We start from the raw sequence: 95228 nt of genomic DNA, 5'->3' as shown, positions 1-95228 counted from the left end.
CTCGGGCAGTACTCGAAGGGGCCGCAGGGCCTGATGACGGCGTCGGGGTTCCGGCCCGGGACCGGCTTCGTCATCGAGGACGAGGGCCGCGTGACCACGTGCACCATCGGCTTCGCCGTGACGAGCCCGCTGGGCATGTCCGGGTTCATCACCGCGGGGCACTGCGACGTCGCCAGCGGCGTTCAGGGCTATGCCTTCCAGGACACCCAGGGACTCCTCAAGCTTCCGATCCCTCCGCTGTCCGTCGCGAACACCGCCTCAGCGCACGCCTCCGGCACAGCGGACGACAGCGCCGTCGTCTGGGACACCGCCGGCTCGGCGGCGCCGAGCCGGTTCGATCCGAGCCTGACCGGCACGCGGCTCGTCGGGACGATGTCGGAGAATGACGCGCGCAAGCTGCCCGCCGGCACGCCGATCTGCTTCTCGGGCGCTACGTCAGGGACCACCTGCGGCCGCGTGCTGTCCGCCTCTGGCGACAGCCTCAGCCTGGACGTCCCGTCGCTGCCCGGGGACTCCGGCGGCCCGGTGTTCGTCGTGAACGCCACCGGCCAGGCGGTCGGTGTGGGAGTGGTGAGTGGCAACCTCGACGGTCACGCGAAGGCGGTGTTCCTGGAGCCGGCGCTCAAGCGCCTTGGCGCGACAGCGTCGGTGCACAAGTACTGAACGTCGGCTGTACCCGCGCGCGCTCCGGTCTCAGGAAGCCAGGCGCGAGCGCGGGAGGCTGAGCGGGTGCAGGAACTCGGCCGGATCCTCGGTCATGTAGTAGATCGCCGACATCACCTCGTTGGCCAGCTCGGCCCCGGAGGTCGCCGTGATCGGACCGGCCAGGCGGATCAGGGGAACTCCGCCGACAACGTGCACGCTGATCTTCGTCACGAGATCACCACCGGCGCCGCAGGAACGCGCAACGCGGAACGGAGCGCGTACGTCGCGTCGTCCAGGTCGTCGTGCTGCAGGTCCACGGCCGCGGCCGCGAGCAGGTAGTGCGCCCACACCTGCAGATACTCGGCGTTCTCGGGCCGCAGATCGCCCTGCCACTGGACGTCCTCGAGCCGGCGCATCAACGACACAGCCGACTCGTCCGGGCGCCCCCACTGCCGAACCAGCAGCGCGAGGACGGGATCCGCGTCGTCGGCCTCGACCGCGTCGAGGATCACGCGGTGCTCCGACGCCGGGAACGGGTTGATCTCGTCGATCGACGCGGCGTCGATCACGGTGATGCCGACCGCCTCCGCGGTGGGGTCGGTCGAGACGATCGCGTCGAGCTCCCCGATGAACCCGAGCTCCACGGCGTCGATCAGGGGGCGCCACGGCTGTGCGCATCCGAGCCAGCGCTGAGCGAAGGACGTGGGTACGCGTGTGGCGAGGGGGACGAGCTTCGAGCTGGCTCGCACCCCGGGGAACAGGAAGCCGAGGCCGTCGCTGGTGCAGAAGACGGCCTTGCCGTCCTGCAGCCCGACGGCCACCCGGGTGTTCACGCCCACGCGTCGGTGCGCGCGCAGGATGCCGGCCGCGTAGGCAGCCGCGGCGTGCTGCTTACTGGTCGCGCCGTCGAGGCCGCGCCGATCCGCACCGTAGTCGGCGAGGTCGCGCTTGTCCTCCTCGGAAGCCAGGTCCGGGGTGAACGGGACGTACTGCAGCACACCGCCTCCGGCCTGGCGCCCCGAAGCGCCAGGAGCTCCGGCTCCGGCGCCACCCATCATCGGCGGTGGCGCCATCATCGGGGTCGCGGCCATGGGCGCGGCCGGCGCACCCGCGCCGGCGCCGCTCTGTGCGAGCGTCGAGGTTCCAGCGCCGGCGCCGTCGCCTGCGGAGGTGTGCGTCGTAAGCGCCCCCGGTCCGGTCTGTGCATCGCCGGCCGACAGCGACGTCGTGACCGACGCGGCCGGCGGGGGTGAACTCGTTGCAGGGGTGGTGGGGTGCTCCGTCGCGGAGGGCACGGTCGAGTTCGACCCGCCGGGGTCGCCGCCACCGGGGCGGGCGACCGGGTTGTCGGCCGTGACGGGGCTGCCGGGGCGCGCGGCCCCGTCTCCAGCTCCTTCGATCTTGTCCTGCGCCGGCGGCGGAGTGCCGGGCGGAGGGGCGGTGCGGCCGCTGCCCTCGTCGCGGCCAGGGAGGCCGGAACCGGGGACCCGGCCGGGACCGCCGCGGCCGGCACCGTCGGCACCCTTGTCACCCTCGCGTCCTGGCCGCGGGTCCGAGAGCGAGGCGCCCTGCCCGGTCAGGCCGGCGCCGGTGGTCAGGCGCTGCAGGGCATCTTGGGTGATCGGCAGACCGCCGTCCTTGCCGCTCTTGTCGCCGGTCTTCTTCATCAGCTCGCTCAGGGCAGCCTGCGCGGACTGCGTCACCGGCTGCGCGAGCTGCTGGAAGTTCGGCATCTGCAGGTTCTGCGGCTTGATCATCTGACCCGCGACGGACTGCAGCTCCTTGCCCAGCGAGTCGGGCATGCCCGGCACCTGCGGGTTTCCGGGCTGGGTCGGCGTCATCGTCGAGGGCACCTCCGGGGTGGTCCCCTTGGAGATGCCGGTCATCAGCGCTTCCTGGGTGGTCTTGTGGTCGGAGCCGGTCTTGGAGATCTCCGACTGGGCCTGCTGGAGCAGTTCCATGTACTTCTGCTGGAACTCCGCCTGGTTCTGCGGGCTCTCCGGGCCACCGCTGCCGGCGTACTGCGCGACCAGCTGCTCGACTGCCGCCTCGAAGCTGGTGGCGATACCGTTGATCTTGACCTTCGTGTTGAGGATGTCCTGCGCGGACACACTCGCGCCCTGCCCCCGGTTGATCGCCATGAGCGCGTTGTCGAACGCCGTCCGCTGCTCGGTAGTGAAGTCCTGGATCAGCGCAGTCGGGGTGACGCCGGTCGTGTAGGCCTGGGCGACCGCCTGGAGGGTGGCAGCCCCGTCGCCGGTACCGAAGGCGACGGAGGCCTTCTCGAACAGATCGATGACCGAGGCGCCGACGCCCGTCTCGCTGAACGTCGGCCACGCCGTCGGAACGCCGAGCTCGACGGCGTGAGGGGTAGTCGCGGGTGGCACGTCTGTGGGAGCCATGGGGTCGGTTCCGTCCTTTCTCGCGGAGACGAGCGACGCGTGGTCGCTCGCGCATGGGGCGATGATGCCCGCTCCCGCGACGGCACGTCGGCACCGGCGCGGGAGCGGGAGCCGCTACTCGGCGGGCGGGGTCACCACGCGCACGTACTGGGTGACGCCGCGGGAGGCCGCGTCGCTAAACATCACATCGGTACCGGACTGCTGTGCCTCGACCACCTTTCCGTCACCGACGTACATCATCACGTGCGCGGACGGGTTGTCGTCGAAGGCAAGGTCGCCGGGGCGGGCCTCGGCGGCGCTGATCAGCTGCCCGAAGGAGTACTGCTCGCCCGAGGTGCGGGGGATCTCGACGCCGGAGGCCTGGTAGACGAGCATTCGCGTCAGGCCCGAGCAGTCGTAGCCCACCTTGTTGTAGTCCCCAGCAGCATCAGCGGCACCGCCGTCGGTGGTGCCCTGGCTGGGCCCGTCGAGGCTGCCACCGCCCCAGGCGTACGGGGTACCGGCCGACACCACTTGGCCGGCCAGGTCGATGACCTTCTTCTCGTACGCGTTGGAGCCGCCGCTCGAGGGACCAGCGGCGCCGGAGCCTCCTCCGACACCGGGGGTGGCGATGCCCGAACCTGCGCCGCTGCCCACGACTCCGCCGCCGTTGCCGCCGCCGCCGAGGTACTCGGCGAGCGCCGCCTGGGCCGTCGGGCTGCTCAGCGAAGTCGGATTAGACTGTCCGGCGGTGGACGCTGGCACCTGGGGCATCTGGAGCCCCTGGCCCGCCTGACCGACGGACCCGAGCAGGCTGGACGCACCCGCCCCCAGCGAACTGATCAGGGTGCCGCCGACCTTCGCGACCTCGGAGCCCTTGCCTGCGACCCCGGACACGGAACCGGAGCCGTTGCGGTCGATCTCGGTCTTGCCGCGGGAGTCCTTGGTGCCGCGGTCCGCACGGTCACGGACGCGATCACCGCTGCGCTTGTTCTGGCCGGCGGAGTCGTCGACGGCCGCAGTCAGGCGCGGATCGACCGCGCCGGGCCCGGTTTTACGTCCGGTGGTCGGTGGCAGCGCGGCGACCGCACCCGAGTTGCCGGCGTTGACTGCACCGTCGTCGGTGCTGATGCTGCCGGTCACTTCTGCACCTTGTTCGCGCCGGACTCCTGGATGGCCTGCTGCGTCGACCGGATCTTGCCCAGGTCGGTGATGGCGGTCGTGAGGGACGATCCGGCGGCGTTCGCCTGGGTGGTCACGGCGCTCACGGCCGTGGAGATGGCGGAGACGGTCTCGGTATACGCGGGTGCGACCGTCGTCCCCGAGGATTCGGCCGCGGTGCCAGCGCTCGGGACGGTGCCCTTGCTGGCCGCCGCGGTGATCGTCTTGAGGACCGCGTCGCCGGCCTTGATCTTCTCCTCGATCTGCCCTCGGAGGCCCTCGAGCTTGTTGACGCTGGCCTGGAAGCCGGCGAAGTCGTTGATGCGGATGGTGTTCGGTTCGTTGCTCATGCTCTACAGCCCCCTGATTCGCTCGGCGCCGTCGGTGTCGACGCCCGTGATCCCGGTGAACTTGTAGTCCGCCGTGTCTGCGCAGTTCGTCGCACCGGTGGCGATCGCGGTCACCGCGGTCTTCACCTTGTCGCCGACTGTCCCGATGCCCGCGACGGCCGACTCGTAGACCGGAGCGACGTCACCGGTGGTGAACTTCTTCGCCTCCGCGGTGGCGGTGGTCTTGAGGGCGCCCGCGGCGCTCGCCGCGGTTTGCAGCGCCTCGATCGCCGTGCGGATCTTCTGCGTCTTGGCGAGGAACGTGGACTTGTCGTTGATCGAGATGTTGTCGCCCATGCAGTTCACCCCTTCCTGTGTCGTGCACGGTGCACCGAGCCGGGCACAAGCGCGTCCCAGTGCGATGCACGTGCGCCTGTTTGGATGGCGCATTGCCCCGTAGTGTATGCGCGTTTCTGCTTCGCGGACCGATCGCACACGGTCTGCGAAGGCGCAGTCATCAGGCTTCGTCCCGGCGGATGATCGTGCCGTGCTTAACGGCCTCTTCCAATGCCGCCGACCCGTCGAGCAGCGGGTTCTCGGCGAGGACGCCGCGGTCCTCAGGGCTCTTGCCGCTGCGTCCGCCTCCGCCGGCGCCGCCCATCGGCGGCATCATCGGCGCGCCCATCATCGGCATGCCGGTCGGGGAGGTGCCGCGGCCGAGCGTCGGGTTCTGGTTGCCGGGGGAGGCGCCTGAGGTGTTCGTCGAGGCGTTGCCCGCGCCGGCCGGGTTGGAGAACGCCCCCGGGGTCGGGGTGCTGCGGCCGGAGACGTCAGCACCGGTCTGCACGCCGGTGACGGAGGTACCGGTCACCCCGGACTGCAGCGGCTTCGCCCCGGGGTTGCCGGCGCCGGGCGCCTCGAAGCCCTCACGGAACCGGGTGCCGCCGCCGGTGGTCGGCGCGGTGCCGGAGGGCGAGGTCTGCGGCTGCGAGGGCGTGGCGCCGGCACCGCTGCCCCCGAGTCCGGCTGCGGTGGTGCCCCCGAGGCCCAGGCCGAAGGCCTTGTCGAGAGCATCCGTGGTGATCGGGCCGCCTGATCCGTCCAGCTTGCCGTCCTTGTCCTTGCCCTGCTGGTTCGGCTGCTGCTGGGGCTGCGCCGCGGCCACAGGCGCGCCCGCGCCCGCACCCTGCTGCCCCTGGCCCTGGCCCTGCTGCTGGGCCTGAGTGAGCGCGTTGGCGAGAGCCTGGTCGGCGGCCGTCGGCGTGGCGGAGGTGGTGGTGCTGGGCTTGTCGGCGGCCGGGGTGGCCGCGGGGGTTCCACCCGGCTTCGCCGCCGAGGGTGTGCCGCCGGGCTTGCCCGCGCCTCCGCCTCCGGGCGACCCGGAACCGGCGCCGCCCCCACCGCTGCCGGCGCCCGGCTTCGAGGATCCTCCGCCGTTGCCGGATCCGGATCCCGGAGAACCGGTGCCGGGAGCTTGGACACCGGTGCCACCGTCGACCTGTACCTGGGGTACTTCGACCCTTCCCGCGGCCTTCTTGCACGCGGCGTTGTAGGCATCGTCGGCGGCCTTGCGCTTCTCGAGCATCTCGCGGAGCTTCTTCTTGGCCTCCTCGAACTTGGCCGCCGGCGGGCCGGACGGCACACCCATCCGATCGGCCATCGCCATGACCTCGCGAGCGGTCTCGACCTCCTTCTCGGCCTCCTCGATCTCCGCCTTCTTGGGCGCCACCTTGAGCCAGGTGTCGCCGGCCTCGCGAAGGACCTTCATCGCCGCGGCGACCTTCGCGGTCTTCGTCGCCGCGTCGCGCAGCTTCTGCTCGATGTCGGTGAGCACCGCGGTCTGGACGTTGATCTTGTTGCCGGACGCACCGCGCTGGATCTCGTCCCGCGTGGTGCGCACCGAGTTCGCCGTCGCCTCGAGCGCCGTCGTGGCATCGGTGAACGTCTTCACCTCCTCGGCGGAGGGATGCGAAACGTCGAGGTCTGGGAACGCCATGCGCGGGAGAATCGCACGCGGCAGCAAGCAGAGCGCGCTGTGGCGCGGGCCGCAGAGGCGGTCTAGCTCGCGGTCACCAGCTCCGCGCCGAGGCTCAAGAGTGCGGGCTCGATGAAGGTGGCGTTGGTGGTCGAGCCGTCTCGGGCCTCGCTCGTGACCAGGCCGATCACCGTAGCTCGACCAGAGTCGTCAACAACGAAGACCGGAGCACCGCTATCGCCCTTGCTAGGAGCAGCGGTACCTGGCTTTCCGACGAACTCGACGCGGCCGCGTTCTGCCGAAATGAGTCCTCCGCAGCGCACACCTGAGGTTGCGCCGTCGACGCAGATCGGTGTGCCGTGGGGCAGGCGCTGCGTCTCCTTCACTGTGAGCGAGCCCGCAACCGTCCAAGTGCCGGCGATCTGTGGCGTGGGCGGCGTGCTGGTGAAGATCAGCGCGCGATCGTCGAGGATCCCGTCGGCGCCCGGCACGCCGTCTTCGTTCACAGCCTGCACGGCTGGGCCGAGTGGGATGAGCACCTTGCCTGCCGCATCGCCCTGGGCGAACTGGGTCACGCCGGCTCCGGCGCAGTGGCCAGCCGTCAGGAAAGCGGAGCGCGATCCGACCGTGACTGCAGGCCCCAGCGTGCAGCGGTCGCCTACACCTGCGGAGTTCCAGCGCAGCACCTTGGCTCCCGGTTGGGGAGTGGCGCTGAACTGGGCGCGGTCCACGGAATCGCGGGGAAGCTCTCGTCCCTGGCCGGTTACGTCGATGTACTTCGGAGCGGCTGGAGCCGCAACGGTCGCGGAAACCGTCGGGGTGGCAGCGACGTTGTCGGCCTCGGGGGCGCCGCGGCCGCCACCGTCTGCGCACGACGCCAGAGCCGTGGCGGCGACCAGGATCGCGGCCACGGCGGCGAGGGGCCGGCGCGTGTTCATAGCACCAGCATATACGAGCGATTCATTGAGCGAAAGATCCGGTCTGTCGAACACAGGCGCGCGTCTATTTCGAACGCACCGGATGCGCGACGGGTGGGGCCTGGAAAACGGGCTCGAGGGTCGCGGTCCTCGCGGGTGAAGCGGATCCATGGGCCCAGCGTCACACGGCCCGCTTAACGCTCGCTTGGGGCGGGCGTCACCCTGGGCGAGTTTCGTTCAGGAGGGGCGCAAGCCTGTGTCTCCGGCGGGTGTAGCGGCAGTGGACGGCTTCGGGCGCACCGAAGGCGACTATCGCGTTGACCAGCGCATATGTTGCTCCGGGCGCCGGCGCGGAATTCTTCGAACGTGCGACGGCTGCGAACCGCCTTGTCGGCCATCCCCGGCAGTATCGTCCCTCGGTCAACCGAGAAGTTGCCCTTTCGACCTGCGGAGACTGACATGCACTGGTGAAGTTCTTCGAATGCCTGCGATGGCTCGCGTGTGTCGCGGGAGAAGGGGGACCCTCTGCCGCCCTGCGTGACACAAGTTCGAAGTGCGAAGCACTGTCGGGTTCACGTTCGCGAGCTCTGGCGCGACCACGCACTCTCATGTCTAGATGCGAAAAACGATTTACTTAGCAAGAGTAATAATGTGTATCTGCCTGCGGGAAGTCCGGGAGGGCGCGGGAATCGCGCCGTCCCTGTTGGTGTAGACGAATTCGGACATGTGGACCGCGGGGAGGAGGGGCCCCCGTCTCCCGCGACGGCTCATGTTTCTTGCAGGGTAAAGAAGAACGACCGGTCTTGTTGTCGGTTTTCGCAGGTCAAAAGGCGAACTTCTCGGATGCGTGAGGGACGATTACGCCGAAGTCTTGAAACGGTGGTTGCTCCGCCGTCGACGGGTACAGGCGTTCTAATAACGTGGAACACCTCGAACATGCGGTAGGCGACGCGCCGAATGCGTCGTTCGATGGTGCAACCGACGACGCAACACCGTAAGGTGAAGCGCATGAACGACCTCGCAGCTGCGCCCGAGGCCTCCCCGTCGCCTGGGCTCGACTTCGACTTCGACGCCGTGATGGCGAAGCTGACCGCAAACCTCTCCGACGCAGAACGCGCAGCGATCTTCGAGTTCGCCGACACCGCCGTCGACGAGATTGCGCCTGCCTCCGTGCTGCCGACGCCGCCGCAGGTGACCGAGCGCGAGCTCGTGGAGCGGAGCGCGCTGACGAATCCCAACCCGCGCCCAGGGTCAGCCGACGACGAGCGTGTGCGCGGCATCCTCGCCATCAGCGGCAGCGATCCGTTCTACCGAGCCAACGCACCGAAGCCTTTCCCGGTGCTCGACACGGCGGCGCTGCGCAAGCTTCGCCCCGAACTCGAGGGCAAGTTCAACGGGCAGCACCAGGCACATGAGAACCGCTTCTCGTTCCCCAAGGGCTACGTCAAGAACTACCCGGAGCTGTTCCCGGGGCTCGACGTCGGTGTCCGGCTGCTGACCATCCGCGAGGCCGCCGCTGAGATGGCGGTGTCGCAGACCGAGGTCCACGCGCAGATCTTCGCGCTGAAGCTGTGGGCCTTCCGCGTGGGCAGGACTATTCGCATCCGCTCGGACCATGTCGAGCGCTGGGTGGCCGGCGACCGCGAGATGAAGATCCCCGAGCCGCGGGTCAAGGCATCCAACGGACTCGACCTCGGGATGCCTGTCGACGACTTCGCGAAGATCGTGCGCGTGCATCCGCGGACCGTGATGCGCTGGCACAACGACCCCGAGCTCCGCTTCACGCTCGCCGGCCTCAACGGCAGCCGGGTGGTGACCGCGGACGAGCTGTCCTACTACCGCATCCCGTTCGATCCGAAGCGCCTCGTGCCCGTCACGCGAAGGGCGCCCTCGCGGGAGCTCCTCGACCTCCATGTAGGGCACGACCCGCAGATGCATGCGGACCTGTCGGCGCGCTTCAACAACGAGGAGCGGAAGGATCGGGCGATCCAGGCGTCGCTCGAGGGGAAGATCGACCGCCGAGACACCGCGGTCGTCGACGACCTCGGCCGCCTGACGATCGACGTCAAGGGCGCCTCCGTGCTGATGAACCTGACGGTCTCCGGTGCGCGCAAGGCTCTGCAGCGCGATGGAGTGCGCGGGATGATCCGCGCCGGGTCGCTGCGTGTGGCCGTGGACGACGTGCTCGACCTGTGTGGCCGACGCAAGCTCAAGCGGGATCGCAAGATCAACCCGAACGCGCAGAGGTACCAGCCCGATTCAGCCCCCTACTACCCGCTCGCGGAGGCAGCAGAGCGTCTCGGTGTGAGCGAGCGAACGGTTCGTCGCTGGGCGGCCAAGGGCAAGATCGCGATGGAGATCCGAGACGGCGCTATGGTCGTCCCCGGCATAGAGATCAGCCGGCACGGTGGCGTCGTCGAGCGCTACGTGCGCGATCTGGCCAAGCGTCGCGAAATCGACCGTGCCGCGCTCAAGGGCGCGCATCTGACGCCGGTGGACAACGCCCGGTACCAGGAGTGGCAGCTCGAGGACACGCCTGAGCTGGACCCCGCGGAGTTCTTCTGCTCGCGCAATCGCGCTGCGGCCATCGCCGGCTGCCGGCCGTCCGTCATCGAGGATCTGGTCCAGCGCGGCTACATCCCCGCGCTTCGACAGGGGCGAGATCTGACGATCCGCACCGTGGACCTGCACGCGGCGGCGTCCTTCTCCGCGCTGGTCGGACGAATGTGCCCCAAGGTCCGTCCGAAGACCAAGCAGGACAAGTGGAACGCCGAGGGGGAGTACCTCACGATCGACAACGCCGCGATGATGCTTCGCCGGCCGGCGTCCGAGGTGCGGCGCCTGATCGCCGAGGGGCTTCTCACCAGCCTTCGGTTCGGCCACGTGCACCGCATCCACATCAGCTCGGTTGTCGGCGAGCCCAAGCGCGTGCTCAACCGCACGGCGCCGTATCGCCCGCTGTCCCAGTGGCGCGACCCCACGCGGTCGGGCCGGGCAACGATCGCGGAGGCCGCCGGGATCATCGGCGTCACGGAGCGAACGGTCCAGCGGTGGTGTGCGGCAGGCTTGCTGACCAGCTTCCCCGCGATCAAGCAGCTCTGGTCCCCGCAGCGTCAGTTCTACAACCGCGTCAAGAACCGTGGTGCGCTCCTGATGCTCGTCGACGATGCCCGCGCGCTTCGCCGGCTGCGTCAGGTCCGCGGGCTGGCGCCGCGGACGCGTCTCGTTGTCCCGCAGTCGTTCCTGGACGAGGGGCGGGAGCTGCCGGAGTTGAAGCCGTGGCAGGAGTACGTGCTCAACCCTGACGCCTAGTGGCGAGTCCAGCCCGTGGATGGTGTGTCGCGCTCCGCGGGTTGGGCGCCGCGGCAGACGCCGAATGGTGCGCGCAGCCGCGGCGCGTCGAGCTCGGCCGCAACGCTCCAACGCTGGTCGGAGTGTTGCCCAGAAGTTCCAACCGAAACCCGACTCGGTTGTAGGGTCGCCCGATGGCGATGCCGAATGTGTGCTCGTAGCTGCAGGTGTCGCGTCCCTTATCGCGAGGGTGCGCTACCGGATCTGCGTCTCGGAGCTCGTGGACGGTGTGGTCGATCCGTCGACGACGACAGGGGAGCCGGCAGGCGGGGCGGAGCGCGTCATGAGCGCGATCAGAGCTAGCGCGAGGGCGAACATCGCGAGTGTCGAGACTGCGGTGGACGCGTAGTCCAAGGTCGCCTCGAGTACGCGGCGGCCGAGTCCCCGGTGGTCGAAGTCTTCCGAACGCATGCAGGTCTCCCTCTCTCGACTCTCTAAAATAGAGACTAGAGTGCTGGGCTGACAAGTTCGGCGCGATCCGTCGATGCGCCCCGTACGTGCCGGTGTCGCGTCCTCGAGCGGTGACCGAAGCCTGTGCGGACGCAAGCATCTACCGGTACGGTGCCCGGTATGCGAACCTTCTTCCGCCGTTCCCTGTTGTCCGCCGTCGCGATCGGCGGTGCCCTCTCGCTCGTGGCCTGCGGCGGCTCCGACGCCAAGTCGCAGGAGACCTCGGCGCAGGCATCGGTGACGTCCGACGGCATCACCGGTGTCGGCGACTACAAGACCGCGAACGAGCTGCTGTCGGACCGCGGGTGGAAGGACGAGGCGCAGAACCGCGCGATGCTCGACCTCGTCTGTTCGACCGCGTCTGCCGGCGGATCGATGGAGGATGCCCAGGCGAAGCTGATGGCGCCGCCGTACACCCTCAACGGCGAGTCGGCGGGCTACGTCGTCGGGATCGCCACGCTGCACGTCTGCGCGCCGAAGAAGCCGTCCTAGCGTGCCTGTTCCGAGCGCGCCTAAACACGATCTGAGTTCCACACTGCTCTAGACTTTCTTGCGTGACGATCGAGCTCGCGCACGACGACCGCCGGATCGACATCCCGGACCACCGCAGGTGTCCTCGTGGGCACACGTGGGTGACGTCGGTGCGGGACAAGTTCGGTTGCCCGTGGTGCTCCAAGCGCAAGCCGAAGCCCGGCGGTGGAATCGACGCCACCCATCCCGCCATCGCACAGCGCTGGAGCCCGACGAACGGTTACCCCGCGTCACTGGTCACCGCCCAGGCCAACCGGTACGGCTGGTTCACGTGCGCTGAGCACGATCACGAGTTCGTCGGGATCGTCTCGTCGATCGTCTCCCGCGGCGCCAGTTGCGCTGTCTGCGCCGGAAGGCAGATTCGTGCTGGCTTCAACGACCTCGCCACGCTGCATCCAGACGTGGCGGCCTTCTGGCACCCCGACAACCCGCTACGCGCTGACGAGGTCGCCCCGTTCTCGCACGATGTCTACCGGTGGCTCTGCAGCGGTTGTGGCTTCACCTGGTCCCAGTCCGTTGCCAAGCGTGTGCGCGCCGGCGGAAACTGCGCCGGGTGCGCAGGAAGAACGCTCGCCCCGGGAGTCAACGACTTCGCCAGCCGCCACCCCGTGGAGGCGGCGGAGTGGGACTCAAGCAACGATCGTCGCCCAGACGAGGTGCTCGAGCACAGCGGCTACCGGGCCACGTGGCGGTGCCGTGTGCACACGAACTTCACGTGGAAAGCATCCGTAGCCAACCGCGCCGACGGCACCGGGTGCCCGGTGTGCGGCGGCCAGCTCGTGGTGGTGGGCCTCAACGACCTCCCGACCACGCACCCGCGCGTTCACGCGAAGTGGAGCCTGGCGCGCAACGACATCGACCCCTTCGCCGTATCGGCGAACTCCGGCGTGATCGCCTGGTGGGACTGCGACGTCCACGGCCCGTACCAGCGTCGTATCGAGACCCGTGCGCGCGGACACGGCTGCGCGGAGTGCTCGACGGCAGGCACCTCGCACGGTGAGCGAGAGCTGCAGGCCTTCGTGGCCGAGATCACGGGAGACGGCGGCTCCATCTCGAGGTACCGGGGTATCCCTGGGGTTCGCGAGGTCGATGTCTTCGTTCCGGCGCGGTCGATCGCGATCGAGTACAACGGCGTGTACTGGCACAGCGATCGCGGAGGAAACGGACGGGACCGGAACTACCACCGGGACAAGTACCGCCGGTGTAAGGAGGCAGGGGTACAGCTCATCCAGGTGTGGGAGGACGACTGGCGCACCCGACGAGACGCCGTCGAATCCACTCTTCGTGCGAAGCTCGGCGTGGCCACGCGAGACGGGCGTATCGCCGCGCGAGCTTGCGAGGTGGTTCGGCCGCCACGCCTTGAGGTTCAGGACCTGCTCGAGCGCCACCACATCCAGGGCAGGCGCGACGGCACGCTGTACCTCGGCCTGCGCCGGCCGCGCGGTGACCTCGTCGCAGCGATGGTTGTGACCCGCACCAAGCTCACCTGGACGATCGACCGGTACGCCACCGCGGCGCTCGTACCCGGCGGGTTCGGCAAGCTCCTCGCCGAACTTCGGCGTCACGTCGCGGCTTCCGGTGGCGGCAAGCTCGTCACCTTCTCCGACAACGAGATCAGCGACGGAGCGCTCTATGCGGCGACCGGGTTCACCGCGGGCCGCGAGATCCCGCCGGACTACGCCTATGTCGCCGGCATCGAGCGGGTGCACAAATTCAACTACCGGCGCGCGCGATTCCGCAGTGACCCGGCCCTTGAGTACCGCGAGGAACTCAGCGAGTCGGAACTGGCCCGCCTGAACAAGCTGCACAGGGTCTGGGACTCGGGGAAGGTGCGATGGGGGATGGAGATTCCTGCCCGCGGGGCCTAGCCGCGCGCCCCGGTGCCCCTTGGCGCACGGCCACGGCTACCTTCGGCGCCGACGATCAGACGAGACGCGGGGAGGCGTGATGCGGTTCGACAGTCTGCGATTCCGGATGGCGAGCGACGAGGTGTGGGAGACCGTCCGGCGCGAGTTGCGGGCCGGACGCAAGGAGACGCACTGGATCTGGTTCGTCTTCCCACAGCTCACATCGCTCGGATACTCGAGCATGGCCACGACCTACGGGCTCGACACCCTCCGGGATGCCCGCGAGTACGCGGCCGACCCGGTGCTTGGCCCCAGGCTGCGGGAGGCCTTCGGGTTGCTTCTGGCGCTTCCGCTCTCGGTCACCGCCCTCGAGGTGCTGGGCGCGACGGACGCGATGAAGCTCCGCTCGTGCGCCACGCTCTTCGCAGCGGGTACAGCGTGGACCGAGCCCGGCACCGTGCTGGAGCGGTTCTTCGGAGGCGAGCACGATCCTCGCACCGTGGCGGAGCTGGCCGACGCAGCCTGACCCGCCACGGTGGGAGGTCGCGTCACCTCTCGTACTCGGCTGCGAACTTCTTGGCCTGCTTCTCGGTGGCGAAGCCCTGATAGACGAGCGCGCTGACCAGGTTGTCGCCGGCGTGGGCCTCGAGGAGCTCGGCCAACAGCGCTTGGGAGTCCTCACGGTTGGCGCCGCCGGCGACGCGCCGGTCGATCAAGGTCTGGCTGGTGACGGTGACGGGCATGGTGCTGTTCCTTCTGCTCGTGGTCAGTGGAGGCTGTCGGGGCCGCGGCCGAGGAGCGCGACGAGCGCGTCGGAGGCAGCATCCGCAACAGCTGGATCGGCGGTCGTGAAGTGCATGGGCACCTGATCGGTGTTCTCGATCGTCACGCAGTGCGGGTAGGCCTCGCGCGTCGGATGAGGTTCGAGCACCGTATGCCAGTCCGGTGAGTCGAAGAAGTAGGTGGCCGCATCGGCTGCGACCCCAGCGGGGATCTCTGCCCAGAAGCAGGAGTAGGGGTCAGTCTCAGTCTCGGACACGAGCGAGATCGTGCTCATTGGTCATCCCTTCCGGTTGCAGGCCCAGTCGCGCACCCATCCAGCGGCGACCTCATCGGTGGCGGACTCGCCGAAGTAGTCCGAGCCCGGCAGGACACGGCACGGCCGTGGCGAGCACGGCGATCCGTACGCGGGTCCGCCCTCGCAGACGATCTCAGCTGTGCGGTATCCGCCGTCCAGATTGGCGTGACTCTCGCACATGTCGAAGACGGTCCTCTTACGCATGGTGATCTCCTCTGTGTCGAAACGGGTCAGAAGTACTCGTCGATCGAGAGTCGGTCGCCCTCGAGGTTGCGGCCGTCGTCGGTGCCGTAGATGAAGAAGTTCTCGCGCCGGCCGGTCTTCACGTAGCGCACGGTGAAGTAGCCGGCCTTCCCGGCGGCTGGGTCGTGAGGGGTGTACGAGTGCACTTCCACCTCGGCCGTCCAGCCGTAGCCGTGGACGGTTCCGAGACCGATCGAGCGCGCGCTCACGAGACGCACCCGTCAGGGCAGCCGCCGGGGTTCGGGGTGTGGGGTCCGGTGTGGTTCGCGCGCACGACCGCGGCGACGCCGCCGAGGCCTTGGCCGGCGCCGCTGCTGAAGAAGTCGCGGGCGTCCTCTGCGGTTTCGGCGCGGACGTACCCGAGCGTGGTGCCGGTCTCCGCCTTGGCGGCGTACAGCTGGTCACTCACTTCCGGTGCCCTTCGCCGAAGCAGTCGATGGCGCTGGCGAACTCGCGGTCGACTAGCGCCTGCAGCTCCGCCTGAGAGAACCGGCCATCACCCTCGTGCACCTTCACCTGGTAGCCCGCGTTGGCGTAGGTCTCCGCGGTCTGCCAGTTGCCCAGGTAGTCGTAAGGCTTCCCGTCGGCGGTGTACGCGGTGGCCACGGGGAAGTCAGGGCTGATGTCGTTCGGGTACTCGCTCACGGGACGTGAAAGTACTGGCCGGGACCTTGGGCGGCCTCGTGCGGCGCGTTCCGATGCACGCTCGACCCGGGCGTCTGCCCGCATGTCTTCCGGAGGCCGTCTCAGTTCTTGTCCGCAGCGAGGATGGACAGGTCGTCGTAGTTCTCGGCTGCCCAGGCGCGCACGTGCTCGGGGAAGACGTGCTCGAGGTCGGACTGCTCCGACGACGCTCGCAGGAAGTCGGCGAGCACCTCGACCGGCGACTGCTCCTCGGTGGGCCCGAGCTCGAGGTCGTTGCCGATGTACTCCCAGCCGTTCGCGCGGATGATGTACGAGTACGCGCGGCGGCCACCGCGCTCGCCGTCGAGGTCGGTGGTGATGGTGCCGTCGCCGACGTAGGTCGTTTCGCTCATCCGATGTACTCCCAGCTCGCACCTGCGTACACGTGTGAGACCGCGGAGCGGGGGAACGTCGAGCGTTCGTTTCGGACACCGATCCGCGGGTCGATGAGCACCGTGACGCGGTCGCCGTCGATGTCTTCGACCTCGAGCGGAGTGAATCCATGGATCTCGGTGGCGAGGATCCGCGACCCTGACCTGACGTTGGGCATCAGCCGATCCTCTCTGCTTGGCGCTTGGCCTCGATGACCAGGACCTCGGCCTTGTCTTGATCCACGCCGGTGTTCATCAGCGCGATGTTGTACAGGTCCCATGTGCTCGAGAGCCCGTCCTCGTGGCCGTCGAAGTACCAGAAGCCGGCGTACTCGAAGTCCAGCTCGCGGTAGCACCCGCGGCAGACGATCCCGCTGTCGCTGCCCGTTCCCGTTGCGGCGCAGCACGGCGTCAGGGCGTAGAACACGGTCTGCCCCTGCCCGCGGCGGTCGTACCCGATCGCGACGGGTGCCTCTGCCATGAGGATGTCGGCCATCAGCGCTCACCCCGCGCCTGCCGGGCGGCGTTGCGCAGGCCAGCTCCGGCGGTCGTGTGCCTCCGACTGTCCAGGTCCGCGGCGACGTTCTCTGCCTGGTCCGGGGTCACGACCTGGTCCTCGAGGCCCACGTGTGCCGCGTCGTGGATGGTGATCTTGCCCGGTTCGATGTCGATGATCACGGGCGCTCATCCTGCAGCCGCTTTGCCGCCATCCGGAACGCGTCCGCGATGTCGCAGGCGGTCTCGGGCGTGTGCCCGGAGAAGGGGACTCCATCGGCGCCGATGGTGCCCTGGTGGTTGATCCAGATCCGCGCGCCGTTGCCGATGCTCGGGATCGCGACCTCCCACCCGACGGTGTTGAAGCCGGGCGTCTCGACGAAATGCGGCTTGTCTTGGCTCATGGCGTTCCTCAGGTGTGGCAGGGGATTCGGTTGCTCGCACGGTAAGGGCGCGAAGCACTCGGCACGCACCGCGGCGCGGGCTCCGCCGCACGACCAGGCGGTGGCTACGTGTAGTAGTGCTTGGGGGAGGTTCCGTCGCGCTCGTACCCGTTCTCCAGCATGACGATGGTCGCGCAGGTGATGACCATGTCCGGGTCGAGGTCAGGGTCCACGAGCTCGCGCTCCTTGTCGTTCATCCGCAGCTGGTAGGCGCGCTTACCGAACATGCTGCGCATGAACTCCTGCGCCTCGAGTTCGTCGATGAAGCCCTTCGCGGACCCGATGAACGTGACGTGCTTGCCGGTCACCTTCCGGACCTCGTGATGGAACAAGACGTCGTAGGTGGTGCTCACGGGTGCGGTCTCCTTCTCTGGGGGGGCTGGGACGGATCACGTAGATTCAGCTGAAGTTCTTTGCGCCGCAGAGATCGCAGCTGCCGTTAGAGACCTGGTGGTGGCCCCCGTTGCCGAGCTCGTACCCTCCGGGGCACCATTCGTCGTCGGCTTCGAGGTACTTGCTGTAGTCGCTCAGCGGCACCAGCCCGTTGCGGACGATGTACTGGGTGGCCGTCTGTGGAGTGTGGACCTGCACCGGCTCACTGTGATCGAGCGACTCCGCGCAGCCGCGGCAGACCAGCAGGTCGTCGTCAGCGGGATGAATGTCGAGATCGGATGAGCCGCAGAGCGGGCACACGCCGGCGCTCACTCGTTGCTCCAGGTCCGCCGGGTGCCGATCAGGTCCGGGTACTCGTCGCAAGCAGTGATCTCCGTGATGACGGAGACGCCCCCGACGTTGTCGTATCCGTCGCTGGCGAGCTCGTGACGTTCATCGAGCCGCTGCAGCATGTCCTCCCGGGTGGCGTTGCCGCGGGAGACGACTACGTCGGTCTCGACGACAGCGCCGTTGATGGTGGTCGTGGCGGTGAGGGTCACAGGCATCGCGTCTACTCCGCCCACTCGAGGAACCGGCCGACCAGGTCCGGCCGCTCGGCGCACGCGGTGATGCGCGCGGTGTTGCCTGTGATCCCCTGATCGCCGCCTCCGTCGACATGCTCGCAGAGGTTGCCCGGCCGCTGCGCCCAGTCCTCGAGCAGGCTCTGGTCCGGGTCTTCCGGGGGCTCGGTGGCTGGGGTGAACGTGACGGTGCCGGCGTCCGGAGTGAAGTCGGGTCCGACGTGGCGGGTGTAGTCGATGGTCATCTGCATCGGTTGCTGGCTCCGATCTTGGTTAGGTCGAGTGGGCTGTACGCGCGGTGGCTGCAGCCGCTCTGGTCGTCCATTCGAACGACCGCGCGGCCGCTTTCGAAGGTCTCGATCTCGCCCGTCTCGCCGCGACCGCTCACGACGCGGTCGCCGACTTCGAGGTCGGTGGATGAGGTAGGGGACGCATGGGGCCGGTTAGACGATCCATGTGAGGGCCTTTCCGACCAGGTCAGGGTTCTCTGGGCACGCCGCGATTTCGATGTCGACCCAGTCGCCCGCGTCTACCTCGAGTGCGTCGCGAAGCCCATCTTCCAGCGCGGTTGCGATGCGCTGATGCAGGTCGCACCCGGCCCCAGCGACTGTCTCACTCGCGATGTCGTTGGTGATCGTCTCCGTTGGCCAGCGGTGTCCGTCGCGTGTGACGGTCACGTTGGCGGTGATCACCACACCTACCCCTGCCCCGTGGCCGTGTAGCCGACCAGGTCCGGCCGGTCGGAGCACTCGAGGATGGTGACCTCATAGAGTCCGTTGCTGTTCTGGTGCTTGCCGTCGCCGATCGCGTGCTCGAGCAGGTAGTCGTTGCCCCAGTCGCCGAGCGCGTCCTCGCCTTCAGCGGCTTCGGGTGGCGCCTCGATGTCGATGGGGAATTCCTTCTCGAGCTGGCCGTCCTCGTAGGTGGTTTCGGCCTTGACGGTCATCTGCATGGTCTACCTCCCGTGTCCCGATGCTTCAGCGTGGTCCTCGCAGGTGGCGACCAGCGAGTGGAGCGAGTCGCCGTGCTCGGCGTCGCAGAGATGCTCGCCGCACTCGAGGCAGATCAGCGCGAGGTCGGGCTTGGCCGAGTCGTCAGCGACGCGGAGCTCGTAGTTGAACAGGTTCGTCATCGTGTGCGGCCTCTCAGAAGTCGGTGAAGGCGTAGACGTAGTCGGAGATCGCCTCAGTGCCTTCTGCCCAGACGTCGTCCGGGACTTCGACGGTGTGCTTGCCGAACTCGTGGTCGGCCCGGGCGTCGTCCTTCAGGCTCTGCAGAGCCTCGTCCCGTTCGGACTCGGTGGCGCGCCACTCAAGGTCACCGGCGTCGGCGTTGGCCCGGGTTGCGACGTAGACGGTGTGCATTCATTCCTCCAGGGGGTGTGCGTGGGCGGTGTCACGCGCCCGCGTGGCTCGCGATCGGTTCGGCTGCCTCGGCGAGCAGCGTGGCCAGGTCGGTGCTGCTCTTCGACCACAGGGTGTCGAGCTGAAAGCCGCTGTCGTCGAGCTCGACGACAGAAGCGGTGTACGTGCCGTCCGTACAGATCACGTTGATCTCGAATGCGGGGTACGCGTCGTCGCTCATGGGGTTCCTCTACCGGTTCGTCTGCGGGGAGCTGTAGCTGACGATCGCAGTTGGGCGCCCCGCGCCTTCGCCGCGGCGCGGTCGGAGGAGTTGCCTCGGCCGCGATGCGTGCTACTCTCGATTTTAGAGATTATGCGAGTCGATGATTCTCGTGTGCGGTGCGGGCATGTGCTGCAGTGCAACGGGATCTCCGACGTCGCCCCACGTCGACTGAATCGAGAATGATCGCAGTGTCCGCCAATATCGAGATCACGACGCAGCTGCGGTCGGCGCAGATCAACACGGAACTGGGACCGTTCTGGCACGCCAGCGACGTGGCCCGCGTCGCGGGTCTGTCCCGGGTAGCGCCGATTCCGCGTGGGGGCGCTTCGGTAGGCAACGGTCTGCTCCCGCGGTACCTCCGCGTGCTCATCCACCGCGGGTATCTCGACGACCCCGCTGTCGCGCAGCTCGCAGACGGCGACCTCCTCATCTCCCCGAAGGCCGCCCGGCCGCTGATCCTCCTGATCGAGGGCGAGCCGGGGGTCACCAATACCGCCGCGATCGAGGACTTCTTCGCCGCGCGCGACGTGCAGTTGCCGGTGATCCCGGACGTCCCCGACGACCCCTGCCCCGTGGTCGTCCCCGAGCCGGCGACAATCGACCAGCCCGCCGCACCCGCCCCCGCCGCGCCGGACACGGCGGAGTCCTCGAAGGCCCCGGAGCTCGAAGCGGAGGGCAGCAGGCCGTTCATGCACACCTACGGGAGCTACGACGGCGTGAACGACATCGACTACCTCGACTTCGATGGACAGCGCTGGTTGCGCGCAGGGCCGCTGTGCGCCGCCTACGAAATGGGAACCGCGGGGAATCTCGCGGGGTGGCTGCAGCGCCGCAGCGACTTCGAGTTCCAGTACACCCGCCCCATCACCCATGCGCACCTGCCTGATTCGAAGGATCCGCGCCACCGCACCCGGGCCATCTGCCTCTCGCGTGACGGCGCCCAGCTGGCGCTGGCCCGCGTAGTCGATGCGCACCCGGAGCAGGCCGAGCATGTGCAGAGCACCGTCGAGGTGCTGGCCGAGATGTGGGACGACTACGGGCAGGTGCAGGAAGAGGACGCGCGTGCGGACGCCGAAGCGGCGGAGTCCGATGCTCCGGCACCGGAACAGGAACCGATGCCTGCCGTGCCGCCCGCCGACGACGCCAGTGCCCGAACATCCGTGGCCGTCGCGCCGGCCACGGCGCCGTTCGCTGTCCCGCCGGCCGCAGTGCCGCCGCCGGCCCTGCGTTCTCCGGCCCCGGCGGCGCCCGCTCCGATCACGCGGGCGGAGTTCGACGAGCTCCGTCTCGCTGTGAGGCAGATGCAGGTGAGCTACGGTGCCATCAGCGGCATGGTGGACTCCGCCAACGCTGTCAAGCGGAGCCTCGACGGTGCGACGACGCAGCTGCGTCGCGAACTCCTCGAGCGCGTCGAATCCGCGGTAGGTGACGCGATCGACAACCCGGAACGGCGCCTCGAGAGTGCCATCGCCGATCACCTGCATCAGGAGAGGGAGAGGACGGGAGCCCTGCTGGTTGCCTCGGAGCGTTCGACGATTCGTCGCGCGGTGGAGGCTGTCGTCCAGCTCCTCGGCGGTGTCGATCCGGACGAGGTGGAGCAGGTCCTGATCGACGCCGGTGTCTCCGCCGGCGGCCCCGGAGAGTGCAGCCCAGCGGAATCCAAGGATGCCATCACTCTTCTCGCTTCCAACGCTCATGAGCGCGACGTCTTGATCGCGCTCTGCAAGTCAGGTCCGTTGCACGAGGAGCAGCTGCGAGAGGCGCTCAAGAGTCGCGGTCGTCGCAAGCTGCCCGAGACGCTGTTCAACCTCAACGCGCGCGGCATCATCCGGCGAGACGCGCACAACCTCTGGATCGCGGACCTCTCGTCCGTCCACCTCGGGGACGACGGCGGACAGGTCGCGATCGCCAACTGAACGTTCAGGCGGCGGTGCTGGCGGACCTCTCAACGATCCATGCGACGAGGGCACGCAGCGCAGGACGGCCCGCGAGGTCGTCGTCATCCTGAGGCACCGACGGGATGTGGCTCCTGACGACCTCCTCGGCGAGCCCGTAGGCGTCGCTGGGTTTCCCTTCGCTCAGCTGGGTGGTCTCGGGTGATCTCGGGCCGCGGTAGATGGTCGCGACCGCCCTGGCTGCGCCGTCGTCGATGAGGGCATCCGACTCCACCCATTGCCGCACCTGGCGTTCGAGCTCGTCCGGTGTGGCCTCGGGGGCCTCGATCGCGGGAATGGAGGGCATGACTTCTCCTGGCGTTGAAGGTGATGGGGACTTTCGCACCGGCGCCGGCGGGCCTCGCGCCACGGCGCGCCCTGCGTCATCGGGCACGGGCAGAGGTGCGACTGTGGCCGCACCGGAACCGATCTCGCCGAAGGAGCCGTCGTGAACCCGTGGAGCGTACCGCGCACGCCGACGCCCGATTCAGTCACTGACCAGCACGTGTCGCGTCCTCGCGTCACCGTTGTGAGTCATCAGTCGTGGCGCGCCGACGAGCTGGCCCAGGTGGCGGATGTCCGCCTCGACCTCGGCTTCGATCTCGAGGCCGCGGCCGATCCGGAGACGGTCCTCTGGTGCCCCGGGGGATGGGCAGCCGCGGCCGTGGTGCGCTACCCCCGCCTGCGGCTGGCATCCGCTGGGCCCGACTGGCTCGGGCGCCGGCGCACATCGAACCTCGGACGACGGGTGTGGGCGCGGACGGCAGCCGAGCTCGCCGTCGGCGCGGATGCAGGCGGCTCCCCGGTGTTCGCCAAGCTGCCCGAGACGAAACACGACCGCTTCCCGGCCGAAGTGCGCGCAGCGGATCAGCTCGCACACGACGCGAGCTTGCTGCCCGTCGACGAACCGATCCAGATGCAGACCCCCGTTGTGTTCTCGCACGAGGTCCGCTGCTGGGTGCTCGATGGCCGGGTTGTCGCGCACTCGGAGTACTTTCCGGACGCGCCCCGAGAGCACTGGCCGAGCCTTGAGGACGCGACACGTGCAGATCAAGCGGTCTCGTGGCTGCAGTCGGTGCTGCCCGAAGAGCAGCCGGCGCCACCCGCTTTCGTCGTCGATGTCGGTCTGTCTCCGGGACCGGGCGGCGCACGGTGGCTGATCCTCGAAGCGAACGCCGCGTGGTCGTCCGACTGGTACAACGCCGCCGATCTGCCGGCGGTGCTCGAGACCATGGCGCGCAGTCAGCGCGACGTGCCGGCCGAGTGGAGGTGGCGTCCGAGCCCGCTCCTGAATCGCCAGGCCGCGGGGCTCCTTCGACGATGACTGCGCGCGAGATGGTTGCCGCGGCCGAGTCGGTCGACTAATCTCCAAAATAGAGACTGTCGACGGATGGAGGAAGCCGTGCTCGAGGATCCCCGTGCGCCCCTGGTGGCGCGGTGACTCGCCCGACGCGCTGCGTGTGCGGGCACCGATCGCCGAGCCACGCGCTGCACCTCCGGCACGCCCACACCTGCTCCGAAGAGCGGGCCCGCGCCAGTGCGTTCATCGCGGCGGTGGGATCCGACGACTTCACCAGCTACTTCGACACCTACCCCGAGGAGGTCCGATGAACAGTCCGCTGATCCCGGCCCAGGACATCATCGACGTCGCCGATGCGCTCCGGCAGATCCGGGTCCCCGAGGGGGAGCAGCTCGTCGTGGAGGTCACCGAGTCGGGCATCACGGCGGTCACCGTCGACCGCGACGGCCGCCGCGCGGCCGGCTACGGCACGCGCAGGTTCACCCCGGTGCAGGAGGTGCGCCGTGGCTGACCCGCGGTCGCTGAAGGTGACCGCAGAACCACCACTCGACGTGCTGATCGCTGGCGTACTGCAGAGGCACCCGTTCGTGGATGTCGGCCCTGCGAGTCCGCGGTGCGGCGGCTGTGCCTGGTCCACCCCGAAGAACGAAGACGCGCAGATGGCTCACTACTTGCACCAGGCCGCGGTCCTTACCGCGTCGGACAACTTGATCGTCGCGCGCCGGCCCGACCCTCTCGAGCGGGAGGACGAGGAGATCGCCGACAGCTGGGATCGCGAGGGCGGATACAGCGTGACCGTGTGGGATCAGCATCCCGGTGAGGTGCAGATGGCCTACAACTTCGAGCCCTCGGAACCCCTGACTCCACGTGAAGCGGCTGCCCTGGGCCTGTCGCTCGTCGCGGCGGCACGTCGCGCGGTACCAGTGCTCGTCGGGCGCCCAGTGGGGAGCTGCTCATGACCGGCCGGCGGACCGCAGCGGTCGCGAGGACCGCTGCACTCTGCTGTGCCTCAGCCGCTGTCGGCGCCGCCGTATCCGCTGTCGTCGTGGAGCGTCGCGTCCGCGTCCGCACCAGCGGTGAGGCACCTACTGAACCGGCCGCTCCGAAGGTCCCAGCACCCGCGCCGGAACGCAGGCCGCGCAAGACGCCTGTGAAGCCCTCGGAGTCCGACGCACTCTCGCAGTCGAGGCCCTGGCTTCGGGTCGGAACCGATGCCTCGCTCGGCGCACCGGGGAAGGGGAGCGGCGTCGGCTACATCGCCGACACCGGGGAGCACGGCTCGAAGTTCTGCCGCCACGTCAACGACACCACGACCGCCGAGCTTCTCGCAGTCCGAATGGCGGTCCAGGAGCTGCTCCAGGCCGGAACTGGGCCGGCCCGGAACCTCCACGTGCTCACGGACTCGCGCGCGGTCATCCGGCTGCTCGACAACCCTCGTCGGGCCGCACCGACGCTGCAGCGCCACGTCCAGGAGCTCGTGGACCTCCGCGCCGCCGGGCGCCTGGAGATCACCTGGGTCCGAGGACACTCGGGCCACCCGCTCAACGAGGGAGCCGATCGACTCTCCCGCGACGTGCGGCGAGCTAAGCAGTGGGGGAGCGGGTCCCGTCTGCGAGTGCAGGAGAACATCGTCGCCGAGACCCTCGCGGCGCTGAACACCAACCAGAGTGCCTGACCGGGCCGCGCCGCACCTGACGCGCCGCAGCGGCCTCTGTGACATCGACGAGCCCATGCTCAGCACCACTACGACACCAGGAGTGCACAATGCCCGACATCAGCATGGCTAACACCGTCGCCTACGCCCAGCAAGGCCTGGTCACCGAGGATGGGGCGTTCCTCGTCGCCTTGGTGACCCGCGACGAGCCGGGCTACACCCCGACCACGTACACCTTCCGCGACCTCGACGACGCACTCGACTGCGCGACGACCATCAACACCCGCCGCGGCTTCAGTGGCGACCAGGTGCGCGAGATCGTCGCTTCGTCCTTCCGGCCCGGTCGATGAGCGCCTACGAAGCAGCGGTGCACGAGCTGGGCCTCGAGCCTCGCGGCCCGGAGGCCCGGCTCAGCGCACATCTCGCGGAACAGGACACGGATCTGATCGCGCGCCTGGTGCACCTGCGCGAGGCCGCCGGCATCACCCGCGAGAGCCTCGCCCAGGCATGGGCGGTACCGGTCGGCGTGATCGAGGAGTTCGAGGCGCCCGGCGCCGACCCTCGCCTGTCGATGGTCCGGCACTACGCCGCGGCGATCGGCGCGCGCTACAGCCACCGGGTCGAACTGGACGCCGACGTGCACCCTTCACACATCAAGGAGTCTGAACGATGAACCAGTACCCCGAACGGCGCCCGAGAAGTAGCCGCGGGCAAGGACTCGTGCAGGGAACCGGGCCACTTGCCCCGATCCTCCGGATCTCGCTACAGGTGTTCGCGCTCGCGCTGACCTCCCTGCTGGTGATGCTGGTTCTCGGGCACCTGACCCCCTTCCACCCCGGATACGTCGAGACCGCAGGCTACGTGGGTGCCGCTCAACTGGTGTACGTGATGCTGCTCTTCACCCGGGCCCTCTTCTTCAGCGAGGTGACCTAGTGCCTGAGATTGGGGACCGGCTCACCGCCAGCGAAGCCGCGGCGCTCGACAAGCCCGTCCCGGCCGACGTCGTGCTCGTGTGGGGCACGGACTGGGACGGCAATTTCACCCCCCGCGCCCTTCGAAAAGGCTACGGCGCAGCCCTCATCGGTGAACTCGGGAAGCGCTTCGACGTGCGTGGTCCCGAAGCACTGCTCTGTGTGGAGTGTGACGACGTCCTGTTCGTACCCGCCGCCGGCCAGATGACACTGCGCTACCAGCAGCACCTGTCCCGCGCGCATGGCATCAGCGCACCGCTCTTGCCGCAATAACGCCAGCTGTCGAACTTGCGGTGCGCCTGGGCAAGTCGCACGCCCTGCTCCGCGCCGGCCGCGGACGAGCAAGGTGCCGCACCGCGCCGTCGTCGTCAGCGCGTGCTCGACAGGGGGACGGTCGGGCTGTCCAACCACGACGAAAGAGAGCACCATGGCCAACGACAACAACGACTCGATCGAGCAGCTGCCGGACTTCGGCGACGCGCCCGGAACGCACGGGGAGCTGGTCGAGCTGCCGCTCCGACAGCGTGAGGACCTCAGCAGCTTCGCCCGGGACTTGCTCCACAAGCTGGACGACGTGGCGTGAGCCACGCGCGGGCCAGTGCATTGTCCGAGCGGGTCTGGGAGGTCCCCACGCTGCACGTCGGCGGAGCACTGCCCGATCCGGTCGAGTACCCCGACTACGCGGGCGCTGACGACGCCTGTGGCGATTCCTCGGATCACCACCGCCGACAATGCTGCCTGGCGGTCAACCATCCTGGAGACCTCCACGCGGCGGCCACGCGGTCCGGTGTCATCGTCGCGATCTGGGAAGAGGAGGAGTCGTCGTGGTTGCTGGACTGGTGACCGCGCCGTCCCCGAGTCGGAAGCGACCCGAGGGGTACAACGACAGCCGTGAGCAACTCCAGCGAAGTCCCGTACCTCACCCGCGAGCTGAGCGACGACCCGGGCAGGGTGAATATGACCCGCGTCCGGGCGGACTTCCACCTGTCCGACCAGCGGGCCCTCTACCTGTCCGAACAGGACGCATGGGCCTTCCCTCTCGGCAACGATACCGAGGCGCTCCATCTGTTCGGCCCGCTGTACCAAGCGGCCGGCACCGCCGAGAAGTTCGCCATCGTCGGCGAGCTTGAGAACTTCACCACCGGGGCGAAGTACGTGGGATACGCCGATCCCGGCGACATCTCCGCCTGGATCAAGGCGACCACCCTCTTCGAGGCCTAAGCGAAACGGGAGAAGCAACCGCATGGACATCCAGTTCGACTGCGGAGTGACCGCGAAGGGCATCGGCGAGCCCATCTTGGCCTTCCGGCACCACCTCACGCTCTGCGAGGACTCGGCCTGTCGCGCCGACGTCGAGGCCGAACTCGCCAAGATCCGCTGACCGACCACTACCTGACCACCTCAAGGAGAACAGCACATGTCCGGACGGCTCAACTACACCCCCTACGACGCCAACGGCGCCGGTGTCAGCGTGCTGGCCCCGGGCGATCCCAACTACCGCGAGGACGCCGAGAGCTTCGGTGTCGAGGACCCGGCCGGGGAGTTCATCGTCGGCATCGGCGACGACTACCCCGACGTCGTGCTCACCGGCGACCGCGACCAGCTCATCAACGTCTTCCGCGAAGCCCTGAAGAAGCTTGGCGCATGAGTACCTTCAAGCCCTACATCGACCCGGCCACCGGCGAGTGGGTCGGCGAGCACGAGACCCGGGATGCCGAAGGCGAGGTCCATCGCCGCACCGAGTGGTTCGAGTCCGAACAGCAGGCAGCCGACTTCGCACGCACAGGCGCCAGCGCATGACCGCGCCCTCAGTGCGCCTGGCCGAAGGGCAATCCGTCCGCGTCCACGTGCGCGGCCACGATCACACGGGAGAAGTCGTCTCCGCGACGCGCTCTCGTGTCACGGTCAGCTATGTCAACCAGTTCGGCGAGGAACGTCTGATCAAGCTCCCTGTCGGAGAGGTGGTCGCGCTGTGAACGATGTCGAATCTTCTTCCACGTCTGATCCGGACGAGTTGGGGTTGGCCGACTGGCACTACCCCGAAGATCCGCGATTCGAAGAAGCCCGGGCGAGGCAAGAGGAGCTTCTCGTTCAGCTCGGGTGGGAGTGCGTAGCGGCGGCCCAAATCGTCGAGCGGCTGTCGGGTGCGACTGTGCTGCCCGACGGAACTCGCGTGCATGGGATCAGACACATCGGTTTCCCCGATGCGGGTCGCATGGCACTGGCTCTGGCGGAGGTTGTGCGCTGGCCGTACGGGCTTGGAAACTCCGACGAACTGATCGGATTCCTCGTCCGGGAGCTCTCTAAGGTGATGAAGCCGGGAGATGTCCGCTTCCCCTGGCTGTGCGACTCTGAGTTCGCGCTTGATGTCGTGGGACTGGTGTCCGCCAGCGACCTCATCTCCAGACGTGCCAACCGGTCAGATCCTTCTCTGGCCGCAGTGCGAGGAGAGCGTGCATGAGAGCCCCGAACCTCTCATCGAGTCCTGTCAGGCAGTGGAGGGACACCTCCACGAGATCGCCTTCGACGGCGGGTGATGCGTCAGGAACGCCGACGGAGGAACGATCGGCGGCCGGCACAGCGACCGCGCCATCATCGTCGTGAGTCGGATCTGACCGTGGCCGACTACACCGTGGGCGAACGCCGGTACGTGATGTTCGAGGTCGACCTGGACGAGGACGCGCCCTTCGAGGACCAGGACGACGCGACGATGCGCTGGTTCACCGCCGTGTACCTCGGTGAACGTCCCTGGGGGCGGAAGAAGACCCTGGCAGGTACGTGGGTCGGTGACGGTCTCGAACGGTGGACCTACGAGACCTGTGAACTGCACATCGGAGAGCGAACCGACGTGGTGCTCGATTGCGAGGGCCTGGAGGTTCCCTACGACCGATCGGCGATGCACCCGTGAACCCGCCGATCGAAGACCCGAACCGCCAGCCGCGGCGCCCGGAGATCACCGTCACCGACCGCAGCGCGCCGTCGACCGCACCCTCAACACCTACCTGGCCCGGTGGCACCCGGCCGCCGGCCAATCCTGAGGAGAACCATGACCTACACCGCGATCCCCCTCGCTGGCGACAGCGACAGCGACCTCCGCCGCTATGCCGACCAGTACGCCGACACCGAGTACGCCACGGGTGACCCATCGGCGACCAACTCGCGCAGTGCGGGCCGAGCAGCGCGCGTCCTGATCGGATACCCCGGCAGTGGGTCCGGCGAAGAGCGCATCACGGACCTCATCGCCGACCTGCTGCATCTGGCCGACGCCGTCGAAGCGCGCGGCGTCGACGTGGTCGCTACGGCGACCCGCCGCTACGAGGAAGAGCTCGAAGGCGACTTCTGAACGTCCGGATAGGAGACCACCATGCAGATCCCCGAATCGGCCATCGCCCCGTCGACGGCAGAGCTCGACGTCTGGAAGTACATCGTCGCGCTCAAGGACGACGACTGGGAGGACTGGGACGCGATCCCGCGGGACTCGAGGTTCAACGGCGCCCGCCGAGGCTCCGTCGGCCGCTGGAACCTGCGCGGCCTCGACGGCGCTCCGGTCGACTGGAGCTACGCCGACGACGAGGTCGTGGTGCTCGAGGTGCTGGACGTGCCTGCGTGATCCGCGCCGATGTCCGGCCCGCGGCGTCGGCCGACGCACACTGAACCCGACGAGAGGACCGAGATGAGCCACTTCGTGTTCGCGGAGCAGCGGGCGGATCCGCGCGAGCTCCACCTGCAGCGCTACGACAACCTGCCGGAGGCCCTCCGCCAGGCCAGCGCCTGCGAGCGAGACGGTCTCGCGATCACAGGCATCTTCGTCTTGCCGGCCGCGACAGACCTGGAAGCGCTCAAGGCGCGCATCAGGACGGAGTTCGTCGATGCGGACGTCGACGCCGCCGAGCGACTCCTGTACTCGCTCGCCGACTGACCCACACCAGCTTCGCACCACCACATCCACCCAGAGGAGGCTTCATGCCCACCTTCATCGCCTTCTGGCGCGACGGCACGACCAAGGAGCTCGAAGGCACGGACGAAGCCGACGCCATGAACAAGGCCGGCTACGGGCGTGGCGCGCTCGCCGCCCTCGACTTCATCGGCAAAGGGCCGGAGGGGGAGTGGATCTACGACCCCGAAGCCCTGACCTGGAACCGCGCGCGCAGCAACAGCTGAGGAGCCCGACATGCACATACTCACCATCTCCGACCGCACCTTCGACCCCCGCGACTTCACCTGGGGCCAGCCGGGAGAGCTAGCCTTTCCCGGGATGGTCTGCTGCAACCGCGACAGCTGCGGTTGCAGCCGCGCGTTCTCCGGGGCGATCACCCACAAGGCCAGCACCGTGCTCGAGGTCGAGGACTCCGCGCTCACACGAAGCGAGGTCCTGACCGCGTGCCGCGACTCGATGCAGGACGCCGGATGGACGTTCCTCACCGACAGCGACATCGCCCAGATCGCGGACACCGCCCTCGACGCGGCCGCCGTGTTCACCCCCGGGACGTTGGTCCGACCGCGCTGCACAGGGGACGACGAATGGACCTTCGCGCCCGTGTGATGCGCTACCGGGTGCGAGGGGCTGGGGCTACCTTCGGCCGGCCGCCGTCTCGCACGCTTCCTGGGCGTTGCTGGCCTCGAGGTGATCCGCCCAGGCCTGCAGGCCGTGCCAGTTCTCGGTATCGCCCTGAAGCTGGTGCTCGCCTTCGACAGCGCCGAGGATCAGCAGCTCGCCGTCGTCGTAGGCCCCGACCACCGTGTACATCGTCATCTACCGGCCCTCTCTCGTTCGCCGGCGCTCTCGGCTCGGCTCGCGAAGAAGTTACGCCTACGCAGGGCCTGAACGCCGCGGGCGACGCGACCTACGCTGCCTGACCCGACCGGGGCCTCCCCGTTGGCCGGCCGAGCGTGACCGGGAGCTGGCGAACCTGGCGGAAGACGACGCTGCGCCTCCACTCGAGATCGGCGCGGTCGACGTCCAACGCGATGTCCGGGTACCGCGTCAGCAGCGCGGTGATCGCGGCTCGGGCCTCTGCCCGTGCCAGATGCGACCCCACGCAGTAGTGGATCCCGTATCCGAAGCTCATGTGCGGGTTCGGATGGCGTCCAGCGTCGAACTGCGCCGGCTCCGTGACCCTCGCCGGATCCAGGTTCGCCCCCAGAAGTGAGACCATCACCCAGTCGCCGGCCGCGATGGTGACCCCCTCCAGCTCGACGGCCTCGGAGGTGTACCGCAGCGTCGTGACCGGAAGCGGCGGGTCCAGGCGCGCCGTCTCCTCGATGAGGCTGTCGAGCGCCGCTACGTCACCGGCGGTGATCTTGCGCCGCAGCTCGGGGGAGTCCACGACGCGCAGCGCCGCGTGGGCAATGAGGCTGGAGGTCGTCTCGTGGCCGGCGATAACGAGAAGCGTCGCAGTCGACACCGCCTCGAAGAACGAGATCTCACGTCTGCGCACCGCCTGCGCGAGCTGCCTCAGAAGCCCGTCACCTTGACCGAGGATCACACCGAGCAGCAGCGGCGGAACCAGGAGACGGAGGAAGGTGCCGGTGGCGGCGCGGAGCTCGGACCGCTCGGCGACCAGGACATCACCGAGAACCTCGCTCGCGCGGCCGAGGCGCGCCGCGTGCTTGTCCGGAAGCCCGAGGATCCCGCAGATCACCGACATGGGGAGCGGGAACGCCAGCTTCGAGACGACGTCCGCGGGGCGGGTCACGTCCAGCGCGTCGACGAGTGCCTCAGCTCGACGGACGATCTCGGGTGTGAGACCGCGAACTGCCTTCTGCGTGAACGGGCCCGCAGCGACGTGCCGCAGGCGCGTGTGGTCCGCACCGTCGACGGACAGCATGTGCGAGACGGTGACACCGGAGGCCCACCGCTGGAGGCGACGTAGAAGCCCCCGCAGGCCGCCTGCGGCGCGGCCACCGCCGGCGGTCATAGACGACCGGGACTTCTCGAAGCGCGAATCGGCGAGCACGGATTGGCCGGCTCGGTGCCCCACGATGAACCAGCCGGCAGTGCCGTTGCCAGACTCGAATCGGTGAATCGGACCCTGCCTCAGTAGACCAGCGACGACGGCGTGTGGGTTGGTGAAGTACTCGTCGTTCAGCCGCACCGTCACGATCCGCGCCGGTGTCTGACCGGATTCTTCCACTATGTCGACCTCTCGGCGTGTGCTGCTCGCATTCTGGTGGATCTCACCGAAACGAACGTTCATGCTTGATCTGCTATACCAAGGCTTGCACGTAGGTGTCCGATTGTCGATGACTGCGGAGGTTCCGAGATGGCTAAGACCCACGAGTGGCTGTTGATCGAAACCCTCGACGAGCGCACGGAGCCCACGGTCATTGCGCAAGGCTCCCGCGTGCGCAAGATGGTCCCGCTGCACGTGATCTTCGACCGGAACCCGAAACGCCTGGTGCAGGTGTCCGAGGCGGTCCGCCAGGTGGCAGCCACCGGTACCACCGTAGTCGAGCCCGCTGGCGACCTGGTGTTCGTCGCCGAGCCCGCGGCTCTCCACAACGGAAGAGTTCACGGGGTGTGGGTCCGCTTCGGACCGCCCGGTGAAGCGGCGCCGCCGAGGAACCGGACCTGGGGATTCGTGTGGAACCTGACGCGTGGGATCGCGAACAAGAGCAAGGGGCTGTTGCCCGACGACAGCGAAGAGACGACCTGGTCGATCGCTGAGGCGTACGCGGTCCTGGCGAACCGGCCCGACGCCGTCGAGACAATGGCGAAGGTGATCAACGCGGACCCCGGAACCACACATCAAGCGACGTGGAATCAGCGCCGTGAGGAAGGACCGGAGCACGCGGTCAACTTCGCGGTGCGCATCCTCGAGGAGCGAAACGCCGACGGCAAAATGGATCGGATCCTCCGGGGGATCTCCAACGACCTCGGCCCGGCTAAGCCAGACGAGCCAAGCACCCGGCGCCCGATCCTCCTGGCCGAGCTGATCGCCGCCGCCGAAGCCGCCGAAGGTGAGTACCGCGCGGTTGTCGACCCTCGAACTCTGCGGCTGATCGACTGGTACGGAGATCCCATGCCGGAGCTGGCTTGGAGGTACGAGCCCGGAGATCCGGAGCTGGTCCACCCTGACGACCGTGCCCGCGCGCTCGAGATGATGACTCTTCTCGGGAAGCAGAGCCGAATCGAGATGGACGTGCGTTTGCGGCTGGAGTCCGGCGACTACGGGGTCTTCCACGCCGTCGGAAAGCTGATGGTCCTCGACAACCGAACCAACGCCGCCCTGGTCGCGCTGACGCGACCCTCCGACTCCTGACCGGTGCTCCGACAGCTAGGAGAGGATGTCCTTGCGCTCCAGCAGGAATTCTTCGCCGGTCCGGGCGTCGCTCACCCGGTGCACGCGAACCCCGGCGGATTCCGCGGGCAGTGCGAGAACCTCGCCGACACGGTGTTCGGCGTTGGCGACGTAGTCGACCTTGGTGCCGGCCGGCAGTTCTTCGGAACTCATGCTGTTCAACCTTTCTGGGACGCGACACGTGCTGGTAGAGGACTATGCGGCTTCGACGAAGGTGATGATCCGGTGCGGACCCGCCGACTCGTTGCCGACGAGGAACCCGGTGCCGAGCTCGCCGGTGTAGGGGTGCCGGTGCACGCCCAGCTCGGCTTCCGCGGCCTGCACCGAACGTTCGAAGAGCTCGGTTGCGTCCACGACGCTGAGACCCCGCCGGCCGCCGGCCGCGGGCGCTCCGTCGGCGCCGCGGCCGAAGATGCTGACGCCGGCCATCAGCTGTACGCCTTGTCCACGTCGTCGATCTCGAAGCCGTCGTTGCGCTGGATCCGCTCGACGGCGATGGCTCGGGCTTCGTCTTCGTCGTCGGCGTCGATCTGCATGACGATCTCGTAGGTGGGCATGGTCGGATCCTTTCGAGTCATCGGAGCTTCAGGCTGAACGGGCCGTTGGGTGGACCCTCGATGATGTCGCGGAGGTCACCGACGCTGCGGATGTTGCTGGCCAGCGCCCAGAGGTTCTCCGGGTAGGCCTCGTCGTCGACCTCGAAGTCGAGGAGCTCGAACCCGCGCGAGTTGTAGAGCCCGTTGATGGAGAGTCCGTCGCTGCACCAGTCAAGCGTCAGCGCCGCAGCCTCGGGGTGGTACTTGGCGAGGACCGCGCGGAGCAGACGCCCCGAGAGCTCGTCGATGGTGGCGCCGACAGCCTCGCCGGCGATCGCCCTCTCGAGCAGCCTGGAGAGCTCCGGCGCGTCAGTGTTCTCGTACATGGGTGCTCCTTCTCGCACAAGGGACATCAGCTGTTGTGGCAGATGACGCAGAATCCACCTGTGTCGGTGGTGAGCAGGTGCGTGCCCTCTGCGATGCAGGTCTCGACGTCGGGATCTTGCTCGCCGCAGAGGTTGCAGTAGGCGTCGTCATCCATGCTCTGCATGTGGGTGCCCTGCGCGCGACAGTCGTCGATGCGGATGTGCTCGCTCGAGAATCGGGGCATCAGCTCCCCCTGGGCCATTCGGTGACGCGCGCGATCTCCCCGGCATCGCGGGCCTCGCGGATGCTGTCCCACTCGTCGACCTCCGAGGCATCCGCGTCGACGACGCGGTAGACGCCGAGAAGATCGAACTCGTCTCCGCAGTACGACGCGTCGTACTGCTCGTTGAAGCCGTCCGCGCACGCCAGCCGTGCCGCGGCCTCGGTCTCCGCGTAGTAGACGCGTTCTTCGTGGTCGTCGCCGGCCAGGTGGAAGATCAGCTCTTCGGGCATGTGGTGCTCCTTCGTGTGGTGCGTCGGTCTAGCTGTCGCGAAGCCAGGCCTCAGCGGCTGCCTTCGCTTCGGATGCTGTGCTCGCCTTGCCAGATGCGAATCCGAGCGGGGTCCGCCACTCGTCCTCGGAGCCGGCCTCCCAGCGCCACTCGCCGTCGGCGCGGGGCATCACACGCGCCCACGGGAGTTCGTCCTCTGCCTCGGCCTCGAGGGAGAAGCCGGAGCCGTTTTGCCGCCAGAGCTCGAACTCCAGGCCGTTCACTGCGCGGGCCTCCAGGCTTCAACCGCTGCCTTGGCAGCGCCCTCGGTGGCAGTGACGCCGCTCTCGGCCTCCCACTGCTCGATGCCGTCGGAGGCGACAATGGTCCAGGTCCAGGCTCCCGTATCGTCGGATCCGATCTCGCCCCAGTGCAGGGCGTCTGCCGTGCTGGGGAGGTGGTCGTACCGCTGGTCTCCGGGGTAGTCGTTGATTGGGATCCAGGTATCGCTCACGTTGTGGGTCTCCATGTCTCGACGGCGGCCTTTGCTGCAGCTTCGGTAGCGGCGACACCTGACGTAACCGTTCGGAGCGTCTCGACGCCGTCGGTAACCGCGAAGATCTCCCAGCCCCACGGTCCACCTTCGAAGGAGGCGGCAGCGATCTCGCCGAAGTACGAGACCTCGGGAGTGCCCGGGATGCCCTCGTATCGCTGGTCGCCGGGGTAGCCGTTGATCGGGATCCAGGTATCGCCCATCAGAAGCCGCCGACCTCGAGGTATGCGCCGGTACCCCGCATGTCGGTCCCGCCGTTGATCGGTTCGATCTCGACCAGGCACAGCCCGCCTTCGTCCATAGCGACGGTGTCCTCTTCGAGGGTGTCGAGCCAACGCCGGAGCTCGTTGATGCTGATCGCCATCTCTAGCCGCCGTTCACGCTCAGGTGGCCGACGGTGCCGCCGTTGATGTCCAGCAGATACCGGCGATCCTTCTCGTGGTCGTTGAAGTGGCCGTTGGCGAAGTCTCCGGCGACCATCCGCAGGATGCGCGCGATCTCACCACCGAAGTCATCCTGGAACGCGGCGTTAGAGGTGTCGAACTCGATCCTGATCATGGGGCTGTCTCCTCCTTGGTGGTGCGGGTGCCGGTGCCGGGCCCGATAGGGCCCGGCTTGAAGGGATCGCGAGGGAACCCCTCTTCAGTGGTGCATCGGGGACAGGTGACGTCGCCGCCCCAGGGCCCGCCGTGGCGCTCGCATTCCATCTGCCTAGTGATCGCCATCAGTGCGCACCGCCGCACCGGCATTCAGCGGCGACCGCGCGGTCCGTATCCGTGCGGTCGATCAGTCGCGAGATGTTGTAGATGAACCCGCCGGCGTGCACCGTGACGTCATCGCGGTCCCAGCAGCGCTTGTCTTTCATCCCGCGCGCGGACCCGGAGGCCGAGATGTTCGGGTGAACGCTGTGCCGTAGACCTGTGGAGCTGTCCTCGATCCACGCGATTCCGGTCCGAGCGTCGCGCACCAGCTGCTTGTGCGGCCCGAGCTCGCGGACCTTCTCCGTCGCCATGGCGGTCACGCGGCCGTGCGGGCGACGACGGCGATGTGCGGATTCCGCGCGCGGAGGTCGATCGTGATGTAGCCGGAGTCGATGTCCTTCGCGAGGTCCGTCTCGGTGACGGAGACGGCGGCGATCCGCGCCGCTCGTGGGACGGCGTCGGCCGCGAGGTCGGTGGCGGTGGCGAAGTCGCCGGTGTGCTGCCCGCGGCCGTCGACGAGGAGGGTGTATCGGATGCTGGTCATGGCCGTGGAAGGTAGGCGCTTCAGCGCGCGTGGAAGGCGTGCGGCGCGACGTGAGACGGAGCCTTGAGAGATGCTCGGCCTCTGCTCGATCACTGGCTACTCACCGAAGAGGTGAGCTTCGTAGCGCGCCTCTGCGTCGTCGATCGACCTGTTGCGTGCTTCCTCGCGGTCCTCGAGGACCTGCTCGTAGTCGGGCTCGTCGCGGTAGGTGCCGGTGCTGGACATGGGACTCTCCTTCGTCGTGGATGAAGCGTGCGGGGTGTCTTGGCGGTGCCTGAACGAGAGGCGCGCTCACGCCTCGACGTAGCGGTCGGTGACGCCGGTGCAGCGCCCCTCGACCTCGTCGACGGTCTCGCCGGCGGCGGCCTTCAGCAGGGCCTCGTCGCGAGTGTCTGCCTCGACGGTGTACTCGACCCGGTACTGGCGGGTCTCGATGACCTCGAAGGTGAACGTGGGCATGGGGATCCTCTCGTCGGGGATTGACTGGGGTGTGGGCGGCGGCTTGAGGGCGCGGCTGGCGGAGTGCGGGAGCGGCGTCCCGGGGCGTCGGGTCAGACCAGCGACCCGTACCCGAAGACCTCGAGGGCCTCCTGCCAGCTTCCGAACGTCCGGTCGGTGTCCCAGGAGGCGTCGGGGCCGTAGTCGCTTGACGCGTACTCCCAGGCGCCGCGTCCGGTCTCGCACACCGCGACGAGGACGCCGTCTTCGTCGTCCCAGACGCGCACCTCGGTGGCGTCGTCCTCGCGGTGGAACTCGGAGGTGATGTCGTCGTCGCCGCGGCAGAACTGCAGGCGGTCGGCCTTGGCCATGTCGGTCTCCGTTCTCGACTTTGTGGAGCGGCGCGAACATCACAGCTACGCCATCGCCACTGCTCTTCACGCGACCGTAACCCGCGACTGTCAGGGCAGAAGTGCGCGGCGCGGACACGCGGAGTTGGAGGTGTTGCCGGGGCGTAGCGGTCCGTGTACTCTCCAAAATAGAGATTGCATGACTGCCTTACCGTCTCGCCGACCAACCACGCAGGAGAGCCTCCATGGACGACAACGCACCCGCGTGCACCAACTGCAAGGCCCGGCCTCGACTTCCCGGGCCCGACGGCTTCTCCGCACACTGCCGCACCTGCTGGTCCCTGTTCGCTCGCGCCCCCTACTGCCACCATTCCCGGTGCGATTCCGTCCCCAACGGCACGCGTACCGAGCTCGTGAACGGACCGTTCGCCGCGGCGGGCGCCCCGGCCCACTACCGCTGCCCGAACGGGCACGACCACGGAGACCTCGCCGGCTGGGAGAAGGACTCCGGCCGAATGCACGGGCTCCAGGACGCGCTGGAGGCCGAAGTGAACCCCTCTCACCGCCGTGTTCTCGATACGCGGATCGCGAATGCGCGGCGTGGGACGCCCGGAGGCGACGCCTACCTCTCGGCGGTCGGGACGATCCTCGGGGCCGGCACTCGCAAGGATCCGGCCGCATGAGGTTCGTCGCCGACACCACCAGCGGCACGCGCATCCGCGCGCCCTTCCACGTCACTGACGCGAAGCTGCTCATCCGTGGCGGCCGTCCGGCCGACGTCTTCCACGTCACCATCGACGCTCGCTTCCGCGACGGCATCCCCGAGTCGTGGGTGATCGAGTCCCGCGGACGGTACCGCGACTGCGACGAGACCTTCGTCGACGTCGCCGAGTTCAACCCGCAGGAGTCCGCATCCCCGGAACTCGAGGTGCACTCGCGGGTTCCTCTCCATGCACAGGCCCTGTTCGACGCGGTCGCCGCCGGCGCCGCGAACCTCCATGATCGCTCGAAGGGAACAACCGATGTCCACGCAGCTTGAGGACCTCCTCCACCTCCAGATCCGCGACGACGACCGTCGCCTGGTCAAGACCCGCCGCGGCTGCAGCGCGGCGGCGCGGGAGTTGGACCGGTGCGCGGACGCGTTGCACCGCCTCCTCGGCTCAGAGCGCGTGCGTCTGGTGGATGACTCGGCCGTTCGCTGGAACCGGACGACCCGCGAGGTGCTCGACCTGGCGCGCGCCGCGGTGAACCGTGTGCCGTACGCCAAGAAGCAGCAGATCATGTGCGCTCTGACGGCCGCCGCCGCTGCGGAGCGGCGCGTCACGGAGCTGACCGCCGCGCTGATGCGAATGGAGACCCGCCACGTCCTTCGAGGCGGGTGGTGGCGCTTCTACGCGGAGGAGGACAACACCCTGCACACGAGCGACGAGTGCGCGCGGCTGCGTCTGCGTCGCGGCCACGCGCAGCTCGTACCGGACCTCTCCGGTACCGACGCGTACGAGCTGCGACGCACCGCGTCGGTCGAGCATCTCTGCCCCGGATGCTTCTCGACATCCGCGCTCCGGACCCGCAAGCCCCGCGGGCTCCAGGACGCGGCCTGAGACATCGATGCCCGGCGCGAAGCGACCAACCCAGGATCCCCGCGCCGGGCATCGGTTCCACCTTACGACCCCCGAAAAGGACGCGACATGAAGCCGATCGAAGAGCGTTGCCGGCAGCTCCGGTTCCGTGCATTCCCCACACCGGACACCCTTCCTGCCCTCTACGCGCGTTGCCTGCCGCTTCTCACCGCCGGCCGCTCCTTCACCCGAATCGAGTACTACGACCCGGAAGGCTCCGGTGACGGCGTCGGGCTGATGGTCGCGAGCGGCCTTCGCCTGGATGCCCGAAACGGCCTCCCGGACCAGCTCCGTCCCGGGGCGGGGAGCTTCGGCTTCCCGCTCAGTCGCGTCTATTCGTTCGCGGTCCACAGCTGCGCCCCTCCGGGCACCGTCACCGACGAAGCCACAGCTGCGTCCCGGTTCCACGCGCGAGAACGTGACTCCGCTCAGCTGCTGGTCAACGGCATTGGCGAGGGCAGTGAGGACTACCTCGAGTTCACCTACCGCAACGACCGTGGCGTCGTCAGCGTCACCCGCCTTCAGCTCGAGGATCGTGACGCGGTCCTCTCGCCGGATCTCTGAACCGAAGGAGTCACCCCCGTGTTCGAGCGCTTCACCGACCGAGCCCGCCGCGTCATCGTTCTTGCGCAGGAGCATGCGCGCTTGTTCAAGAGTCGCGAGATCCACAGCGCTCACCTGCTGCTGGCCCTGATCAGCGAGGAACACGGGATCGCGGCAAGGGCCCTCGCCCTCGCAGGCGTCAACGGCATCAATGCGCACGATGCAGCTACCGAGACCCTCGGCGTCGGCGATGCGACGCCGAGCGGCTTCATCCCGTTCACCCCGAGCTCGAAGAAGGTCCTCGAGCTCGCCCTGCGTGAATCGCTGGGACTCGGACACCGGCATATCGGTACCGAACATCTGCTGCTCGGGCTGATTCGTGAAGGGACCGGTTCAGGCGTGCAGGTCCTCGAGGTGCTGGGTACTGACCGGGCCGCGCTGCGCAAGACCACATGCGCGCTGATCACCAATGAGTCGGCGACTATCGAGAGCGACCGGACGGTCGCGTACAGGGTCGAGCCGGAGATCTCGAGCCCTGCGGGCCCCGCTCTCACCCAGATCACCGTGCACGTCAACGACCTCGAGCACTCGCGACGGTTCTACACCGCCGCGGGCCTCGAACTCGCCGAACCCGAGCATCCGCTGGGGATCACATGCGCCGGCGCCATGCTCGCGCCCGGCGTGTGCCTGTTCCTCGTCCAGCGGGCCGACGCTGTCGAGCCGTCAGCGGGTATCAGCCTCCGGCTCCTCGTGGACAGCATCGGGCCTGCGGTAGCCGCGCTCGAAGGACTCGGTGAGGCGAAAGGCATCGACTGCCCGGGCGGCACCTGGGCGTTCACGGACCCGGATGGCAACACCGTCGTTCTCGTGCCGCGCTACGGCGTCGCTGCCTGAACGGGCGCGCCGTCCGCTCGTCTGCGTCGCGGCGCGCGGTACAACCCTGTCCTGTCCAACGCGAGCACGAAGGAGATCGATGCGCACCGGGTACAGCCGCGGCAACGTGACGCTGACCGTCGAGGAGTTCGCCGACTCGTCGACGGTCACCTTCACGATCACGCGCACCGCACCACTGACCGACGACGAGGTGCGGCGCGTCAACGCCGAGCTCGCCGACTACCCGGCCGCGCACGGCGCGCAGCTGGAACGTGTGCTTGTCGACACGGACGAGTGGCAGGTGCGCAGCCGGGGACTGGCGGTGGCACTCGATCACGGAGACCCGCTCGCCGAACTGCGATGGGAGGCGCGCGCATGAGCGACAGCCTTGCCCGTGACGTCTTCCAGAAGCAGTTCGCGGCGCTCAACGCCCAGATCGCCGAGAAGGGCGCGCTCATCGAGGACGTCGACGACCCCACCTGGCGTGGAGTGGATCCCGAGATCATGGGCGCCGACTTCATGCGCATCTACGAGGGCATGACCTCCGCGGGATACGCCCGCGGCTGGCTCTGACCCGCGAAACCGAACAGGAGACGCTGTGCACGCACTGTCACTGGAGTCCAACAGCATCGAGTGGACCGGAACCTTCCATCTGGCTGTCGCCTTCGTCGCCCAGGACCTGCTCCGGGATGGCGCGGGCGTTCGTGTCCTCGTGCGCACTGAGGCTGAGGGCGAACTGGACGGCTCACTCACGACCGCCGACACGACTCACCTCGTGATCGCAGGACGGCGAGTCAAGATCGCCGACAACATCACCGGGTTCTACGTCGACTAGGAGCAGAAATGGCCGAGATCAGCTTCGAAGGCGCCCCCGGCGATTCCATCGCAGGAGCACTCCGGTTCGCTGCTGGGTTCGCCGCCCGGCAGCTACTCAACGAGGAAGTGCCGGTAGACGCGGTCGTCACCTGGTCGCAGGGCGGGCAGTTCCGTGGCCGGCTCACCGACCAGCTCGACACCACCATCACCGTCGGCGACCGCGAGATCGAACTGAACTCGCTCCAGGCGATCGAGTTCTACCCGCCCGAGGAGGCCTCCCATGGCTGACACACAGACCGACATCCGCAGCGCTCTCGAACTCGTCGGCGTCGAGGTGCCGGCCGACGTCACGGTGATCCTCGACGACGCCGGCAACGGCCGGACCGGGAGCTTCCACCGCATCAGCCTCGGGCAGCTCGAAGCCGCCCTCAACGAGCACCGCTCGGTGACGGGTGAGGAGCTCGGCGACATCGACGACTTCGAGCGCGAGCTCGGCTGGTACTGACCGAAACATCGACAGGAGGAGTATTCGTGCCCACCCCCACTGAAGCCGTCAGCAGGTTCGTCGTCGCTCGCGGCGGGCTCGTCCTCGACACTCCGGCCGGCGCCGATCTGCCCGACCTCGTCGTTCGCACCGAAGACGATGTCCTCGTATTCGTCACGATCACAGCGGCGGACTTCACGGTCACGCCGGAAGCTGTTCTCCAGCTACGCGGCGCTGCCGTCAACTGGGTCGCAGACCACATGGACGAGCTGCTGTGGATGCCCAACGACCAGGCATCCGCACGGACCTGGCTCGCCGAACACGCGGGCGACACCCGTCTCATCCGTTGCGATGCCGCCACCGTCGTTGACGGTGGCGTCACGGACTACCAGGCGGGCGTGGCATGAGTAGCATCTACGACGAAGCGCAGACTCTGGCCGACGGTCACGGGGGAACCTGGAGCAGCCATCCGGGCTGGCCCTTGGAGGACTGGCGCTACGCGGTGCAGAACGACGACACCCGCCTCGGGTACTGGGAGTGGATCGTCGACGAGATGCGCGCGGAGGAGGGCTGATGGCCGCACTGCAGTGGCAGGCGTTCGGCGTCGTCGACGGGTACGCCTCGACCGTGTTCGCCGTGCGCGACACCGAGGCCTCCGCGGTCGAGGACGCCCGGGCCGCGCTCGGAACCCACATCGCCGCCGAGGTCCACCGCCGAACGCAGGGCCCGGACAACCACATCGACCTCGAGCGGATCCACACCTTTACCGCCGAGCCCCAGAACAGAGGAGACGCTGCATGACCGCGAAGACCTACACCGTCAGCATCGAGGTCGACACCAAGGAATACCCATACGGCGGTGGCGAGTTCGCCGGCTGGTTGAAGGGATTCAGTACCCTCGACAGCGCCACCGACCACGCGCGCAACATCCTCGGGGCACTCCTGGGAGCCGTGCGTCTCGACTCCCGGTACAGCCGAGACGGCGTTGTGCCGGATCTTCCCGACACCGCGAAGGTCGTCAAAACGTGGGTGCACACCTACATCGACGGATCCCTTACACCGAACAGTCGAGAGTTCAGCTGATGCCAGATAAGGACCAGTGGCAGGCCATCTGCCCGCTCGGCGAGTCGCGAGCGCATGTGTGCCCGATCCGCGACACCGAAGACGAGGCCCTGGAAGACGCACACGCCGCCGCCCAGAAGTACGGCAAGGCAGAGGTGTATCTCCACGAGATCGGCAGCATCGGCTGGCGAGAGCTGAAGCTCAAATTCACCGTCACGGCACCAGAAGGAGAAGCTGCATGAGCGACTGGAAGTGGGAAGCGGAGATCGGGGTCCAATACGCCGGTCCCGCCTACGTCACCAACATCGGAGGTCTCGGAGTCTTCGGTACCGAGACCGAGGCGGAGTCCGCAGCGCGGAAGATCATCGGCGGCACCGTCGGCGACTACCGCAAGAACGAGATGGCGGATCCGTACGCCGAAGCCATAGCGGTCCCTGACACCGCTATCGTCACCGGCGCAACTCTGCAGCGGTTCAACGACGACGGCATCGACTGGGACAGCCAACGGGATCTCCCGTGATCGTGTGGAAGTGGGACGCGGAGCTCGGCGCCAGCCGTGGGGGAGCTGTCTTCAACGTCGGCAGGATCGGCCCGTTCACCTCGGACGCTGACGCCGAAGCCGGCGCGCGTGCAGTCTTCCGATGCTCCGTCGACGCGTTGCGCGAGCGCCCAGACTATGTCGAGCACCGAAGTACGGTCGAAGGGTGGGGAGTCACCGGTGACTACCGCGTCACCGGTGCGACGATACAGCGCTGGCACGGGCCCGGCCGACAGGTCGACTGGGACGGCCGGAGGGACATTCGCTGAGCGAGGAGACGCCCTACCCGTCTGGACATCTGCAGCCCCAGTAGGCCCTAATGCTCGCGCCTGTTCACGGCTTCACGCGGTACACGCTCCGCGGCGCCGTGTGTGACGAATCGCGCGCGAACGAGATCCGGTGAGCAACGCGCCACACACGCTCGAGGACCCAGCGGCGTGATGTCCTGCCGCAGTCACGTCCACGCGCGAGAGGAAGCCGCAATGTCGTTCAACACCCTTCCCGGGTTCAGCGAAGCCATCGCGGCAGCGGCGGGTCTCGAGAACTGCAACAGCCACGTCGAGCCCGAGTACCGGCGTGGTCAGGCCGAACTCATTGAGGCGCTGTTCGTACGCGACGACGATCCCGATCCGGCATCTCTCGAGGCCTACAAGTTCATCCGCAGCGAGATCACCGCCGCTCGAGGATGACCGCGGCCCGACAACGAAGGGAACACCTTGCCTGACACCGAGGTGCGCATCCGCACCGACTTCAAGGCGTCGACCCGCGCGATGGCTGGCGGCCTCGCCTACCACGCCAGTGAGTCCGAATCGAAGGCTGCGCTGGCGCAGATCGGACCGGGCGACACGTACGCCGAGACGTGGATCCGTGACCACCCCGACAGCAACTGGCGCCTGGAATCGGTCGAGCACCTCGGCCACACCGAAAGGACCTCTGCATGAGCCTGACTCGCGAGCAGCTCTACAACCGCATCGACAACATGAGCCTGGACGAGCTCGACCTCGTCATCACGAACGCCGGATCCGGATTCGATGTCGAGGAGAGCCCCGGTGGTCCCTTCGTCGCCGACATCGGCTCCAGTTGGGAGGTTCCCGACACCGCGGACGAGCGCGGCCGGCACCGCTTCGAGGCTGGCCCCTGGACCGCGTACGCCTACCACCCCTCCTACACAGCGCCGAACCGCCTCAACTACGCCCAGGAGCTCGAAGAGCTTCTCCGCGGCGATGTGGCCAAGGTGGTCGTCGGCGTGACCGGAGTCTTCGACGAGGCACGTGGCGACTGTTGGGTCTTCGGCATCCGGACGGAGGGCTGAGCATGCCCTCGCTGACCGAAGAGCAGCGCCAGCAGGTCCTGGACGATCTGGACAAGGGAACGAACGCCTTCGGGCCCTTGTCGTTCGCCATCCGCTCCCGCCTCAGCGCCGTGATCAACCACCAGTCTCAGGACACCTGGAACGACGCCTACTCGATCATCCTGGACGGCACCACCTTCGCAACTCTCTGGCAGGCTGTGCTCGAGCACACGGACTACGCCGTGACCAGCCGCGAGCTGGACGGCGCTTGGCCGCAGGTGCCCACCCAGGAACAGCTCCTCATCGCGCTGCACTTCGCTGTGCGAGAGGGAGCCTGACCATGGCGGAGTACGCGCAGTTCACACCCGCCGATGCGCACCCGATGGCTGCGGCAATCGCGGGCAGGGTCGAGATCGTCCGTGAGATCCCGGCCGACGAAATCATGGGCGACGTGCGGATGTTCGAGGTGCGCTCGGTCCGCACGGGTGCCGGCACGGACGCCTTCCTCGACGAGCTCACCTGGGAGGACTGACAGCAGTGCTCTTCGCACCTGGAGACCGTGTTCGATTCGCTCTCTGGCCGGACGGGAGGGTCCACACCGGAACCGTTGAAGAGGTGCGCGATCCGAAGCCCCAGATCGATCCGCGTTTCCGCATGACCACCGACGAGGAGCACCTCCTCGTCGGGATAGGCGGAGGTGGGCAAGCGCTTCTCGCTTTCCACGAAGCAACCCGAGTGGAGGACTGACGATGGCCGGATTCGACACCTGGATCGATACATTCATCGAGGAGAAGGGCCTCGACATCGAGCACCGCTTCGACGTCGAAGGTCCCGAGTGGGGCTGGAACTCGATCCCGTTCAGCATCGTGATCGACACGGCTAAGCACACGACGCCGGCCGAGCAGGCGCAGATCAAGAAGACCCTCGTCGACATCGACTTCCACAACGGTGACGCGATGCACTTCTTCGAGCATCTGGCGAAGGCGCTGGCCCGATGAGCGTGACACTCGACGAACTGGTGGAACGGATCGGGAACGCGGACTGGGGCCGCCTGCCGCTTCACGTGGCCGGCCGCGACGGGCATTTCGAGGTCGAGAACCGCGCATACAGCCCCAGCCGCATCGGCCTGGACCTGTTCGTTCCCGACCTGTCGTCCCGCGCCCCGCTCGGCGTGCCCTTTCAGTGGCAGGGCTTCACCTGCTGGATCCTCGACACGGACAGCCCGACTCCACCCCGAGAGCTGTACCTGCCGACGCTCACCACGGTCCTGGCTGCCGGCGATGTGGCGATCGTCGACCGCGAGCTCCTGGGGCCGGACTGGATCCTCGGGATCGCGCCGCTGACCACCACCTAGACAGAGGAGTACATCATGGGAGGACCCCGACCCGACTGGTGGCACCTCACCGCGCTCGTCACCGGGCCTACCGCCGAGGAGATCGGCGCCAGGACCGACGCCCGTGACGAGCTTCAGTGGGAGGCAGGCAACGACGACCGCTCAGCGCTCGTGTCCGTCCGCTACCTCGCGCAGTCAGCGACAATGCAGGGCGTGCTGATCCAGGGACGCGCCGCGTTACGCCGAGCGTTCGGCGACACCGCCAACACGATCGAGCCCACCGCGCTGCTCCGCGAGGAAGACGGCGCCGTCTACGACCCCGACGACCTCTGAACCGCAAGGAGAAGTCCATGCCGACCTTCACGCAAGCCCTCGCCGAGCTGAAAGCAGAGGGGGCGGCCCACGCCAGCGAGGCCGCAGTCATCGCCGGACTGTGCGACGGGCCGCTGCAGACCGTGTGCGGAGCCGTGTCGCCCAAGTTGGTCTTCGACGGCGCCATGAAGAAGGGGCTCAGCGTCACCGAGTTCAGCCACCTCATGGCGACCGATCCACGCGCGATAGCGGACCTGATGTGGCTGTAGGCGCAGGCGCGCCTGAGCACCGCTCGCACGTCGGCGTCCGGTACACCGGCGGCATGAAGATGGATGAGCTGGAGCAGGCCGCACGCGCGAACGGGTGGACCGAAGCAAGCGCCGACCGGGACATCTTCGGGGTCTACCGCTCCGCGTCATGGCGCAACGCCACCGAGGACGAGATCCTCCACGCTGTCGCCTACGGAGCCCCCGAACGCGCCGACTCGATCTCGTTCGTCGAGGTCAGCACAACCGACCCTCTCGGCTGGGCCGAGACGCGGATCGCCAGCTGGTCCGACGCCCAGAACAACCTCGACGACGCCGTCGCCCACATCCAGCAGAACTGACCCGTGAGGAGATCGACGTGTCCGAGTACTTCCCCGAGTTCCTCCGCAGCGAGGACGAAACCAAGCAGCACTGGACGGAGAGGGTCGACCGCGAGGCGGTGACGTTCTTCGATTCCCTTCCGGATAGGGAGATCCGCATACGCCAGGACATCACCGAACAGCAGATCACGATGGCCTTCGAACAAGGCAAGGACCACGCCCTGCTCGACCTGCAACGCCAAGACGAGGCGCTCCGTCTCGCGATGATGCGCCGACTCTGAGCGGCGACGAAGGAGAACACCGATGAGCCGCTGGTACCTGTCCGCATCCGTGCACGGCGATCTGGCCGAGCTCGCCGAGGCGTCCCGCCACCCCGGCCTCACCTGGATCGCCGGTGACGGCGACACCGCGCTGATCGCCGTCACCTTCGAGTTCGACTCCGACCGCGCCGCCAGCGCCCTCGACGCCGGCATGTCCGAACTCACGCACAGACTGGGCGCCGCGGCAACCACCATCACCGCGTCCGCTCTCGTACGAGAAGACGACGATGTGATCTTCGACCCCGACAACCTCTGACGAGAAGGAGCCCTGTGATCAACGACCAGTTCTGGAACCAGGTCCGCCTGGCGCTCGACGCAGCCTCCGGCGCGAGGACCGCGGACGAGCTCATCTCTGCAGTCAAGCGCGGTCCCAACCAGGACCACGGAGACCGGGGGGCCCAGGCCTTCTTCGCAGGGTCTGGCGGTGACCCCCAACTGGCCGACGTTCTCGCGGAATCCGACCACTGGGAGATCACCTGGGTCGAGGGCGACTACTGGTGGAAGGCCACCGCTCTCGCCGACGGCAGCATCATCGAGTACGTCGAAGGTGACCTCTACGTGCGGGAGCCGAAGTGAGCCGGATCAGCGCCGTCGAACCCGCAGATCTCTGCGAGGGAGACCTGATCGACCTCGTCCCGCTCCTGGACTGCGCGACCGGTCCGCTCTCCGTCACCGATCGCGCGGCCGCAACCAGCGGGTACGCGACGATCTTGTCGACCTCGAGGCACGGCGACATGATCTTCATCCGAACGGACATCCTCGACCTGCGCGTTCGAAATACGGATCGCGTCGACCTCCTGGTGGACGACCCCGACTGACACCCGGCGCAGGCCGCCGCGGCGCCCGCGCCGCCCTCGACCGACGGAGGCACACGCGAGTATCCGTAGCGGCCATGAGCAACCCGCTCGACGACATCGCCGACGACCTCGCGGCCGTTCACGCCGCCTTGCGCAAGCAGCGGCCAGCCAACAACATCGAAGAGCGCGTGCGCGCCAACGCGATCGCGGACGTGGAAGCACTCCAGGCAGCGCTACGCGGCCCGGACGCGCGTGTCGTGTTCCAGGAGATCGCCGCGCTCACCACCCGCGATAGCGTACGAACGCTCGCGCTCGATGCGATCGAGCACCTGCACGGCCCCACTCTGCTCGACCGACCTGCTTCCTGACCGACCACACCAAGGAGAGATCGTGACCGTCCCCCGGTTCTACTTCAGCATGGACGACGACCCGCAACTCTACGAGGCCGTCGGCTACGGCGACCGGTGGAACGGCTGGGCACGTCCGATCGTCACAGCCGAAGTCCTCGTCGAGGTGGCCGAGCACCTCGACCGCTTCGACGACGAGATGTCCCACACTCTGACCTTCGACGACGCCGGGGTCGCCACCATCGCCGAGCGGTACCGCGGCGGGCACGAGAAGTACGCCGAGCCCGGCGTCAGCTACGACTCCACTCTCGAACCCGACGCGAACGGTCACTACCTGCTGTACCTGGGGCTGACCCTGAACATGGAAGGCGACGACTGATGACCACCACCGAGGCCACCCTGAGCGGGATCACGATCTACACCGACGGTGCCTGCCACGGCAATCCGGGACCGGGTGGCTGGGGCGTGGTGCTTCGCTTCGGCGAGCACGAGAAGCAGCTCTACGGCGGCGACCCGTCGACCACGAACAATCGCATGGAGCTACTCGGGGCGATCACCGCACTCGAGGCCCTCACGGAGCAGCACCCGGTCACCCTGCACACCGACAGCCAGTACGTGATCAAAGGCATCACCGAGTGGCTGGCCGGCTGGAAGCGCCGCGGATGGAAGACCTCGAGCGGTGGCGCGGTGAAGAACGAGGACTTGTGGCGCCGGCTCGACGCCGTCGCCGGCGCCCACACGGTCGACTGGCGCTGGGTCAAGGGGCACGCCGGCCACGAGGGCAACGAGCTCGCGGACAGCCTCGCCACCCGCGGCGCCGTCGAGTTCGGCGGTTCCACGGGGGCTGTCGGCGCTCCGAAACAGGGGAGCCGTGGTGGTCGTGGCCGCCCTCGGCGCCGATCTGGCAGCGGCCTACGCAGTGGCGGAGCGGGGGCTGGGCGGTGGTGACCCGCGAACCACTCACCACCTTCGACCGCGCGGTTCTGGAAGTCATCAAGGAACACGGCTCGCTCGACTGGCACGCGCTCGTAGACACGGTGATCGCGCGGTGCGAGGACGGCACCATCGCGGCGCCGACGAAGTCGTTCCTCAGCGAGATCCGGAGGACACTGAGACGGCTGCACGAGCAGGGCGAGGTGCGGAGCGAGCTCGCCGGACTCACCACACCGGGCGGTCAGCGGTGAATGGGCCCATCGACGAAACGCGCTCGGACCTGTTCCCGCGCGCACGACGAGCTGCTCTGCGCCAGCTGCGCGCCCACGCCGAGCCAGGGGAGTGGGTGCCTGTCCAAGACACCCAGGGCGACAACCGCATCGCCGTCGCAGGCTTCGAGCGCACCCGCACCCTCGCCGAAGTGAGTGCAACCGGCTCCGACTACGGGCGGGCGAACGCGCTCTACCTCGCCGCTGCCGCGAGCTCGTTGATGGATGCCCTCGACGCCCTTGACGCAGTGGAAGGCGAACGCGACGCGTTACGCATGCAGCTGGCTGAACTTGGTGCGAGCGAGTAGCCAGTCGGCACGCGCCCGCCGTGCAGCCCATCTGGGGTATTCGCTTCGCGCCACGCACGCCCATGGCCCCACCCGCACGGCATCATCCCGCGCATGAGCGACCAGACGATCTACACCGACGACTACGGCGACGTCACCGAGCAGCAGTACCAGTTGTACCGCGAGAGCAACGTCTCCCCGGCCGACCACGATGAGCTGGTCGACATCTACGGCTCCGGCGACGTGGCGCGTGACCAGATCCTGGCCGCGGTCCGCGAGTTCACGCGGGGTGGCATGTACAGCTGCTGGGACATGGCGCAGGCAGCCCTCCAGCGCGGACTCCTCTAGGCCGGCATCGTGCCTACGAACTACCGCGATCCGGACACCGGCGCGCGCCTGCACGATGGCGCACTTGAGGGGCGGTTCCGCGACCGCGAGGCGACCCGGTCGCCCCGACATTCGAGGCATGGCTGGACATGGAGGTCGCCGACGGCAACCTCCAGGCGGACCTCGACTAGCTTCCGCCCCCGACAAGGAGGAACCCCATGAGCGACGAGTACCTGACTCCGGAAGCTGCCCGCGCCCGCTACATCGAGGAGCACGAACTCTCCGGGCTCGATGAGCAGACCCTCGAGCACCTCGTGCCCAAGTTCCCCAAGGGCACTCGCGAGTACGCACTGTACGCGGAGCAGCTCAACGCAGCGCTCGACGGCCTCCGGCGAGGCAAGTCGTGACGCCGCGGCCGCGCTGGCTCTTCACTCGACCGTGCGGTGTGCACGGCGCCTTTCGGCGCCGCTGTCGATCGCGATGGGCCAGCCGGCGCGCAGTCGCCGGCGACAGGGTCCGGGCCGCCCGCATGGCGGCGGAGCGGGAAGCGCTGCGGCGGTGACCGGCACGACACGCTCCCCGTTGCGCGCGAGTCGATGGGATGCCGCGGACCGACGGCGGTGCCCGTGCTGCAAGTGCACGGCGGTCGACTCTCGCGTCCCTCGGACTTGGGCGGTCTACACCTACTGGCAGTGCGGGGCGAGGTTCTGTCGCTGGCCGGCGCTGGAGCCGTACCTCGTCGACGCAGGGATCGCCTGCGCGGCGCACAGGAAGGAGTGGACCGCGTGAAGCCCCTCACCGAGAACACACCAGGGCGAACCCTTCTCGACTCCGCGGACGGTGGGACGTGCGCCGAGTGTGGGGGAGTGAGCGGCCGGCACCGGTTGGTCACGCGCACGGTCTCCGGCGGCAGGGGACACACGGCGTACGCGGGCCAGTTGACGAGCCCGTGCACGCGGGCAGCGAGTCGCGACGAGGCGCGCTGATGCCTGGCCGCATCGACCCGGACGGTGTTTGCATCGTCTGCGACATCACCTTCGTCTCGGCGATCGTCCGCGACCACGCGGCCGAGTGGAGCGTCGAGTACCTGTCGGACCGCAGTTCGATCGTCGTGGCGGAGACGTGCTCGTCTCTGTGCCGCGCCCGGCGCGGCTGATGCCAGCTGCGGGAGAGTGTGCCTTGCGCGGCAACGCCCGTCGCTATAGTCTCTAAAATAGAGAATTCAGCAGACGGAGGAAAGCATGCGTACCGCACTTGCCAGCCACGGGGGAGCAAGCCCTTACGAGGATCTCGCGACTGCGCTCCGCACGCTGCTCGGTTCGCCGGCGCATCGCGGCCGGGAGGTGGGATCGGCGCTCCCGCTCTCCCTCGCGCTGGCCCAGATCCTGTCCAGGGGTCTCTGATGCACGTCGGTCACGCCCTCATCGAACGGGTTCAGCGCGAGCACGTCTTCCAGTGCCCCGACTCGAACATCTACTGCCCGCACGGGGGCCCGGGAGAGTGTGCTGACGCGTACTGCCTGAGCTGCACCGAGGCGTGGCCCTGTGCGGCGCGTGTGCTGGCTGATGAGCTCGCCGGCCTCAGGACCGGCTACCTGCCAGCGCTCGTCGGCGCCGGCGGCGCTCTGCGGCGAATCGGAAGTCCCGTAGACGATGTTCAGATCGCGACGTTCCTCACCCGCAAGTACGCGCTGCGGTGGCCCGAGCGCGAGTTTGTCGTCGCCGTCGCGCGAGAGTATCCGCTCCAGGCGTGCGCCGCGGAGGTGCCGGCATGACGCGCATCCCCTTGCGGCTGCGCCTCTCGCGCCGTTCCCTCGAGCGAGGTGTCGATGCCTGACCTCCGCGTATCACACTCAGACGAAGGGCTTCTCGAGGTCCAGGACGAGGCCTCGCGCGCCTGGTGGACGGTCGGCCCGTCCGACATCCTCGGCGAGCGCGCGATCATCAGCGGAACCGGCCGCGCAGTCTCAACGGACGGTCCGACCGGTCGGCGCATCCTTCGTGCGGTCTCCATTTTCGAGAGCGAGAGCGCGCATGGCTGACCAGAGCGAGCTTCCCCTGACCGTCGAATCGCTCGGCTCGTCGCACCTGATCGTCCGCGAAGCCGGGAGCGGCCGGCGCTGGTCGGTGACCGTGCCGAACAAGCTCGGCTACCGGCTCATCTTGCCCGAGGGCATCGACTACGGAAGCCGCGCCGTGCGCCACGACGGACCACTTGGCCGGCGCATTCTCGCGGCTGTCGCCACCTACGACGCCCAGCACGCCAGCTGACCGACCAACCAGAAGGGAGAACATCCACATGGATCTGAACCTCACCGACGCCCAGCGCGACGAACTGCGGGCCCAGGCCTACGCGATCCTCTACCGCACCGACGGCCTCTACCCGCCGGGCGCCCGCGTCACCCGCAAACCGGGTAGCCCCAACTACACCGGCGTCGTGCTCCGTCCCAGCTTCGACCTGCTCGTCGCCCTCGACTCGGGCGGCGAAGAGACCGCGTCGCTGGACGCCTGGAAGCCCGCATGATGAGCCTGTACGCGGGGATGGACGCCGCTGCCGTGCGCGAACTGATCGAATCGCGACTCAGTGAGGAGCGAGCGCATCTGGGTACGGCCCGCGCCGCGGTCGCCAGCGCCTACTCCGAGCTCACCGTGGCGGGCCTGGTCGAAGGCACCGCTGGCCGGTTCTACGACCACGACTCCCCGGACAGCCCCCGCCAGCTGCGCCAGGAGGCGCAGCGCCGGCAGCAGATCGTCGCGGAGCTGACTCTGATGCTCGAGGCCCTGCGTTCGGGCGACCCGGCGGTCGCACTGAGCCTGTTCGCCTCGCAGACCACCAACCCGCTACTGGCCGCCGACGCCGAAGCGTTGGCGACAGCGCTGTCCCACGCCGCCTGAACGAGGGCGAAGTCAGGCACCCGAGCCTGTACGCAGCCCTCAACCCCCCAGCTGTCCAGGAGATTCAGATGCCCGACCTCGCAACCCTTCCCGTCGATGCCTTGACCGTCATGCCGGACGGGCGTGTGTACGCGCGGAACATGCGGGCGCTGTCGAGCCTTCCGGACGGGGCAGTGATCCGCGATGCCGAACCGCTGGTCGGCGAACTCGTGACCGAGGGCCGGCGCCGGGCGATCCTCTGGACCGGGGAGTCCGGGGCGAACTCACTCGCGGATGTCGTCTTCGATCCGACCCTCGGCGTCGAGGTGCTCGCCGGCCCGCCGAGAGCGGCGCGAGGATGACCGCCGCACTGCCGCTGTTTGGCGACGCCCGTGACTGGCGCGAGCTCCGTGACGAGCTCCGGCACAGCGCGACATGGCGACGAGATCAACCACGCGACACGCTGCTTCGCGTCGAGGGGTACGGGCACGCAGTGCGAATGGCCGAGGCCTCCGCGATGCAGTTCCTTGATGACCACGGATTCGCGCCGGCCGATCGTTCCGCGCGCCGCGTGCACCACGCGAGCGGGGGCCTTAGCGAGATCCGGTTCTGGTCAGGCCCTCACGGCGCCGAGGCCCGAACCACAACCAAGAAGGGAGGTGTGGACGATGCCTGAGAACGACACTGGTCCAGCTGTACTTGATGCCGCCTGCCTCGCGCACATGACTGCGTGGAACCTGGAGACTTTCGGCCCCGGCGCCCGCACGGAGGGGATTTTCGACCACATTCGCAAGGAGCTCAAGGAGATCCTCGGCGACCCGACCGACATCACCGAGTGGTCCGACCTGCTGCTCCTGGCGCTCAACGGAGCCATGCGCGCGGGCCACGAGCCGCAGCAGATCATCGACGCGATCAAGGCGAAGCAGGCGATCAACGAACAGCGCACCTGGCCGGACTGGCGGACTCAGGACCCGAACAAGGCGATCGAGCACGTCCGGCTCGTCGACGAGCCCGTCAACGAGCCGGACACGCCAGCGGCGGACCGGGCCCAGGACGAATGCTCGAACTGCGACGGCCGCAAGTGCATGGACTGCGTGTGCCGGCACTACCACGATGCGTGCGTCGAGGACTGCCCGCAGTGCTGCCCGGCTCCGCAGCCCCCGCAAGAGCACGCCGTGGAGCCCACGCGCGTGCAGCTTCTCCGTCTCCTGATCGACGAGCTGGTCGCCATCCTGACCAGCAACGGCGGGACGATGCGACGCGATGACGTTGCACCCGAGATCATTGGACGCACCGGATTGTCGCCGTCCGTGGTCTCGTACGTCATCAACTCGGCGGTCGCGGACGGACGCATCACCTCTTCCCTCCGCACGGGCATGCTCCAACTGGTGCGCGAGCCCGGTGCCGAACCGCTCCGACCCGACAACGGCCAATCCGACAACCGAGAGCGGAACCGATGATCGCGCTGCAGATCCTGGCCGGCGTCGCTGCGCTCGCCCTCCCATGCGGCGGACTGACAGCAACCCTTCACCACATGTACCGCTGCACCTGGCGCGAGGCCGCGCTCTACACCGCGGCGCTGCTGCTCGCCTTCGGAGTGCTCGTGGGGCTCAGTCTCCTCGCTGGAGGCATCTCATGACCTCCAGCGAGGAGACGCCCGGGCCCCGCGGCTGTTCCGGGTCGTCGCCAACAGCGGCTCGCAGGAGGTGGCCCGCGATGGGTAGGGCGCGCCGGCTTCGGCTCACCGTGGAGATCGAGGCGGGTCTTCGTGAGGGGTTCGGCTCCCCGCGCGGGGCGTACCTGCGGGTCGGCCGAACCAGGATCCAGCTGCGCGAGCGCCGCTCCACCGAGAAGTCCAGCCGGCCGTACTGGCGCCGGCCCGGCGACCGTGACCTTTCGGTCGAGTCGCGACTGCCGCTGCCCTGGAGCCTGATGCTGCAGCTCAACGAGAAGCAGCGCACGTACTCCGAGGTGGTCGGGTATACCGGGCCCGGGATCGACTACTTGCTCGACATGTTCGACCCGAACTTCAACGCGCTCGCCGCGGCGACACTGCGCTACCACCTGCACCTGTCGGTGAGCCCGTTCCAAGGCGAGGTCCGGGACCAGATGCAGGGTCTGCACGACCGGCTCCTCGAGCCGCGCCCGCGGCTGGCCGCCACCGATGAGGACCGCGAAACGCTGGCCCTCGTGAACCCGTACTGCACCGAGTACGACCCTCTCGGCTGGGACATCGCCGCCAACATCCAGAAGCGACGCGACGCGATGCACGACCGCTACTAGCAGCGACGGGCGGAATGGTTCGATCGCCAGAACCAGGCCCGCCACGACTTCGTCGACCAGATGGGGAGGCTCTTCTCGTGAGCATCCGATACGCCGCCCGCATCGTCACCCGCACTGCGTGGTGGCACCTCACCGCTCCACGCGGCTGGGTGTTTCTCGCAATCGACCGCCGCGCCGGCACCGCGCGCGTCTTCGAGTCCCGTTGGTGGCTGCGCGCCCGGCTGGCCGAGACGCTGACGCGCCTGGAGATCCGCGGCCGCCAAGGAGCGTGGACGCTGGACGGCCCGTTCCGCCGCGAGCAGCGCGACCGGAAGCTCGACTACTACGGCGTCCAGATCGACACCGCTACAGGAGACACGCATGAGTAGCCACGACTCCAAGCTGCTGGAACAGGCCGCGCAGGCGATCCTCGCGGGGGAGCCGTCCGCGGATCTCGTCCACGCAGCGATCGACGAATACCTCGATGACTGCATGCTGCGAGCCGGCGACCAGGGAGCGACGCAGTGACCGCGACTGACCCCATCGCCTGCCGATACCCCGCCAAGACGCTGTTCGCCGACGAGGATGCCGCGACCGCCGGTGCCGAGGCGATCCGCGCGAAAGTGGAGGCCGCCGGCCGTACGTACGACCAGCTGTACCCGTACCGGTGCCCGGGCGCTGACCACTGGCACCTTTCGAGCAAGCGGCAGGGCATCTCGACCTGCCCGATTTGTCACCGGACCGGTACCGCCGCCTGGCACACCGGTGAGGTTTGGGTGATCAGCGCGCACGAGTACGACTGGGAGCCGTGCGAGGGGCAGGGAGCGGTGGCGCAGAACCCGCTGCTGGAGCAGGCGCGGCACGCGGTGGAGCCGGAGGAGGGGTTCGGCATCGGGGCGTCGCAGTCCGTCCAGAGCGCGGTGGACAGTGCGCTCGATGCGTGGGAAGACGACATCGCTGAGTTGGTCCGAGCGCGACGCCGCGCGAACGCCGCCGAACGCGAGGTCGAAAGGCTTCGTAGTGAGCTGGCAGACCAGCGGGCGTCTGCACCCGACTCGCTGCACGAAACCACGGCGGCGAAAGCTGCGCCCAGCACCCACACCCCGGAAGGGACAGCGGAATGACCCTCAGCAGCATCGAGCGCGCCCGTCGAGCTCTGGAGGCCGACTTGCTCGGCAAGAACGCTCACGACCTCGGATGGCCAGACCTCGACACTATGGCCGCGTACATCGTCCAGGTGCTCGAAGGCGGAGAAGACATCGCAGGGTTCGTGAACGTCGACGCAGCCCGCATCGCTCTCGGCGAGATGTTCGACGGGCGCGACATGCGTGAATACGGCTGGCCCAACGCCGCCGCCTTCGCGCAGTCCCTCGCCGAGGCGATCGCGCCAGACGCGTCGCCGGTGGAGCACAGCCGATAGACCCGACCCCGCCCCGAGGAGACGCCATGCCCGAGTGCCCCACGACCGGCAAGCGGTGCCCCGAATGCGGAGCGCTGCAGCCGGAACACCAGCTCGTCCACGAACGCCACCCCGAGGCACCCGACGACTGGGTAGGCACCAGCAGGCCTTGCTCTCGCGCACCCGAAGGCACGGGCACCCGGTGACCGCGCCTAGACCCGACCATCTTCGAGGAGGCCCCGTGCCCGACCATCACAAGTTCCCCACCGACACCCGTGTCCGATTCGATGTTGCCTCGAGCTCGCCGAACCCGCCGGGCACGGTCGTGAACGGGACACCGAACCGAGAAGGTCAGATCCTCGTAGCCTGGGACGGTCTCGGCACCCATTTCGAGGATCCCGCGGATCTTGCGCTCGTCGAGGACGCGGCGTGATCGATCCAGAGTGCACCGCCAAGCTTGCGGGGGATGCGCGGTCCATGGCCGCATCCAGCGAGCTGCCCTTGCCGGTGCGGGCGATGCTGAGTGACCTGGCTGTCGCCGTTGAGTCGGCGAGCGCCTCGCGCGATGACGAGGACCGCATCGCCCTCCGCCGAGTTCGCCGCGCGCTCGCCGCCCACCCGCGGTGCGACACCCACCACGATGACGACCCGGTCAGCTGCGGATGGAAGCACGTCGTTCGATCCGTGCAAGCGGCAATCGACGATCACTCGCCGGCTATCGGGGTCGACGCCGACAACGCTCGCCTGTACCGGGCCCTCGCAGAGGTGCGCGAAAAGCACGCACAGACGGCGGAGATGCTCGAGATCGCTCTTCAAGACGCTGCCGCGGTGCTGGGGATGGATGACAGCCTCCTCCTGGATGCCGACGTGATGAAGAAGCTGAGTGCCGCCGCGGAGCGCGCGGGAACCGAGTTGTCGCCAGCCGGTCTCGACGCACTCCCCAAGGACACCGTGGTGCTGACTCGCGACCCGCGGCTCGTCCCGGCCGTCACACTCTGGATCCGCGCCGACGACGATCAGGATGGTGCGTGGTGGCGCATCGGCACCGACGACACGTTCCAGTCCGACGACGTGCTATACGGCGACCCGCGCGAGGCCCGCGTCCTCTACGTGCCGGACGAAGTCCTGCTGTGTGAGGGGGACCGCGATGCCTGAGCGCACAGTCACCGTGTGTGATGCCTGCCTGACCGCGACTTGCTGGCAAGGGGAGTTCATGTGCCAGGCAGCGATCGGAGCCGGCACCACAGACCTGCCCCTCTCCAGGCTGCGGAAGCTCAATCGTGAACACCCGGACCGGTGGAAGGTGGCGAGCTGATGCCCGGGCTGAACGAGTGCCGGCTCCCGGACGTGCTCGATGTGCTCGCACGACGGCTGGACGAGGATCCGACGATCGGCTTCGCCCAGCGCTACCGCGCTGGGCGCTTCATCGCCGCACTGCGTGCTCGCCGCGAGAAGTGCCCCAAGAGGCAGTCCTACGACCACCCTGTGGACTGAGCCGAACCATCAAGAGGGAGGACCCCGACCAATGAGCAAGTACGTCGAAGAGTCGCTCATCATCGCGGCCCTGGAATCCGACCGCGAGGAGGTGCAACGTCTCGTGGGCGACATGCTTCCCGGCGAGCGCAGGGCACTCCTTGACGCGATCGAGCTGGTCGAAGAGGAGCTTGAGGCGGCGCCGGAGCAGCCCGGAAAGGGGCAGCCGTGACGCCGACGGAGAAGTACAGCGCGGCGATCCTGCCGTCGTTCGAGCAACCCGGGCAGTGGTTCTGGCAAGTGCTGGAGAACGGCCCGGCCGGCTCGCTCGGAGAGAACACGGGGACGGTGGTCGAGTCCGGGTACCGCAGCAGCGAGAAGGGCGCCGAGACGGCGGCACTCGCGGCGCTCATCCGCTGGCGCTCGACCGAGTAGGGTGCTCTCGCCGCAGGCGTTCTGACGCACCAGCAGTGCTGTTGACCTGCGCGTGTCGCGTCCCTGACGGTCCGAAAAGTCGTCGAGAAAAGGTGGCCGATTCTGCGGCAGACTGATAGTCGGAACGACCAACCCGACTCGAAGGAGCTCCACCCATGTCCGACACCATCATCAGCATTGCCACGGCCGGCCCGAACATCCCCAAACCCGTTCTCGTTCACCAGGGCGACCTGACGGTGGAGGGGCCGGTGGGGACCCACCGGTACCCCGCCGAGGTCTGGGAGATCTCGAACGGGTCCCGCTACGCGGTCATCACCCAGGTCGACGCCAACACGAGCCTGATCAACAACTCCGAGTCGGTCGCCAAGGCCGTGCACGGGGAGTTCGGCTTCGACACCACGATCATCGAGTACTGGCCCGAGCACCTCGGCGAGGACGCCTTCGCGATCAGCAACGAGCGCGGCGGGCATCGCGCCGTCGATCGTGAGGCGCTGCTGGCCGTAGGACTCGCGGTCCCGCACTGGGATTCCCCGGGCATCTGACCTGTGGGTGTCGCGTCCTCGGCGCTCGGTCAGCGGGCGTCGAGGACGACACGCTCCTGACGGTCGTGCGCTGCGCCCGCCTCGGCGGCGAACTCACGGAACTCCGCATTCGCGAGCGCTCCGATGCGCACGGATTCAGCGTTCCGGCGTACCAGGAGTTCGACGACGAGCTCGTCGGTGAACGAGCGTGTCGCCGCGATCAGGCCGGAGCAGTCGAGGCGAACCGCCGTGCCGGACAGGTCCGCTGGGACGTCGTCGAGCATTCGCTGGACGCGGTGGCGGGACCCGGCGAGCGCCGGGAGGGTGAGAGTGAAGGGGTGAGTCGCGCGCGTCATGACCGTTCCTGAGAGCTAGTGGACGCCGGGCACGGTGGCGTCTGGGTACTGCGTGCGGATGGCGGCCTTCTGGTCGTCGCTGAGGAACGCGCGCCACTCGCGGGCGATCGGATCGTAGAACGGGTGATTCGAGTTCGTCCGTGCCACGATCGCCCACCCGCGGCCGACGTTGTCCGACCCCGTCGAGACCATGCGGAACCCCATCGAGGCCACCAGATGAACCAGCTTCGCCTCGTCGAGCTCGGACGCGGCGATCGTGATCGGTGCGACGATGTGCGTGTTGGCATCGTTGTCGTCCCAGTGCACGATGACCTGCCTGTTGTCGCCGTCGAGCGCGATCGTGCAGTGGTACAGGCTCATCGAGGTCTCCGTTCGGGAAGGTGTGCGGATCTCGCGCAGTGTGCCTGACCGCCGGCCGTCTCGACGCAAGCGGCGCGCGTGCCGCATCTCTCCTCTTCGGGAGACAGGGAGGCGAAGTTGGCACCTCATGTGACCTGCAGGTGTCGCGTCCTTGATCAGGTGGCGCAGTCACGCAGGTGGCGAGTCCGGCTCTGGCCGAGTACCTTTCCGGAGATGCTGTACCCCGCTACGGCCGCGCTGCGCGCGGCGCGATCCGCCCGCGAGTCCCGCAGTGCTCTGGTCGACGCGGTGCGGCAGCGGACGCCGCCGAGGCTGATCGCCTGGGCCCTATCGACGGACGCGGCGGGTCTGGTAGAACAGCTCGAGCAGATCGCCTGCGACGTCGTGGATGCCCACGATTTTCGTGCCGGCGACGTGATCGTCCGATCGGCGGCGCGCCCGGGCTGTCTACTGTGGCGCGTGGCGGAGCCGTACCGGAGGCCATGCTTCCAACCGGAACCTCAGATCCTGCTGGAGTCCGGGACGCACCCGTTCGTGTTCACCGGCGATGCCGCGCAGTCGTTGGTCCCTGCCAGGGTGATTCGCGCTGCCGAGTGTCCGGCCGCGTCGTGCGCGTGACCGCGGCCGGCGGGATGGTCAGGCAGCGAGTCCGCTGACGTAGATCACGATGTCGTCGACCTTGTACATGCGCTGGTCTCCGGGCGAGGGAACCGCCTGAGCGCCCGGGTAGAGCCCCAGGTAGTTCTTGATCTCCTGGGCCGTGCCGCTGACGGTGTCGAAGAGCTCGGTGCCGCTGTAGACGGTCGCGGTGACAACGCTCATGTCGCGGTGACCTCCAGGATCTCGCGCCAGCTGACGGCGTCGAAGTCGAGCGCATCCAGCCAGCACTCGTCGGCTCGGGAGCGTACGAGCTGCTCGAGGATCGTCACTGCGTCGCCGACCGCGCCGGAGCGGAAGAAGGCGCCGGCGTCTGCGAGCGCGCCGGCGAGCGCGGGAGCGCTCTCGAGTGCGCGGACGACGTCGGCCGTGGCTGCTGTCGACCACGCGTGCGGGGAGGTCACGAGATGCCCTCGGCCGGATCGCGACGTGTGAGGCCGGCGCATCGCGCTCGCGAGTCGGTTGGTGTCATGGGCAGAGAGTGTCAGCCCGCTGCTGGATCAGCCGTCGACGGCGCGTTTGCGTATGCGCACCGCCGCCGGCGGCATACCGCACCGGTGGCATCGGTTCTCGGAGGTGAGGCGCACCTCGGTCTCCCACTCGTCGCCGAGTGCCGTCTTGCATGACCAGCAGACCTCCATGCAGGTCGGTGTGGCGCCGAGGGAGAAGTGCGATCCAAGCATGCAGGTGGTCCGTTCGAGTTCTGCGTAGAGGACGACGCCCCAACTGCGCAGATGCGAGCTGGGGCGTCGTGGTTGTCGGCTTCGGTCAGAGCTTGCGGGCCAGCGCGTCGATGTCGGCGAGCTTGAGGGCGCCGAAGACCGACGCGGGGTTGTAGCCGAACGCGACAGGCCCGCCCTTCGGGTGGGTGAAGACCGTCTCGACGATCGCGTCGTTGGTCGCCACCGCGAAGACCTCGAGCCAGGCGTCGCCGGTCTCGATGAGAGCGTGTGCCTCGGTCGGGTCGAGCACCGAAGTACCGACCGCGCCGTTGTGGACCTCGGCGGCGCGCTCCGGCGTCGTCTTGCACGCGTCGAGGTACCGCTTGTAGGCCGCGAGAGCGTAGCTCGAGGCGTTGATCCCGTCGTATCCCGCCGCCGAGACCGATCCCGACCAGCCCCCGGAATCGCCACCGGGCCGCAGCCACGCCGTGAAGGTGGGGGAGTTGGCCTTCGCTCGGGCGTCGAGGTCCGCCGCGGCGGGATTGCCGCCGACCGAGCAGCGCGTGATGCCGCGCAGGGTGCCATCCACGGTGTCGTGGCCCATGACGGGAGCCCACTTGGCGGAGGCCGACAGCGGGAGCGCCGCGACGTCGAGGACCGCGTACGGGCGGTCCGTCGGAACCGGCGCCGCGGTCGCCGTGGCCGTCGGAGTGAGCAGGGCCGCCGCGACGGTGCCGGCGGCGAGGAACGATCGGAGCTTCTGGTTGGTCGTCATGGCGGGCAAGCTAGCTGGATACCGGCCTGACGATGGAGCGCGGCGCGTGCGGAAGAAGTGCTCCCTCAGCGGCCGAAGGGGAAGCGCTCGTCTTCGGGGAGAGCATCTCCTCGAGCATCGCAGCACAGCCCGAACCAGGCTTCCTCGTCCGTTTCCGGGGAGCGGATGACGACCACGCGTGTCTGCCTCCCGCAGGAGCTGCAGTGCGCGACATGTGAGGGAGAGATGTGCTGCTGCAGGAAGGGGCCGTGCTCGTCGACGCCTTCGATGTCGGGGGTGCCTGCGCCGATGTACAGAGGGTCGCTCACGTGGCCTCCTCGGAGTGGGTTGTATCGGACGGGAAGTCGGGCTACGCGGCCCGACAGGCGACGATGCTGCCGCGCTCGAGGGTCAGGACGACGTCGCCCTGACGGTTCTCGGAGTTCTCGATCGAGAACCCGATCTGCGAGTTGGCCTTCGTCGTGAAAGTGCCTGCGGCGGTCTCCACCTCGAAGACGGGGCTGTGTGGGCTGCGGCTGGAGTTGGCCCTGCGGACGTCGGTGATGCGCGTGGTGATGGTCTCGCTCATGGTTTCCTCTCGTGGGGCCTGACCAAGTCGGGCTTCTGCCCCTGCTTGTCGGCGGCCATGCTGATCGGCTGGGCGAAGTCGACCGCCTCGACGGGAGGATCGCATCTGGGCCCGCAGATGCCGACCTGCGGCGCGCCGCGTCGCGGCCGGCGTCATCCGCCTTCGAACTCGGCGCGCGCGGCTGCGTACTCGGAGCGGGAGAACCTACCGAGCGGTCGAGCTGAGAAGGGGATTCCGCGGCGTGCCAGCCAGGTCCGGCTCAGTGCCGCCGTCACGTCGTCGGCTGGGTAGGCGATCAGCTCGTCTTCGATCCCGCCCGTCGGGTCGTTCGGAACGACGTGCCAGACGAAGACGAAAGGTGAAGCCATCAGCGCTGGCCGCGGGTCCGGTGCTCGGCGAGCCGCTCGTAGAACTCGTCGAGCGACATCTCGCCGAGGTACTCGCTGGAGACCGGGGCTTGCGGTGGCTATGACAGCTTGAAGAGGCCCCGGCTCGACGGCTAGACCTGGCCCCGTTTGCGACTCGCCGGTGGTGTTGCGACGGTTTGATCTGGCCCCACCTGATGGTTGCTCGTGAACATCGTTTCCGAGCCGAAGCAGGTGGTGGCCAATGATGGGATCGAAGGTGGAGCTGTTCGCGCAGATCCGGCGGGACGCCCGGGTCGAGGGCATGAGTATCCGGGCGTTGGCTCGCAAGCATGGCGTGCACCGGAGGACGGTGCGGCAGGCGTTGTCATCGGCGGAGCCGCCGCCGCGGAAGACGCCGGAGCGGTCGTCGCCGCGGTTGGACCGGTTCAAGGCGGCGATTGATGAGATGTTGCGGTCGGATCTGGATGCTCCGCGTAAGCAGCGGCACACCGCGACGCGGATCCGGGAACGCCTGGCGATCGAGCACGATGCGGTCGAGTTGTCGTATTCGACGGTGCGGGACTACGTGCGGGTCCGGCGGGCGCAGATCGAGGTGGAGGCCGGCCGCCGGACGGAGGTGTTCATCGCCCAGGACCACGCCCCGGGCGCGGAGGCGGAGGTCGACTTCGGCGAGGTCTGGGTGATCCTGGGCGGGGTGAAGACCAAGTGCCACATGTTCGTCTACCGGCTCTCGCACTCGGGCAAGGCCATTCACCGGGTCTATCCGACCGGCGGGCAGGAAGCGTTCCTCGAAGGGCACGTCGAGGCGTTCCGCGAGCTCGGCGGGGTCCCGACCCGGCATATCCGCTACGACAATCTCACCTCGGCGGTGGTCGCGGTCCTGCAGGGCGGAGACCGGCGGCGACAGGAGAACCCGCGGTGGACGTTGTTTCACTCGCACTACGGATTCGATCCGTTCTACTGCCAGCCCGGCATCGCCGGGGCGCACGAGAAGGGCGGCGTTGAAGGCGAGGTCGGATGGTTCCGCCGCAACCGGCTGACCCCAATGCCGCAGGTCGAGTCCCTCGATGAGCTCAACGAGCAGATCAAAGCCTGGGAGGACCGCGACGAGGGCCGCCGGATCGACGGACGACTGCGCACCATCGGCCAGGACTACGAGCACGACCGAGCAGCGCTCGCGCCGCTGCCGGTGGAGGATTTCGACCCGGGCCTGATCCTCACACCACGGGTCGATCGGTCGGCGATGATCACCGTTCGGATGGTGAAGTATTCGGTGCCGGCGCACCTGATCGGCCGCCGAGTCCGCGTCTCACTACAAGCCTCCCAGCTGCTGGTCTACGACGGCCGGACCCTGGTCGCGCGGCATCCACGGGTCGCCGGCCGCGGCACCGCGAAGATCGACCTCGACCACTACCTCGAGGTGCTCAAGTTCAAACCCGGTGCCCTGCCGGGATCAACGGCGTTGGCGCAGGCCCGCGCTGCCGGGGTGTTCACCGCCAGCCATGATGCGTTCTGGGCCGCCGCCCGACGAGTCAACGGCGACACCGACGGCACCAGCGAGCTGATCGACGTCCTGCTGCTGCACCGCAGCCTGCCCGCCGCGGCGGTGATCGCCGGCATCGATGCTGCATTGCGGGTCGGGGCGGTGAGCGCCGAGGTCGTCGCCGTTGAGGCTCGCCGCGCCGAAGCCCGCCTGCTCGCGCACGCCTCGGTCGCTGCCGACCAGACAGGTGGGGCCAACGCTGGCCGTCATCTCGATCGCCATGCCGAACGACGCGAGCAACGAGTTGTCAGCCTCACCCAACGACGGCTCGCAGACCCCGCGGCGGTGATCGCCGGCCTGCCACCCGACCGGCGACCGCTGCCCAGCGTTACGGCCTACGACCGCCTGCTCCCGCAGCACCGGCGACGCACTGCCTCCGACGCGCTACCTGCGTCGCTGGACCCACCACCGATTGAGTCGCTGGACCCACCACCGATTGAAAGGCCCACCCGGCTATGACCGCAACCGCCAATAAGAACCAGACGAATGCGCTGGCCCCGTCGTTGCGCCGCCGGGGCGGCCTCACCGAAGAAGCCGCCCTCGCCGCCGTTGACCAGGCCTGCCGGCGCCTACGCCTGCCGACAGTGCGGTCGATGATCGACCAGCACCTCACCGCCGCCGCCAAGCAGCAATTGTCCTACCAGGGGTTCCTCGCCGAACTCCTGCTCGCCGAAGTCGACGACCGGGACCGCCGCTCCACTGTTCGCCGCGTCAAAGCCGCGGGGTTCCCGCGGGAGAAGTGGCTGGCGGACTTCGACTTCGACGCCAACCCCGACATCGAACCCGCCACCATCCACCAGCTCGCCACCGGCGACTGGATCCGCCACGGACTGCCGCTCTGCCTCATCGGCGACTCCGGAACCGGCAAATCCCATCTGCTGATCGGATTGGGAACCGCTGCCGCCGAGCAAGGCTTTAGAGTCCGCTACACCCTCGCCACCAAACTAGTGAACGAGCTGGTCGAGGCCGCTGACGAGAAGCAGCTCGCGAAGACCATCAACCGCTACGGCCGCGTTGACCTGCTCATCATCGACGAGCTCGGCTACATGGAACTCGATCGCCGCGGCGCCGAACTGCTCTTCCAAGTCCTCACCGAACGCGAAGAGAAGAACAGCGTCGCGATCGCTTCCAACCAGTCCTTCTCCGGCTGGACAGACACCTTCACCGACCCACGACTCTGCGCCGCGATCGTCGACCGGCTCACCTACCGCGGCACCATCATCGAAACCGGCACTCACAGCTACCGCCTGGCTCACACCGAAGCAGCAGCTACCGCGGGCTAAGCGCGGCGTTCGTCCTTGACTACCGACAGATGCCGGCGCAAGGCCCGGTTCTGGTGAGTGACATAAACCACGGTCCACCGGGTCGTCAGGTTCGGCAGTGGCTCCCCGTCTTTAATCTTCACCCGGACCGATACCTGATCACCGAGCTGATCATCACGCGCGATCACGAACTCGGCATACGCACGCACCGACTCGCGATCCCAACCAGTCGGCGCAACCACACTGCGCACCCGCGGCCGCCCATCCACACCCCGGACTCTAGCGGCTCAGGGCCCCACTCAGGTGGGGCCGAATGAAACCGCCCTACCGGGGCCAGATCAACTTGACATAGCCATTGCGGGCTCATCGACCCCCTCCCGCTCGGGTACGCGCCTCACCCGCATCCGGGGTCTCGCTGGCGATGAGCTCGTCACCGGCGGCGAAGTTGGGGGTCGCAGCGTGGACAATTCGCCAGACGTGCACCGTTGCGCCGCTCATGCCGCGTCCTGAGCCCAGGTGGTGACGATGTCGGTCCAGTCGACCTGCGCGTAGTCGATCTCGTCCGAGAGGTACTTGACGGTGCTGGTCCGGGTCACGAGCGCTTGGAGTTCGTCCGCAGCGCCGGCCACGTCACCGCTCCGTGCGCGCAGGCCGATCCGGTTCTCGATCGGTTCGAACCCCTGCGTGTTGTCGCAGGAGGCCGCGACCAGCCAGGTGTCGTCGTTGCTGTATCCATTTCGAGTCACGTGTCGCAGCGTCACAGGGGAGGTCCCCGGACCGTGCACGTGGCGCGAACGGATCAGGCGCTGACGTCGTCGGTCGACACCGTGAGATCTGGCGCGGTACCAGCGACGAACGTCCACCCGTACGCGACAGCGATGGTGCGATGCTCGAGATCAGGCCAGTCGACGGCGACCACGCGGATGTCGCGGTGATAGAGCCGCGAGCCGGGATGAAGCTCGGCCACGTCGACGCCGTACCTGTTGCGATCCTCGGCGGTCATCGAGGTAGGCCCGCCGGCGTGAACACCAGGCTGACCGGGTCACCCTGCATCGGTTCCGCGTACCGCCTCTTCAGGTACGCGTGCAGGTCGTAGGCCTGGTGCTCGGTAGCGGGCGGCATGCGCCGGAACCACTCGATCGACGCCACGCTGTGCTCGTCGGTGCGATCGTAGGTCGTCAGATACCCGGGCTCGCGGTCTTTCCCGGAGTCGAGGAACACCGCGACGGGCTCGCCGTCGTCGTCGATGACGTAGGTCACCCTGTAGTCGTCCATGGCTGCAGCGTGGTGGACTGGTCACCGAGACGCCGCCCGCGGCGCGGACTGGACTGCCCCTAGGCCTCGCGCGGAATCAGTCGCGGGCGGTAGGTGACGACCCGCTTCGTCTCGACCTCGGCGAGCACCGGGATCGGATCGCCCGTTGTGTCGGTGCCGTACTCGTAGTTGGAGCCGACGGTGTACTGCCACAGTTCGCCGTCGGGGTCTGCCGCGACGATGTCGAAGTAGACGGTGGAGTGCTTGAACCAGGAGTACGTGGAGGCGACCACCGTCCAGCCGGCGTAGTACTCGCCGACCGACGTGAGCTCGTTGCCGTTCGCCGCGAGGAAGGCTCTGGCTTGCTGCACGGTGCTCATCGTCGTGTCCAGGGTCGCACGTCGCCGGTGAGCACCAGACCGTCGCCCGCGCACGCGGTGCAGAGGGCAACAGGCTCTCCGAGCTGGGCTTCGATGTCGCCCACGATCCGATCCACCTCAGCGTGGGCGATGTCGGGGCTGGTGGCCGCAATGGTCAGCGGTACCTGAGTGTGCAGCTCGACGTACTTGGTGTCGGTGATCGGCACCCGCTTGGCGTTGCGCCGGTTGTTCGTCGGGTCCTTCTTGACCATGCGGGTGCGGGCGTCCTCGTAGGCGACCTGGAACTCGACGAGCAGGGTGGCCGTCTCCTGCCCGTGTCGGGCAGGCCACAGGTTCACCCGCCGGTCCTTGCCCTTGATCTGATCCTCGACCAGCTGAGGCACTCCACGAAGGCGGCCGGGCACCAGCGCGGCGAGCTGCGAGGGAATGCCGAGGTATTCGGGGTCCGGCTCCCACCCCGCGGCGTCGTGCGCGATCTGCTCGTGGTCGACGTCGAGGATGCGCATGTCGGCGACGGAGACGGTGCGCGTCGGCGTCGAAGTGCTCGTCGTGACGTCCTCGACGCGACGGTAGAAGGCGTCGACGTTCTCCCACCTGGTTCGCAGGTCCGCCATCTCCTCGTCGGTGGTCACGGCCTCGGGTAGCCCGGGGACCGTCGTGATGCGCTCGTACCTCAGCAGCACGGCGGCCTTCTCCGTCTCCGGCGGGCCGGCGATCGTGAACTCGGTCGTTCCCGGGTCGAGGACGACGAAGCCGCGGTCTGCATGCACGGTGGCGGACTCGACGACCGATTCGGAGCCGCGGTACCCGTCGCGCTGAAGCCGCGTCGGAACGATCAACGTTCCGTTGGTGAGGCGTAAGGCGATGGTCACAGGGGTCTCCTCCGTGGTCGGGGTAGCGAACGGACTCGTTGGTGCGGCGCTCAAGACGCACCTTGTGCAGGCCGCAGGCACGGCGGACAGTATTCGTCGGGCGCTGCAGCGAGGTCGCCGCGCAGCCGTTCCGGACCTTGGGTAGCCCACACGAGATCGTCTGCGGTGATCACGGCGCCCTGCTCTGCGGCGTCGATCAGCTGATGCAGGGCCAGCAGCGCCATCGAGGGACGGACTCCGAATGCGTCGAACAGGTACTGGTCGCTGCGTTGGCGGTCGGACTCGCGGTGCACGACGAAGTTGCGGGTGGCGTGAAACCACACGGCGTGCGCGCGGATGACTTCCCGGTCGAATTCGCCCGTGCTGCGCGCGGTGTCCGCGAGCTCGGCGAGGAGCTGTTCGGAAGCTGCGGGATCCGGAGGGGCGATCCGGTTCGCGAGTTCGGTGTCGCGTTCCCATGAGCGCGCTGCCATGAGCGCATCACGATCGTTGACGAGCCCGCGGATGGTGGACGCCGCGGCGGCGAGGAGGTCGGTGACGTCGCGCACGCTCGTCTGAGGCACGGGCTCGAACCGGTCTTCGGCGGACGCGTCCGGGTCGACGATGTCCTCGGTCAGCGCGTTGGCGAGGGTTCGGATCTCGGCCGTGTCGGAGAGGGCGGCATTGGGGTCCCTGCGGATCTTCGTGCGCATCGCGGTGTAGGCAGCGGCTACCGCATCCGGACTGATCTCGGCGGCGTTGTGGGTCACGGGGTCTCCTTCGCGTCCTCTTCGAGGTCCAGTAGTGCGTACACCAGTGCCTGCGCGGTATCGCGAACCTCCGCAGCGACTTCGGACGTTCGGTCGTCGCGAAGCCTGTCGAGCCCCTTCGTGAGCTCGAAGTAGATGTGAGCGGCCTTGGCGTGGTTCTGCGCGAGCGTGACGACCGGAGAGGTGCGGGGCACCAGCAGCTCTGCCCGGCTCCACAAGTCCCGGCGGGCTGCCGACCGGAAGCCGACACCGTCGACATCGGTGACACGGAAGCGGTGCTCGGCGCCTCGTTCGTCGGCAACGACGATGTCGCGCTTGCCCACACGGACGATTTCGACGTGGTGGCGGACCTGGGGCGGCTCGGCGGCGCCGCGGCCCGCCAAGATGACGGTGCCCTCGGCGCCCAGCACAGCCCAGGACGTGTCTGCTTCCACCATGCGGCCTCCTCAAGTGAAATCTCTAAAACAGAGAGTAGCTTGATCGTGGAGCGGCGCGCAACCGTCGTCAGACGCCGGCGACCGTTCGCGCATCTGCGTAGACCGCCCGCAGTTCGACCCCGTCCGGGGGCCCCTGCACGGCGGCGTCGGAAGCAACCACCGCCCGGAGCGTGATGCCGGCACAGAGGAAGTCGGCGACAGATCGACGGAGGTGGTTGGCCGAGGACACCAGCACTGCGGCCGTGCCCATCCCGCGGCCACGCATGAGCGCAGCCGTGTTCGTCGCGTTGGTGGCGGTGGAACCCGACCTGTCTTCGAGATGGATGCGCGCCGCCGGCAGGCCGTTGGCCACGAGCCAGTCGCGCATCGCCGCCGCCTCGGTCCGGCCGGCGCGAGGAGCTCCGCCCGAGAGCACCACCGGCATCGCCGGGTACTTCTGAGCGACGGCGAGCCCCTTGCGTAGACGTTCAACGAGAATCGGCCGGACGCCGCCGTCGTCGAGGAGACCGAAGCCGAGCACGACGATCGCCGACCCGGGCGCGATACCTCCAGGGACCTGGTCAGTCAGCGGGAAGGTCAGCGCCTGATCGACGTTCGACATCACCGCGGCCGCTCGCCTTGCCTCAGCGGCGGGGAGCCGATCCAGCGCGTTCTGTGCGCCGGCCCGATCCCCGGCTGCCTGCCGCTCGAAGGCCGCGTCGAGCAGCTCGCGTTGCGGTTCGGCGGACGCGGAGGGGGCCAGGGCGGCGAGTCCGGCGCCGAGAGCGGCGATCAGTGCTGCGCGGCGTGTGATCGCCGGGCTCACGCCGCCACCTCGAACAGCTCGATCTGGTTCGGGTCGATGGGCTGCTGAAAGGGGATGCCTTCGATGATCTCGGGATCGTCGGGGATGGCCTCGGCGAGCTCGAGCGCCTCGGCGAGGGACCACATCAGCTCGACCCGGTCCACCAGGGTCTGGCGCGAGCCGACGAACAGTTCCCGCGCTCCTCGCACATGCTCGAGGAGCGCCCCAGCCACGGCGACCACCTCACGCGAGGGGTTGCCGGCCAGCAGGGACTCGATGCTGTAGGCGAGCAGCGAGACCGCGCACTCTTCCGGAGCGCCGACCCCGCCCTTTGCGACGCCGAATCCGGAATCGAACCGCGCGAAGGGCTCCCCGGACGAGAAGAGCTCCCACCGCGGGGTGAAGGCGCCGGCGAGAACCGGCCGGCCGCGCTCGTGCTCCTCGCGCGGAGTGGTGGGCAGGCTCGACCAGGCCGGTTCGAGATCCGTGCCGGAACGCTCGAGCAGGGTGCCGATGTGGGCCTGCAGGTACCGAGGGAGGTCCGTCACGATGTCGCCGTCGACGACCTTCCCCGCGCGCGTGACGAAGCTCAGGACCAGCGGCGTGCTGACGAGCAGCTCGAAGTCCGACCGGACTGCGCGCCGAGCGACGTCGGCCTCGCCGCGCGCGGACCAGAGGTAGCGGGCCCAGACCGCGCGACCGACGGCCTCCTCGACACTCACACAGCGGGTGGCCTGCGCGAGGAAGTGCAGGACGGGCTCGGCGGCGCGCGGCATCTCCGCAGCAGGCACGGCCTGCGGGAGAAGGCGCGCGACCGCGGCCGAGGCGGTGCAGGCGTCATCGGCCGGCATGAGGTGGCGGTCACCGTCGTTGGTGGCGAACGAGATCCGGCCGGTCGCCGCGTCGAGCTCGTCGGCGAGTGGTTCGGCGACCTTGTAAGCGGCGGTGCGGTTGAGCTCGACAACGCGCGCACCGAAGGAGGCCCGCTCATCCTGGCGCCGAACGACGAGGCGCTCGAGAGCTTCTCGTGAGAGCGGCACAGCTCCGGCGAGGTCCTCGCGGACGCCGAGCGGGGACGGCGGGGTCAGAAAGCTACGTGGTGACATGGAGGCTCCTCGGGAGTGGTTGGTCTGGAGAGCAGTTCGCAGGTAACCAGCGCCGGCGGCCGTATCGCGAGCGGGGCGCGACTGGAGCAACCGCGCCGGCCACGCGATCAGGGGCTCGCGCGCGAGAGAGTTCCGGGGTCCGCGACCTCGACGTTAGGAACCCGCATGTCAACGACCCTGCTGATCCTCGCCGGATGCTCCGAGCTCGTGATCGACTGCACACGACTTGACGAGCCTCAGGACGGCTGGGAGGTCCCTCTGCTCAGCCGTGTCGAGGCGCAGGAGTTCGCGGATCTGATCCATCGACACCGGGTCGGCGGTGCTTCGTTCGACTCGGACGGCACGTTGCTCATCGACTACGAAGGCGGCGTGGAGATCTTCCGGCCCAACGCGAACGGCGAGTACCGGATCAGCGGGTGGGAGTGGATGCGCGACGCGCCAGATCTCGACTACCGCGCGATCGCAGTCTGCACGGGGAACGGCGAGGTCACCCTCGAATCCACAGGGGAGCACGTCGCGAGCTACGGCGACGAAGTGTCCATGCGGGCGAACTTGCTCGCTGCCGGGTACCGCTTGTTCTACGGAGGCCCGAACGCTCAGACCGGGAAGATGATGGTCTTCCCGGTCTGAGCAGGGTCAGACTCGCGCGCGCTGGGCAGCGGAGAGCACGATGAGGCCGTTGCGCAGGAGGTACCGGGCGGAGTCGTCTGCTCGAGCGATGGCCGCGTCGGCCGCGGTGACGAGGTACGTGCCCCAGGCCTCGAGGTAGCCCTCCGAAGGCTCGGATGCCCAGAGCTGGTCCTGGGCAGCGCGCCAGGCGGTTGAGGGGACATCCGCAGGGAACCCGAAACGTGCGACCAGGGCGCGGTAGGCGTCATCGACGTCGGCGCGGTCGATCGCACAGATTCTCACCCGGTCGACGGTCGGCCCGGCGGGCACGGTGAGTGCCGCGGCGAGCTCGCCGCCGGTCACCTTCTTCGCTCGAGGGTCAGCGAGCTTGTCCTCGGTCGTGAGGATCTCGGACGGGGCCGGAATCAGGCCCTCGTCCACGGCCGCGAGGAGCGCGACGTGCGGGGTCCGGCACCCGAGCCACCGTGCGAGGAACGCCTCGTTCGCCGCCATGGCCAGGGACGTGCAGTTCTCGCTGATCTGGGAGCCGCTCGGCAGGTAACCCAGGCCCTGCTCGGTCGCGAAGACGGCATTGCCCGCGGCGTCCATCGCCACGGCGACGCTGGTCTCGGTCCCTGCGGCCTTCGCGATCTGCGCCGTGATCAGTGTGGCGCGCGACGGCTGGGGGGCCGCGGGACGGGCAGGTGCCTGCGCCTCCGGAACGATCGACGCTGCGGTGAGCGTGGGGATCTGGTCCGCGCACCAGAGCTCGTATCGCGCGGAATCGATGTCGCCGGAGTCGAGGTCTTCGGCCGCCCGGAGGAGCAACTCGGATGCCCACAGGCCGCGGTACTCGTCCTTGGGACGCGCGGTCCACCGCGCTGACGCGACCGCCGCTTCGACATCCCTCGAGGCGGTGAAGTCGACGTCCCACTCGCGCGAGAGTCGCTCGAAGACCGCGTGCGCCTGCGACACCGGAACGGCGCCGGTGCGGCTGCGGGGCTGGTCGAGGACCGCCGCTTCGGCCTCCTCCAGCGCCTCGGCGTCGAGGTTTCCGCCGGGGCCGGTCGTTGCCACGGCATCGAAAGGCTCCACGTGCTCCTGCTCGGCGGCGGCGAGCAGCGGCATCTGCGGGTGCGCGCACCCGATCCAGCGAGCGATGAACTCCGCAGGCACGGCGTCGATGAGCGGGGTGAGCCCGTCTGCGCCGGCGCCGCCCTCGGGAAGGAATCCGAGCCCGTCGGCGGTGCAGAAGTAGGCATCATCCCCAGTAACCCCGACGGAGACCGCGGTGTCGCGGTCAGCGTCGGCGAGCTGGCGCGAGAGCGCAGTCGCCAGAGCCGTGGCGCGCTCGCGGGCCTCGCCGAGGTTGATCACGCGGGCGCTGCCCGCGGCGGGAAGCTCGGGAACGTCCGCTTCGTCGCTCACCTCGAGATCGGGCTCGTCATCGAGGGAGTCCGTGTCTTCCGGGGCAGGCTGGTTCTCGTCGATCCGCGCGAGAAGGTTCCCGCCCCAGTAGCCGAGGCCTGCAGTCACCGCGAGCACCCAGAGCGCACCGCCGGGGATCTTCTCAGCCGCGGGGGCGTACCCAGCCACGAGGCCGCGGCACAGGCACCATGCGATACCGGCGGTGGCGGCCGCGGCGAGGATCGAGGCCCACTGTGCGGGGTGCTGACCGCGGTAGCGGATCGCCGCCGCCAGCACCCCGATCTGGGGCACGGCCAACGCGGTGGCGAAGGCCACGAAGAACCAGCGGAAGTCCGCCTGAGTGCCCGCGGGCAGGGTGCTCTGGCTGATCCACTGCCAGAGCATCACGACGGTGGCGATCGCGGACAGGCCGACGCAGTAGCGGACCCACCCGGATGCATCGAGCCGGTCGAGCAGGTGCGCGCCGCCGGCGACGGCAGCGACCACCAGCAGGAGCTGCCCCAGCACAGGGGCGAAGCCGGGCAGGCCGGCGAGGTCGAAGACGCGTTCGCTCAGCGGCCCGCCCACCGCGGGAGTGAGGGCTGCGGTGCCTGCGGCGGCCGCGAGAAGGCCGACCGTTCCGGACCGACTCGCGGCCTCGGGGCCGTGCCGGAATCGAGCCGCCCCGAGGCCGGCGAGAGCGCCGGCCAGGAGACCGAACTGGTACGGGGTCACGTGAACTCCTCTGGTGGTGTGGAGGCCTGCCACCCACTCACGTGGCTGGGCGGCCGGGCCCTGTAACGCGCTGGATTATGGCCTCGGACACACCGCCGAGCGCTCCGCGGCGCGATGCTGTTGGAGCCACTACCGGCGGGAACGCCGCGCGTGCCCGCCGGTAGCGTTCACGCCGCCGCTGCTCCGCGGGCGGACAGGGGCAGCGCCACCTGGATGGTCGCGTAGTCGTCGGGCGCGACGATCATGCGGCCTCGGCCAGGAGCCCACCGTCGGGGACGCAGATGCTGCGACGCGAAGAACGGCGGCGACGTGTTCGGTGATCCACTGAGCTGCAGGAGCGTGCGGTGTCGGCATCCGGCCAACGCACCCAGGAACGGAGCGTTTTCCCAGCTGGTGGACATGTCCGCGTTGTCGGTCACGATGAACCGGACCCCGAGATCGGTGCCGCTGGAGATGAGCGGCACAAGCCGGTCGAGCGCGGAACTCCGGGCGTATCCACTGGTCATCGCGTTGAAGTTGTCGATCACGACGAACACTTCAGGGTTCGGACGGGCCGGAACGTCACCATCGGAGCTCGTGGTCGACTCGGCGGTTCGCCGGCGCGCAGCCATGAGCTGCTCGAGAGTCGAAACCGCCGTCTCGACCTGCTCGGGAGTCCGGGCGTATCCGCTCGGCCGCACACGCCCGCTGTCGAACGTCTTCTCGGGGCGGAGGTATCCGCGTTTGCGAAGTCCGTCGGCGGCGTTGGACAGGTCTCCTCGCGGGTCGAGAACGTACACCGCCATGTCGGACGGGCCGTGCAGGTGCGCCGCGGACTCCACCGCTGTCAGCGCTGCGGTGGATCGGCCCGATTCCGCGGCGCCGTAGATCAGCAGGTGTGCCGACTGGCCCTCCGGACCGATGATCCGGTCAGTGCGGAGGTCGACGCCGAGCGGCAGAGCAGCGCCGGACAGCGCCACCTCGGCCTCCGCGGGAACCGGCGCACTGCAGATGGCAGACCAGAGGTCTTCGAGGCTGACGGTGTCCGGAGCGGGGTTCACTCGCGGGACCTCGAACCCCCTGGGCGAGATCTGCAGGTTCTTGACGGCGTGTGCGATCTGTTCCCGCGGCGACTCGGCGGTCGGTTCGGTGCGCGCGCTCGGGAAGGCGATCCGCGCGGGGAGTCCGGACTTCGCGTCCACCGACCAGCCGGGCTTACCCCGCGGGATCAGCTCGTCCAGATCGACGCGAATCTCAGGGCGCAGACGACTCTGGCTGTAGTCCCGCGAGCACAGTTGCAGCGTCACGGGAGCCTCGATCGCGTAGTGCGGGTGATTCCCGGTCGAGCGGCCTCCTGCGGAGTCGGCGGTGAACACCAGGTGCACGCCGACGTCCGGTCCGTTGTCCGCGATCGTGAGCAGCTGCTGAGCTCGCTCGCTGCGGTCCTCGCCGAGGAACGCTCCGATTCCGTCGATCGCGAGAACGAGGCGGTGGTGCGGATCGCTCGTGCGGCCGGCCAGGAATTCGTCGACCGTCAAGGTCGGCTGGGCTGCCCGCGCGACGCGACGCTCCTCGATCACCCTCTCGGCCCGGGCGATGAGTCGCTCGACCATCAGCGAATCCGCCGCGGTGGCGTATCCCGCGACGCTCGGAAGGTCAGAGATCGCCTCGAGGTCCCCGTCGTCGCTGATCAGGAGGAACCGTGGGCCTTCGGCGTGCAGAGCGGCGCCGAAGACCATGGTCATGAGCGCGGTGGTTCGCCCCGTGAGCGGGTCGCCGGCGATCGCGAGCCGGGGCGCGTCGTCGAGGTCGATGCACCAGGGCTCAGTGCCCGCACCGTTGGCGTCGGCCACGACGCCGATCGCCAGCTCGGACCGGCGCCGCCCAGCGAGCTTGAGGTCGCCCAGGCCGAAGGTGCGGTCGAGCACCGACCACCGGCGAAGGACTCCCGCGCCCGATCCGCCGCGACGCAGCAGAGCCAGCGCCTCGCGATGGGGCGCCGTGTACGGATCGTCCAGGCCGGTCGGAGAGGTGCCAGCCGGAAGGTCCGTGAAGCACAAGCCAGTGGTCTGGGACTCGGCCGTGCCGGTCGAGAACATCCAGGGTGCGGTGGGTGCTGACGTTCCGGGCAGCGAGCTGCCCTGCAGGGCGACCCGGACCGCAGACGAGATGATGGAGCGGGGCAGCGTGCGGGGGACGGCTGAGGCCGCAGTCGCGAAGATCCGAACGTCGTCTCGTCCTGCGATCGCGGTGATGAGGTCCCACCAGTCGGGCGCAGCCTTCAGGAGCAGATCGAGATCGTCGATGAACAGCAGGTTCATGCTCTTCTGCCCGTCGAGCTCGTCACTCGATCGCAGCTTGGAGCGAAGATCGAGCACCCGGTCTCCCAGATGAGCGGTGCGGGCGGTGAGGGACTGGGGATGGTGTTCGCCGATGAAGATCGCGGTGTCGTGCGGAGAGGTCGCTGCGGCGGCCTGTTCCACGAGCACATGGAGCAGTGTGGACTTGCCGCTGTTGCGGTGGCCCGAGATCAGCACGATCGGCGTGCGCTCGGAGGTCCGAGCGAAGATCGGTCCGCTGCCGTCGATCTCCTCATCAACCAGCCAGTGTGCGTCGCCGTCGGCGACGCTCGGCACGACGCCCAGGCACAGACTGCCGGGATCCCGGAGCTCGCGCTCGTAGTGGGAGACCACGCGCTCGAGGGCGTCGGAGATGCTGGGCGCTCCGGAGTCGACCTGCACCCGGCGGATGTCGCGGGCGGCGAGGCTGCTGAGCCTCCAGGCCTCCGCGAGTCGGCGTTCTTCGGCGCTCTGCCGGTTGTTCTTCTTGGTGGACATGTCACGTCTCGCTTTCGCGGTCGTACACGTCCCGCGCTCGTGCGGGGGATTCGCTTCCGGCGTTCCCGAAGGGATCTGAGCCGGGGAAGGGCCCACTGCGCGGGCGTGGTCCTGTGTCCCGGTGCGCGTCGCCGGTACGACGCTGGCGGGAACGTAGCGCCAGTGTCTCGCGGCGACGGCACGTGACACGCTCTCGTGAATCGGGCCGATCAGTTGTCGTGGGGATCCCAGACACTCGGGTCCTCGGCGAGGAACCGTCCGAATCCCGCACGCCAGATCGGCCACGGAAAGCGCCCGCGTCGGGCCTGGTCCACGACCGCCTCGATGTCGTCGCAAGCGTTGATCTTGTCGAAGTTGAGGCGCGACTCCCCGCAAGCGGTCCGTGCGACTTCGACATCATCGAGGAGTTGCTTCGTCGCGGAGTCCGTGAGGTTGAGCGGCGTCTGCGCGGCGAGCCGCACGTCTTCGAAGTTGAGGTGTTCGTGCCCCCACGGCGCACCCTTCTCGTTGAACACGCTGCGGTGCGTCGCGGACTGGAAACCCAGCTGGGACGGTGCGGTTCGCGAGTCCAGATCGGCGAGGTGGACTGGGGGATTCTCGGAGATCTCAGGGAACGCGTGATGCTCCGCACTGGGGTCCACGGGCGAGTTTCCGGCGGGAAGGTCCGAGAAGCAGATCCCTCCGGAGACAAGGCGGAAGGGGTCCTCCTCGTCGTCGGACAGTGCTGAGGTGAACATCCAGGGGAGCGCACGGGCCCTGATGGGGAGGGTGCCTTCGTGCAGGTTCACATGCACCGCGTTCGTGAGCAGTACACGCGGGAGCACGCGGGGTGCCGCAGTCGCTGCGGTGAGGTACACGCGCATGTGGCTGGGCCTTGCGTTCACTTCGTCGGTGATCTGCGTCCAGTGGTCGGTGTTGTCTGGCAAGTAGAGGTCGGCGTCGTCGATGAAGACGAGCTGCCGCCAGCTCAAGCGGGCGTGGGGGATCCCGGCATCCGGCTCGCGAAACACGATGCGGTCAGCGAGGTGCGACAGGCGCGTGCGGATCGCCGCATCCTCAGCGGCGAGCACCGTGATGCCGGTGTCGATCGGCGACGTCACCGCAGCTGCCTGCTCGATGAGCGAGTGCAGCATCGTGGTCTTGCCGGAGTTGGATCCGCCGGAGATCACGACGGCGGGGTGCTGCCGGCTCGTGCCGGCGAAGACGGGCCTGCCTTCGGCGAGACTGGTTCCCACGAGAGCTCGAACGTCCGTGTTGGGCACCGCGAAGCGACTGAACTCAACCCGGCTCGGCCGCAGGGCTACACCCAGGCAGAGGGCGCCGAAGTCGCGAAGCCTGTGGTCGTAGTGCCGCAGCAGGGTCGGCATCAGGTCGTTGACGCTAGGGGACCCGAACGCGAGCTGCTTGGCGCGGATGTCGCGCGCCGCGGAGAGCGTGAGCCCCCAGTCGGCGGCCAGCTGCTTGGCGTAGCGGTCGGTGTTCGTGGTGGACATGTCGCGTACCTCGTTCGGGTGTCGCGCACGCCCCGCGTCCGTGCGGAGTGTTCCTTCTCGGTGCCGGCGCTGCCAGCTTGGCCGGGCGGGTGCCGTCACGCGGGGGCGGTCCCTGTCCCGTTGCACGCGCCCGATGCGGCGCGTGGGCGAAGGTAGGCCAGGCACCGCATCGGTCCGCGGCCCGACACGTTCCGGCGAGGTGCTCCCGGTCGAAACCTGTCAGACCCCCCTGACAATCTCTAAATTAGAGAACACTGAGGAGGGGTAGTGACGTCGGGAGCGATCGAAACCGTCATGTTGATCCAGGTCAACGCGGCTGGGAACAACAACAAGTTCTACGAGCTGTCCAAGATGCCTGATGGCTCGACCTTCGCGCGTTGGGGCCGGGTGGGAGGTGGCGCGGGGCAGTCCCGCACCTACCCGGGCCACCACAGCTTCTGGGCGAAACGGGAAGAGAAGCTGCGTAAGGGCTACACGGTGTTCGACGGTGGCCGCGCTGCTTCGGCATCAGCAGCCGCGACCGTTCGGCGTGGACAGCTCACCGGGCGCGTGAGCGCCGGTCTGTTCCCGGGAGGGGTGGCGATGGCCGACGACCTCGTCGCGCATCTGATTCGGTCCAACCGTCACGCGATCGACACCGCGACCGGTGGCCGGATCCAGGTCAGCGACAGCGGCGCCGTCACGACCGCGCTCGGACCGGTGTCGCTGCCGCAGATCGGGGACGCGCGCGTCGCGCTCGGGCAGCTGCGTTCCGGCTACGACGCCGCGGCTGTAGAGAAGTACTTGACGCTGATCCCGCAGAAGATCCTGAACGTCCGTGAGCAGGACTGGGTGACCCGCGCGTGGTGCCGCGAGCAGGATGACCTCCTCGATGCGCTGGAGTCCGCGGTGACCCTGTCGACGGGAGCCGCGACCGAGGACGACAGCGAAGACGCTGCACCGATCGACTTCCGGCACACGCTTGTCGAGCTCGACAAGTCAGGCGCCGAGTTCAAGCGCATCGCCGCGAAGTTCAACGGCTCGCGGAACGCGATGCACGCGGCCAACAGGCTGAGCCTGCACCGCGTGTGGACGCTCGAAGACTCCACCGCCGCGGTGTGGGAGAAGCGCAAGGACGCACTGAAGCATCGACGCGAGCTCTGGCACGGAACAACTGCCGGCAACGTGCTCTCTATCCTGCGCACCGGCCTGATCTGCCCGCCGAGCAACGCCGGGGCCTACAACACCACCGGCCGGATGTTCGGCGACGGTGTGTACTTCTCCGACCAGTCCACCAAGAGCCTGAACTACGCGATCGGGAGCGCGCCCGGACAGCGTGGACGCGCCGGCGGCAGCATCCCGCTGATGTTCCTCGCCGACGTGGTGATGGGTCGAGAGTGCCGCTCGGATTCCTCGATCACCGCGGACCGACTCGTGGACCGCGCACGACGAGGAGTCGACGACAAGGGCCGGGCCTTCGACTCGATCTATGTTCGTGGCGGGCACTGCGCCGTCCGCAACAACGAGATGATCGTGTGGCGCACGGACCAGATCAAGCTCACCCACCTCTGCGAGTTCCGCTAGGTCCGAGTCCAGGCTTGGCCCTCTGCTCGCGACCCGCGGAGCCGGCGCTCTGTGCGACCATCGGACCCGACTCAGGGAGGTTTCGTGGCGGAGCAACACGCGCATCTGGCGCGCACGCGCCGACTGCTGTGGACGCTGCTGGTGTTCGCGACGGTCACCAGCCTGGCCGGCAACATCACGCACTCGACCGGCATGCAGCCCGCGGTCGGGGCCGCGCTCGGACCGATCCTCGCGGCGGCACTCGCGCCCGTGGCACTTCTCGGGCTGACGCACCTGCTCGGCATGTGGTCACGCATCAGCAGTCGCGGAGTGACGTACTGGTGCTTCATGGCGGCCATCGTCGCGATCAACGCCGCCGCGTTCCGCCTCAGCTTCGACGCGCTGCGCTCACTCGCGATGCAGTACGGGTACGGCCGCGGTGACGCGGCGCTGTTCCCGCTGATTCTCGACGGGCTCGTAGCGGTCTGCACTCTGGGCCTCGTGACGCTCTCCCGCATCGAGGCGACGCAGAAAGCCGCGGAAGCCCCCGCGCATGACGCGGGCGACGCGCCGCTGACCAGGCGAGATGCGCGCGATGGTGCGCAGGTTGATGCAGCTGACGCGCTCCTCGATGCAGGTGCGGCGCCGCGTCCGGCGCCTGACGCAGCGATGGTGCCGGCGGACGATGCAGATGACGCGCTCAGCATCACGTCGCTGATGCAGACGCGCGAGATCGAGACGCGGAGCCGGCCCTTGGTGCCACCCGGCGAAGGCCCTGACGCGCGCGATGCAGCAGCGGCTGACGCGGCTGAGCTCATCGCGTCGGGGCGCGTCAAGGTCGACCCCGCCGTGGTGCAGTCCGTGCTCGAGCGCACCGCGGCCGGCGCCCCGAGTCGGGTAGTCGCCGGCGAGGTCGGGGTGTCGCCGAGCACGGTGCAGCGCATCGTGAAGGCGGCCCGCGAGTCAGGGCTCGTCGGCGCGGACGAGCGTTAGCTCAGTACCCGGTGTACGTCCCCGAGGCAGCCTCGGTGTACCGCGTGTGCTGAAGCGTGTACGGGAACCCGTAGTCCTCCTCGTGGTCGAGGCGCTCGGCGATCACCGTGTCGGCTTCGGCCTGCGAGGCGGCGTCGACGTCGACGACGTAGCTGAAGATGGGCATCGGATCTCCTTCGATCGCGCCGCGCGGCTTCGCGCGTGGCGGTGTAGTTGGCCGTGTCAGGCTCGGGCGATCTGAAGGCGCCAGGTGTCGCCGTGATCTTCGTAGCGGCCCCAGGGGCCGTGGTCCTCTCGAGACCAGCTGGCCTCGACGACAGCGCTCGCCTGCTCGCCGAGGTCGTAGAAGGGAGGACCGGGGATGCCGCCGTTGTCCTCCAGATACACGTAGTCCAGCATCAGGCGCCGAGCGCCGATGACCTGCGCCCAGACCAGTACGGCAGTCGGAGCCGCGGCGAGAATCGCCCGGGCGATGGGGTGATCGCGAGGGATCACCGGCAGTGTGGGGTCGGACATCGTGCTCCTTGGTGGTCTCGTGCGCGGTAGCGCTTCGATCGCTGGCCGTCTAGACCAGATAGGGGACCTCGTGCCCGTCTGGCGCGATGATGCGGATGCAGAACGGGCCGGGCCAGTCCTTCACCGCGGTCGGGGCGCGCGGGTGCTCTCGGAGGAAGTTGAGGTCACCGGTGTCGGACCAGTCGCCGATCGCGACGGCGGCCTCATCGTCGGAGAGCGGCCAGTCGATGCCGCTGTACGGCTCGGCGGCGTAGAGCTCGCCGTTGTCCCACTCCTGAGGGTAGAAGCGCGCGACGTATCCCACGCTCTACCCTCCCGCCGGAGCGAAGCGGTCAGCGTTCATGGCGTCGAAAGTCACGCCGTACCCGCCGGGTCGGATGTGCGCGTAGACGGAGGGGCCCCAGTGCTCGGCTCTGCCGGCCGACATCGGCGCCTCGATCAGCCACACGATCAGGTCGTAGTCCTTGCCCGCCTCGCGCACCTTGTCGCCCACCATCAGGGCCCAGACATTGACGGCCACGGCCGCTCCTTCCGTTCGGGTGGGGAGATGGTGCTTCCACCGGCTCCATCGAGCCGCGCGCGGCGCGTTAGCGCGTGAAGGAATCCGAACTCGGTGTGCGCGCCTCGCCGTACCACTGCAAACCCGTGAGCTCGAGGAGCACCTCGCCACGGTCTCCCGTTCTGGGATGGACCCCATGCTCGGACACCAGATAGTTCCACGCGGAGGCGACGTTGGCGGCCGGGTCGTACACCCGAGCGGAAGTGCCGCGACCGTGGAATCTGGCGAACATGGTCGGCGTGAGTTGAAGCAGGCCGTAGGTCCCGTCAGCCTGGGAGAACGCGTTCGGGTTGTCGCCGGACAGGTGCCGTGAAGCCTTGCGCGTGATCGCAGTGAGCCGATCGATCACACGGGGCTCGGTGAATCCGGCGACTCGGAGACCGTCGGCAATGACGGCGTCGGTGACGACGGAGGAACTCGGGGCGTAGTCGATCGTCCAGACGGAGATCGGCTGGACCGCGTGGCCGGGAGCCGCGTTCGCCGGTGCGGCGAAGACAGCCGCGGCGATAGCTACGGCGGCCACCGAGCGAGTGATGCGTGTGCGAGTGCTCATGTCGACGAGGATGCGCCCGGACCTGACGGACTCGGCTCGACGGCGCGATCGGATCAGATGATGTCCCGGACCGTCAGGGACGACGCGTCGACCAGGATGACGTTGCGGAGGACCTTGTCTCCGTCGCAGTCGAGGCCCTCCACCGCGGTGACGCCGATCCGGTCGCGGTAGCGCCAGTGGTAGTGGCCGTGCACGAGGAGTCGGGGCTGCACTGCGTCAACGACCTTGCGTAGGCGAGCGCGGTTGGCGTCGCAGTCGTCCTGGAGTTGCTCGCTGAGACGGAAGCCGTTGACGCCGAGCCACTCGTCTAAGACCCTTCCGCCGGCCGGGGAGTCGTGGCTGATCATCACGTCTGCTGGCCCGGGGCTGATCGACCTGGCGACGTCACTGTCCGAGATCGCTTCGTCCGGCCACCAGTCCAGCCCGGGGCTCCGATGCGCGCGGTCGACGGAGACGGCGCCGCCAAGGGCCAGCCACGTCTTCCCGCTCCAGGACCAGCGATAGCCGCGAGGAAGGTGCGTGATGCGTTCGCGGATCGGGTGAACACCGTCGCGTACCGGCCACGCCTCGAGCGAGGCGTGGTCTTCGTGGTTGCCGTCCACCCAGAGCAAGTGCAGCTGGTGTATGGACAGGGTCTCGTCGAGCTCGTCGAGGTACTGCTTGACGAACGGCCCGGGCAGCATGCCGAAGTCGCCGGCCTGGACGATCGCTTCGGCGCCGCGCCGGGCCGCGGTGGTGATCGCGTGCTTGGCCCAGTTCACGTTGGCGTGCCAGTCGCCGGCGATGGCGACGGTGGTGGGGTCAGCGGGGATCATGCGCAACACCTGTCAGAGTTCGGTCGCGCGAGGTGCGCATGCCGAACACTCGGTGAAGGTGGCCGCGAGTGAGGTGTTGCCCTTCCACCAGGCCAGCGCTTCGGAATCGATCGAGAACCAGCTGACTGGCTCCCCGTTGCCGGCCAACAGGACGATCTCGTGTTCACCGCGGTCGATCTGGTGGCCGTGTCCTGCGAACTCCTCGGCGAGGCTGCGGAGTGTGTCGCGGCCAACGCATCGCGGCTCGGTCTCGAGGGCGATCGTGCGTCCGTGCCCGCAGTACTCGGTGGCACCGAAGCCCACGATGTCGCTGCTTACGTGATCTGTGAGTGAGGCCATTCCGCAGATCATGCCTTTGGACCACGCAGTGCGGTCTGCGCGGCGCGGGGTGATCGCTCGAGGCATTGACACTTCACTTAGATGGAAGGTATATTCCATTTATGCGAAGTGAAGCACCGGCGCTCTTTCCGACGTTCCGGTCCCAGCACCAGGCGGAGCTTCTGTCCCGCTTGTTTCTCACTGCCGCAGAGGTCCCCATGACCGACTTGGCCCGCGACCTCGATGTTCCCCTGACCACCCTGCATCGTGAGGCGGAGCGGCTCGAAGAGGCAGGCCTGCTCACCAGCCGGCGCGTCGGGCGGACGCGCCTGTTCCGTGCCAACACCCAGCACCCTGCAGCGCGCCCGCTCACCGAGCTGCTGACCGTCACCTTCGGCCCCGCCCAGGTGGTCGCCGAGGAGTTCGCGGAGCTCGGCGCCGACCGGATCCTCATCTTCGGCTCTTGGGCACGGCGCGTCGCGGGAGAGCGCGGGCATTTCCCGAACGACGTCGATGTGCTCGTGATCGGCGACTACGCGTTGCGCAGCGCCGCGTATCGGGCGGCGGACGCTGCCCAGTCGCGCCTCGGCTTCGAGGTGAACACCTCGCATCGCACGCTCGAGGAGTGGGAAACCGCGCCCTATGACCCCTTGGTGGCCGACATCCGCGAACGTCCCTTCACACAGGTACTGCCGAGTGTGGAGGAACACGATGGGGCGATGGACCCGCGGTGAGGCCGCGATCGAGAAGATGATCCGTGACGGCCACCTCGACCAGGTGTCGGGGGCATCAGCCGACGGACAGAGCTGGCTGAGTGAATCCGCGAGAGCAGTCGGCAGCGCCAGCATGCTGTTGGATTCCGACGCGCGGATGGCGTATCTCGCGGCATACGAAGCTGCGCGCTTCGCGCTGACTTCGGTGTTCATTCAGCAGGGGTTGCGGCCCACCAGCGCCGGCGGGCATGCGTGCCTCGCACACGCGGCTCAGGCCCAGTTCGGAGACGGCTTCGCCGGTTTCGATGCTCTGCGTCGACGCCGGAACGAGATCGAGTACCCGGGCAGACCGTCGGAGGTTTCGATCAGCCGAGGTGAGGCGTCCTCGGCTTTGGACGAAGCGCGCACGATCATCGACCACGCGCAGCAGCTCATCGGGCAGGTCGGGTTCTTCTGATGGCCGATCCCCTCACTGTGTCCATGAGCGTGCCTCAGACCGTCTCTGCGGACCGAGTCGCCGGCGCGCTGATCGGCTGCGCTGCCGGTGATGCGCTCGGTGCGCCGTACGAGTTCACGCACCCTGCACCTGCCGCGGTGATCGAGCCAAAGGGCGGGGGAGCGTTCGGCTGGGAGCCCGGCGAGTGGACCGACGACACGGACTTGACCTGCGTGGTGGCCCAGGGACTGCTCGACGGTGACCCATTCACCGCTGGCGGCCTCGACTCGATGGTCGACGGCTTCCGGCGCTGGCTCGACAGCGGACCGAAGGACGTGGGCCGCCAGACGAAGGTCGCGATCCTGCACGGCGCGCGTACCGCCGCCGAGATGACCCGGTTTGTCGAGTCCCGCGGCAACAGCAACAGCGGCGGCAACGGCTCGCTCATGCGCACCGCCCCGGTCGCACTGCGCTACCTGAACAACGCGACCGCGGCGATCGACGGGGCACGCCGAATCTCGGCGCTGACCCACCCGGACCCTGACGCCGGCCTGCCCTGCGCGCTGTGGACGTACGCGATCCGGCACGCCATCATCCGCGGCACCTTCGACGGGCCGCGGATGTTTCTCAACGCGCACGCCGGAGGGGCCACCCACGCCGAGTGGATGACGCTGCTGGACCAGGCCGAGACCGGCGATCCGACCGTCGATTTCCGCAACAACGGCTGGGTCGTGCACGCCCTACAGACGGCCTGGTGGGCGATCAGCACCACACCGGGCGAGGGAGAGGAGCACCTCACCGCCGCGCTGGAACGGTGCGTGCGAGCAGGCGGCGACACCGACACCACTGCGGCCATCGCGGGCACGCTGCTCGGGGCCCGCTGGGGTGCGAGCGCGGTCCCGGCCGCGTGGCTGGCGCGGCTGCATGGCTATCCAGGGATCGACGCTGACGGGCTCGGGCACCTGGCGATCGCGGTGGCGGAAGCCGGTGGCGCCACCGTCCAGTGAACGGACTCGTTGGCGGGGCAGATCAGAAGATCACGCCGGCGCGATCATCGTCGAGCGGCTCAGTCATCAACGAGCGTTACCTGGACGTCCTCCGCGATCGCGAGCAGCTCGATGGGTGGGAGGTTGTCGATGTCGTACTGCATCGCCTCCGCGAAGGTTGTCGCTCCGGGGTACGCCTCGGGGACCTCCTTGATGTTGGGGGTGTAGTAGGCGTCGATGCGGATGTGCGGCATGGCTGCTCCTTCGGTCGGTGGGCGGATCGAAGCACAGCTGCGCGGCGTGCAGGCCCCGTGGCGCGAGGGGTGCTGGACACCCCACGTCACGGGCGCAGAACCCTCTGCGCGGGCAGGATCCGGTCACGCCCGAGCACGCGGGTCAGCGCCGTCAGCCCAGCAAGGTGCGCCTCCGCTCCGCCGGCCGACGCGCACAGGTCTGCAACGACGGCCACGTCGATCCCGGCATCGAACAGTTGTGTGGCTGCCGCGTGTACGCATACGTCAGTGTCGAGCCCGACCACGTACACACGGCCAGCGAACTCGGGCACCGCAGGGAGCCCGTAGGTGTTCTTGGTCAACACCCGAGTGGCGCGCTCGGCCACAGCGCGGTGCAGATCGGTGTCCGGTGAGGATTCAGCGCCCGTCCACCCCATCAGCTCGCGGCAGGGCGACTTGGGCATGTTCACGTACCGCGTGGCCACCACCTGGTCGGGACCGAGAAGGGCGATGAACGCGGCGATCCTCGCTGGCAGGTCTGCAGGCACCTTCGCGGTCAGAAACGCGTGCTGGACGTCGACCGCGAGCACGGCGCTCGGGACAGAGTCACTGCTCGATCCAGAACCGCGACCAGCCGTGCTCGAACCGGCCCTTGTCCGTGAGGGAGGCGGCCAGCTTCTCCTGCAGATCCGGGGACGGCACCCGGTAGCAGTACGCCGACGAGGGCAGCAACTCGGCGACGATCGCAGCCGGGGATGCGTCGTCGGGAAACTCGACGGTGCGCTCGCTCTGGTAGTCGCCGTGGTGGATCTGCTCGATGATCTTCACGCGGCGTAGCGTGCCCGGGGTGGCCCGGAGAGCGAGGTGCGCGGCGCGGGCTACTCAGGTGCGCGGTGCCAGCGGGTTCCCGGTACCCTCGTCCCGATACCAGTACGGCGGCGGGAACTCGGCGGTCTCGTAGACCTTGATCGACTCGATGCCCACGGCCGCGAGGGCCGCCTGGAACCGGTGAAGTTGGGCGGCCAGTGCCGGCCAGTCCGTCTGCCAGCGATCATCAGCCTTGAATGCGCCCCACACCGCGGCGCGCCCAAAGTGGACGACACGACATCCGGAGGAGTCCCAGCCCAGCATTTGCTCCACGGCGCTGACCTGCTCCGAGAGCTCGTCTGCGTACTGGTAGCCGACAGACAAGACCTCAGCGTTCTCCACCAGCGCTCCGGTGAAGTCGAAGACGACGTACTGCTTCTCGGACACGTGCGCCCCAATCTGTGCGGTTTCGGCTACTCCGTCGAGTAGAGCACGCTGCGGGGTCGGCCCGCCGTCACGCCGCGCCACGACCTCAGAGTGGCTGCGCTCCAGCGCGGCCACTGCCCTCCTCGCGACGCCAGCGCCGGATCGATGTGACCGCTGTCGTCACCACCTCGTTCTCGCCGCAGCGCGTGACTCGGGCGAGCTTGCCGGCCGCCGGGTACGCGTGGACCCGTTCGATTCCCCGAAGCTGGTCGCCGATCAGGAGCTCCGTGCGGTTGTGGTGCAGAACCCACACGGTCTCCGTACCGTCGGCGTGCCCGACCCGCCAGGTCCCGAGCGTTTCGGCGGACAGCTCGTCTGGCTGATCTTCCTGAACCCGGGCCGGGGCCCGGTGGGCCTCCGAGCGCGGGATCGGCTGGTCGGTCACCCCGGCGCCCTGGTCAATCGTTCGAGCTCCTGCTCCAGCTCGCCGCGTGCGATCGCTGCTCCGACGCGGGCGCGCTCCTCGGGGCTGACGTCCTCATCGGGACCGATCAGCCTCACGCTGTTGCCGGCCACCGTGTCCCAACTCCCTCCGTAGAGGTGCCGTTGAACGCCGCCGGTCTGATCGTGCAGCCGCTCTGCGACAACTGCGGCATCGCGGCCGCGGAACTCCAGCCTCGTCGCCGTGGCTGGCCGTTCGCCTGGCAGGCTCGGCCGCAGCTCAATAGTGAATCCGGATTCGTCGGTGACCTCGACGAGATCGCCGCGCGCATCGCTGCTGGCGACCGGCTCGGTGTCGAGCATCGCAGCGTAGGCATCGGCGGCGTGCTGCAGCGCGGGCGCCGGTGTGTACAAGGTGATCCGCGACAGTTGCATCGGCTATTCCTCGAGCCTCTCGATCTTGCGGATGGTGCTGCTGATTCGCCAGCGGTCTTCGAACGGTCCTCCGTCGTGGACGATGTGGAAGGACTCGCCGACGCGGGGCCAGGCGTGGATCGCGACGATGGCGTGCGCGTCGCCGTCGCCCTGCGAGGCCCCGCTTCCGGTGGATCCCGGATTCCGCGTGTACTGGCCGGCGTCGAGGTCCCAGATGTGCGTGGAACCTTGCGTCGTGACCAGCCACTTGCCCGTCGAGTCGGCGTTCAACTCCTGCACTTCGATGCTCATTGCGTCTCTCCGTCGAATTCCTCGGCTAGCTGGTCGTTTCGTACCGGTTCGGCACCGGCGCGTCCGGGTCAGAACCCGGAGATGTAGCCGCGCTGGTCCACCCGTCGGCAGTGACCGCAGATGCCGTTCCAGCCGTCGGGGTGTGGGCTGTCGGAACAGCCCTCGCGCGTGCATGTGAGACCGCTGCTGGACCCGCAGCTCGAACAGTCGCTCTCAGCGTAAGGGGTGTAGGTACCGCAGTGCGAGCACTCCCAGTTTCGTGTGGTGTCAGGCAGAAAGACCATGGCCTCTCCGAACGTCGGGTGGATGTTCTCGTCAGACTGCTACTCGCCAGCAGCCAAGGACGCGGGCGGCGCGCCTACCGCGGCGCAGACCAGACCTTCGCGTCATGATCTGCGGCCATGAGCATCAACTGGGACAGCATCTACGAGGACCTGCGGGACGACCGGAGGGTGGAGATCCCCGCCACCGAGTACGGCGGCGCGCAGTGGGACGAGATCCACCTCAGCTCGGCGTGGCCCGTCGGTGGCTCCGTGGTCACCGAACCGTTCGGCGGGGAAGACTACGAGACGATCTTCTCCGGCCGAGAGGCCGAGGTGTTCATCCACGATTCATACAGCGACGAACTCGGCGGCGCGGGCGTGAAGGCCTACGCCGAGGCGGTGCATCGTCTCGTCGCGCGGAAGCTGGCCGCTGCGAAGCTCCATGAGCCCGGTGTCGACGGCGGCCGGCTCAACCACATCTCCGTAGAGGTGAGCGGGACGGAGCTCGAGGTGACTCACGGACACGAGCGCGGTGGCGACCCGCAGTGGTGGGTGGAGAACGCGGGCGCGATCATCGCGGGGGTGCTCGCCGACAAGGGTGCGATCTACCGCGAGATGCGCGTCTGATCGCGGGTCGGGTCGCCGGCCGCACGCGTGCCGCAGAGGCTCCAGAGTGTGTGATGTGGAGCGGAGACGAGGGGATTCGAACCCCTGCACGCTGTTACCCGTGTACGCCTTAGCAGGGCGCTGCCTTACCAGCTCGGCCACGTCTCCAAAGTGGCTGCGTTCCAGTGCAGCCGAGGTCGGGGTGACAGGATTCGAACCTGCGACCTCCTCGTCCCGAACGAGGCGCGCTACCAAGCTGCGCCACACCCCGTGAACGGACGCCGAAGCGCCCGCAGAGCCCCCTGTCGGAATCGAACCGACGACCTGCTCATTACGAGTGAGCTGCTCTACCACTGAGCTAAGGGGGCGTGCTCCGCGGCGGAGCGCAGGTAGTTCATCGCGGCGACGCCACGACCGTGCGTGTTGGCACGCCATCGAATTCCGTGAGACCTGCGTCGACGATCTCGATCTGGCCGCTGGCCGACGCTGGCGCACGGTAGACGTCGAAGGTCGGCAGGTTGCCGACCTCGAGCACGATCGCGCACAACGCGTGCGCGACCTGCGCCGCCATCTTGCCGGCGCTCATGTTCCCGATCACGCCCACCGACCACTCGCTGCTGCCCGGGTGCTCGGGAAGATCGTCCGCGCAGTGGAGTCCTTCTACGCGGGCCCGGGACATCCACCGCGGCATCTCCGCGTACGTGAGCGGTGCGAACGCCGCGGCGCGAACACCTTGCTCTTCGACGGCGTATGCGCATGAGGCGATCGCCAGGGCGAAGTCGGCGTGTGACTTCGCCACACGTACCGACTTCGTGAACCGGCCGCCGAGCCAGTGTTCCCAGGCGGGGTCGGTTCGGTCCGAGGCCTCGAGCGCGCGAGCCGACGCCGACGCCGCCGCGGTCACGCCGGCCGAGAGGGGGAACGTCTTCGCGTTCGGCGGCAGCATGATCGGCTGGACGAGAGCGTCGCTCGCGGTCACAGGAACTCGTCGGGCACGGGTCCTGGATCCTCGGACGCGAGGACCGCGTAAGCGTCGTCGAAGACCACCGGAGCTTCGCCCTCGTACAGGCCGAGGGCGTCGTCTTCGGTGCTGGCGTCGTAGACGGCGCGAAGCTGGCCGGATCCGTCTCGGATGTTGAACTCGGGCATCGGTGCTCCTTCGGGTTGCGGACGCGCACGGACCGTACCGGCGAAGTGCCGCCGGAGGGCCGACGCCGCGTCGAGGCGCCTACCGGAATCGAACCGGTGTGCGCGGATTTGCAATCCGCTACCTCGCCACTCGGTCAAGGCGCCAGGTGCTCGCCGGAGCGAGCGGGTCGTGCTCAGTCGTCGTAGACAACGAGGAAGATGTCGTCGAAGTGGCAGGTGTTGGTCCACCCGCCCCGATCGAAATGGAGGTTCACGTATCCGCCGTCGGCCTCGGCGATGGTGCCCGAAGCCACCTCGTTTCCGTCGCCATCGCGCCGGACCCAGTCCTCGCCTCCGTTCTTTCTGGCGAGCGCGTAGGTCAGCGGTACTTCGGTTGCCACAACGGTCTCCTTCAGGGAAGGTCGGCGGAATGGGAGCACGGTAGGTGCCGCGCGCCGCGGGCGTGGACCGCGGCGCGCGGTCAGTCCCACCAGCCTCCGCCGTACAGGGCGTAGGGGCCGGCGACACGGTTGTCGATCACGTCCTCGTCGATCTCGCCGCTGCTGTTCGCGTCGCGGGTGAGCGACCGAGCGATGGCTCGCTGGGCGGTGCGGTCGGCCCGGTACCAGCGGCGTCGAGCAGTCTGCCGGTATCCGGACTCCGAGAACAGCTTGCGCCAGGGGACCGGTTCGCTGACGGGCTCCCACTCGCAGTACGCGGTGAAATTGTCCCGGCTCCAGGGATCGGCGGGCAGGTCGCACTCACCGCGGCGCAGGCACGCGTAGCTGTGGTTGGGCCGCATCGCCGGTGCGTCGTGGACCTGCACGTGCGAGGGGCGGGTCTTGTCGGTCTTGGACATCGGATTCTCGCTTCTGCGAGCTGCCCGTGGCGTCCGTTCCGCCACGCGGTAGACAGCCCATCTAGATGCGGTCCATGTCGGTCTCCTTCTCTCCAGGCGCCGGCCTGCCGGCTAGTCGCTCAGCGGTGTGGTCGGTGTCAGCGTGATGGTCCTGTCGGCGTGCCGGTGACCCGTGTACTGCCGGCCGCGGGCACCCGCCTTCGCGAGGTTCGTGCGGCCGCGATCGTCGACGGTAATCAGCTCGCCGGGGCTGTCATCGACGTCTTCGAATGTCACGAGTGCTCCTCTTCATGCTCTCGGGACCGGCACGGTGCCGGTCACGTGGTCGGGCTGACAGGATTCGAACCTGCGACCTTCTCACCCCCAGTGAGACGCGCTACCAAGCTGCGCCACAGCCCGTTTCGGCGGGGCGTTACTCCCGGCGCCGGATCTCGAACCGTCCTCCCGCGGGCAACGTCACCCGGTAGTCCTGTCCCGGGAAGCCGGGGACTTCTCCGCGGGACACGACGAAGAGGCCCGGCTCGAGCTCTCTGTGTCCGGTGTACGGGTCGATCCAGTCGACCTCGTTGTCCGCGGCGTCGATCACCACGAACTCTTGAACCGCGCCGCCCCCGGTCACTGCTGGGCGACCTTCCCCCAGCTCCAGATGGAGTGCTCGATGTAGTTGCCGGCCTCGTCCTTGGGCTCGGCCTCGCTCCAGGTGAGGTATTCGCCGAGCACGCGGATCGCGTCGGCCTCGGTCGGGGCCTCGACGACGACGGGGATCGTGAACTTCTCCATGGCGTTCCTTCGGTAGTTCGGTCAGCGGCGCCAGTCACACACGCTGAAGCGGAGTTCGTGTGCCGAAGGTAGACAGCCGCGCCCATGTCGGCGCCTAGCGGCGCGGCTGAAGCGGATTGGTCTGGCAGGGCTTGCGCCTGCACCTCTCGACCCTGTGCCGAGCGCTCTCTCGTCGTTGAGCTACAGCCAGTGCCCCCGGCTGGATTCGAACCAGCGACCAACGCCTTAGAAGGGTGCTGCTCTTCCGCTGAGCTACGGGGGCTTGGTGCATGTTGGACTCAGGGGTGGCTACCAGGTGTCCGGATCGCTCACGGACAAGACGGAGTGATCGGGTGCGTCGTCGAGTTTCGCGGCGATCATCTCCTCGATCACGCTGACCGCGTCCGCACGGTTGGCGGCTTCGAGTGTGAGTCCGATGTCGAACGTCGGCATGGCTTTCCTTCGGGGGAGTAGTGACTCGGGCGATCCGGCGGCGCGTCTCGCTGAGGGCTCCGTCGATCGTGCGCTTCTTTCAGATCCAGTATCGGTCAGGAAGCTGCCGCAAGCGCGAGACGCCCTCATCAAGTGGGAGGTCCCAGCACGGCAGGAGCGCGTCGTGGAACTCGGCGAGAACATCGGGCCATGGCCGGCGCGCGGGGGCGTCCGAAGGCCAGTCGTACGTCGGCAACCGCATGGTGTGGAGGCCGGTGTTCTCTCCGGGACCGATCGAACCGCGCAGCGAGAGGTATCCGTGAGGGATGTCCACCTTCGCCGCGTGCTTCGGGTTCGTCCAGTAGAAGACCTGCAGGATCTGCTCGCGGCCGTCGGCGTGCTGGCGGGCCCCGGTGATGAGGCCGGTCTCGTCGACGACGGTGAACCCGCTGCCGGTCACCAGATCCCGCATGCGCTTGAGGGTGGTCATGCTTCAGTTCCACTCGCGGAGGATCTGGCCCAGCGGCGGGTATCCCCCGCGCGCGATCTCGGCCTTGATCTCGTCGAGCAGCTCCTCACCCGCGAGGTTGTTGCCGTCCAAGCTCGCCACGCCCTCGTGGGTTCCGTCATCGAGGTCGACGAAGATGTCGAACCAACCCTCGTACTCGGCGGGATCGGTCACCTCGTCGATCGTGTAGGTCGCGTTGTCGTACTTCGGGTCCGTGCTGTCGACTGCGTACACGGCCCGGGTCTCTGCGCTCATGTCGTGCATGGTCTGGCAGATACCCCACGCGCGACGGATGTGGCGCGGCGCGTGCGGGGTCATGTTTGGGGCGGCGTGCCGGTCTCGATCCGGCTACCTCCGGCACCACAAGCCGGTGCTCTACCTGGTGAGCTAACGCCGCCATGACGGTCTCCCGGACAGGGGAGACCGGGCCGCTTCCTCCGCACCGCCTGTCCGCGGTCACGGAGCCGGAGCCACCCGGGCCCGGCATCTCAGCCGGGCAGTTCCAGCGCGAGTAGGAGTCGCGTCGGGATGCGCGGAGGAAGAGGGATTTGAACCCCCGGTGGTTTCACCCACGTCCGCTTTCAAGGCGGGTGCATTCGGCCGCTCTGCCATTCCTCCTGATGCAGCTTCGACGGCGCTGCGGGCCGTGGCGGAAGGTGCGAGGGTCGAACTCGCAAGGGCTTTCGCCTCAACTGGATTCGAATCAGTCCCCGTCGCCAGCTCTCGGGTTGACCTTCCATGCGCGGGGCGATGCTCCCCGCTGCCCGGCCTTCAACCGGGTTTGCCGAGTCTCACGGCCCTGTCCACGCGCCTGCACCGACAGGCCCGGCCCCAGGTTGGTGGAGCCGGCGGGAGTCGAACCCGACCGCGGTGGATCCTCGTAGCCGTGGCGGGTCTCGATCCCGCGACCTGCGCATTATGAGTGCGCGGCTCTACCAACTGAGCTACACGGCGTCAACCGAGTCCGAGGGGGACTCGTCGATCAGCGCGACGCAAGGGCGCCGTGCTTCGTTGCGGAGGCGGGATTCGAACCGCGCGACCTCTGGGTTATGAGCCCAGCGAGCTACCTAGCTGCTCCACTCCGCGTTGGGGCAGGATCCCGGTGCCGGTCACCTGCAGTTCGAACGCGCCTGCGCCCTGACACCGGGGCTTCGGGCAGGCGAACGTGGTCTCGGCTGGGATCGAACCAGCGGCCTCCTCGATGTCACCGAGGCGCTCTCCCACTGAGCTACGAAACCGGGCGCGAGAGGCGGCACCCGCATCGCGGGGAGTCGAACCCCGCTTCTACCTCTCGCTGAGCGCAGCCCGCGGGACTGCGCTTTGTGGACCGGACGGGAATCGAACCCGCTACCTCCGCACTGCCAGTGCGGCGCTCTACCTGGTGAGCTTCCAGCCCGTATCGACTCCGAGCAACACCCGCAGCGCCTCCGCGTTGCCGTGGGCGTCGTCGAGCGGGTGATGTGAGTGGGCGGTGCGTCGCAGCTGCTTCCAACTCGACTGCGCCTCCCACTGGCCCCTTACGCCGGCGGCGAAGTCGCCGATTCGGCGTGACGAGTGCCCGAACAGCAGCTCGCCGATCGAGGGATCGGTGAAGCAGTTCAGCCACATGGCGTCGAAGCCGTTGTTGTCGCTGACCAACACTCGCCGGGTGAGACGGAAGTCGGCGAGCCAGCGCTGCAGGTCACGTGCCACGTCCTCGACATCGAGTCCGTCGACCTTCTGCTCGAGGTTCTTCCCGTCGGTGATCCAGAAGGGCTCGGGGATGAGGTAGCCGTCCTCGTCCTCGTCCGCCACGGGCAGAGCCGGGATGTCCGGGTGCGGGTGGTTGCGGTACAGGTGCCCGTAGAACGAGCGTCCGGAGTGCACGTGCACCACAGCGAACTCGGTCATCACCCCGGTCATCGGAGTGGGGGAGGTGGCCTCGACGTCGACGATGAACAGCGCGTCGAGCTGGCTGTGGCTCGGGGGAGAGATCAGCGCGTGCTCGGGCTGGTGCGGTGTCCCTGACATCGGTCTACTCCTTCGTTGGAGGGGTGCGCGTGGGCCAAGCCAAGCTCAGGCATCGCGGTGATCACGGAGCAGGACATAGAGGCCGTCTCGAGCCTCGGTGTCATTCCATCCCCACTCACGCCCGAGATGGATGAGGCGCGCCTGATCGTCGGTGAGGACGCTACGTAGCAGTTCGTCCGTCAGCTCCTGGTCGGTGTCGTATTCCCTGCGGATGTCCGCGATGTCCTCATCCGTAAGGATCTCTTCTCGGTTCCCCACCGCTGCCTCCTGTGTCGTCTGTGCCTTCGAGCGTGCCCCCGGACGGATTCGAACCGCCGACCCCTGGTCTAGGAAACCCGCGCTCTGTCCACTGAGCTACGGGGGCGTGCGAGCAGTAGCGCTGACGGGAATCGAACCCGCGTCCTACCCGGAGTGAAAATCCGGTCGCCCCTCACCAACAGAGCAACAGCGCCATGGGCGAAACCGCGACAGACGCCACAGTCTCTCGTTCCGAGGCGCCGATCAGCGGCCCGGAGTAGCAGGGGCGACAGGGATCGAACCTGCGACCTTCGGTTTTGGAGACCGACGCTCTGCCAGCTGAGCTACGCCCCTTCGACCCGGTTGCGGACCGGAAACCGTGTGCCCCCAGCAGGACTTGAACCTGCGACCTGCAACTTAAAAGGAAGCTGCTCTACCGACTGAGCTATAGGGGCGGGTCAGTTGTGCCCGCGGCAGGACTCGAACCTGCGGCCTTCCGCTCCGGAGGCGGACGCTCTATCCGCTGAGCTACGCGGGCATCGTCAACCCACCGACTGCGGCAGCTTCGTGCCGCACCAGGGGCAGTACGCGATGGTGACCCAGGAGGATCCGCCGTCATGGACGCGGATGCCGTACTCCCCGAACGTGGTGCTTCTCTTGATCAGGCTGTCGGGGCAGTCCGCGAGTTCCGGATGCCTGTCGCAGGCGAACTCGACCTGCGCGGCCATAGCCAAGCAGCAGTGAACCACCGTGTCTCCTCGCCTAGTCGGTGCCGCGACAGCCTTGCGCTGTCGCGGGATCTGCGTCGGGGTGACACGATTCGAACGTGCGACCCTCCGCTCCCAAAGCGG

Annotated in this window: 193 protein-coding genes and 19 tRNA genes (2 of these 212 cut by a window edge); 99 read left to right on the top strand and 113 right to left on the bottom strand. The window is 68.3% G+C overall.

Annotated features, from left to right (window positions below; translation table 11 throughout):
- Positions 1 to 663: the 3' portion of a chymotrypsin family serine protease gene (locus tag BLW32_RS15805; RefSeq protein WP_068742783.1), read on the top strand. 132 nt of this gene lie to the left of the window's left edge; only the last 663 of its 795 coding nucleotides appear in the window; the start codon falls outside the window, past its left edge; the stop codon is at positions 661 to 663.
- A 30-nt stretch (positions 664 to 693) separates the two neighbouring features.
- On the opposite strand, the gene BLW32_RS15800 is transcribed toward BLW32_RS15805, so the two are convergent.
- The 7 genes from BLW32_RS15800 to BLW32_RS15770 form a co-directional block, all read right to left on the bottom strand.
- Entirely contained in the window at positions 694 to 876 is a 183-nt protein-coding gene (locus BLW32_RS15800) for a hypothetical protein (protein WP_068742784.1), read from the bottom strand.
- Positions 873 to 3047: a hypothetical protein gene (locus tag BLW32_RS15795; protein WP_175546297.1), complete on the bottom strand. Its 2175-nt coding sequence runs from the start codon at positions 3045 to 3047 to the stop codon at positions 873 to 875. The genes BLW32_RS15800 and BLW32_RS15795 overlap by 4 nt, the downstream gene beginning before the upstream one ends.
- 114 nt (positions 3048 to 3161) lie before the next feature.
- Complete coding sequence (locus BLW32_RS15790; RefSeq protein ID WP_068742786.1) at positions 3162 to 4169, bottom strand: C40 family peptidase; 1008 nt, start codon at positions 4167 to 4169, stop codon at positions 3162 to 3164.
- Positions 4166 to 4537 carry a hypothetical protein gene (locus BLW32_RS15785; protein ID WP_068742787.1) on the bottom strand — a complete coding sequence of 124 codons (372 nt, stop codon included), beginning with the start codon at positions 4535 to 4537 and terminating at the stop codon, positions 4166 to 4168. Before BLW32_RS15785 ends, BLW32_RS15790 begins: the two co-directional genes overlap by 4 nt.
- Before the next feature lie 3 nt (positions 4538 to 4540).
- Positions 4541 to 4873, bottom strand: coding sequence for a hypothetical protein (locus BLW32_RS15780; protein ID WP_068742788.1), 333 nt, complete (start codon positions 4871 to 4873; stop codon positions 4541 to 4543).
- Between the two features lie 160 nt (positions 4874 to 5033).
- Positions 5034 to 6512: a hypothetical protein gene (locus tag BLW32_RS15775; protein WP_068742789.1), complete on the bottom strand. Its 1479-nt coding sequence runs from the start codon at positions 6510 to 6512 to the stop codon at positions 5034 to 5036.
- A gap of 62 nt (positions 6513 to 6574) precedes the next feature.
- Positions 6575 to 7429: a chymotrypsin family serine protease gene (locus BLW32_RS15770; RefSeq protein WP_068742790.1), complete on the bottom strand. Its 855-nt coding sequence runs from the start codon at positions 7427 to 7429 to the stop codon at positions 6575 to 6577.
- Between the two features lie 987 nt (positions 7430 to 8416).
- On the opposite strand from BLW32_RS15770, the gene BLW32_RS15765 reads away from it, so the two are divergent.
- Positions 8417 to 10720: a helix-turn-helix domain-containing protein gene (locus BLW32_RS15765; RefSeq protein ID WP_170181032.1), complete on the top strand. Its 2304-nt coding sequence runs from the start codon at positions 8417 to 8419 to the stop codon at positions 10718 to 10720.
- Between the two features lie 234 nt (positions 10721 to 10954).
- On the opposite strand, the gene BLW32_RS15760 is transcribed toward BLW32_RS15765, so the two are convergent.
- Positions 10955 to 11170: a hypothetical protein gene (locus tag BLW32_RS15760; RefSeq protein WP_068742792.1), complete on the bottom strand. Its 216-nt coding sequence runs from the start codon at positions 11168 to 11170 to the stop codon at positions 10955 to 10957.
- A 159-nt stretch (positions 11171 to 11329) separates the two neighbouring features.
- Here BLW32_RS15760 and BLW32_RS15755 point away from each other — a divergent pair, with 159 nt between their 5' ends.
- The 3 genes from BLW32_RS15755 (at position 11330) to BLW32_RS15745 (ending at position 14113) form a co-directional block, all read left to right on the top strand.
- Positions 11330 to 11701: a hypothetical protein gene (locus BLW32_RS15755; RefSeq protein WP_068742793.1), complete on the top strand. Its 372-nt coding sequence runs from the start codon at positions 11330 to 11332 to the stop codon at positions 11699 to 11701.
- Between the two features lie 62 nt (positions 11702 to 11763).
- Positions 11764 to 13608 carry a zinc-ribbon domain-containing protein gene (locus tag BLW32_RS15750; protein WP_068742794.1) on the top strand — a complete coding sequence of 615 codons (1845 nt, stop codon included), beginning with the start codon at positions 11764 to 11766 and terminating at the stop codon, positions 13606 to 13608.
- A gap of 79 nt (positions 13609 to 13687) precedes the next feature.
- Entirely contained in the window at positions 13688 to 14113 is a 426-nt protein-coding gene (locus BLW32_RS15745) for a DUF1810 domain-containing protein (protein WP_068742795.1), read from the top strand.
- 22 nt (positions 14114 to 14135) lie between these two features.
- Here BLW32_RS15745 and BLW32_RS15740 read toward each other — a convergent pair whose 3' ends face one another.
- The 20 genes from BLW32_RS15740 to BLW32_RS15655 all read right to left on the bottom strand — a co-directional run bounded on the left by BLW32_RS15740 (position 14136) and on the right by BLW32_RS15655 (position 19438).
- Positions 14136 to 14330, bottom strand: coding sequence for a hypothetical protein (locus tag BLW32_RS15740; protein ID WP_068742796.1), 195 nt, complete (start codon positions 14328 to 14330; stop codon positions 14136 to 14138).
- Positions 14331 to 14353: 23 nt separating this feature from the next.
- Positions 14354 to 14644 carry a hypothetical protein gene (locus BLW32_RS15735; protein WP_068742797.1) on the bottom strand — a complete coding sequence of 97 codons (291 nt, stop codon included), beginning with the start codon at positions 14642 to 14644 and terminating at the stop codon, positions 14354 to 14356.
- 3 nt (positions 14645 to 14647) lie between these two features.
- Positions 14648 to 14869, bottom strand: a complete 222-nt coding sequence (locus BLW32_RS27145) for a hypothetical protein (RefSeq protein ID WP_139286206.1) — start codon at positions 14867 to 14869, stop codon at positions 14648 to 14650.
- Positions 14870 to 14895: 26 nt separating this feature from the next.
- On the bottom strand, positions 14896 to 15117 hold the full coding sequence (locus BLW32_RS15730) for a hypothetical protein (RefSeq protein ID WP_068742798.1): 222 nt from the start codon (positions 15115 to 15117) through the stop codon (positions 14896 to 14898).
- Positions 15114 to 15317 (bottom strand): hypothetical protein, encoded by a 204-nt coding sequence (locus BLW32_RS15725; protein ID WP_068742799.1) that lies wholly within the window; start codon positions 15315 to 15317, stop codon positions 15114 to 15116. Before BLW32_RS15725 ends, BLW32_RS15730 begins: the two co-directional genes overlap by 4 nt.
- Positions 15314 to 15553 carry a hypothetical protein gene (locus BLW32_RS15720; RefSeq protein WP_068742800.1) on the bottom strand — a complete coding sequence of 80 codons (240 nt, stop codon included), beginning with the start codon at positions 15551 to 15553 and terminating at the stop codon, positions 15314 to 15316. The genes BLW32_RS15725 and BLW32_RS15720 overlap by 4 nt, the downstream gene beginning before the upstream one ends.
- 101 nt (positions 15554 to 15654) lie before the next feature.
- The gene (locus BLW32_RS15715) at positions 15655 to 15945 is read right to left on the bottom strand and encodes a hypothetical protein (RefSeq protein WP_068742801.1); all 291 of its coding nucleotides are present in this window, start codon (positions 15943 to 15945) and stop codon (positions 15655 to 15657) included.
- On the bottom strand, positions 15942 to 16142 hold the full coding sequence (locus BLW32_RS15710; protein WP_068742802.1) for a hypothetical protein: 201 nt from the start codon (positions 16140 to 16142) through the stop codon (positions 15942 to 15944). The genes BLW32_RS15715 and BLW32_RS15710 overlap by 4 nt, the downstream gene beginning before the upstream one ends.
- Positions 16142 to 16459 (bottom strand): hypothetical protein, encoded by a 318-nt coding sequence (locus BLW32_RS15705; protein WP_068742803.1) that lies wholly within the window; start codon positions 16457 to 16459, stop codon positions 16142 to 16144. The genes BLW32_RS15710 and BLW32_RS15705 overlap by 1 nt, the downstream gene beginning before the upstream one ends.
- Positions 16459 to 16641: a hypothetical protein gene (locus BLW32_RS15700; RefSeq protein ID WP_068742804.1), complete on the bottom strand. Its 183-nt coding sequence runs from the start codon at positions 16639 to 16641 to the stop codon at positions 16459 to 16461. Before BLW32_RS15700 ends, BLW32_RS15705 begins: the two co-directional genes overlap by 1 nt.
- On the bottom strand, positions 16638 to 16862 hold the full coding sequence (locus tag BLW32_RS15695; RefSeq protein ID WP_068742805.1) for a hypothetical protein: 225 nt from the start codon (positions 16860 to 16862) through the stop codon (positions 16638 to 16640). The genes BLW32_RS15700 and BLW32_RS15695 overlap by 4 nt, the downstream gene beginning before the upstream one ends.
- 104 nt (positions 16863 to 16966) lie before the next feature.
- A complete protein-coding gene (locus tag BLW32_RS15690) occupies positions 16967 to 17254 on the bottom strand; it encodes a hypothetical protein (protein WP_068742806.1) in 288 nt (95 codons plus the stop codon).
- A 46-nt stretch (positions 17255 to 17300) separates the two neighbouring features.
- On the bottom strand, positions 17301 to 17606 hold the full coding sequence (locus BLW32_RS15685) for a hypothetical protein (RefSeq protein ID WP_068742807.1): 306 nt from the start codon (positions 17604 to 17606) through the stop codon (positions 17301 to 17303).
- Entirely contained in the window at positions 17603 to 17839 is a 237-nt protein-coding gene (locus BLW32_RS15680) for a hypothetical protein (RefSeq protein WP_139286205.1), read from the bottom strand. Before BLW32_RS15680 ends, BLW32_RS15685 begins: the two co-directional genes overlap by 4 nt.
- Before the next feature lie 5 nt (positions 17840 to 17844).
- A complete protein-coding gene (locus tag BLW32_RS15675) occupies positions 17845 to 18105 on the bottom strand; it encodes a hypothetical protein (protein WP_074850619.1) in 261 nt (86 codons plus the stop codon).
- Between the two features lie 192 nt (positions 18106 to 18297).
- On the bottom strand, positions 18298 to 18549 hold the full coding sequence (locus tag BLW32_RS15670) for a hypothetical protein (RefSeq protein WP_068742810.1): 252 nt from the start codon (positions 18547 to 18549) through the stop codon (positions 18298 to 18300).
- A gap of 2 nt (positions 18550 to 18551) precedes the next feature.
- Positions 18552 to 18800, bottom strand: a complete 249-nt coding sequence (locus BLW32_RS15665; RefSeq protein WP_139286204.1) for a hypothetical protein — start codon at positions 18798 to 18800, stop codon at positions 18552 to 18554.
- A 9-nt stretch (positions 18801 to 18809) separates the two neighbouring features.
- Positions 18810 to 18986 (bottom strand): hypothetical protein, encoded by a 177-nt coding sequence (locus tag BLW32_RS27735; RefSeq protein ID WP_156486430.1) that lies wholly within the window; start codon positions 18984 to 18986, stop codon positions 18810 to 18812.
- A gap of 13 nt (positions 18987 to 18999) precedes the next feature.
- On the bottom strand, positions 19000 to 19218 hold the full coding sequence (locus BLW32_RS15660; protein ID WP_068742812.1) for a hypothetical protein: 219 nt from the start codon (positions 19216 to 19218) through the stop codon (positions 19000 to 19002).
- Positions 19219 to 19249: 31 nt separating this feature from the next.
- Positions 19250 to 19438 (bottom strand): hypothetical protein, encoded by a 189-nt coding sequence (locus BLW32_RS15655; protein ID WP_068742813.1) that lies wholly within the window; start codon positions 19436 to 19438, stop codon positions 19250 to 19252.
- Positions 19439 to 19668: 230 nt separating this feature from the next.
- On the opposite strand from BLW32_RS15655, the gene BLW32_RS15650 reads away from it, so the two are divergent.
- Positions 19669 to 21396, top strand: coding sequence for a hypothetical protein (locus BLW32_RS15650; RefSeq protein ID WP_139286203.1), 1728 nt, complete (start codon positions 19669 to 19671; stop codon positions 21394 to 21396).
- A 4-nt stretch (positions 21397 to 21400) separates the two neighbouring features.
- Here BLW32_RS15650 and BLW32_RS15645 read toward each other — a convergent pair whose 3' ends face one another.
- Positions 21401 to 21721: a hypothetical protein gene (locus BLW32_RS15645; protein WP_068742815.1), complete on the bottom strand. Its 321-nt coding sequence runs from the start codon at positions 21719 to 21721 to the stop codon at positions 21401 to 21403.
- A gap of 141 nt (positions 21722 to 21862) precedes the next feature.
- On the opposite strand from BLW32_RS15645, the gene BLW32_RS15640 reads away from it, so the two are divergent.
- The 23 genes from BLW32_RS15640 (at position 21863) to BLW32_RS15560 (ending at position 29882) form a co-directional block, all read left to right on the top strand.
- On the top strand, positions 21863 to 22738 hold the full coding sequence (locus tag BLW32_RS15640) for an ATP-grasp domain-containing protein (protein ID WP_231857443.1): 876 nt from the start codon (positions 21863 to 21865) through the stop codon (positions 22736 to 22738).
- A 113-nt stretch (positions 22739 to 22851) separates the two neighbouring features.
- Positions 22852 to 23025 carry a hypothetical protein gene (locus BLW32_RS27905; RefSeq protein WP_156486431.1) on the top strand — a complete coding sequence of 58 codons (174 nt, stop codon included), beginning with the start codon at positions 22852 to 22854 and terminating at the stop codon, positions 23023 to 23025.
- On the top strand, positions 23022 to 23225 hold the full coding sequence (locus BLW32_RS15635; protein WP_068742816.1) for a hypothetical protein: 204 nt from the start codon (positions 23022 to 23024) through the stop codon (positions 23223 to 23225). Before BLW32_RS27905 ends, BLW32_RS15635 begins: the two co-directional genes overlap by 4 nt.
- Positions 23218 to 23673: a hypothetical protein gene (locus BLW32_RS15630; protein WP_139286202.1), complete on the top strand. Its 456-nt coding sequence runs from the start codon at positions 23218 to 23220 to the stop codon at positions 23671 to 23673. Before BLW32_RS15635 ends, BLW32_RS15630 begins: the two co-directional genes overlap by 8 nt.
- Positions 23674 to 23864: 191 nt before the next feature.
- On the top strand, positions 23865 to 24389 hold the full coding sequence (locus tag BLW32_RS15625; protein ID WP_068742818.1) for a ribonuclease HI: 525 nt from the start codon (positions 23865 to 23867) through the stop codon (positions 24387 to 24389).
- An 89-nt stretch (positions 24390 to 24478) separates the two neighbouring features.
- Complete coding sequence (locus BLW32_RS15620) at positions 24479 to 24718, top strand: hypothetical protein (protein WP_068742819.1); 240 nt, start codon at positions 24479 to 24481, stop codon at positions 24716 to 24718.
- Entirely contained in the window at positions 24715 to 25041 is a 327-nt protein-coding gene (locus BLW32_RS15615) for a hypothetical protein (RefSeq protein WP_068742820.1), read from the top strand. The genes BLW32_RS15620 and BLW32_RS15615 overlap by 4 nt, the downstream gene beginning before the upstream one ends.
- Positions 25038 to 25301, top strand: coding sequence for a hypothetical protein (locus tag BLW32_RS27140; RefSeq protein ID WP_139286201.1), 264 nt, complete (start codon positions 25038 to 25040; stop codon positions 25299 to 25301). The genes BLW32_RS15615 and BLW32_RS27140 overlap by 4 nt, the downstream gene beginning before the upstream one ends.
- Positions 25301 to 25612: a hypothetical protein gene (locus BLW32_RS15610; protein ID WP_068742821.1), complete on the top strand. Its 312-nt coding sequence runs from the start codon at positions 25301 to 25303 to the stop codon at positions 25610 to 25612. The genes BLW32_RS27140 and BLW32_RS15610 overlap by 1 nt, the downstream gene beginning before the upstream one ends.
- A 154-nt stretch (positions 25613 to 25766) precedes the next feature.
- Positions 25767 to 25922, top strand: coding sequence for a hypothetical protein (locus tag BLW32_RS27730; protein WP_156486432.1), 156 nt, complete (start codon positions 25767 to 25769; stop codon positions 25920 to 25922).
- Entirely contained in the window at positions 25919 to 26182 is a 264-nt protein-coding gene (locus tag BLW32_RS15605) for a hypothetical protein (RefSeq protein ID WP_068742822.1), read from the top strand. The genes BLW32_RS27730 and BLW32_RS15605 overlap by 4 nt, the downstream gene beginning before the upstream one ends.
- 48 nt (positions 26183 to 26230) lie before the next feature.
- The gene (locus BLW32_RS15600; protein WP_068742823.1) at positions 26231 to 26560 is read left to right on the top strand and encodes a hypothetical protein; all 330 of its coding nucleotides are present in this window, start codon (positions 26231 to 26233) and stop codon (positions 26558 to 26560) included.
- Positions 26561 to 26582: 22 nt separating this feature from the next.
- Positions 26583 to 26720: a hypothetical protein gene (locus BLW32_RS27725; protein WP_156486433.1), complete on the top strand. Its 138-nt coding sequence runs from the start codon at positions 26583 to 26585 to the stop codon at positions 26718 to 26720.
- A 36-nt stretch (positions 26721 to 26756) separates the two neighbouring features.
- Positions 26757 to 26987: a hypothetical protein gene (locus tag BLW32_RS15595; protein ID WP_068742824.1), complete on the top strand. Its 231-nt coding sequence runs from the start codon at positions 26757 to 26759 to the stop codon at positions 26985 to 26987.
- Positions 26984 to 27139 carry a hypothetical protein gene (locus tag BLW32_RS27720; protein ID WP_156486434.1) on the top strand — a complete coding sequence of 52 codons (156 nt, stop codon included), beginning with the start codon at positions 26984 to 26986 and terminating at the stop codon, positions 27137 to 27139. Before BLW32_RS15595 ends, BLW32_RS27720 begins: the two co-directional genes overlap by 4 nt.
- The gene (locus BLW32_RS27135) at positions 27136 to 27315 is read left to right on the top strand and encodes a hypothetical protein (protein ID WP_068742825.1); all 180 of its coding nucleotides are present in this window, start codon (positions 27136 to 27138) and stop codon (positions 27313 to 27315) included. Before BLW32_RS27720 ends, BLW32_RS27135 begins: the two co-directional genes overlap by 4 nt.
- Positions 27312 to 27800 (top strand): hypothetical protein, encoded by a 489-nt coding sequence (locus BLW32_RS15590; RefSeq protein WP_074850612.1) that lies wholly within the window; start codon positions 27312 to 27314, stop codon positions 27798 to 27800. Before BLW32_RS27135 ends, BLW32_RS15590 begins: the two co-directional genes overlap by 4 nt.
- 156 nt (positions 27801 to 27956) lie before the next feature.
- On the top strand, positions 27957 to 28247 hold the full coding sequence (locus tag BLW32_RS15585) for a hypothetical protein (protein ID WP_068742826.1): 291 nt from the start codon (positions 27957 to 27959) through the stop codon (positions 28245 to 28247).
- A 138-nt stretch (positions 28248 to 28385) separates the two neighbouring features.
- Positions 28386 to 28682, top strand: a complete 297-nt coding sequence (locus BLW32_RS15580; protein ID WP_068742827.1) for a hypothetical protein — start codon at positions 28386 to 28388, stop codon at positions 28680 to 28682.
- Between the two features lie 21 nt (positions 28683 to 28703).
- Positions 28704 to 28949, top strand: a complete 246-nt coding sequence (locus tag BLW32_RS15575) for a hypothetical protein (RefSeq protein ID WP_068742828.1) — start codon at positions 28704 to 28706, stop codon at positions 28947 to 28949.
- Between the two features lie 63 nt (positions 28950 to 29012).
- Entirely contained in the window at positions 29013 to 29258 is a 246-nt protein-coding gene (locus tag BLW32_RS15570; protein ID WP_068742829.1) for a hypothetical protein, read from the top strand.
- Between the two features lie 44 nt (positions 29259 to 29302).
- Positions 29303 to 29500 carry a hypothetical protein gene (locus tag BLW32_RS15565; RefSeq protein WP_068742830.1) on the top strand — a complete coding sequence of 66 codons (198 nt, stop codon included), beginning with the start codon at positions 29303 to 29305 and terminating at the stop codon, positions 29498 to 29500.
- A gap of 10 nt (positions 29501 to 29510) precedes the next feature.
- The gene (locus tag BLW32_RS15560) at positions 29511 to 29882 is read left to right on the top strand and encodes a DUF7715 family protein (protein WP_068742831.1); all 372 of its coding nucleotides are present in this window, start codon (positions 29511 to 29513) and stop codon (positions 29880 to 29882) included.
- Between the two features lie 27 nt (positions 29883 to 29909).
- Here the strand turns inward: BLW32_RS15560 and BLW32_RS15555 are convergent, their stop codons facing one another.
- The gene (locus tag BLW32_RS15555) at positions 29910 to 30092 is read right to left on the bottom strand and encodes a hypothetical protein (protein ID WP_068742832.1); all 183 of its coding nucleotides are present in this window, start codon (positions 30090 to 30092) and stop codon (positions 29910 to 29912) included.
- 91 nt (positions 30093 to 30183) lie between these two features.
- On the bottom strand, positions 30184 to 31617 hold the full coding sequence (locus BLW32_RS26765) for a cytochrome P450 (RefSeq protein ID WP_170181033.1): 1434 nt from the start codon (positions 31615 to 31617) through the stop codon (positions 30184 to 30186).
- Between BLW32_RS26765 and BLW32_RS27715 the strand changes: the two genes are divergently transcribed.
- Positions 31603 to 32601 (top strand): GAF domain-containing protein, encoded by a 999-nt coding sequence (locus BLW32_RS27715; RefSeq protein ID WP_068742834.1) that lies wholly within the window; start codon positions 31603 to 31605, stop codon positions 32599 to 32601. The two genes, BLW32_RS26765 and BLW32_RS27715, sit on opposite strands and share 15 nt — an antisense overlap.
- A 15-nt stretch (positions 32602 to 32616) precedes the next feature.
- Here the strand turns inward: BLW32_RS27715 and BLW32_RS27710 are convergent, their stop codons facing one another.
- The 16 genes from BLW32_RS27710 to BLW32_RS15490 all read right to left on the bottom strand — a co-directional run bounded on the left by BLW32_RS27710 (position 32617) and on the right by BLW32_RS15490 (position 36640).
- A complete protein-coding gene (locus BLW32_RS27710; protein WP_156486437.1) occupies positions 32617 to 32793 on the bottom strand; it encodes a hypothetical protein in 177 nt (58 codons plus the stop codon).
- 42 nt (positions 32794 to 32835) lie between these two features.
- Complete coding sequence (locus BLW32_RS15540; RefSeq protein ID WP_068742835.1) at positions 32836 to 33069, bottom strand: hypothetical protein; 234 nt, start codon at positions 33067 to 33069, stop codon at positions 32836 to 32838.
- Positions 33069 to 33197 carry a hypothetical protein gene (locus BLW32_RS28360; protein ID WP_269451245.1) on the bottom strand — a complete coding sequence of 43 codons (129 nt, stop codon included), beginning with the start codon at positions 33195 to 33197 and terminating at the stop codon, positions 33069 to 33071. The genes BLW32_RS15540 and BLW32_RS28360 overlap by 1 nt, the downstream gene beginning before the upstream one ends.
- Before the next feature lie 17 nt (positions 33198 to 33214).
- Entirely contained in the window at positions 33215 to 33562 is a 348-nt protein-coding gene (locus BLW32_RS15535; protein WP_068742836.1) for a hypothetical protein, read from the bottom strand.
- Positions 33563 to 33588: 26 nt separating this feature from the next.
- Entirely contained in the window at positions 33589 to 33786 is a 198-nt protein-coding gene (locus BLW32_RS15530) for a hypothetical protein (RefSeq protein ID WP_139286200.1), read from the bottom strand.
- Positions 33786 to 34055: a hypothetical protein gene (locus BLW32_RS15525; RefSeq protein WP_068742838.1), complete on the bottom strand. Its 270-nt coding sequence runs from the start codon at positions 34053 to 34055 to the stop codon at positions 33786 to 33788. Before BLW32_RS15525 ends, BLW32_RS15530 begins: the two co-directional genes overlap by 1 nt.
- Before the next feature lie 28 nt (positions 34056 to 34083).
- Positions 34084 to 34317: a hypothetical protein gene (locus BLW32_RS15520; protein ID WP_068742839.1), complete on the bottom strand. Its 234-nt coding sequence runs from the start codon at positions 34315 to 34317 to the stop codon at positions 34084 to 34086.
- Positions 34314 to 34562: a hypothetical protein gene (locus BLW32_RS15515; protein ID WP_068742840.1), complete on the bottom strand. Its 249-nt coding sequence runs from the start codon at positions 34560 to 34562 to the stop codon at positions 34314 to 34316. The genes BLW32_RS15520 and BLW32_RS15515 overlap by 4 nt, the downstream gene beginning before the upstream one ends.
- The gene (locus tag BLW32_RS15510) at positions 34544 to 34789 is read right to left on the bottom strand and encodes a hypothetical protein (protein ID WP_074850610.1); all 246 of its coding nucleotides are present in this window, start codon (positions 34787 to 34789) and stop codon (positions 34544 to 34546) included. Before BLW32_RS15510 ends, BLW32_RS15515 begins: the two co-directional genes overlap by 19 nt.
- Positions 34789 to 34950 carry a hypothetical protein gene (locus BLW32_RS27705; RefSeq protein ID WP_156486438.1) on the bottom strand — a complete coding sequence of 54 codons (162 nt, stop codon included), beginning with the start codon at positions 34948 to 34950 and terminating at the stop codon, positions 34789 to 34791. Before BLW32_RS27705 ends, BLW32_RS15510 begins: the two co-directional genes overlap by 1 nt.
- Positions 34951 to 34952: 2 nt before the next feature.
- Positions 34953 to 35144, bottom strand: a complete 192-nt coding sequence (locus BLW32_RS15505; protein ID WP_068742841.1) for a hypothetical protein — start codon at positions 35142 to 35144, stop codon at positions 34953 to 34955.
- 166 nt (positions 35145 to 35310) lie between these two features.
- Entirely contained in the window at positions 35311 to 35598 is a 288-nt protein-coding gene (locus BLW32_RS15500; protein WP_139286199.1) for a hypothetical protein, read from the bottom strand.
- A 5-nt stretch (positions 35599 to 35603) separates the two neighbouring features.
- A complete protein-coding gene (locus BLW32_RS15495; protein ID WP_068742843.1) occupies positions 35604 to 35831 on the bottom strand; it encodes a hypothetical protein in 228 nt (75 codons plus the stop codon).
- A gap of 96 nt (positions 35832 to 35927) precedes the next feature.
- On the bottom strand, positions 35928 to 36056 hold the full coding sequence (locus tag BLW32_RS28355) for a hypothetical protein (RefSeq protein ID WP_269451246.1): 129 nt from the start codon (positions 36054 to 36056) through the stop codon (positions 35928 to 35930).
- Between the two features lie 66 nt (positions 36057 to 36122).
- Positions 36123 to 36290, bottom strand: coding sequence for a hypothetical protein (locus BLW32_RS27700; RefSeq protein WP_156486439.1), 168 nt, complete (start codon positions 36288 to 36290; stop codon positions 36123 to 36125).
- Between the two features lie 92 nt (positions 36291 to 36382).
- A complete protein-coding gene (locus BLW32_RS15490) occupies positions 36383 to 36640 on the bottom strand; it encodes a hypothetical protein (protein ID WP_068742844.1) in 258 nt (85 codons plus the stop codon).
- A gap of 224 nt (positions 36641 to 36864) precedes the next feature.
- Here BLW32_RS15490 and BLW32_RS15485 point away from each other — a divergent pair, with 224 nt between their 5' ends.
- From BLW32_RS15485 to BLW32_RS15205, 59 genes are all read left to right on the top strand, one after another.
- Complete coding sequence (locus BLW32_RS15485) at positions 36865 to 37302, top strand: hypothetical protein (RefSeq protein ID WP_074850607.1); 438 nt, start codon at positions 36865 to 36867, stop codon at positions 37300 to 37302.
- Positions 37299 to 37658: a hypothetical protein gene (locus tag BLW32_RS15480; protein ID WP_068742846.1), complete on the top strand. Its 360-nt coding sequence runs from the start codon at positions 37299 to 37301 to the stop codon at positions 37656 to 37658. Before BLW32_RS15485 ends, BLW32_RS15480 begins: the two co-directional genes overlap by 4 nt.
- On the top strand, positions 37642 to 38220 hold the full coding sequence (locus tag BLW32_RS15475; RefSeq protein ID WP_068742847.1) for a hypothetical protein: 579 nt from the start codon (positions 37642 to 37644) through the stop codon (positions 38218 to 38220). The genes BLW32_RS15480 and BLW32_RS15475 overlap by 17 nt, the downstream gene beginning before the upstream one ends.
- 87 nt (positions 38221 to 38307) lie before the next feature.
- Positions 38308 to 38802 carry a hypothetical protein gene (locus BLW32_RS15470; RefSeq protein ID WP_068742848.1) on the top strand — a complete coding sequence of 165 codons (495 nt, stop codon included), beginning with the start codon at positions 38308 to 38310 and terminating at the stop codon, positions 38800 to 38802.
- 18 nt (positions 38803 to 38820) lie between these two features.
- Positions 38821 to 39675, top strand: a complete 855-nt coding sequence (locus tag BLW32_RS15465; RefSeq protein WP_068742849.1) for a VOC family protein — start codon at positions 38821 to 38823, stop codon at positions 39673 to 39675.
- A 79-nt stretch (positions 39676 to 39754) separates the two neighbouring features.
- Positions 39755 to 40033 (top strand): hypothetical protein, encoded by a 279-nt coding sequence (locus BLW32_RS15460; protein WP_068742850.1) that lies wholly within the window; start codon positions 39755 to 39757, stop codon positions 40031 to 40033.
- Positions 40030 to 40227: a hypothetical protein gene (locus BLW32_RS15455; protein ID WP_139286198.1), complete on the top strand. Its 198-nt coding sequence runs from the start codon at positions 40030 to 40032 to the stop codon at positions 40225 to 40227. The genes BLW32_RS15460 and BLW32_RS15455 overlap by 4 nt, the downstream gene beginning before the upstream one ends.
- Before the next feature lie 25 nt (positions 40228 to 40252).
- Positions 40253 to 40489: a hypothetical protein gene (locus BLW32_RS15450; RefSeq protein WP_068742852.1), complete on the top strand. Its 237-nt coding sequence runs from the start codon at positions 40253 to 40255 to the stop codon at positions 40487 to 40489.
- Positions 40490 to 40497: 8 nt separating this feature from the next.
- Positions 40498 to 40758, top strand: coding sequence for a hypothetical protein (locus BLW32_RS15445; protein WP_068742853.1), 261 nt, complete (start codon positions 40498 to 40500; stop codon positions 40756 to 40758).
- A complete protein-coding gene (locus BLW32_RS15440) occupies positions 40751 to 40975 on the top strand; it encodes a hypothetical protein (protein ID WP_068742854.1) in 225 nt (74 codons plus the stop codon). The genes BLW32_RS15445 and BLW32_RS15440 overlap by 8 nt, the downstream gene beginning before the upstream one ends.
- A gap of 26 nt (positions 40976 to 41001) precedes the next feature.
- The gene (locus BLW32_RS15435; protein WP_068742855.1) at positions 41002 to 41361 is read left to right on the top strand and encodes a hypothetical protein; all 360 of its coding nucleotides are present in this window, start codon (positions 41002 to 41004) and stop codon (positions 41359 to 41361) included.
- On the top strand, positions 41358 to 41528 hold the full coding sequence (locus BLW32_RS27695) for a hypothetical protein (RefSeq protein ID WP_156486440.1): 171 nt from the start codon (positions 41358 to 41360) through the stop codon (positions 41526 to 41528). The genes BLW32_RS15435 and BLW32_RS27695 overlap by 4 nt, the downstream gene beginning before the upstream one ends.
- Positions 41528 to 41755 carry a hypothetical protein gene (locus BLW32_RS15430; protein WP_068742856.1) on the top strand — a complete coding sequence of 76 codons (228 nt, stop codon included), beginning with the start codon at positions 41528 to 41530 and terminating at the stop codon, positions 41753 to 41755. The genes BLW32_RS27695 and BLW32_RS15430 overlap by 1 nt, the downstream gene beginning before the upstream one ends.
- Entirely contained in the window at positions 41752 to 42036 is a 285-nt protein-coding gene (locus BLW32_RS15425; RefSeq protein WP_068742857.1) for a hypothetical protein, read from the top strand. Before BLW32_RS15430 ends, BLW32_RS15425 begins: the two co-directional genes overlap by 4 nt.
- Positions 42036 to 42257: a hypothetical protein gene (locus tag BLW32_RS15420; protein ID WP_068742858.1), complete on the top strand. Its 222-nt coding sequence runs from the start codon at positions 42036 to 42038 to the stop codon at positions 42255 to 42257. The genes BLW32_RS15425 and BLW32_RS15420 overlap by 1 nt, the downstream gene beginning before the upstream one ends.
- Positions 42254 to 42535, top strand: coding sequence for a hypothetical protein (locus tag BLW32_RS15415; protein ID WP_068742859.1), 282 nt, complete (start codon positions 42254 to 42256; stop codon positions 42533 to 42535). Before BLW32_RS15420 ends, BLW32_RS15415 begins: the two co-directional genes overlap by 4 nt.
- Positions 42532 to 42822 carry a hypothetical protein gene (locus BLW32_RS15410; protein WP_068742860.1) on the top strand — a complete coding sequence of 97 codons (291 nt, stop codon included), beginning with the start codon at positions 42532 to 42534 and terminating at the stop codon, positions 42820 to 42822. Before BLW32_RS15415 ends, BLW32_RS15410 begins: the two co-directional genes overlap by 4 nt.
- A gap of 213 nt (positions 42823 to 43035) precedes the next feature.
- Complete coding sequence (locus BLW32_RS15405) at positions 43036 to 43242, top strand: hypothetical protein (protein ID WP_068742861.1); 207 nt, start codon at positions 43036 to 43038, stop codon at positions 43240 to 43242.
- A 27-nt stretch (positions 43243 to 43269) separates the two neighbouring features.
- Complete coding sequence (locus BLW32_RS15400; protein WP_139286197.1) at positions 43270 to 43494, top strand: hypothetical protein; 225 nt, start codon at positions 43270 to 43272, stop codon at positions 43492 to 43494.
- Positions 43491 to 43865: a hypothetical protein gene (locus BLW32_RS15395; protein ID WP_068742863.1), complete on the top strand. Its 375-nt coding sequence runs from the start codon at positions 43491 to 43493 to the stop codon at positions 43863 to 43865. The genes BLW32_RS15400 and BLW32_RS15395 overlap by 4 nt, the downstream gene beginning before the upstream one ends.
- Before the next feature lie 2 nt (positions 43866 to 43867).
- Positions 43868 to 44182, top strand: coding sequence for a hypothetical protein (locus BLW32_RS15390; protein WP_068742864.1), 315 nt, complete (start codon positions 43868 to 43870; stop codon positions 44180 to 44182).
- Between the two features lie 2 nt (positions 44183 to 44184).
- Positions 44185 to 44376, top strand: coding sequence for a hypothetical protein (locus BLW32_RS15385; RefSeq protein ID WP_068742865.1), 192 nt, complete (start codon positions 44185 to 44187; stop codon positions 44374 to 44376).
- A 217-nt stretch (positions 44377 to 44593) separates the two neighbouring features.
- A complete protein-coding gene (locus BLW32_RS15380; protein WP_068742866.1) occupies positions 44594 to 44842 on the top strand; it encodes a hypothetical protein in 249 nt (82 codons plus the stop codon).
- Positions 44839 to 45198 carry a hypothetical protein gene (locus tag BLW32_RS15375; RefSeq protein WP_139286196.1) on the top strand — a complete coding sequence of 120 codons (360 nt, stop codon included), beginning with the start codon at positions 44839 to 44841 and terminating at the stop codon, positions 45196 to 45198. The genes BLW32_RS15380 and BLW32_RS15375 overlap by 4 nt, the downstream gene beginning before the upstream one ends.
- Positions 45199 to 45213: 15 nt before the next feature.
- A complete protein-coding gene (locus tag BLW32_RS15370) occupies positions 45214 to 45510 on the top strand; it encodes a hypothetical protein (RefSeq protein ID WP_068742868.1) in 297 nt (98 codons plus the stop codon).
- A gap of 17 nt (positions 45511 to 45527) precedes the next feature.
- Positions 45528 to 45758 (top strand): hypothetical protein, encoded by a 231-nt coding sequence (locus tag BLW32_RS15365; protein ID WP_068742869.1) that lies wholly within the window; start codon positions 45528 to 45530, stop codon positions 45756 to 45758.
- Positions 45749 to 46096 carry a hypothetical protein gene (locus tag BLW32_RS15360; protein ID WP_068742870.1) on the top strand — a complete coding sequence of 116 codons (348 nt, stop codon included), beginning with the start codon at positions 45749 to 45751 and terminating at the stop codon, positions 46094 to 46096. Before BLW32_RS15365 ends, BLW32_RS15360 begins: the two co-directional genes overlap by 10 nt.
- A gap of 17 nt (positions 46097 to 46113) precedes the next feature.
- A complete protein-coding gene (locus tag BLW32_RS15355) occupies positions 46114 to 46356 on the top strand; it encodes a hypothetical protein (protein ID WP_068742871.1) in 243 nt (80 codons plus the stop codon).
- Between the two features lie 22 nt (positions 46357 to 46378).
- Entirely contained in the window at positions 46379 to 46651 is a 273-nt protein-coding gene (locus BLW32_RS15350; protein WP_068742872.1) for a hypothetical protein, read from the top strand.
- Positions 46652 to 46665: 14 nt separating this feature from the next.
- Positions 46666 to 46971: a hypothetical protein gene (locus tag BLW32_RS15345; RefSeq protein ID WP_068742873.1), complete on the top strand. Its 306-nt coding sequence runs from the start codon at positions 46666 to 46668 to the stop codon at positions 46969 to 46971.
- Complete coding sequence (locus BLW32_RS15340; RefSeq protein ID WP_068742874.1) at positions 46968 to 47213, top strand: hypothetical protein; 246 nt, start codon at positions 46968 to 46970, stop codon at positions 47211 to 47213. Before BLW32_RS15345 ends, BLW32_RS15340 begins: the two co-directional genes overlap by 4 nt.
- A 74-nt stretch (positions 47214 to 47287) precedes the next feature.
- Complete coding sequence (locus tag BLW32_RS15335; protein ID WP_068742875.1) at positions 47288 to 47560, top strand: hypothetical protein; 273 nt, start codon at positions 47288 to 47290, stop codon at positions 47558 to 47560.
- Between the two features lie 22 nt (positions 47561 to 47582).
- Entirely contained in the window at positions 47583 to 47918 is a 336-nt protein-coding gene (locus BLW32_RS15330; protein ID WP_068742876.1) for a hypothetical protein, read from the top strand.
- Positions 47918 to 48487: a ribonuclease HI gene (rnhA, locus tag BLW32_RS15325; protein ID WP_074850604.1), complete on the top strand. Its 570-nt coding sequence runs from the start codon at positions 47918 to 47920 to the stop codon at positions 48485 to 48487. The genes BLW32_RS15330 and rnhA overlap by 1 nt, the downstream gene beginning before the upstream one ends.
- Positions 48484 to 48723 (top strand): hypothetical protein, encoded by a 240-nt coding sequence (locus tag BLW32_RS15320; protein WP_139286195.1) that lies wholly within the window; start codon positions 48484 to 48486, stop codon positions 48721 to 48723. Before rnhA ends, BLW32_RS15320 begins: the two co-directional genes overlap by 4 nt.
- A complete protein-coding gene (locus BLW32_RS15315; RefSeq protein ID WP_139286194.1) occupies positions 48720 to 49049 on the top strand; it encodes a hypothetical protein in 330 nt (109 codons plus the stop codon). Before BLW32_RS15320 ends, BLW32_RS15315 begins: the two co-directional genes overlap by 4 nt.
- A gap of 93 nt (positions 49050 to 49142) precedes the next feature.
- Complete coding sequence (locus BLW32_RS15310) at positions 49143 to 49376, top strand: hypothetical protein (protein ID WP_068742879.1); 234 nt, start codon at positions 49143 to 49145, stop codon at positions 49374 to 49376.
- 197 nt (positions 49377 to 49573) lie between these two features.
- The gene (locus tag BLW32_RS15305) at positions 49574 to 49762 is read left to right on the top strand and encodes a hypothetical protein (protein WP_068742880.1); all 189 of its coding nucleotides are present in this window, start codon (positions 49574 to 49576) and stop codon (positions 49760 to 49762) included.
- A 578-nt stretch (positions 49763 to 50340) separates the two neighbouring features.
- The gene (locus BLW32_RS27690) at positions 50341 to 50511 is read left to right on the top strand and encodes a hypothetical protein (RefSeq protein WP_156486441.1); all 171 of its coding nucleotides are present in this window, start codon (positions 50341 to 50343) and stop codon (positions 50509 to 50511) included.
- A gap of 85 nt (positions 50512 to 50596) precedes the next feature.
- The gene (locus tag BLW32_RS27685; protein ID WP_156486442.1) at positions 50597 to 50758 is read left to right on the top strand and encodes a hypothetical protein; all 162 of its coding nucleotides are present in this window, start codon (positions 50597 to 50599) and stop codon (positions 50756 to 50758) included.
- Positions 50758 to 51129, top strand: coding sequence for a hypothetical protein (locus tag BLW32_RS15295; RefSeq protein ID WP_068742881.1), 372 nt, complete (start codon positions 50758 to 50760; stop codon positions 51127 to 51129). The genes BLW32_RS27685 and BLW32_RS15295 overlap by 1 nt, the downstream gene beginning before the upstream one ends.
- 259 nt (positions 51130 to 51388) lie before the next feature.
- Positions 51389 to 51625, top strand: a complete 237-nt coding sequence (locus BLW32_RS15285; protein WP_068742883.1) for a hypothetical protein — start codon at positions 51389 to 51391, stop codon at positions 51623 to 51625.
- A 28-nt stretch (positions 51626 to 51653) separates the two neighbouring features.
- Positions 51654 to 51878: a hypothetical protein gene (locus tag BLW32_RS15280; protein WP_068742884.1), complete on the top strand. Its 225-nt coding sequence runs from the start codon at positions 51654 to 51656 to the stop codon at positions 51876 to 51878.
- On the top strand, positions 51875 to 52249 hold the full coding sequence (locus BLW32_RS15275) for a hypothetical protein (RefSeq protein WP_139286193.1): 375 nt from the start codon (positions 51875 to 51877) through the stop codon (positions 52247 to 52249). Before BLW32_RS15280 ends, BLW32_RS15275 begins: the two co-directional genes overlap by 4 nt.
- Before the next feature lie 68 nt (positions 52250 to 52317).
- A complete protein-coding gene (locus BLW32_RS15270; protein WP_074850598.1) occupies positions 52318 to 52590 on the top strand; it encodes a hypothetical protein in 273 nt (90 codons plus the stop codon).
- Positions 52587 to 52904, top strand: coding sequence for a hypothetical protein (locus BLW32_RS15265; protein WP_068742887.1), 318 nt, complete (start codon positions 52587 to 52589; stop codon positions 52902 to 52904). Before BLW32_RS15270 ends, BLW32_RS15265 begins: the two co-directional genes overlap by 4 nt.
- A gap of 46 nt (positions 52905 to 52950) precedes the next feature.
- Complete coding sequence (locus tag BLW32_RS15260; RefSeq protein WP_074850595.1) at positions 52951 to 53688, top strand: dATP/dGTP pyrophosphohydrolase domain-containing protein; 738 nt, start codon at positions 52951 to 52953, stop codon at positions 53686 to 53688.
- Entirely contained in the window at positions 53685 to 53867 is a 183-nt protein-coding gene (locus BLW32_RS15255; RefSeq protein WP_068742888.1) for a hypothetical protein, read from the top strand. The genes BLW32_RS15260 and BLW32_RS15255 overlap by 4 nt, the downstream gene beginning before the upstream one ends.
- 77 nt (positions 53868 to 53944) lie before the next feature.
- Positions 53945 to 54511: a hypothetical protein gene (locus BLW32_RS15250; RefSeq protein ID WP_139286192.1), complete on the top strand. Its 567-nt coding sequence runs from the start codon at positions 53945 to 53947 to the stop codon at positions 54509 to 54511.
- A gap of 77 nt (positions 54512 to 54588) precedes the next feature.
- Positions 54589 to 54879 (top strand): hypothetical protein, encoded by a 291-nt coding sequence (locus BLW32_RS15245; RefSeq protein WP_068742890.1) that lies wholly within the window; start codon positions 54589 to 54591, stop codon positions 54877 to 54879.
- Complete coding sequence (locus tag BLW32_RS27680) at positions 54872 to 55018, top strand: hypothetical protein (RefSeq protein ID WP_156486443.1); 147 nt, start codon at positions 54872 to 54874, stop codon at positions 55016 to 55018. Before BLW32_RS15245 ends, BLW32_RS27680 begins: the two co-directional genes overlap by 8 nt.
- Positions 55015 to 55614, top strand: coding sequence for a hypothetical protein (locus BLW32_RS27675; RefSeq protein ID WP_068742891.1), 600 nt, complete (start codon positions 55015 to 55017; stop codon positions 55612 to 55614). Before BLW32_RS27680 ends, BLW32_RS27675 begins: the two co-directional genes overlap by 4 nt.
- Positions 55611 to 55910 (top strand): hypothetical protein, encoded by a 300-nt coding sequence (locus tag BLW32_RS15235; RefSeq protein ID WP_068742892.1) that lies wholly within the window; start codon positions 55611 to 55613, stop codon positions 55908 to 55910. Before BLW32_RS27675 ends, BLW32_RS15235 begins: the two co-directional genes overlap by 4 nt.
- Before the next feature lie 220 nt (positions 55911 to 56130).
- Complete coding sequence (locus BLW32_RS15230) at positions 56131 to 56322, top strand: hypothetical protein (protein ID WP_068742893.1); 192 nt, start codon at positions 56131 to 56133, stop codon at positions 56320 to 56322.
- A 44-nt stretch (positions 56323 to 56366) separates the two neighbouring features.
- Positions 56367 to 57044 (top strand): hypothetical protein, encoded by a 678-nt coding sequence (locus BLW32_RS15225; protein ID WP_139286191.1) that lies wholly within the window; start codon positions 56367 to 56369, stop codon positions 57042 to 57044.
- Positions 57045 to 57203: 159 nt separating this feature from the next.
- Entirely contained in the window at positions 57204 to 57383 is a 180-nt protein-coding gene (locus BLW32_RS15220) for a hypothetical protein (RefSeq protein ID WP_068742895.1), read from the top strand.
- 31 nt (positions 57384 to 57414) lie between these two features.
- The gene (locus BLW32_RS15215; protein WP_068742896.1) at positions 57415 to 57594 is read left to right on the top strand and encodes a hypothetical protein; all 180 of its coding nucleotides are present in this window, start codon (positions 57415 to 57417) and stop codon (positions 57592 to 57594) included.
- The gene (locus tag BLW32_RS15210; protein ID WP_068742897.1) at positions 57591 to 57797 is read left to right on the top strand and encodes a hypothetical protein; all 207 of its coding nucleotides are present in this window, start codon (positions 57591 to 57593) and stop codon (positions 57795 to 57797) included. Before BLW32_RS15215 ends, BLW32_RS15210 begins: the two co-directional genes overlap by 4 nt.
- A gap of 155 nt (positions 57798 to 57952) precedes the next feature.
- Positions 57953 to 58339 (top strand): hypothetical protein, encoded by a 387-nt coding sequence (locus BLW32_RS15205; RefSeq protein WP_068742898.1) that lies wholly within the window; start codon positions 57953 to 57955, stop codon positions 58337 to 58339.
- Positions 58340 to 58368: 29 nt separating this feature from the next.
- Here the strand turns inward: BLW32_RS15205 and BLW32_RS15200 are convergent, their stop codons facing one another.
- Positions 58369 to 58674, bottom strand: coding sequence for a hypothetical protein (locus tag BLW32_RS15200; protein ID WP_068742899.1), 306 nt, complete (start codon positions 58672 to 58674; stop codon positions 58369 to 58371).
- A gap of 15 nt (positions 58675 to 58689) precedes the next feature.
- The gene (locus BLW32_RS15195) at positions 58690 to 59034 is read right to left on the bottom strand and encodes a hypothetical protein (protein ID WP_068742900.1); all 345 of its coding nucleotides are present in this window, start codon (positions 59032 to 59034) and stop codon (positions 58690 to 58692) included.
- Positions 59035 to 59247: 213 nt separating this feature from the next.
- Here BLW32_RS15195 and BLW32_RS15190 point away from each other — a divergent pair, with 213 nt between their 5' ends.
- Positions 59248 to 59652 (top strand): hypothetical protein, encoded by a 405-nt coding sequence (locus BLW32_RS15190; protein ID WP_068742901.1) that lies wholly within the window; start codon positions 59248 to 59250, stop codon positions 59650 to 59652.
- Between the two features lie 18 nt (positions 59653 to 59670).
- On the opposite strand, the gene BLW32_RS15185 is transcribed toward BLW32_RS15190, so the two are convergent.
- The 5 genes from BLW32_RS15185 to BLW32_RS15160 all read right to left on the bottom strand — a co-directional run bounded on the left by BLW32_RS15185 (position 59671) and on the right by BLW32_RS15160 (position 61696).
- Complete coding sequence (locus tag BLW32_RS15185) at positions 59671 to 59856, bottom strand: hypothetical protein (protein WP_068742902.1); 186 nt, start codon at positions 59854 to 59856, stop codon at positions 59671 to 59673.
- Positions 59853 to 60095, bottom strand: coding sequence for a hypothetical protein (locus BLW32_RS15180; RefSeq protein ID WP_068742903.1), 243 nt, complete (start codon positions 60093 to 60095; stop codon positions 59853 to 59855). The genes BLW32_RS15185 and BLW32_RS15180 overlap by 4 nt, the downstream gene beginning before the upstream one ends.
- Before the next feature lie 364 nt (positions 60096 to 60459).
- The gene (locus BLW32_RS15170; RefSeq protein WP_068742904.1) at positions 60460 to 61128 is read right to left on the bottom strand and encodes a hypothetical protein; all 669 of its coding nucleotides are present in this window, start codon (positions 61126 to 61128) and stop codon (positions 60460 to 60462) included.
- Between the two features lie 65 nt (positions 61129 to 61193).
- Positions 61194 to 61436, bottom strand: a complete 243-nt coding sequence (locus BLW32_RS15165; RefSeq protein WP_068742905.1) for a hypothetical protein — start codon at positions 61434 to 61436, stop codon at positions 61194 to 61196.
- 41 nt (positions 61437 to 61477) lie between these two features.
- Positions 61478 to 61696 carry a hypothetical protein gene (locus tag BLW32_RS15160; RefSeq protein WP_068742906.1) on the bottom strand — a complete coding sequence of 73 codons (219 nt, stop codon included), beginning with the start codon at positions 61694 to 61696 and terminating at the stop codon, positions 61478 to 61480.
- A 612-nt stretch (positions 61697 to 62308) separates the two neighbouring features.
- Here BLW32_RS15160 and istA point away from each other — a divergent pair.
- Complete coding sequence (gene istA / locus BLW32_RS15150; RefSeq protein ID WP_231703188.1) at positions 62309 to 64066, top strand: IS21 family transposase; 1758 nt, start codon at positions 62309 to 62311, stop codon at positions 64064 to 64066.
- Complete coding sequence (gene istB, locus BLW32_RS15145) at positions 64063 to 64890, top strand: IS21-like element helper ATPase IstB (RefSeq protein WP_068526535.1); 828 nt, start codon at positions 64063 to 64065, stop codon at positions 64888 to 64890. Before istA ends, istB begins: the two co-directional genes overlap by 4 nt.
- Here istB and BLW32_RS27125 read toward each other — a convergent pair.
- The 10 genes from BLW32_RS27125 to BLW32_RS15100 form a co-directional block, all read right to left on the bottom strand.
- A complete protein-coding gene (locus BLW32_RS27125) occupies positions 64887 to 65138 on the bottom strand; it encodes a hypothetical protein (protein ID WP_133298647.1) in 252 nt (83 codons plus the stop codon). The two genes, istB and BLW32_RS27125, sit on opposite strands and share 4 nt — an antisense overlap.
- A 225-nt stretch (positions 65139 to 65363) precedes the next feature.
- Positions 65364 to 65615 carry a hypothetical protein gene (locus tag BLW32_RS15140; protein ID WP_139286190.1) on the bottom strand — a complete coding sequence of 84 codons (252 nt, stop codon included), beginning with the start codon at positions 65613 to 65615 and terminating at the stop codon, positions 65364 to 65366.
- A 53-nt stretch (positions 65616 to 65668) separates the two neighbouring features.
- Positions 65669 to 65872, bottom strand: a complete 204-nt coding sequence (locus tag BLW32_RS15135) for a hypothetical protein (RefSeq protein WP_068740235.1) — start codon at positions 65870 to 65872, stop codon at positions 65669 to 65671.
- On the bottom strand, positions 65869 to 66144 hold the full coding sequence (locus BLW32_RS15130; RefSeq protein WP_068740233.1) for a hypothetical protein: 276 nt from the start codon (positions 66142 to 66144) through the stop codon (positions 65869 to 65871). Before BLW32_RS15130 ends, BLW32_RS15135 begins: the two co-directional genes overlap by 4 nt.
- 59 nt (positions 66145 to 66203) lie before the next feature.
- Positions 66204 to 66503, bottom strand: coding sequence for a hypothetical protein (locus BLW32_RS15125; protein WP_068740231.1), 300 nt, complete (start codon positions 66501 to 66503; stop codon positions 66204 to 66206).
- Complete coding sequence (locus BLW32_RS15120) at positions 66500 to 67375, bottom strand: hypothetical protein (protein WP_068740229.1); 876 nt, start codon at positions 67373 to 67375, stop codon at positions 66500 to 66502. The genes BLW32_RS15125 and BLW32_RS15120 overlap by 4 nt, the downstream gene beginning before the upstream one ends.
- A 50-nt stretch (positions 67376 to 67425) precedes the next feature.
- Positions 67426 to 68124, bottom strand: a complete 699-nt coding sequence (locus BLW32_RS15115; protein ID WP_068740227.1) for a hypothetical protein — start codon at positions 68122 to 68124, stop codon at positions 67426 to 67428.
- Positions 68121 to 68561, bottom strand: coding sequence for a hypothetical protein (locus tag BLW32_RS15110; RefSeq protein ID WP_139286189.1), 441 nt, complete (start codon positions 68559 to 68561; stop codon positions 68121 to 68123). Before BLW32_RS15110 ends, BLW32_RS15115 begins: the two co-directional genes overlap by 4 nt.
- A gap of 67 nt (positions 68562 to 68628) precedes the next feature.
- Positions 68629 to 69366, bottom strand: coding sequence for a YdcF family protein (locus BLW32_RS15105; RefSeq protein WP_068740223.1), 738 nt, complete (start codon positions 69364 to 69366; stop codon positions 68629 to 68631).
- Entirely contained in the window at positions 69363 to 70451 is a 1089-nt protein-coding gene (locus BLW32_RS15100) for a hypothetical protein (RefSeq protein WP_139286188.1), read from the bottom strand. Before BLW32_RS15100 ends, BLW32_RS15105 begins: the two co-directional genes overlap by 4 nt.
- A gap of 165 nt (positions 70452 to 70616) precedes the next feature.
- Between BLW32_RS15100 and BLW32_RS15095 the strand changes: the two genes are divergently transcribed.
- Positions 70617 to 71081 (top strand): hypothetical protein, encoded by a 465-nt coding sequence (locus BLW32_RS15095; RefSeq protein WP_068740219.1) that lies wholly within the window; start codon positions 70617 to 70619, stop codon positions 71079 to 71081.
- 6 nt (positions 71082 to 71087) lie between these two features.
- Here the strand turns inward: BLW32_RS15095 and BLW32_RS15090 are convergent, their stop codons facing one another.
- The 3 genes from BLW32_RS15090 to BLW32_RS15080 all read right to left on the bottom strand — a co-directional run bounded on the left by BLW32_RS15090 (position 71088) and on the right by BLW32_RS15080 (position 77511).
- Positions 71088 to 73202 (bottom strand): hypothetical protein, encoded by a 2115-nt coding sequence (locus BLW32_RS15090; protein WP_068740217.1) that lies wholly within the window; start codon positions 73200 to 73202, stop codon positions 71088 to 71090.
- 167 nt (positions 73203 to 73369) lie between these two features.
- Entirely contained in the window at positions 73370 to 76018 is a 2649-nt protein-coding gene (locus tag BLW32_RS15085; RefSeq protein WP_068740215.1) for an FtsK/SpoIIIE domain-containing protein, read from the bottom strand.
- Between the two features lie 209 nt (positions 76019 to 76227).
- Entirely contained in the window at positions 76228 to 77511 is a 1284-nt protein-coding gene (locus BLW32_RS15080) for an ATP-binding protein (protein ID WP_068740213.1), read from the bottom strand.
- Positions 77512 to 77778: 267 nt separating this feature from the next.
- Here BLW32_RS15080 and BLW32_RS15075 point away from each other — a divergent pair, with 267 nt between their 5' ends.
- Together BLW32_RS15075 and BLW32_RS15070 are read left to right on the top strand one after the other, a co-directional pair.
- Positions 77779 to 79074: a WGR domain-containing protein gene (locus BLW32_RS15075; protein ID WP_231857304.1), complete on the top strand. Its 1296-nt coding sequence runs from the start codon at positions 77779 to 77781 to the stop codon at positions 79072 to 79074.
- An 84-nt stretch (positions 79075 to 79158) separates the two neighbouring features.
- Positions 79159 to 80046 (top strand): helix-turn-helix domain-containing protein, encoded by an 888-nt coding sequence (locus BLW32_RS15070; protein WP_068740209.1) that lies wholly within the window; start codon positions 79159 to 79161, stop codon positions 80044 to 80046.
- 1 nt (position 80047) lies between these two features.
- Here BLW32_RS15070 and BLW32_RS27670 read toward each other — a convergent pair whose 3' ends face one another.
- The 7 genes from BLW32_RS27670 to BLW32_RS15040 all read right to left on the bottom strand — a co-directional run bounded on the left by BLW32_RS27670 (position 80048) and on the right by BLW32_RS15040 (position 82927).
- On the bottom strand, positions 80048 to 80212 hold the full coding sequence (locus BLW32_RS27670; RefSeq protein WP_156486378.1) for a hypothetical protein: 165 nt from the start codon (positions 80210 to 80212) through the stop codon (positions 80048 to 80050).
- A 56-nt stretch (positions 80213 to 80268) separates the two neighbouring features.
- Positions 80269 to 80562, bottom strand: coding sequence for a hypothetical protein (locus tag BLW32_RS15065; protein ID WP_068740207.1), 294 nt, complete (start codon positions 80560 to 80562; stop codon positions 80269 to 80271).
- A 49-nt stretch (positions 80563 to 80611) separates the two neighbouring features.
- Positions 80612 to 80866 (bottom strand): hypothetical protein, encoded by a 255-nt coding sequence (locus BLW32_RS15060; RefSeq protein WP_068740205.1) that lies wholly within the window; start codon positions 80864 to 80866, stop codon positions 80612 to 80614.
- Between the two features lie 3 nt (positions 80867 to 80869).
- Entirely contained in the window at positions 80870 to 81082 is a 213-nt protein-coding gene (locus BLW32_RS15055; protein ID WP_068740203.1) for a hypothetical protein, read from the bottom strand.
- 67 nt (positions 81083 to 81149) lie between these two features.
- Positions 81150 to 81674, bottom strand: a complete 525-nt coding sequence (locus BLW32_RS15050) for a lysozyme family protein (protein WP_139286187.1) — start codon at positions 81672 to 81674, stop codon at positions 81150 to 81152.
- A gap of 53 nt (positions 81675 to 81727) precedes the next feature.
- The gene (locus BLW32_RS15045; RefSeq protein ID WP_068740199.1) at positions 81728 to 82489 is read right to left on the bottom strand and encodes a metallophosphoesterase family protein; all 762 of its coding nucleotides are present in this window, start codon (positions 82487 to 82489) and stop codon (positions 81728 to 81730) included.
- Positions 82490 to 82501: 12 nt separating this feature from the next.
- Positions 82502 to 82927, bottom strand: a complete 426-nt coding sequence (locus tag BLW32_RS15040; protein WP_139286186.1) for a hypothetical protein — start codon at positions 82925 to 82927, stop codon at positions 82502 to 82504.
- 98 nt (positions 82928 to 83025) lie between these two features.
- Between BLW32_RS15040 and BLW32_RS15035 the strand changes: the two genes are divergently transcribed.
- From BLW32_RS15035 to BLW32_RS15025, 3 genes are read left to right on the top strand one after another with little or no spacing between them, the layout of a single operon-like run.
- Positions 83026 to 83541, top strand: a complete 516-nt coding sequence (locus BLW32_RS15035; protein ID WP_231857303.1) for a winged helix-turn-helix domain-containing protein — start codon at positions 83026 to 83028, stop codon at positions 83539 to 83541.
- Positions 83519 to 83977 (top strand): hypothetical protein, encoded by a 459-nt coding sequence (locus BLW32_RS15030; RefSeq protein WP_068740193.1) that lies wholly within the window; start codon positions 83519 to 83521, stop codon positions 83975 to 83977. The genes BLW32_RS15035 and BLW32_RS15030 overlap by 23 nt, the downstream gene beginning before the upstream one ends.
- A 23-nt stretch (positions 83978 to 84000) precedes the next feature.
- Entirely contained in the window at positions 84001 to 84963 is a 963-nt protein-coding gene (locus BLW32_RS15025) for an ADP-ribosylglycohydrolase family protein (protein WP_068740191.1), read from the top strand.
- Positions 84964 to 85022: 59 nt separating this feature from the next.
- Here the strand turns inward: BLW32_RS15025 and BLW32_RS27665 are convergent, their stop codons facing one another.
- The 7 genes from BLW32_RS27665 to BLW32_RS14995 form a co-directional block, all read right to left on the bottom strand.
- Positions 85023 to 85196 carry a hypothetical protein gene (locus BLW32_RS27665; RefSeq protein ID WP_156486376.1) on the bottom strand — a complete coding sequence of 58 codons (174 nt, stop codon included), beginning with the start codon at positions 85194 to 85196 and terminating at the stop codon, positions 85023 to 85025.
- Positions 85197 to 85282: 86 nt separating this feature from the next.
- Positions 85283 to 85765: a cysteine hydrolase family protein gene (locus tag BLW32_RS15020; RefSeq protein ID WP_068740189.1), complete on the bottom strand. Its 483-nt coding sequence runs from the start codon at positions 85763 to 85765 to the stop codon at positions 85283 to 85285.
- Positions 85766 to 85781: 16 nt separating this feature from the next.
- Complete coding sequence (locus BLW32_RS27660) at positions 85782 to 86003, bottom strand: hypothetical protein (protein WP_068740187.1); 222 nt, start codon at positions 86001 to 86003, stop codon at positions 85782 to 85784.
- Between the two features lie 54 nt (positions 86004 to 86057).
- Positions 86058 to 86543, bottom strand: coding sequence for a hypothetical protein (locus BLW32_RS15010; protein ID WP_068740185.1), 486 nt, complete (start codon positions 86541 to 86543; stop codon positions 86058 to 86060).
- A complete protein-coding gene (locus BLW32_RS15005) occupies positions 86515 to 86853 on the bottom strand; it encodes a hypothetical protein (RefSeq protein WP_068740183.1) in 339 nt (112 codons plus the stop codon). Before BLW32_RS15005 ends, BLW32_RS15010 begins: the two co-directional genes overlap by 29 nt.
- Entirely contained in the window at positions 86850 to 87284 is a 435-nt protein-coding gene (locus BLW32_RS15000; RefSeq protein ID WP_068740181.1) for a hypothetical protein, read from the bottom strand. Before BLW32_RS15000 ends, BLW32_RS15005 begins: the two co-directional genes overlap by 4 nt.
- Positions 87285 to 87287: 3 nt before the next feature.
- Positions 87288 to 87575, bottom strand: a complete 288-nt coding sequence (locus tag BLW32_RS14995; RefSeq protein ID WP_068740180.1) for a hypothetical protein — start codon at positions 87573 to 87575, stop codon at positions 87288 to 87290.
- Positions 87576 to 87976: 401 nt separating this feature from the next.
- On the opposite strand from BLW32_RS14995, the gene BLW32_RS14990 reads away from it, so the two are divergent.
- The gene (locus BLW32_RS14990; protein WP_068740179.1) at positions 87977 to 88465 is read left to right on the top strand and encodes a hypothetical protein; all 489 of its coding nucleotides are present in this window, start codon (positions 87977 to 87979) and stop codon (positions 88463 to 88465) included.
- A 61-nt stretch (positions 88466 to 88526) separates the two neighbouring features.
- Here BLW32_RS14990 and BLW32_RS14985 read toward each other — a convergent pair.
- The 32 genes from BLW32_RS14985 to BLW32_RS14855 all read right to left on the bottom strand — a co-directional run.
- A tRNA-Ser gene (locus BLW32_RS14985) sits at positions 88527 to 88612 on the bottom strand.
- Between the two features lie 29 nt (positions 88613 to 88641).
- A tRNA-Pro gene (locus tag BLW32_RS14980) sits at positions 88642 to 88715 on the bottom strand.
- Positions 88716 to 88740: 25 nt separating this feature from the next.
- Positions 88741 to 88812, bottom strand: a tRNA-Thr gene (locus BLW32_RS14975).
- A gap of 26 nt (positions 88813 to 88838) precedes the next feature.
- Positions 88839 to 89348: an aminoacyl-tRNA hydrolase gene (locus tag BLW32_RS14970; protein ID WP_139286185.1), complete on the bottom strand. Its 510-nt coding sequence runs from the start codon at positions 89346 to 89348 to the stop codon at positions 88839 to 88841.
- 71 nt (positions 89349 to 89419) lie between these two features.
- The gene (locus BLW32_RS27655) at positions 89420 to 89593 is read right to left on the bottom strand and encodes a hypothetical protein (RefSeq protein ID WP_156486375.1); all 174 of its coding nucleotides are present in this window, start codon (positions 89591 to 89593) and stop codon (positions 89420 to 89422) included.
- 73 nt (positions 89594 to 89666) lie between these two features.
- Positions 89667 to 89737: transfer RNA gene (locus BLW32_RS14965), tRNA-Cys, on the bottom strand.
- A 29-nt stretch (positions 89738 to 89766) separates the two neighbouring features.
- Complete coding sequence (locus BLW32_RS14960; protein WP_068740176.1) at positions 89767 to 89973, bottom strand: hypothetical protein; 207 nt, start codon at positions 89971 to 89973, stop codon at positions 89767 to 89769.
- Between the two features lie 80 nt (positions 89974 to 90053).
- Complete coding sequence (locus tag BLW32_RS14955; RefSeq protein WP_068740174.1) at positions 90054 to 90431, bottom strand: hypothetical protein; 378 nt, start codon at positions 90429 to 90431, stop codon at positions 90054 to 90056.
- Between the two features lie 111 nt (positions 90432 to 90542).
- Entirely contained in the window at positions 90543 to 90707 is a 165-nt protein-coding gene (locus BLW32_RS27650; protein ID WP_156486374.1) for a hypothetical protein, read from the bottom strand.
- Positions 90708 to 90753: 46 nt separating this feature from the next.
- Positions 90754 to 90830, bottom strand: a tRNA-Pro gene (locus tag BLW32_RS14950).
- 13 nt (positions 90831 to 90843) lie between these two features.
- A complete protein-coding gene (locus BLW32_RS27645; protein WP_068740172.1) occupies positions 90844 to 91050 on the bottom strand; it encodes a hypothetical protein in 207 nt (68 codons plus the stop codon).
- Entirely contained in the window at positions 91047 to 91211 is a 165-nt protein-coding gene (locus BLW32_RS27640; RefSeq protein WP_156486373.1) for a hypothetical protein, read from the bottom strand. Before BLW32_RS27640 ends, BLW32_RS27645 begins: the two co-directional genes overlap by 4 nt.
- Positions 91212 to 91401: 190 nt before the next feature.
- Positions 91402 to 91473: transfer RNA gene (locus tag BLW32_RS14940), tRNA-Arg, on the bottom strand.
- A gap of 26 nt (positions 91474 to 91499) precedes the next feature.
- On the bottom strand, positions 91500 to 91643 hold the full coding sequence (locus BLW32_RS27635) for a hypothetical protein (protein WP_156486372.1): 144 nt from the start codon (positions 91641 to 91643) through the stop codon (positions 91500 to 91502).
- Positions 91644 to 91722: 79 nt separating this feature from the next.
- A complete protein-coding gene (locus BLW32_RS14935) occupies positions 91723 to 92112 on the bottom strand; it encodes a hypothetical protein (protein WP_068740170.1) in 390 nt (129 codons plus the stop codon).
- Between the two features lie 3 nt (positions 92113 to 92115).
- Positions 92116 to 92385, bottom strand: a complete 270-nt coding sequence (locus BLW32_RS14930) for a hypothetical protein (RefSeq protein WP_068740168.1) — start codon at positions 92383 to 92385, stop codon at positions 92116 to 92118.
- A 66-nt stretch (positions 92386 to 92451) separates the two neighbouring features.
- Positions 92452 to 92527 (bottom strand) — tRNA-His (locus tag BLW32_RS14925).
- Between the two features lie 136 nt (positions 92528 to 92663).
- A tRNA-Ser gene (locus BLW32_RS14920) sits at positions 92664 to 92748 on the bottom strand.
- 29 nt (positions 92749 to 92777) lie between these two features.
- Positions 92778 to 92868, bottom strand: a tRNA-Ser gene (locus BLW32_RS27630).
- Positions 92869 to 93011: 143 nt separating this feature from the next.
- Positions 93012 to 93084: transfer RNA gene (locus BLW32_RS14915), tRNA-Ile, on the bottom strand.
- Between the two features lie 57 nt (positions 93085 to 93141).
- Positions 93142 to 93216, bottom strand: a tRNA-Met gene (locus tag BLW32_RS14910).
- Positions 93217 to 93296: 80 nt separating this feature from the next.
- Positions 93297 to 93368, bottom strand: a tRNA-Val gene (locus tag BLW32_RS14905).
- Positions 93369 to 93453: 85 nt separating this feature from the next.
- A tRNA-Ala gene (locus tag BLW32_RS14900) sits at positions 93454 to 93526 on the bottom strand.
- Positions 93505 to 94140 carry a 3'-5' exonuclease family protein gene (locus BLW32_RS14895; RefSeq protein ID WP_074850589.1) on the bottom strand — a complete coding sequence of 212 codons (636 nt, stop codon included), beginning with the start codon at positions 94138 to 94140 and terminating at the stop codon, positions 93505 to 93507. Before BLW32_RS14895 ends, BLW32_RS14900 begins: the two co-directional genes overlap by 22 nt.
- 45 nt (positions 94141 to 94185) lie before the next feature.
- On the bottom strand, positions 94186 to 94398 hold the full coding sequence (locus BLW32_RS14890) for a hypothetical protein (protein WP_068740164.1): 213 nt from the start codon (positions 94396 to 94398) through the stop codon (positions 94186 to 94188).
- A 33-nt stretch (positions 94399 to 94431) separates the two neighbouring features.
- Positions 94432 to 94504 (bottom strand) — tRNA-Arg (locus BLW32_RS14885).
- 10 nt (positions 94505 to 94514) lie between these two features.
- Positions 94515 to 94592, bottom strand: a tRNA-Glu gene (locus tag BLW32_RS14880).
- 66 nt (positions 94593 to 94658) lie between these two features.
- Positions 94659 to 94731: transfer RNA gene (locus BLW32_RS14875), tRNA-Trp, on the bottom strand.
- A 28-nt stretch (positions 94732 to 94759) separates the two neighbouring features.
- A tRNA-Lys gene (locus tag BLW32_RS14870) sits at positions 94760 to 94832 on the bottom strand.
- Positions 94833 to 94842: 10 nt separating this feature from the next.
- Positions 94843 to 94915: transfer RNA gene (locus tag BLW32_RS14865), tRNA-Arg, on the bottom strand.
- Positions 94916 to 94919: 4 nt separating this feature from the next.
- A complete protein-coding gene (locus BLW32_RS14860; RefSeq protein ID WP_414929950.1) occupies positions 94920 to 95126 on the bottom strand; it encodes a DUF6980 family protein in 207 nt (68 codons plus the stop codon).
- Between the two features lie 56 nt (positions 95127 to 95182).
- Positions 95183 to 95228: transfer RNA gene (locus BLW32_RS14855), tRNA-Pro, on the bottom strand (it continues 28 nt past the right edge of the window).

It is taken from the genome of Tsukamurella tyrosinosolvens (assembly GCF_900104775.1).
GTDB lineage: Bacteria > Actinomycetota > Actinomycetes > Mycobacteriales > Mycobacteriaceae > Tsukamurella > Tsukamurella tyrosinosolvens.
Note: the sequence above shows the minus strand (reverse complement) of the source record. Positions and strands in the feature narration are given on the sequence as shown.

Bases quoted from the DNA above. Each gene is read 5' to 3' on its own strand.
- BLW32_RS15795 (WP_175546297.1), bottom strand. From the start codon at position 3,047: ATGGCTCCCACAGACGTGCCACCCGCGACTACCCCTCACGCCGTCGAG.
- BLW32_RS15785 (WP_068742787.1), bottom strand. From the start codon at position 4,537: ATGAGCAACGAACCGAACACCATCCGCATCAACGACTTCGCCGGCTTC.
- BLW32_RS15780 (WP_068742788.1), bottom strand. From the start codon at position 4,873: ATGGGCGACAACATCTCGATCAACGACAAGTCCACGTTCCTCGCCAAG.
- BLW32_RS15775 (WP_068742789.1), bottom strand. From the start codon at position 6,512: ATGGCGTTCCCAGACCTCGACGTTTCGCATCCCTCCGCCGAGGAGGTG.
- BLW32_RS15770 (WP_068742790.1), bottom strand. From the start codon at position 7,429: ATGAACACGCGCCGGCCCCTCGCCGCCGTGGCCGCGATCCTGGTCGCC.
- BLW32_RS15765 (WP_170181032.1), top strand. From the start codon at position 8,417: ATGAACGACCTCGCAGCTGCGCCCGAGGCCTCCCCGTCGCCTGGGCTC.
- BLW32_RS15760 (WP_068742792.1), bottom strand. From the start codon at position 11,170: ATGCGTTCGGAAGACTTCGACCACCGGGGACTCGGCCGCCGCGTACTC.
- BLW32_RS15755 (WP_068742793.1), top strand. From the start codon at position 11,330: ATGCGAACCTTCTTCCGCCGTTCCCTGTTGTCCGCCGTCGCGATCGGC.
- BLW32_RS15745 (WP_068742795.1), top strand. From the start codon at position 13,688: ATGCGGTTCGACAGTCTGCGATTCCGGATGGCGAGCGACGAGGTGTGG.
- BLW32_RS15740 (WP_068742796.1), bottom strand. From the start codon at position 14,330: ATGCCCGTCACCGTCACCAGCCAGACCTTGATCGACCGGCGCGTCGCC.
- BLW32_RS15735 (WP_068742797.1), bottom strand. From the start codon at position 14,644: ATGAGCACGATCTCGCTCGTGTCCGAGACTGAGACTGACCCCTACTCC.
- BLW32_RS27145 (WP_139286206.1), bottom strand. From the start codon at position 14,869: ATGCGTAAGAGGACCGTCTTCGACATGTGCGAGAGTCACGCCAATCTG.
- BLW32_RS15715 (WP_068742801.1), bottom strand. From the start codon at position 15,945: ATGAGCGAAACGACCTACGTCGGCGACGGCACCATCACCACCGACCTC.
- BLW32_RS15710 (WP_068742802.1), bottom strand. From the start codon at position 16,142: ATGCCCAACGTCAGGTCAGGGTCGCGGATCCTCGCCACCGAGATCCAT.
- BLW32_RS15705 (WP_068742803.1), bottom strand. From the start codon at position 16,459: ATGGCCGACATCCTCATGGCAGAGGCACCCGTCGCGATCGGGTACGAC.
- BLW32_RS15695 (WP_068742805.1), bottom strand. From the start codon at position 16,862: ATGAGCCAAGACAAGCCGCATTTCGTCGAGACGCCCGGCTTCAACACC.
- BLW32_RS15680 (WP_139286205.1), bottom strand. From the start codon at position 17,839: ATGCCTGTGACCCTCACCGCCACGACCACCATCAACGGCGCTGTCGTC.
- BLW32_RS15675 (WP_074850619.1), bottom strand. From the start codon at position 18,105: ATGCAGATGACCATCGACTACACCCGCCACGTCGGACCCGACTTCACT.
- BLW32_RS15665 (WP_139286204.1), bottom strand. From the start codon at position 18,800: ATGACCGTCAAGGCCGAAACCACCTACGAGGACGGCCAGCTCGAGAAG.
- BLW32_RS27735 (WP_156486430.1), bottom strand. From the start codon at position 18,986: ATGACGAACCTGTTCAACTACGAGCTCCGCGTCGCTGACGACTCGGCC.
- BLW32_RS15660 (WP_068742812.1), bottom strand. From the start codon at position 19,218: ATGCACACCGTCTACGTCGCAACCCGGGCCAACGCCGACGCCGGTGAC.
- BLW32_RS15655 (WP_068742813.1), bottom strand. From the start codon at position 19,438: ATGAGCGACGACGCGTACCCCGCATTCGAGATCAACGTGATCTGTACG.
- BLW32_RS15645 (WP_068742815.1), bottom strand. From the start codon at position 21,721: ATGCCCTCCATTCCCGCGATCGAGGCCCCCGAGGCCACACCGGACGAG.
- BLW32_RS15635 (WP_068742816.1), top strand. From the start codon at position 23,022: ATGAACAGTCCGCTGATCCCGGCCCAGGACATCATCGACGTCGCCGAT.
- BLW32_RS15620 (WP_068742819.1), top strand. From the start codon at position 24,479: ATGCCCGACATCAGCATGGCTAACACCGTCGCCTACGCCCAGCAAGGC.
- BLW32_RS15615 (WP_068742820.1), top strand. From the start codon at position 24,715: ATGAGCGCCTACGAAGCAGCGGTGCACGAGCTGGGCCTCGAGCCTCGC.
- BLW32_RS27140 (WP_139286201.1), top strand. From the start codon at position 25,038: ATGAACCAGTACCCCGAACGGCGCCCGAGAAGTAGCCGCGGGCAAGGA.
- BLW32_RS27730 (WP_156486432.1), top strand. From the start codon at position 25,767: ATGGCCAACGACAACAACGACTCGATCGAGCAGCTGCCGGACTTCGGC.
- BLW32_RS27725 (WP_156486433.1), top strand. From the start codon at position 26,583: ATGGACATCCAGTTCGACTGCGGAGTGACCGCGAAGGGCATCGGCGAG.
- BLW32_RS15595 (WP_068742824.1), top strand. From the start codon at position 26,757: ATGTCCGGACGGCTCAACTACACCCCCTACGACGCCAACGGCGCCGGT.
- BLW32_RS27720 (WP_156486434.1), top strand. From the start codon at position 26,984: ATGAGTACCTTCAAGCCCTACATCGACCCGGCCACCGGCGAGTGGGTC.
- BLW32_RS27135 (WP_068742825.1), top strand. From the start codon at position 27,136: ATGACCGCGCCCTCAGTGCGCCTGGCCGAAGGGCAATCCGTCCGCGTC.
- BLW32_RS15580 (WP_068742827.1), top strand. From the start codon at position 28,386: ATGACCTACACCGCGATCCCCCTCGCTGGCGACAGCGACAGCGACCTC.
- BLW32_RS15575 (WP_068742828.1), top strand. From the start codon at position 28,704: ATGCAGATCCCCGAATCGGCCATCGCCCCGTCGACGGCAGAGCTCGAC.
- BLW32_RS15570 (WP_068742829.1), top strand. From the start codon at position 29,013: ATGAGCCACTTCGTGTTCGCGGAGCAGCGGGCGGATCCGCGCGAGCTC.
- BLW32_RS15565 (WP_068742830.1), top strand. From the start codon at position 29,303: ATGCCCACCTTCATCGCCTTCTGGCGCGACGGCACGACCAAGGAGCTC.
- BLW32_RS15560 (WP_068742831.1), top strand. From the start codon at position 29,511: ATGCACATACTCACCATCTCCGACCGCACCTTCGACCCCCGCGACTTC.
- BLW32_RS15555 (WP_068742832.1), bottom strand. From the start codon at position 30,092: ATGACGATGTACACGGTGGTCGGGGCCTACGACGACGGCGAGCTGCTG.
- BLW32_RS27715 (WP_068742834.1), top strand. From the start codon at position 31,603: ATGGCTAAGACCCACGAGTGGCTGTTGATCGAAACCCTCGACGAGCGC.
- BLW32_RS27710 (WP_156486437.1), bottom strand. From the start codon at position 32,793: ATGAGTTCCGAAGAACTGCCGGCCGGCACCAAGGTCGACTACGTCGCC.
- BLW32_RS15540 (WP_068742835.1), bottom strand. From the start codon at position 33,069: ATGGCCGGCGTCAGCATCTTCGGCCGCGGCGCCGACGGAGCGCCCGCG.
- BLW32_RS28360 (WP_269451245.1), bottom strand. From the start codon at position 33,197: ATGCCCACCTACGAGATCGTCATGCAGATCGACGCCGACGACGAAGAC.
- BLW32_RS15535 (WP_068742836.1), bottom strand. From the start codon at position 33,562: ATGTACGAGAACACTGACGCGCCGGAGCTCTCCAGGCTGCTCGAGAGG.
- BLW32_RS15530 (WP_139286200.1), bottom strand. From the start codon at position 33,786: ATGCCCCGATTCTCGAGCGAGCACATCCGCATCGACGACTGTCGCGCG.
- BLW32_RS15525 (WP_068742838.1), bottom strand. From the start codon at position 34,055: ATGCCCGAAGAGCTGATCTTCCACCTGGCCGGCGACGACCACGAAGAA.
- BLW32_RS15515 (WP_068742840.1), bottom strand. From the start codon at position 34,562: ATGGAGACCCACAACGTGAGCGATACCTGGATCCCAATCAACGACTAC.
- BLW32_RS15510 (WP_074850610.1), bottom strand. From the start codon at position 34,789: ATGGGCGATACCTGGATCCCGATCAACGGCTACCCCGGCGACCAGCGA.
- BLW32_RS27705 (WP_156486438.1), bottom strand. From the start codon at position 34,950: ATGGCGATCAGCATCAACGAGCTCCGGCGTTGGCTCGACACCCTCGAA.
- BLW32_RS15505 (WP_068742841.1), bottom strand. From the start codon at position 35,144: ATGATCAGGATCGAGTTCGACACCTCTAACGCCGCGTTCCAGGATGAC.
- BLW32_RS15500 (WP_139286199.1), bottom strand. From the start codon at position 35,598: ATGGCGACGGAGAAGGTCCGCGAGCTCGGGCCGCACAAGCAGCTGGTG.
- BLW32_RS15495 (WP_068742843.1), bottom strand. From the start codon at position 35,831: ATGACCAGCATCCGATACACCCTCCTCGTCGACGGCCGCGGGCAGCAC.
- BLW32_RS28355 (WP_269451246.1), bottom strand. From the start codon at position 36,056: ATGTCCAGCACCGGCACCTACCGCGACGAGCCCGACTACGAGCAGGTC.
- BLW32_RS27700 (WP_156486439.1), bottom strand. From the start codon at position 36,290: ATGCCCACGTTCACCTTCGAGGTCATCGAGACCCGCCAGTACCGGGTC.
- BLW32_RS15490 (WP_068742844.1), bottom strand. From the start codon at position 36,640: ATGGCCAAGGCCGACCGCCTGCAGTTCTGCCGCGGCGACGACGACATC.
- BLW32_RS15485 (WP_074850607.1), top strand. From the start codon at position 36,865: ATGGACGACAACGCACCCGCGTGCACCAACTGCAAGGCCCGGCCTCGA.
- BLW32_RS15480 (WP_068742846.1), top strand. From the start codon at position 37,299: ATGAGGTTCGTCGCCGACACCACCAGCGGCACGCGCATCCGCGCGCCC.
- BLW32_RS15475 (WP_068742847.1), top strand. From the start codon at position 37,642: ATGTCCACGCAGCTTGAGGACCTCCTCCACCTCCAGATCCGCGACGAC.
- BLW32_RS15470 (WP_068742848.1), top strand. From the start codon at position 38,308: ATGAAGCCGATCGAAGAGCGTTGCCGGCAGCTCCGGTTCCGTGCATTC.
- BLW32_RS15460 (WP_068742850.1), top strand. From the start codon at position 39,755: ATGCGCACCGGGTACAGCCGCGGCAACGTGACGCTGACCGTCGAGGAG.
- BLW32_RS15455 (WP_139286198.1), top strand. From the start codon at position 40,030: ATGAGCGACAGCCTTGCCCGTGACGTCTTCCAGAAGCAGTTCGCGGCG.
- BLW32_RS15445 (WP_068742853.1), top strand. From the start codon at position 40,498: ATGGCCGAGATCAGCTTCGAAGGCGCCCCCGGCGATTCCATCGCAGGA.
- BLW32_RS15440 (WP_068742854.1), top strand. From the start codon at position 40,751: ATGGCTGACACACAGACCGACATCCGCAGCGCTCTCGAACTCGTCGGC.
- BLW32_RS27695 (WP_156486440.1), top strand. From the start codon at position 41,358: ATGAGTAGCATCTACGACGAAGCGCAGACTCTGGCCGACGGTCACGGG.
- BLW32_RS15430 (WP_068742856.1), top strand. From the start codon at position 41,528: ATGGCCGCACTGCAGTGGCAGGCGTTCGGCGTCGTCGACGGGTACGCC.
- BLW32_RS15425 (WP_068742857.1), top strand. From the start codon at position 41,752: ATGACCGCGAAGACCTACACCGTCAGCATCGAGGTCGACACCAAGGAA.
- BLW32_RS15420 (WP_068742858.1), top strand. From the start codon at position 42,036: ATGCCAGATAAGGACCAGTGGCAGGCCATCTGCCCGCTCGGCGAGTCG.
- BLW32_RS15415 (WP_068742859.1), top strand. From the start codon at position 42,254: ATGAGCGACTGGAAGTGGGAAGCGGAGATCGGGGTCCAATACGCCGGT.
- BLW32_RS15405 (WP_068742861.1), top strand. From the start codon at position 43,036: ATGTCGTTCAACACCCTTCCCGGGTTCAGCGAAGCCATCGCGGCAGCG.
- BLW32_RS15395 (WP_068742863.1), top strand. From the start codon at position 43,491: ATGAGCCTGACTCGCGAGCAGCTCTACAACCGCATCGACAACATGAGC.
- BLW32_RS15390 (WP_068742864.1), top strand. From the start codon at position 43,868: ATGCCCTCGCTGACCGAAGAGCAGCGCCAGCAGGTCCTGGACGATCTG.
- BLW32_RS15385 (WP_068742865.1), top strand. From the start codon at position 44,185: ATGGCGGAGTACGCGCAGTTCACACCCGCCGATGCGCACCCGATGGCT.
- BLW32_RS15380 (WP_068742866.1), top strand. From the start codon at position 44,594: ATGGCCGGATTCGACACCTGGATCGATACATTCATCGAGGAGAAGGGC.
- BLW32_RS15375 (WP_139286196.1), top strand. From the start codon at position 44,839: ATGAGCGTGACACTCGACGAACTGGTGGAACGGATCGGGAACGCGGAC.
- BLW32_RS15370 (WP_068742868.1), top strand. From the start codon at position 45,214: ATGGGAGGACCCCGACCCGACTGGTGGCACCTCACCGCGCTCGTCACC.
- BLW32_RS15365 (WP_068742869.1), top strand. From the start codon at position 45,528: ATGCCGACCTTCACGCAAGCCCTCGCCGAGCTGAAAGCAGAGGGGGCG.
- BLW32_RS15350 (WP_068742872.1), top strand. From the start codon at position 46,379: ATGAGCCGCTGGTACCTGTCCGCATCCGTGCACGGCGATCTGGCCGAG.
- BLW32_RS15335 (WP_068742875.1), top strand. From the start codon at position 47,288: ATGAGCAACCCGCTCGACGACATCGCCGACGACCTCGCGGCCGTTCAC.
- rnhA (WP_074850604.1), top strand. From the start codon at position 47,918: ATGACCACCACCGAGGCCACCCTGAGCGGGATCACGATCTACACCGAC.
- BLW32_RS15310 (WP_068742879.1), top strand. From the start codon at position 49,143: ATGAGCGACCAGACGATCTACACCGACGACTACGGCGACGTCACCGAG.
- BLW32_RS15305 (WP_068742880.1), top strand. From the start codon at position 49,574: ATGAGCGACGAGTACCTGACTCCGGAAGCTGCCCGCGCCCGCTACATC.
- BLW32_RS27690 (WP_156486441.1), top strand. From the start codon at position 50,341: ATGCCTGGCCGCATCGACCCGGACGGTGTTTGCATCGTCTGCGACATC.
- BLW32_RS27685 (WP_156486442.1), top strand. From the start codon at position 50,597: ATGCGTACCGCACTTGCCAGCCACGGGGGAGCAAGCCCTTACGAGGAT.
- BLW32_RS15295 (WP_068742881.1), top strand. From the start codon at position 50,758: ATGCACGTCGGTCACGCCCTCATCGAACGGGTTCAGCGCGAGCACGTC.
- BLW32_RS15285 (WP_068742883.1), top strand. From the start codon at position 51,389: ATGGCTGACCAGAGCGAGCTTCCCCTGACCGTCGAATCGCTCGGCTCG.
- BLW32_RS15280 (WP_068742884.1), top strand. From the start codon at position 51,654: ATGGATCTGAACCTCACCGACGCCCAGCGCGACGAACTGCGGGCCCAG.
- BLW32_RS15275 (WP_139286193.1), top strand. From the start codon at position 51,875: ATGATGAGCCTGTACGCGGGGATGGACGCCGCTGCCGTGCGCGAACTG.
- BLW32_RS15270 (WP_074850598.1), top strand. From the start codon at position 52,318: ATGCCCGACCTCGCAACCCTTCCCGTCGATGCCTTGACCGTCATGCCG.
- BLW32_RS15265 (WP_068742887.1), top strand. From the start codon at position 52,587: ATGACCGCCGCACTGCCGCTGTTTGGCGACGCCCGTGACTGGCGCGAG.
- BLW32_RS15260 (WP_074850595.1), top strand. From the start codon at position 52,951: ATGACTGCGTGGAACCTGGAGACTTTCGGCCCCGGCGCCCGCACGGAG.
- BLW32_RS15255 (WP_068742888.1), top strand. From the start codon at position 53,685: ATGATCGCGCTGCAGATCCTGGCCGGCGTCGCTGCGCTCGCCCTCCCA.
- BLW32_RS15250 (WP_139286192.1), top strand. From the start codon at position 53,945: ATGGGTAGGGCGCGCCGGCTTCGGCTCACCGTGGAGATCGAGGCGGGT.
- BLW32_RS27680 (WP_156486443.1), top strand. From the start codon at position 54,872: ATGAGTAGCCACGACTCCAAGCTGCTGGAACAGGCCGCGCAGGCGATC.
- BLW32_RS15235 (WP_068742892.1), top strand. From the start codon at position 55,611: ATGACCCTCAGCAGCATCGAGCGCGCCCGTCGAGCTCTGGAGGCCGAC.
- BLW32_RS15225 (WP_139286191.1), top strand. From the start codon at position 56,367: ATGGCCGCATCCAGCGAGCTGCCCTTGCCGGTGCGGGCGATGCTGAGT.
- BLW32_RS15220 (WP_068742895.1), top strand. From the start codon at position 57,204: ATGCCCGGGCTGAACGAGTGCCGGCTCCCGGACGTGCTCGATGTGCTC.
- BLW32_RS15215 (WP_068742896.1), top strand. From the start codon at position 57,415: ATGAGCAAGTACGTCGAAGAGTCGCTCATCATCGCGGCCCTGGAATCC.
- BLW32_RS15205 (WP_068742898.1), top strand. From the start codon at position 57,953: ATGTCCGACACCATCATCAGCATTGCCACGGCCGGCCCGAACATCCCC.
- BLW32_RS15200 (WP_068742899.1), bottom strand. From the start codon at position 58,674: ATGACGCGCGCGACTCACCCCTTCACTCTCACCCTCCCGGCGCTCGCC.
- BLW32_RS15195 (WP_068742900.1), bottom strand. From the start codon at position 59,034: ATGAGCCTGTACCACTGCACGATCGCGCTCGACGGCGACAACAGGCAG.
- BLW32_RS15190 (WP_068742901.1), top strand. From the start codon at position 59,248: ATGCTGTACCCCGCTACGGCCGCGCTGCGCGCGGCGCGATCCGCCCGC.
- BLW32_RS15185 (WP_068742902.1), bottom strand. From the start codon at position 59,856: ATGAGCGTTGTCACCGCGACCGTCTACAGCGGCACCGAGCTCTTCGAC.
- BLW32_RS15170 (WP_068742904.1), bottom strand. From the start codon at position 61,128: ATGACGACCAACCAGAAGCTCCGATCGTTCCTCGCCGCCGGCACCGTC.
- BLW32_RS15160 (WP_068742906.1), bottom strand. From the start codon at position 61,696: ATGAGCGAGACCATCACCACGCGCATCACCGACGTCCGCAGGGCCAAC.
- istA (WP_231703188.1), top strand. From the start codon at position 62,309: ATGGGATCGAAGGTGGAGCTGTTCGCGCAGATCCGGCGGGACGCCCGG.
- istB (WP_068526535.1), top strand. From the start codon at position 64,063: ATGACCGCAACCGCCAATAAGAACCAGACGAATGCGCTGGCCCCGTCG.
- BLW32_RS15135 (WP_068740235.1), bottom strand. From the start codon at position 65,872: ATGACCGCCGAGGATCGCAACAGGTACGGCGTCGACGTGGCCGAGCTT.
- BLW32_RS15130 (WP_068740233.1), bottom strand. From the start codon at position 66,144: ATGGACGACTACAGGGTGACCTACGTCATCGACGACGACGGCGAGCCC.
- BLW32_RS15125 (WP_068740231.1), bottom strand. From the start codon at position 66,503: ATGAGCACCGTGCAGCAAGCCAGAGCCTTCCTCGCGGCGAACGGCAAC.
- BLW32_RS15110 (WP_139286189.1), bottom strand. From the start codon at position 68,561: ATGGTGGAAGCAGACACGTCCTGGGCTGTGCTGGGCGCCGAGGGCACC.
- BLW32_RS15100 (WP_139286188.1), bottom strand. From the start codon at position 70,451: ATGTCACCACGTAGCTTTCTGACCCCGCCGTCCCCGCTCGGCGTCCGC.
- BLW32_RS15095 (WP_068740219.1), top strand. From the start codon at position 70,617: ATGTCAACGACCCTGCTGATCCTCGCCGGATGCTCCGAGCTCGTGATC.
- BLW32_RS15085 (WP_068740215.1), bottom strand. From the start codon at position 76,018: ATGTCCACCAAGAAGAACAACCGGCAGAGCGCCGAAGAACGCCGACTC.
- BLW32_RS15080 (WP_068740213.1), bottom strand. From the start codon at position 77,511: ATGTCCACCACGAACACCGACCGCTACGCCAAGCAGCTGGCCGCCGAC.
- BLW32_RS27670 (WP_156486378.1), bottom strand. From the start codon at position 80,212: ATGCCCATCTTCAGCTACGTCGTCGACGTCGACGCCGCCTCGCAGGCC.
- BLW32_RS15065 (WP_068740207.1), bottom strand. From the start codon at position 80,562: ATGTCCGACCCCACACTGCCGGTGATCCCTCGCGATCACCCCATCGCC.
- BLW32_RS15050 (WP_139286187.1), bottom strand. From the start codon at position 81,674: ATGAGCACTCGCACACGCATCACTCGCTCGGTGGCCGCCGTAGCTATC.
- BLW32_RS15045 (WP_068740199.1), bottom strand. From the start codon at position 82,489: ATGATCCCCGCTGACCCCACCACCGTCGCCATCGCCGGCGACTGGCAC.
- BLW32_RS15040 (WP_139286186.1), bottom strand. From the start codon at position 82,927: ATGGAATATACCTTCCATCTAAGTGAAGTGTCAATGCCTCGAGCGATC.
- BLW32_RS15035 (WP_231857303.1), top strand. From the start codon at position 83,026: ATGACCGACTTGGCCCGCGACCTCGATGTTCCCCTGACCACCCTGCAT.
- BLW32_RS15030 (WP_068740193.1), top strand. From the start codon at position 83,519: ATGGGGCGATGGACCCGCGGTGAGGCCGCGATCGAGAAGATGATCCGT.
- BLW32_RS15025 (WP_068740191.1), top strand. From the start codon at position 84,001: ATGAGCGTGCCTCAGACCGTCTCTGCGGACCGAGTCGCCGGCGCGCTG.
- BLW32_RS27665 (WP_156486376.1), bottom strand. From the start codon at position 85,196: ATGCCGCACATCCGCATCGACGCCTACTACACCCCCAACATCAAGGAG.
- BLW32_RS15000 (WP_068740181.1), bottom strand. From the start codon at position 87,284: ATGCAACTGTCGCGGATCACCTTGTACACACCGGCGCCCGCGCTGCAG.
- BLW32_RS14995 (WP_068740180.1), bottom strand. From the start codon at position 87,575: ATGAGCATCGAAGTGCAGGAGTTGAACGCCGACTCGACGGGCAAGTGG.
- BLW32_RS14990 (WP_068740179.1), top strand. From the start codon at position 87,977: ATGAGCATCAACTGGGACAGCATCTACGAGGACCTGCGGGACGACCGG.
- BLW32_RS27655 (WP_156486375.1), bottom strand. From the start codon at position 89,593: ATGCCCGAGTTCAACATCCGAGACGGATCCGGCCAGCTTCGCGCCGTC.
- BLW32_RS14955 (WP_068740174.1), bottom strand. From the start codon at position 90,431: ATGTCCAAGACCGACAAGACCCGCCCCTCGCACGTGCAGGTCCACGAC.
- BLW32_RS27640 (WP_156486373.1), bottom strand. From the start codon at position 91,211: ATGGAGAAGTTCACGATCCCCGTCGTCGTCGAGGCCCCGACCGAGGCC.
- BLW32_RS27635 (WP_156486372.1), bottom strand. From the start codon at position 91,643: ATGCCGACGTTCGACATCGGACTCACACTCGAAGCCGCCAACCGTGCG.
- BLW32_RS14935 (WP_068740170.1), bottom strand. From the start codon at position 92,112: ATGACCACCCTCAAGCGCATGCGGGATCTGGTGACCGGCAGCGGGTTC.
- BLW32_RS14930 (WP_068740168.1), bottom strand. From the start codon at position 92,385: ATGAGCGCAGAGACCCGGGCCGTGTACGCAGTCGACAGCACGGACCCG.
- BLW32_RS14895 (WP_074850589.1), bottom strand. From the start codon at position 94,140: ATGTCAGGGACACCGCACCAGCCCGAGCACGCGCTGATCTCTCCCCCG.